This is a genomic window from Bradyrhizobium sp. TM233, assembly GCF_036247965.1.
Classification (GTDB): domain Bacteria; phylum Pseudomonadota; class Alphaproteobacteria; order Rhizobiales; family Xanthobacteraceae; genus Bradyrhizobium; species Bradyrhizobium ottawaense.
Map to the genome: position 1 here is coordinate 1 of NZ_BTIG01000001.1, position 114,205 is coordinate 114,205.

Consider the following 114,205-nt stretch of genomic DNA (forward strand, 5'->3'; position numbering starts at 1 on the left):
TTTAATGGTTGCTACGGCACTGTCGGAATCCGCCCCCGTCGTTCGTCCTCCGGACCACGCGCGACCCACATGGAGCCCCCACATGCCCCCGATCATCACCGCCTTCGAATCCTCGCCCGACCGCGGCAAGGGGCAGGCTCGCGACATGCGGGTTCGATGGGCGTTCGAGGAAGCCGGGCAACCCTACGACGTTCGCCTCGTCTCGTTTGCCGCGATGAAGCAGCCGGCGCATCTGGCGCTGCATCCGTTCGGGCAGATTCCGACCTATGAGGATGGCGATCTCACTTTGTTCGAGTCCGGCGCGATCGTGCTGCATATCGCCGAGCGCCACGATGGCTTGCTGCCGAAGGACGCCAATGCCCGCGCCCGCGCGATCGCGTGGATGTTCGCCGCGCTGAGCACGGTGGAGCCGCCGATCGTCGAGCTCACCATGGCCATGCTGTTCGAGCGCGACAGGAGCTGGCACGCAGAGCGGCTGCCCATGCTCCAGGACCGCGTCCATACCAGGCTCGGCGAACTGTCCCGCCACCTCAGTGGCGCCGACTGGCTCGACGGCGCCTTCAACGCCGGCGATCTCATGATGGTGACAGTGCTGCGGCGGCTGAACACATCCGGACTGCTCGACGAATATCCTGACATCGCCGCCTATGTCGCGCGCGGTGAAGCGCGTCCGGCGTTCAGGCGCGCGTTCGATGCGCAGCTTGCGGTGTTCAAGGCTGCATCACAGTCGTAGGGTGGATTGGCCCCGGGCTGCGCGAATGTCCCTCGGCGTAATCCACCTCTGTGGATTTCCGCGGACACAGAAGAGGTGGGTTACGCCGCGCGGACTGCGCTTCGCGCAGCCGCCGAGCTAACCCACCCTACGACTACGCGCCGCCTCACTGAAACCGATACGTCATGGCGAACGTCGCCAGATGCGCCCGCATCGCGACGTCGTAGGTGTTGACGGACGGATCGAACTCGGCCCGGCCGCTCGACCGTGCGACGGTGAAGCCGGCCTTGCCGTAATCGGCATAGCGGTATTCGGCGCGCGCGAGCCAGTTGCCCCACAGCACGGTCTCGAGGCCGCCGCCGAGCGTCCAGCCCATCTTCGTGGTCGACGAATTGATGATCGGCGACGACAGCGCGAAGAAGCCGCTGCAGTTGCGGCTGGTGCAGGTCGAGGTCAATTCGAAGTTCTGCCACGCCGCGCCGGCGGTGGCATAGAGCATGGTCTGCGGGCTCACGAGATAGCCGCCGCGCAGGCGCAGGGACGCGTCCCAGCGGCTGCGGATCGACAGGCTCTCGCCGCGCGCCTGGGAGTCGGCGAGATGGACGCTGGTAAAACCTTCGCGCATGGTGGTGCGGTCGGCCAAGCCGACATCGCCCTCGACGCCGGCGGTCCATTGCGAGGCGAGCTGCCAGAGATAGCCGGCATAGGGGCTGGCGCGGAACGCCGTGTTGTCCATCGGCCGGTTGTTGGCGCGCTTGGCAAGATCGAACGCAAAGCCGCCGATCGTCTCCGACGTCGCCGTCAGATCGGTGCGCGTGGCGCGGGCGCCGAGTCCGAGGCCGGCATAGGCCCCGGTCCAGGACGGCAGCATGGCGGCCTGCGCCTGCAGCGGATGCGAACCGCCGCCGGTGACGGGAGCGCCGAACTTCCAGGCGAGGCCGACGCTTGCCGTGTGGGTCCGCAGCCTGGTGTCGAAATTGTCGACCGTCAGCGCGGGCCCCGCACCGCTTCTGGTGCGTGCCATGGTGAACGGCGTGGTGCCGAAATCGGCGTAGCGATAGTCGGCGCGCAGCAGCCAGTTGCCCCACAGCGCGGTCTCGAGACCGCCGCCGAACGTCCAGCCGGTCTTCGTCGCGGAGTTCGAGACCGTGGTCGGCGTGGCGTCGTTGCAGGTGGCGCCGACGCAGACCGAGGTGACGTCGAACTGCTGCCAGGCAAGTCCGCCCGTCAGATAGACCAGTGTCGCCGGCGTCAGCAGATAGCCGGCGCGGCCGCGCAGGCTCGCATCCCAGCCGGCCGTGAGCGCAAGGCTGTCGACGAGGAAGGTGGACGAGCCGGCCCGCGGCGAGGCGCGAAACCCCTGGAGGATGGTGGTCTGGCGACCAAAACCCACATCGCCTTCGACGCCGAGGACCCAGCTCGGCGCCACCTGCCAATTGAAGCCGGCATAGGGGTTGACGCGAAGGCCCGGGCCGTCGAACGGCTGACTGACGACGGCATCGCTGATGTCACGGGGAACGCCGTCCAACAGCACCGATGTGGTGGTGAGGTCGGCGGCCGTCGATCGAAAGCCGAGGCCGAGGCCGGCATAGAAGCCGGTCCACGACGAGACCGCGACCGGCGGCGCCTTGGTGAGCGGCTTTGCCGCGAGGTCCGCGGCCTGTGCGGGTCCTGCGAAAGCCAGCACGACCATAAGTGCGCCACCGCAAGACAATGCCGGCATATTTCGGCGGGTCGGTGAACATCGCATGTCGGGGCCCTGGCGCAAGAACTTCAGGCCGAATCCGTACCCCGAACGGGGGACACTTCGCGTCCTTCGATCGAACGACAACGCCACACGGCGCCGGACTGTTGCAAGCGTGTCACTGCAGCGATACGACTCCGGGTGGAAGGGAGCCCGCCCATGCTGACCCTCTATTCCTACCCGCAACTGTTCGGCGTCGCCGACAACAACGGCTACGGCCTCAAGGTCTACGCCTTCTTCAAGCTCGCGGGCGTGCCGTTCGTGCACGAGCACATCTTCGACGCCTCGGCCGCACCGCGCGGGCAGCTGCCTTACGTCGTCGACGACGGCGAGAGCATCGGCGACAGCGAGACCATCATCGCGCATGCGATCGCGAAAAATCGTCTCACCATCGATGCCGGACTTTCACCGGAGCAGCGCCGCACCAATCTCCTCGTCACGCGCATGCTCGACGATCTCTACTGGGTGATGTCGTATTCGCGCTGGAAGGACGAGCGCTTCTATCCGGCGTTCCGCGACGGCTTCATTGCGCAACATCCGCAAGTGAGTGCAGAAGGATTCGAGAAGGCGAAGACGTATAATGCGCAGCGTTATCATTACCAGGGCATCGGCCGCTACACGCCGGAGCAGGCCTACGCGCGGGGGCTCGCCGATTTGCAGGCGCTGGCCGAGATCGTGCCCGCCGCGGGCTTCGTGCACGGCGCGGCGCCAACGAGCGTCGATGCCGGCATCTACGGCTTCGTCGCGAATATCCATTATTTTCCGATTCCGACGCCGCTGAAGGTGTTCGTCGATGCGCGCGAGAATCTCGTCGCGCATTGCGAGCGGATTCATGCGATGGTCGGAAAATCGTAGGGTGGGTTAGCGCAGCGGCTGCGCGAAGCGCTGGCCGATGAGCGTAACCCACCTCTTCTCTTTCGGCGGTGACAGAAGTGGTGGGTTACGCCAAGGGGCTAACCCACCCTACGGCACCCTGCTCTACCGCATCGTGATCGCAAGGCCACTGAGATCCGCGTTCGCCATCAACCCGACCTGCGTGCCCGTCAGCTCCAGCACGGCGCCCTTCTGGTTGGTGAGCACGATGGCGCGGGCGCCGCGGCCGACGGCAAGGCCGGCACCGGCGGCACCGTAGACGCCGGCGACATCGGAGGGACGGTTGATGTTGGAGACGCGGCCGCGCAGCACGGTCTTGGAACCGCCGAACACGAGGCCGTAGTCGAGCCCGCCGGTGGACAGCCCATAGGTGCGGCCGCGGAAGTTGAGCACGCCGGAGCCGCCGGAGCCGCCGATGATCCAGCCCGCCTTGTAGATCGTCAGCACCACGGTGCCGCCGTCGGCCATCGCCGAGGTCGAGAGCCCGGCCAGGGCGGCAATGGCGACCAGCGCGGCGCGGAAGATGGATGCGATCTTCATGGATGTCTCCGGGGGCTATTTTTTAGGGAGGAAAGCGAATCAGGCGAGCCGAATTTATCCGATGGATCGCGGCGGGAACATGATGGGCTGGCGTGAGACGCGAGGTGTGGCAGCCCGTTCGACTGTTATCGCCCGGTTCAACCGGGCGATCCAGTATTCCAGAGGCGGCGATGATTGAGCCGAGAGGCCGCGGCGTGCTGGATGCCCCGGTCGAGCCGGGGGCATGACGACGGAGTGTGGGGCACAAGATCACGCATCGCCGTCATGCCCTTCTGCCCCTGTTTTGCCCGACGGATCGGACACAACTTCGGCTAAACAGAAATTAAAGGAAATCCAACGGCTTCCCTACTGTGCATGGGGTTGTTTTCGCATTTTTTGGTTTGAGCACCCCTCGCCTGCCGCTACGCTCATGGCCCCGAGAACACTCTTCGAGGTGATGCCATGCCGATCCAGCATTTCGCGCCCCCGCCGCACGTGAAGGCGCCGCCGCTGTCCTTTGCGACGCGCGTCGGTGATCTCCTGTTCGTCTCCGGCATTCCCGGCTTCGATGCCAATGGTGCGCTGCCCGACGGTTTCGAGGCGCAGTTCGCCAATGTCGTCCTCAACATCAAGCGCGTGCTGGGCGAGGCCGGCGCCGGTGTCCGCGACCTCGTCAAGGTCAACGTGCTCTTGACCCGCGCCTCGGACGTTGCCGCCATGAATGCGCTCTATGCCGGCGCCTTCGGCCCGCCGCCCTATCCGGCTCGCACCACCTGCGTGGTGCAAGCCCTGCCCGATCCGAGGATGCTGATCGAGATCGAGGCGGTGGCCTCGCTGGCGAAGTGAGCCACTGAGCGTGTGGCTTGCCGGGCACGCGAGCGAACCAAATGCTTGGGGAACAGCTGACATGTCCGTGAACGGCAGCTCCCCGGCTTGCAAAGGACCTGCTTTTACCGCACGAATTTTTGCGCCCACTTCCCCATCAGGAGATATTTCATGCGTCGCGTTCTCGCGCTCTGTGCCGTTGCCGGCATCGCCACCTCCGTCTTTGCCGTGCCGGCCTCGGCGGCGGTCGGCTATTACGTGATCCGCTGGGACAACACCGGCATCTGCCAGGTCTGGAACGAGGACCTGAAGTACAAGCCGTTCCAGTTTGGGGTTTCGACCTACAAGGTCGTCAGCAAGCCGCTCCCGACCTTCCAGGCCGCTTCCGACGTCCAGATCAAGATGCGCGCCGAGCGCCGCTGCACGCTCTGAGCTTTTGCAACGGATCGGTTTTCGAGGGCGGGTCGCGCGAGCGATCCGCCCTCTTCTTTTTGCGGGACCGCGCGCTTTGAACCTGACCGGCCTGCGGAACTACTCACATCTTGTCCGGGGCGCATCCGAAAGCGTCCGGCACCCAGCCCTCCCCGCATTGCCGGGAGGCGCATCACATCATTCATTTGAGGAGCTGATCATGCGTCGTATGTCCGTGCTATGCGCTGCCGCCGGTCTTGCCGTCACCGCCTTCGTCGCGGCGAGCCCTGCGGAAGCCAGCTATCACCTGATCCGCTGGCAGGACACCGGCCTGTGCCAGATCTGGGACGAGAGCATCCCGACCACGCCGTGGCCGGCCGGCTATCATCGCGCCAGCGCAACCGTTCCGACGTTCATCGACGCACTCGCGGTGAAGGATGCCGCGCTGAAGAACGGTCAGTGCACCTGGTAGGATTTCGATCGGCGGACGAAGAGCGGGCAAGGACGCGGGCATGCGTTTCTTGCCCGTTTCTGTTCGAGATGTCGTAGGGTGGGCCAAGCGCAAGCGTGCCCACCCTTTCCATCCATCACGAAGATGGTGGGCACGGCGCGATGCGCCCCCTACGAGACCTCCTTTTGCGTGAGGAGGCTGGCGCGCCCTCACGCGTCCTTGTGCGCGCCGGGATGGATCAGGACGTCGCGCGCGGCGGCGAGGTCGATGAAGGCTTGCGTGCTGCCGCCGTGGTCGGGATGCATGCCCTTGGCGGCGCGGCGATAGGCCTGGTTGATGTCCTCGCAGGTGAGCTGCACCGCGAGCGGCAGGCCGAGCATCTTGCGGGCGCGATCCTCGCTGGACAGCTGTTTCGGCGTGGCGTTGCGGCGGCCGAAGCGCGGCGCGGTCAGATCATGAACGACTTCGAGAACGACGCCGATGCGGCGCTGGGCCGCCAGCGTGACGCCGTGATCGTCATTGTCGACCGCCTGGCGCAGCACCGGAAGCGCCTGCTCGGCAGCCTGGCGCAGCGTGGCATCGACGCTCGTCCGCGCGATCTCGGCCACGAGCCGGCCCGCCTCGGCCCAATCGGCCGATTGCGCCGACCGCAGGCGTTCAAGGGCGAGTTTCCAGGAATCGAGCCGTTCCATCATGCGCGCAACGTTTAGCAATGAAGATCAGTATGCCAAGGCTGCCGTTTCCGTCCCCTTAATTTCGAGTTAGCGTTTCGTGAAACTTCGAAACGAAATCGGGAGAAAAATGTCACAAACCAGGCCTCGCGCAGATGCGTGGCCAGACCCGGCGCCGGTCAGTTGAACTGATACGCGAGGCCGAATGTCGCAACGTGACTGCGTAGCGTGACGTCGAAAGTGTCGACGGTGTTCTGCGGCGCGAAAGTCGAGGTTCGGCTGATCGATTGGGTCGACGTGCCGAAATCGGCGAAGCGGTATTCGGCGCGCGCCAGCCAGTGATGGCCGAGCGCCGTCTCCAGGCCGCCGCCAATGGTCCAGCCGACCCTCGTTGCAGCGGTCGCGATCCCGGACGGCGAGAGGTTGAACGTACGCCGGCAGGGTGCACTCCCGCAGGTCGAGATCAACTCGTCATGCTGCCACGCCGCGCCGCCGCTCAAGAACAGAAGCGTTGCCGGCGTCACCAGGAAGCCGACACGTGCGCGCAGGCTCGCATCCCACGTCGTCTTCAGCTTGAGTGAATCTGCGGCCTCGTGGAAGGTGCCGAAGGCGGGTGACACGGGAAATCCGGCAAGCGTGGTGGTCCGGTCGGCAAAGCCGGCGTCGCCCTCGATACCGGCGACCCAGCGCGAGGCGAATTGCCAGTTGATGCCAACATAGGGGCTGGCGCGGAACGCCGTGCCGTTGAACGGCACGACATGCTCCGCGACCGCGAGCGGTGCACCACCAAACAATTCCGACTTCGCCGCCACGTTGGCCTGCAGCGCGCGGGCGCCGAGGCCAAGACCGAGATAGGGGCCGGTCCACGACATCGCGATCGGCGCCGCCTTGGCGATCCACACCGCCTGCGCTCCTGCCATGATCGGATCGCCAAATTTGTAGGCCACACCGAACGAGGCGTTGTGAGTCTGCATCTTCAGATCGAAATTGTCCGAGGTCGGATTGAGGGGCGAAGCAGCAGAGCCGCCTCGGGCAATGGTGAACGGTGTCGTGCCGAAATCGGCGTAGCGATATTCGGCGCGTGCAAACCAGTTGCCGCCGAGCGCAGTCTCGATGCCTCCGCCGATGGTCCAACCGGCCTGAATACGCGAAGCGGAGATCACGGCGGGCGAAAGGAAAAAGAAGTTACAGGCGCCGCTGACGCAGGCCGAACTGATCTCGTTGTGCTGCCAGGCGATGCCACCGGTCGCGTATGCCAGCGTCGCGGGTGTCAGCAGGAACCCGAGACGGGCGCGCAAGCCGATGTCCCAATCGGTCTCCACGGTCAGGCTGTCGTTCGGCCGGGCAAAGCCGGCGAAGCCGGGCGAGAAAGCCAGCGATGGGCGTTTGGTGGATTGGTTGGCGAAGCCGACATCGCCTTCGACGCCCGCAACCCATTGCGGGGCAAATTGCCAGTTGAATCCGGCAAAGGCACTGGTGCGGAAGCCCAGCCCGTCGAAGGACGCGCCGGTCGGCCGCCCGTCCGCGAGATTTTGCGGGGCGCCGGTAATCGTCTCCGATGTCGTGTCGGCGTCGGCGCGAGACGCACGGGATCCAAGCCCGAGACCAGCATAAAATCCGCTCCAGGGCGACGCGGCCGCCGGCGGGACCTTGTAGGCGGGCGTGGCGCCGATATCCGCCGCCAAGGCAGGCCCCACCACCGCGAACGCCATCAGCACCGCACTTCCGCAGGTGACGTTCTTCATGCGCCCAATATCTCCGTCGGCGGAATCGCCGCTGCCCCTTTTGTCGAGAAGATGTGAGGCGAACGGCTCCAGACTTCTTGGATGCAAGCGACCGCGGCTTGGACAAAAACGAACCGGCGAGCTTCCTGCTGATGCCGTGGCAACTTTGCCACATACAGCGGGGCAGAGCCCCGCGATTGCATGAGCGGCGAGCGCCGCGCGACGTTTCCGTCGCGTCCGTTTTCAAATAGACTCCTGGCCAACACTCAAAAACAAGCAGCCGAGGAAACCCTATGCCCCTTCTCCAGAACCACATCGCCGTCGTCACCGGCGCCGGCTCCGGCATCGGTCGGGCCATCGCGGCGGGCTACGCCCGCGAGGGCGCGCAAGTGGTGCTGCTCGACGTCAACGCCGACACCGTCGCGGAAGCCGCCCAGGAGATCCGCAAAGCGGGCGGCAGGGCCGAGAGTTTTGCGCTCGACGTGACCCGTCGCGAGGACTGCTTTGCGCTGGCAAAGCAGGTCGCCGACAAAGTCGGGCAGGTCTCGATCCTCGTCAACAATGCCGGCATCACCCGGCGCAACGCCTTCACCGCGGACACCGAGACGGTGGCGAAGGACTGGAACGACATCATCTCGCTCAACCTCAACGGTGTCTTCAACATGACGCAGGCCTTCCTCGCCCCCCTGCGCGCGAGCAAAGGCCGCATCGTCAATATCGGCTCGATCCAGTCCTTCGTGCATCTGCGCACGCCGAGCTCGGCGGCTTATACGACGTCGAAACACGGCGTGCTCGGCTTCACCAAGGCGCTCGCGGTCGAGCTCGGCAAGGAAGGCGTCCGCGTCAACGCGATCGGGCCCGGCTTCATCGAGACCAACATCAACGCCAATGTGCGCGCGACCAATCCGGCGCTGGTGCAGGCCTTCGTCGACCACACCCCGCTGGCGCGCACCGGCAAGCCCGAGGATATCGTCGGGCCCGCGATCTTCCTTGCGTCGGATATGTCGGCCTACGTCACGGGAACGATCGTGATGGTGGACGGCGGCTATCGGACGGTGTGAGGAGGACGCTTTCACCACCCGCTCAGTGTCATCGTCCGCCTTGTGCGCAATTGCGCACTGGGGCGGGGCATGACAGCGAATGTGCGGCGCAAGATACGTCCGCATCACCATGCATCTCGAGCCAATCGCGGCGGCTTCGCGGCAATCCCAAGGTCAATTGGTGCGATCGCCCGCGGTTAACCTTTCATTAACCAAACCCGCCCACCGTGGATTTACGGCTTGGGGGTCGTTTGTTCTCGATCCGCTTCCAACGATGGAAGCGGGCGTTGATCGGGGAGTATGTTGATGACCACTGTTCATGTCGCCGCGTCCGAACCGGGCGCACAGTTTCTTGCCCCCAACCAGATCGTTCCGCTTCTGATCGGTGCCACCGTCGACGAGGTCGAGCGCGAGCTCGTGCTGCAGACGCTCGCGCGCTGCGACGGCAACCGCACGCGCGCATCGCGCGTGCTCGGCCTGTCGGTGCGCACGCTGCGCAACAAGATCAGGATCTACGCGGCGTCCGGCATCGACGTGCCCGCCTATCAGGATTAGCGTCCGAGGACGCGCCGCTGAACAAGTCCGCCGATGATGACCGCAAGCGCGATCATCGCGACCGATGCGGCGATCATCTCGATCGCGCGGAGGAAGAAGGCCGTCAGGACCGCCCATGACGGCTGCGGCTCCTCGGCGAATGCGACCGGCACGACGTCGGGTACCAGCTGGTGAGCGAGGCCAAGCGCTGCTGCAAGGACGACAGCGAACAGCCAAAAGATCTTCCACGCTGCGCGCATCGGTCGCTCCTCGCAAGAGTTGTGGCCGCACGATCGATGACACAGCGGCGCGTGCCGCCGATTGATGTTGATCAAGCGTGGAGGGCTGTCCCGGCGGAATTGCTGCTGTCGTCAAACGCCGCTAAGTAGCTTGCTTCCGCACAAGGAGCAGTAGCGTGGCAGACGAACAGAGACGGCAGGGAGCTCAGGGTCCGCGCGGGCGGCAAGGCGAGCCGGGACGGCCGGGGCCGCAGGGTCATCCGGGCAAGCGCGGGCCGGACGGCGCGCGCGGCAAGCCGGGTCCGCAGGGCAAGCCGGGGCCGATCGGAAAGGCGGGACCTCAGGGCAAGCCCGGTCCGCAAGGCAAGCAGGGCGAGGCTGGTCCGCGCGGGGCCGCCGGAGCACAGGGGCCTGCCGGACCGCAGGGGCCGGCGGGGCCGCAAGGCCCCCGCGGCGAGGCTGGGCCGGCCGGTCAATTGCCCTCGATCGAGCAGGTGCTGCCGTGGCTCGAGCAGCTGTTCGACGCCTGGGACGAGCGCCGCCGCCAGCGCGAGCGCGACGCCGCCGAGCGCGAAGCGCTGCAAGCCGCCGTGCAGGAGCCCGATGAGGCCATCGTCGACGACGAGAGCGACGACAGCGAAGGCGACGAGCACAGGAAGAAGAAGAAAAAGAAGAAGCACGGTCACAAGGATTAGTGGCGCGCCCGTGCCCCGGACGCAGCGCGGCACAAAAGCGCGTTCACGCACGTCTTCGACGCGCTATGGTGCAGCGCTGCTGAGCCGGGGCCTATCTGACCAAGAACTTAGGTCGCGACCTTTGGGTCCCGGCTCTGCGGAGCGGCACTTCGCGCCGCACCGCGTCCGGGACACGAGCCAAATCAAGACGCGCCGGAAGAATCATCCTTGTGCGGCAGCATGCCCATGCGCTCGAATTGCCAGCGCATGGCGCGATACCAGAGATAGCCGACCGCTGCGCCGCACAGCGCCAGGATCATCACGTTCGCGCTCGAGAACGAGCCGCTCCACCACATCATCCACGCGGTCCATAGCAGCGTGAAGACGATGGCACCTGCTTTCAAGGGAAGAAGGGGGCGGGTCATGGTGTGCTCCGGGCTGTCAAAACCCCGGCAGACATCATTGCAGGATGCGGCGCCCCATACCGTGAGCCAGATCACGGAACGCGAAGCTGCAGCCCTCTAACCGAAGCGCAGCCGCGAGCGCTCCTTGGCCCTTTCCGCCTCGACCTCGCGGTCGCGCGCCGGCGCATGGGTGTGCAGCGAGGTCAGGAGATTTCGCGCGGCTTCCGAGACCTCGGCCACCGCGCGGTCGAACGCCGCCTCGTTGGCCTGCGACGGCTTGTTGAAGCCAGACAGTTTTCGCACGAACTGGAGCGCGCTGGCGTGGATCTCATCTTCCGTCGCCGGTGGCTCGAAGTTGAACAGCGTCTTGATGTTGCGGCACATGCAGGGCCCTCTTCCGGATGTTTCCTTGAAGACGATCGGCGGAGCCGAAATCCTACATCCTTCCGCGCGCTTCTGCTAAGTTCCGCTCCAACGCGGCCGCCGACCATGAGCCGCAATGGGGAGAGAAACATGAAGGCTTCCTGCGCCGCGCTGTCGGCTGTCCTGCTGTCCTTTTCAATGCCGGTCCTGGCCGCCGATTATCCGGCACCCAAGCAGGGCGACTGGATCGCCAGGGACTTCAAGTTCCACACCGGTGAGACCATGCCGGAGCTGAAGCTGCACTACACCACAATCGGCGAGCCCTCGGGTCAACCGGTGCTGGTGCTGCATGGCACCGGCGGCTCGGGCGCAAGCATGCTGGGCCCCTCATTTGCAGGCGAACTGTTCGGCCCGGGGCAGCCGCTCGACGCCGCCAAATATTACATCATCCTTCCCGACGGCATCGGTCATGGCAAATCGTCAAAACCCTCCGACGGCATGAAGACGAGCTTCCCGAAATACGATTACGACGACATGGTCGAGGCCCAGCATCGCCTGGTGACGGAGGGCCTGGGCGTCAAGCATTTGCGGCTCGTCATCGGCAATTCGATGGGCGGCATGCACACCTGGCTGTGGGGCGAGAAATATCCGAACGCGATGGACGCGCTGATCCCGATGGCCTCGCAGCCGACCGAGATGGCGTCGCGCAACTGGATGCTGCGGCGGATCATGCTCGACACCATCCGCAACGACCCCGACTACAACGGCGGCAGCTACGCCAGCCAGCCGCGCATGATGAAATATGCCATCACCGCCTACGGCATCGCCAGCATCGGCGGCACCCTGGCCTATCAATCGCAGGCGCCGACCGCGGCCAAGGCCGACAAGATCGTCGACGACCGGCTGGCGGCGCCGATCACGGCGGATGCCAACGACTTCGTCTACCAGTGGGAGTCCTCGCACGACTACAATGCCGGCGAGAAGCTGGAGGCCATCGAAGCATCGCTGCTGCTGATCAATTCCGCCGACGACGAGCGCAATCCGCCCGAGACCGGCATCACCGACGCGGCCATGAAACGGGTCAGGAACGGGCGCCTGTTCCTGATCCCGGCGAGCACCGAGACACGCGGCCACGGCACCACCGGCAATGCGAAATTCTACAGCGAGCAGGTGCGGCAATTCTTGCAGACCGTGCCACAGCAAGCCGTTGAATCCGCGCGTCGCTGATTTTGCATCGCATCATGCGGGGCGCGTCGGTGCCGCATATAATTTGAGCATGCATTGCGCCGACAGCTCGGGCTTAATCGCGTCAACGATGGAATCGACAGCGCAAGACTCGCGCGCGAATAGCAGGACGCGACGAGGAGGGATCGCATGCACAGGCTCGCACTGTGCGTTTGGCTGGTCGCGATGACGGCGCTGACCAGCGCCGCACTCGCGTTCGACAACGGTCAATACGACCACGTCCCGCCCGACATCCGCGCCTGGTTCAAGAGCGTGATCGCGCCGAACGGCGTGCCCTGCTGCGACGTCTCCGACGGCCATCGCACCGACTACGATGTGCGCGGCGGCACCTATTGGGTACCGATCGAAGGGCAATGGATGGAGGTGCCTGAGCGCGCCATCATTCGCGATCGCGGCAATCCGGTCGGGCAGGCCGTGGTGTGGTACGTCCGCCACCGCGGCGCGATCATCATCAGCTGCTTCGTGCCGGCGGATGCCGTATAACGCGTCTTGATCGATTCCATTGGCTGGAGGCGACCCGATCGGATAGCTTGCCGCCAAGCTGAAGCGGAGGCACGCCGTTGACCGATCTTTGCGCCGAAGACCTCGCCACCATCTACGCCAAGCCGAGCCCGCGCGTGATCGCGAAAGCGCGTCCCGCGATCGACGCGCATGCGAGGAAGTTCATCGAGATGTCGCCGTTCTGCGTGCTCGCAACGTCGGGCGCGGACGGCAGCGTCGATGCCTCGCCACGCGGCGGCGGCATCGGCTTCGTCCACGTCGCCGGTCCGAACCAGCTCTTGATGCCCGACCGCTCCGGCAACAACCGGATCGACAGTTTCCGCAACGTCGTCGAAGGCTCGGGCTTCGTGCATCTGTTGTTCTTCGTCCCCGGCATCGACGAGACGCTGCGCGTCGGCGGACGCGGCACGCTGTCGGCCGACCCGGATCTGCTCGCAGCGTTGGTCGAATTCGGCAAGCCGCCGCGCGCGGTGCTGAACGTCGCCGTCAGCGAAGTCTATTTCCATTGCGGTAAGGCGCTGATGCGCTCGAAGCTGTGGTCGCCCGAAAAAGTGCAGCGCTCGGTGATGCCCAGCATCGTCACGGTCATTCACGACCAGACCGGCCTCGGCGAACCCGCGAGCCAGGAGACCGTGGAAGAGATCTACAAGACGCAGTTGTAGGTGGTTCGATAACCACGGTTGTCGTCCCGGACAAGCGCAGCTCCGACAACGCGCAGCGTTGTCGGGAGCGAGGCGTAGATCCGGGACCCATAATCACAGGGCGTGGTTTGACGAAGACTCGGAGTTACCATCACGCGCCACACTCCTCCCCGTGGTTATGGGTCCCTGCTTGCGCAGGGACGACAGCGGAGTGTGGGGCTGACGCCGGAGCCTAGTGCCCCTCGCCCTCGAGCCCGCCGACGTGCTTCTGGGTGTAGAGCTCGAGGCCGATGCGGCCGATCAGGTCGAGCTGGGTTTCGAGGAAGTCGATGTGGTGCTCCTCGTCGCTCATCAGCTTCTCGAACAGGTCACGCGTGACGTAGTCCTTCACGCCGTGGCAGTAGGTCGCCGCCTCCTGATAGAGCGCACGCGCGCTCATCTCTGCAGCGAGGTCGCACTCGATGATCTCCTTGACGTTCTGGCCGATGCGCAGGGGATCGAGCACCTGCATGTTCGGAAAGCCGTCGAAGAACAGGATGCGCGCGGTGAGCTTGTCGGCGTGCTCCATCTCCTCGATGGACTCCTTGCGCCAGACCTTGGCCATGTCGAGGAGGCCCCAATTGTCGAGGAAGCGGTAGTGCAGCCAGTACTGGTTGATCGCAGTCAGTTCGTGACGCAGCGCCTTGTTGAGATAGTCGATGACTTTTGCGTCGCCCTGCATGGTTCACTCCAGCTCTTGCAGTCCAAATCGGCCCTAACCGAGTTTAGAATGCTTCTAAGTCAGTTTACGTATGAGGGCAACTGGCTACACGGACGCAGCCGGGGAAAAGCTCAGCGAAGCCGGCGGAAGATTCAGCAGGCCGCGAGGGCGAACTGGGCGGGCTCGGCCGTCTCGTCATTGGCCGCCACGGTGTGGCTGTGCGGGCAGCCCGAGCAGCAGGACTGGGCGCAGGGGCCAAGGGCTTCGTCGATGATGGTCTTGATCGTCCGGGCGCAGCGGCCGCATTCGGCGCTACAGCCGAGGCAACCATAGACCTGCTTGGCATGGCGCACGGCGTCGTCAGACTCGGCGACGGCGGCGCGGATGTCGTCATCGCTCAGCACGTTACAGGAACAAACGATCATGGAAGCGGCAGGCCCTTCGGTGATGCGTCATCATCGATATTTAACGGGCCGGCCGGATGCAAAAGGAAAAACCGGTATTTGAAGCTATTCCAAACTGGCCCGAAAGCAGCCTAGAACGGTCCTAAATGTCAGCGTTGCGCTGGATCAAGATTTGAGGGGATCTAATCGCCGCCGCCTCCCCCACCGTCGCCGCCGCCTCCGCAATCGCCGCCACTGCTGCCACTATCGCTGCTGGAACAGCTGCCGCCGTCGGTCGAGCTGCTCGAGCTGTCGCTGGAAAACCAGCTTCCCAGCGAGACGCCGTCATTGCTGCTCGAATAGGTGCCGCCGCTGCTGCCATCGCCGCCCGCCCCGGCGCGGGAGCGCCGCTGGCCGCGGTTCTGGAGATGCGCGATCCAGCCGTAGCCGATTGCGGACACGACCCCAGCAACAATCAGTGCATTGATCATCGCGTTGCCCATCATCGCCTCTCTGGCCGAGCCTGCGGTTCATATCAATTGGTCGTGGCCGGCAAAGGGGCCGTTCATTGATCATTCAAACGAAGTATGGAACTCTGACCCCAAATGAGTTCCCGCGTGTCTGCACGAAAGGTCAAGCCAATGAAGAAGTTGCTCCTGACGGTCGCTGCCGTCGCCAGCCTGGCCCTTGCGGCCGGAACACCGGCCCATGCGCAGCGTGGCGTCGCGGCGGGCGTGGCGGCCGGCATCATCGGCGGTGCCATTGTCGGGGGCGCGCTGGCTTCTCCGTATTATTACGGACCCGGCCCCGGCTATTACGAACCCGGTTACTACCCGCCCCGCTACTATGCGCCGGGTCCGGGCTATGTCTCTGACGACTATTACGGCGGCGGCTGCGTCTGGCAGAAGCAGCGCTTCTGGGACGGCTATGCCTGGCGCGTCCGCCGCGTCAGAGTCTGCGGCTGAGGCGACTCGAAGCGGTCCATCGCGACCAGTTCGATTGACCGGTTCACTACGGGCGCGCCGTTCATGTCCGGGCCTGAAAAAGACCGCTTTTTCTCGTCACAGCTCCGTGTGCGTTTACCGTGGGTTGACCAATTGCGCGCTTCCTAGCTGCACGGCCAATTCCATCAGCGTGTGCGTGAACCTTTGAAACCCGGGCGCCTCTAACAAGAGGAACCCATCTCCCAGGAGAGCCAAGAGCATGAAGAAGACTTTAGTTGCCGCCCTCACGGTTGCGACGGTCGCCGGTTCGCTGGTGACTGCCACTCCGTCCGCGAAGGCGCATGACGGTATCGGCGCTGGGCTCGCGGCCGGCCTGATCGGCGGCGCGATCGTCGGTGGCGCCATTGCGTCGAGCCGCCCGGCCTATGGCGGCCCCGTTTACGTGGCCGAGCCCGGCCCGCCGCCCCCGCCCTGCTACTGGCAGCGTCAGCGTTATTGGGACGGTTACGGTTGGGTCGTTCGTCCGGTTCGCGTCTGCTACTGATCTGATCGCACCGGCGCTCGTGAGCGCCGCGATCGAAGCCCGGCCGAGACCATCGGCCGGGCTTTTTCTTTGGTCGCGCGCTATCGCGCCGCCTGGATCGAGCGCAGCACCTCTTCGCTCGGCCAGCAATCGACCTTGAGGCCCGCCGACTTCTGATAGGCACCGAGCGCGGCGCGCGTCTGCATGCCGGCCTTGCCATCGATCTTGTCCTTGTAGAGCCCGGCGCGCGTAAGCCCACGCTGCATCGTCTCGACATCCCTGGTGCGCATCTGCTTCGAGGCCGCCCATGGCGTTGCGAACGGAAGCGGGCTCGTCATGCGGTCGGCCAGATGACCGACGAACAGCACATAGAGGTCGGAGAAATTGTATTCCTTGATGACGAAGTAGTTCTTCGTGGTCAGGAATGACGGGCCATAGATGCCTTCCGGCTGCAACAGCGAGGCCGGCTGCGCCTGTTCGGTAGCACTCAGCTTCTGCCCACGCACCGGCACAAAACCTTCGCGCAGCCACTGGCTGATCGGCTTCGTCACCTCGGGCACGCCGGTGGTGCAATCGACCTTGGCCGGCGCCTGCACCTCGTAGGCCCAACGCACGCCGCTCTGCCAGCCCTTGTTGACGAGTTGCTGCGCGGCGGAGGCCAGCGCATCCGGCACCGAACGCCAGATGTCGATGCGGCCGTCGCCGTCGAAATCGACGCCATGCTTGTAATATTCGGACGGCAGGAACTGCGTCAGCCCGGTGGCGCCGGCCCAGGACGAGCGCATGTCCTTGCGCGTCACCACGCCCTCACTGAGGATCTTCAGCGAGAGGATGAACTCGTTGCGGTATTGATCCTTGCGGCGCCCGACATAGGCCTGCGTCGCCAGCACGCGGACGAGATCGTAAGGCAGCGTGTAGCGGCCGTAATCGGTCTCGCGGCCCCAGATCGCCAGCATGACGGTCGCAGGCACGCCGGACTTGTTCTCGATCTCGCTCAGCGAGGCGCGATATTTCTGCAGCAGCCGCTGTCCCTCGCCGGCAAGCCGCGCGATCGAGGCTTCCTTGACGTAGTCGGCCGGCACCTGCACGAACTCGGCCTGCGACGGCGCACCTAGCGCGGGCCGTCCCGGCAGGATCAGATCCGGCAGCTTGTAATCAGGCTCGAGCCCGCGCGTCTGCTCGTCGAACGTCGCGCGCGACACGCCGGCGGCCTGCGCCTCCGGCCACAGCGAGGCGATGAACTGCGTGAAGGCGGCGTCGGCGGCGCGGGCGGACGTCCAGCCGCAGGTGACGACGATCACCGCAGCGATGAGCGCCCGCCGCATCATGCCGCCATCACCGCGTCAGCTTCTTGTACTTCACGCGGTGCGGAATGATGCTGTCCTGGCCGAGCCGGCGCATCTTGTCCTTCTCGTAATCCTGGAAGTTGCCTTCGAACCATTCGACATGGCTTTCGCCTTCGAAGGCCAGGATGTGGGTCGCGATACGGTCGAGGAACCAGCGATCATGGCTGATGATGACGGCGCAGCCGGCGAAATCTTCCAGCGCCTCTTCGAGCGCGCGCAGCGTGTCGACGTCGAGGTCGTTGGTCGGTTCGTCGAGCAGCAGCACGTTGGCGCCGGACTTCAGCATCTTTGCCAGATGGACGCGGTTGCGCTCACCGCCGGAGAGCGCGCCGACCTTCTTCTGCTGGTCGGCGCCCTTGAAGTTGAACGCCGAGCAATAGCCGCGCGAATTGACTTCCTTCTTGCCGAGCAGGATCAGCTCGTTGCCGCCGGAAATCTCCTCCCACACGTTCTTGTTGCCGTCGAGCGCGTCGCGCGACTGGTCGACATAACCGAGATGCACGGTCTCGCCGACCGTGATGGTGCCCTTGTCGGGCTGTTCCTGCTTGGTGATCATCTTGAACAGCGTGGTCTTGCCGGCGCCGTTGGGGCCGATCACGCCGACGATGCCGCCGGGCGGCAGCTTGAAGGTGAGATCGTCGATCAGGAGACGGTCGCCGAAGCCTTTGCTGAGGCCTTCGAAGTCGACGACGTTGGCGCCGAGCCGCTCGGCGACGGGAATGATGATCTGCGCGGTCTGGGTCTGCTTCTCGCTCGCCTGCTTGAGCAGATCCTCGTAACGCTGATAGCGCGCCTTGGACTTGGCCTGACGTGCCTTCGGTGACGAGGCGACCCATTCCTGCTCGCGCGCGAGCGTCTTCTGGTGCGCGGCGTCCTCGCGTCCCTCCTGCTCCAGCCGCTTCTGCTTCTGCACCAGCCAGGACGAGTAGTTGCCCTCGTAGGGAATGCCCTTGCCGCGATCGAGCTCGAGAATCCAGCCCGTGACGTTGTCGAGGAAGTAGCGGTCATGGGTCACGATCAGGATCGCACCGGGATAGTTGCGTAAGTGGCCTTCCAGCCAGGACACGGATTCTGCGTCGAGATGGTTGGTCGGCTCGTCCAGCAGCAGCAGCTCGGGCTGGTCGAGCAGCAGCTTGCACAGCGCGACGCGGCGGCGCTCGCCGCCCGAGAGCTTGGTCACGTCGGCATCGTCGGGCGGGCAGCGCAGCGCGTCCATGGCCTGATCGACCTTGCTGTCGAGATCCCAGAGGCCCTGGGCCTCGATCTCGTCCTGCAGCTTGGTCATCTCGTCGGCGGTTTCCTCGGAGTAGTTCATCGCCAGCTCGTTGTAGCGATCGAGGATGGCCTTCTGCTTGGCGACGCCCAGCATGACGTTCTCGCGCACGCTGAGTGCGGGATCGAGATGAGGCTCCTGCTCGAGATAGCCGACGCGGGCGCCCTGCGCGACCCAGGCCTCGCCGTTATACTCCTTGTCGAGGCCAGCCATGATCTTGAGCAGCGTCGACTTGCCCGAGCCGTTGACGCCGAGCACGCCGATCTTGGCGTCCGGGTAGAACGACAGATGGATGTTATCGAGCACCTTCCGGGTCGGGTAGCTCTTGGTCAGGCCCTGCATGAAATAGATGAACTGGCGCGCCATCGGTCCCGAAAACCTTCGATTTGAGGAAATTTGCTTAGCCTGCGATGTAACGATCCCGCCCCCAAAGGGCAATGTTTTCCGTCCGTTCACCACGGATGAATACGGGACGGACACCATCCGGTCACCGATCCGGACAATTGAAACCATCTTTTAATAAATCAGGCCGAAAGCTCGGTTTCGCGCGGAAACAGCGCCACCCGCTCAGAACGATCGGGAGCACAGCGAGGCCGCATCATGGCTCTGATCGAGACCCATTCTCTTCCTGTTCCGGCAGAAGCCGGCCACGTCTCCGGCTTCGTCTCGGAGATCAAGGGATTCTGGAAACGCTTCTTCGCCACCGCCTTCAATCCCTACCGGCCCGAACTGCACTACATGCGCGGCCCCGGTCCCGCCTGGCGCGCCAAGCACGGCATGGATGCGCCGTTCCGCCTGAAGCCCCGCGACCTCTGAGCGCCTCCTTCCTATCGGACTTTTGAAGACGCAGGCGGCTTGCGCGCCGTCCTGATTGCGCGCAACCATGGCCCGGTTCCGACGGTGGCGCGCGCCCAGCGCCCTCACCTCTCGCCATCAACTCTGGCCCTGGATGAACGCTGATGAGCCGGCTGCGCTGTGCAATTCTCGACGACTATTTCAATCTCGCGCTCGACGTCGCCGACTGGCAGAAACTGTCCGACCGCCTCGACGTCACCGTGTTCAGCCATCCCTTCGCCTCCGAGCAGGCTGCGGCCAGCGCGCTGGCGGATTTCGAGATCATCTGCGCGATGCGCGAGCGCACGGCCTTCCCGAAGAGCCTGTTCGAGAGCTTGCCGAAGCTGAAGCTGCTGCTCACGTCAGGCATGCGCAACGCCGCGATCGACATGGAAGCCGCGAAGGCGCGCGGCGTCACCGTCGCAGGCACGCAATATTCGCGCGATCCCACCGCACCGCTGACGATGGGCCTGATCCTGGAGCTGACCCGCGGCATCGGCCGCGAGAACGCGCGCATGCATGCCGGCGAGCCCTGGCAAACCTTTGCCGGCGTCGAGATCGAGGGCATGACACTCGGCATTGTCGGGCTCGGCAAGCTCGGCAGCAGGATGGCCGGGATCGCCAAGGCGTTCGGCATGAACGTGATCGCCTGGAGCCCGAACCTGACGCCGGAGAAATGCGCGGCGGCCGGCGTCGGCTACGCCACCAAGGAGGAGCTGTTCGCCAAGGCCGATATCGTCACCATCCATGTGGTGCTGAGCGAGCGCTCGCGCGGGCTGGTGAGCCGCGACGATCTCGCGCGGATGAAGCCGACGGCCTTCCTCGTCAACACCGCGCGCGGGCCGATTGTCGATGAGGCGGCACTGCTCGAGGCCTTGCAGCAGCGCAAGATCGCAGGCGCCGGCATCGACGTGTTCGCGGTCGAGCCGCTGCCGGTCGACCATCCCTTCCGCAAGCTCGACAACCTCGTGCTGACGCCGCATCTCGGCTACGCCACCGCGGACGGACTGCGCATCCATTACGGCCAGATGGTCGAGGCGATCGACGCCTTCACTGGGGGCCGCGAACTGCCGCGCAAGCTGACCTGAAACGATGAAGGGCGTGCCGATGGCACGCCCTTCGCAATCTGAATTGCCTGGCGGCGCTTAGCGCACGGTGACCGGCGCGGGCAGCGGCGGCACCACGGTCGGCTGCGTGCCTGGGACCGGACCGGCCTGGGCGGCCATCGGAGCCGGACCGGCAGCAACGGGCGCGGGCGCTGCGGATGCAGTCGCCGTTCCCGGCGGCGGACCACCGGGCATCACCACCACGCGGGTGCCGACCTTGACGCGGTCGAACAGGTCGGAGACGTCCTCGTTCAGCATGCCGATGCAGCCGGACGAGACGAACTTGCCGATGGTCGAGGGCTGGTTGGTGCCGTGGATGCGGTAGACGGTCGAGCCGAGATACATCGCGCGGGCGCCGAGCGGATTGCCGGGACCGCCGGCCATGAAGCGCGGCAGATAAGGCTGGCGCTCGATCATCTCGGTCGGCGGATGCCAATCCGGCCACTCGGCCTTGCGGGTGATCTTCTGCACGCCGGTCCAGGTGAAGCCGTCGCGGCCGACGCGGACGCCGTAGCGGATCGCACGGCCGCCACCGAGCACGTAATAGAGGTAGGTGTTGGGTGTATCGACCACGAGGGTGCCCGCGGGCTCCTTGGTCTGGAACGAGACCTCCTGGCGGCGCAGGTTCTGCGGCAGCTGCACCGGCGCAGCATCGGGCTGCTCCTCAGGCGGCAGCGCGGCCATCGTCATCGGCCTTCCGTCAGCGCCGACCGGCGGCTGCCCGGCCTGGACCGTTCCGGTCGCGGCGGGACCACCAACGGCCTCCGGCGGACGCATGCCGTCACCGGCGGGAGCCTGTCCCTGCTGGCCCGGACGATTGGCATAGATCACCGGCGGCGGACCGGCGGGGCGGCCGTAGCGGGGATCGTCGGGCGACATCACGGGGCCCTGCGGCGGCGCGGCCGAATAGACCGGAGCGCCAGCGGGGCGGCCATAACGCGGATCATCCGGCGACATCACCGGCCCTTGCGGTGGCGCGGCCGAGTAGACCGGAGGCGCGCCCACGGGGCGGCCATAGCGCGGATCGTCGGCCGGGCCCGGCGGCGGCAGCGAAGCCTGCGGCATCGCGTCGTCGTCATCTTCCAGCGCGTCGAAATTCGGCGTGCGGTCGCCGGGCCGATACTCGGCCGGGGCGCCGTAGCCGGGCGCCTGCTGAACCGGATAGCTCTGAGCCTGCGCGAGCGAGGTTCCCGCCGCAGCGACTGTTGCGGCAGCGCATATCGTCAGAAAATGTTTGATCATCATCGCTCTTGTATAGTCCCCGGGCCCATCAGGACCGTTAACGGCCAGATGGCCGAAGATAGCGGCACATTCAAGACATATCAGGCTTATTTGCGCCGGACCTGCCGATTTGTGATCCGCAAGACTACCGTTGCCCCGTTGCATCACGGGGCGGAAATCAACTCATGGCCTCAATCGCCGGAGTCTTCGGCCCCGTTTTTTGCGGAACGGGTCGGAATCGTTGCGGTATGTTCGAATCAGCCTGATTCGCCGCCCATTTGAGCTCCCGATCCCCGCGTGGCGAACGCGGCAAACAGTACCGTCACCGCGTTCAGATGGCTCATGGGCCCTGGCCTCTTCGCCGCCGGGGCGGAAATTCGCAATCCCTCGATGCTTCCCGGCTTTCGCTTCCTGTTTGCCGCGATCCTGCTCTCAACCTCCATCCTGGTGTTCGGCCTGGGCGCCGCCGCACTGCTGCGGGCGAGCCATGAGCAGTATGTCAGCAACCCCTCCTGGCGGAACGGCCCGCAGGAGCAGGTGTTTGCGCAGGCCCCCGAGCCGGCCCAGCCGGTGCTCGCGGTCCTCCGCGCCGAGCCGGAGCCAACGGCCGAGCCCGAGCCGTCGCTGCGCGACAAGGTGCCGACCATTGGACTGCCCGAAAGCGAGCCCGACCAGATCGCCGTGCTGACGACCGAGACCGAGGCTCAGTCCCAGGTCACGGCACCTCCGGCTGACGTCCCGGGCGCCGAACCGGCCAAGGCCGAGACAACGAAGGCCGAGACGACGACGGAGGCCGCAGCGCCGGCACCCGCCGATACGCTCACCCCTGCCGACACCACGGCGTCGATCCCCGCGGCCAAGCCTGCCGCGACCGCCGGCGAGCCGGCACCAGCGGACAGTGCCGCTCTCGCCTCCTCTGCACTCGACGCCGCCTCGGCCAAGGTGGCGGCTCTGAACGAGCCGGCGACGACGGCCGTGAAGGATGCGCCGGCGAAGGCCAAGACTGAGAGCAAGGCCGACGACAAGGCGACCAAGCGCAAGGCGAAGGCCAAGAAGCGGCATCGCGTGGTGCGTCGTCCGCCGCCTCAGCAGTTGCAGCAGCAGCTCGATCCGTTCGGCCAGCAGACCTTCGCGACGACCACCACGCGCACGCGGTGACGTGTTTTCTTCACCTCTCCCCGCAAGCGCGGGGCGAGGGCGCGCACCGTCATCGTGACGCTCACGCCGGCCCGGTCGCGATGGCCGGGCCGCCCTCCTGGCCCCATTCCGACCACGAGCCGTCATAGAGCGCGGTGTCGCTGATCCCAAGGCGATAGAGCGCGAGCGTCAGCACCCCGGCTGAGACGCCGGAGCCGCAGCTCGTCACGATCGGCGCATCGAGCTTGACGCCGGCATTGGTGAAGGCAGCGCGGAGATCCTCGAGCGGCTTCATCGTTCCGGTCGCGGCATCGAACAGCTGATTGTAGGGCACGTTGCGGGCGCCGGGGATGTGGCCGGAGCGGATGCCCGCCCGCGGCTCGGGGGCGCGGCCCTCGAAGCGGTCGGCGGCGCGCGCGTCGATCACCTGCTCGGCACGGCTTTCGACATTGGCGATCAGCTGCTGCATGCTGCGCACGCGCTTTGAATCATAGCTCGCCTTGAAGCTTGCGGGCTTCGGCTTCACCTCGCCGCTCTCGACCGCCCGCCCTTCGGCGCGCCACTTCTTCAGGCCGCCATTGAGGATGCGCACGTTGCTATGGCCGAAGGCCAGGAACATCCACCACGCGCGCGGCGCGGCGACCCAGCCGCCGGCATCGTAGAGCACGACGGTGTCGGCGTTGGAGATGCCAAGATTGCCGATGTCGCGGCCGAACTGCTCGGCGCTCGGATACATGTGCGGCAGCGGGTTGGAATGGTCCGACACCGCGTCGACATCGAAGAACGCAGCGCCCGGCAGGTGCGCCGCGAGATAGTCGTCCTTGGGCAGCGGCAGCACGCCCGGCAGCTTGAAGCTGGCGTCGATCACTTTGACGTTGGCGTCGTTGATATGGGCAGCGAGCCATTCGGTGGAGACGAGGGGGTCGGTGGCGGTCATTGGCTTTTCCTTGTCATTCCGGCGCGCGCGAAGTTGAAGCGGTGCGCATCAAACTCCGCTGTCATCGCCCGGCCAGTGCGCAATTGCGCACCAGGACCGGGCGATCCAGTACTCCGGGACGGGTTTGATTGAATCGATAGGCCGCGGCGTACTGGATTCCCCGCCTGCGCGGGGAATGACGGATGAGAGAGCGAGGCCCTCACCCCTTCTTCTTCGGCTCCCACGCTTCCGTCGGGCCGCCGGCATCGCGCCAGGCGGCGTAGCCGCCGGCGATGTGGGCGACGGGCTTGAGGCCCATATCCTGCGCAGTCTTGGCGGCGAGCGCGGAGCGCAGGCCGCCGGCGCAGTGGAAGACGAACTTCTTGTCTTCCTGGAAGACCGGCTTGGCATACGGGCTCTGCGGATCGATCCAGAATTCCAGCATGCCGCGGGTGCAGGCGAAGGCGCCGGGGATGCGGCCGTCGCGCTCGATCTCCCGGGGGTCGCGGATGTCGACGATGACGACGTCGCCGTTCTTGGAGATCTCGATGGCGTCCTTGGCGTTCAGCGTCTCGATCTCGGCATTGGCCTCGTCGATCAGCGCCTTGATGCCGCGGGTGATGTTTTGGGGCATGGGTCTTCCCTTCTCTTCTTTCATCATTCCGGGGCGATGCGCAGCATCGAACCCGGAATCCATTCATCGACGAACATTGCGGCCCGATGGATTCCGGGTTCACGCTACGCGCGCCCCGGAATGACGAGAAGCTAGTGCGTCAATTCCTTCATCGCACCTTCCAGCCCTTCGATCGTGATCGGATACATCCGGTTGGCGAAGATGCGTTTGATGATGGTGGTGGATTCCGAATAGTCCCAGTGCTTCTGAGCGACCGGGTTCAGCCACACCGAATGCGGATAGGTGCGGATGATGCGGTCGAGCCAGACCGAGCCCGGCTCCTCGTTGACGTGCTCGACCGAGCCGCCGGGCACCATGATCTCGTAAGGCGACATCGAGGCGTCGCCGACGAACACGATCTTGTAGTCGTGCGGGTATTTGTGCAGCACGTCCCAGGTCGGCGTGCGGTCGGTGAAGCGGCGCTTGTTCTGCTTCCACACGCCTTCATAGAGGCAATTGTGGAAGTAGAAATACTCCATGTGCTTGAACTCGCTCTTCGCCGCCGAGAACAGCTCCTCGACCTGCTCGATATGCGCGTCCATGGAGCCGCCGATGTCGAAGAACACCAGGAGCTTCACCGCGTTGCGCCGCTCGGGACGCATGTGGACGTCGAGATAGCCGTGATTGGCGGTCTCGCGGATGGTGGTGTCGAGATCGAGCTCGTCGGGCGCGCCGGTGCGCGCGAACTTGCGCAGGCGGCGCAGCGCCACCTTGATGTTGCGGATGCCGAGCTCGACATTGCCGTCGAGGTCCTTGAACTCGCGCTTGTCCCACACCTTCACGGCGCGGTTGTTGCGGTTCTTCTCCTGGCCGATGCGGACGCCCTCGGGGTTGTAGCCGTGGGCGCCGAACGGCGAGGTGCCGGCGGTGCCGATCCACTTCGAGCCACCCTGGTGCCGGCCCTTCTGCTCCTCGAGGCGCTTCTTCAGGGTCTCCATGAGCTTGTCCCAGCCCATGGCCTCGATCTGCTTCTTCTCTTCCTCGCTGAGATACTTTTCGGCGAGCTTCTTCAGCCACTCCTCGGGGATCTCCGCCTTCTCCATGGCGTCGAGCAGGTTTTCCAGCCCCTTGAACACCGTGCCGAAGACGCGGTCGAACTTGTCGAGGTTGCGCTCGTCCTTCACCAGCGAGGTGCGCGACAGATAGTAGAAATTCTCGACCGAATAATCCGACAGGTCAGCGTCGAGCGCCTCCATCAGCGTGAGGTATTCGCGCAGCGTCACGGGGACCTGCGCGTCGCGCAGAGAAGTGAAGAATTGCAGGAACATGGGTGACAGATTGCCCGTCGGGTGGCGAACGTCAAGGGGCGGAGACCGCCCCGGGGTGCTGGACCGGGAAGCTTTTTGCTCTAGAATTGGGGCCCTCACGGGGTTGTTTTGGGGACGTTTGCAATGGGAATTGTCGCAGCACTCATCATCGGTGCGATCGCAGGCTGGCTTGCGGGCAAGATTGTCCACGGGGCGGGATTTGGACTGATCGGCAACATCGTCGTCGGCATCATCGGCGCGCTGGTCGCAAGCTGGGTGTTGCCCCAGCTGCACATCCAGCTGGCAACGGGCACGGTCGGCGCCATCGTGGACGCCACGATCGGCGCGGTGATTGTGCTCGTCATCCTTTCGCTGATAAAACGGGTCTGAAAGCCTGACCGAACCAGGAACGGCCGCCGCGAGCGGCCGTTCGCTTGTCGCGACGGGGCTTGACGCCTCTCGCCGACGATGACCCAAGGACACGCGATGAAATTTACCGGCACCAAGGACTATGTTGCGACCGACGATCTCAAGGTCGCCGTCAATGCCTCGATCGTGCTCGAGCGCCCGCTCCTCATCAAGGGCGAGCCCGGCACCGGCAAGACGGTGCTGGCCGAGGAAGTCGCGAAGGCTCTGAAGGCGCCGCTGCTGACCTGGCACATCAAGTCCACCACCAAGGCGCAGCAGGGCCTCTACGAATACGACGCGGTGTCGCGCCTGCGCGACAGCCAGCTCGGTGATAGCAGGGTGTCCGACATCAAGAACTACATCAAGCGCGGCAAGCTGTGGGACGCCTTCACCGCCGAGCAGCGCCCGGTGCTCTTGATCGACGAGATCGACAAGGCCGACATCGAATTCCCGAACGATTTGCTGCTCGAGCTCGACCGCATGGAATTCCATGTCTACGAGACCGGCGAGACGATCAAGGCCAAGCAGCGCCCGATCATGATGATCACCTCCAACAACGAGAAGGAGCTGCCCGACGCGTTCCTGCGCCGCTGCTTCTTCCACTACATCAAGTTCCCCGACGCCGACACGATGGGCCGCATCGTCGACGTCCACTTCCCCGGCATCAAGAAGCGCCTGGTCGAGGAAGCGCTGCGCATCTTCTTCGAGGTGCGCGAGGTGCCCGGGTTGAAGAAGAAGCCGTCGACGTCGGAGCTTTTGGACTGGCTCAAGCTGCTGCTCAACGAGGACATGAGCGTCGAGCAGCTGCGCGAGCGCGACCCGCGAAAACTGATCCCGCCGCTGCACGGCGCGCTGCTGAAGAACGAGCAGGACGTGCATCTGTTCGAGCGGCTGGCGTTCTTGAGCCGACGGGAAGTGTGACCTTCCCGTGTCCCGGACGCGCTGCAGCGTGCAACGCTGCTGCGCAGAGCCGGGACAGTAGACGACACGGTACAATGCGGCGACATGGGCCCCCGCTCTGCAGCGCACCGTCAAGAGACGCTGCGCTGCGTCCGGGGCACGAGAGTGGAGTTCGGTGCGCCGCTTTCTCCACACCGTCATTGCGAGCGCAGCGAAGCAATCCGGAATCCCTCCGCGGTGACAGTCTGGATTGCTTCGCTGCGCTCGCAATGACGGAGTATGAGGCAGCAGTTGTCCTTCCGACTCGCATTTTGAATCGCAGACACACCTTCGCAGCCTCGCGACGCATTTCGCCCGAGCTTTGCTCTCTCCGTCGCCCCCAAGGAAAGAGGGCGCAGGGAAGGCCGGGTGCCGGCTTGGCACCCGCGGTCCGCTGTGCGCAGATAGCGCAAAAGGACTGCACAGCGGCATACAGGTGCGGCCGAACACACGGCCTTCCCTGCGCGATGGTCGGACGGCTTATGCCGTGCTCTCCCGGGAGCCGAACTTTCCTTTGGCCTCCCTCGCCCCGCGAATTGGATGATGCCGTCTGCCCGGTTGGGCTCGCGCACATCTCCGCGAAAGGCTTGACCGTAGCAACGACGGCCAGGACCACACGGTTTTGCCGTACGCAGCTCATCCGGCTTCGCCAAGAGGCTTCGCCGGACTTCGGCGCCGCTCGTCCGCGCGAAGCCTCGGGCTCACAGGGACTACCCGCCCTGCCCGCGCCTCTCGCGCACGACGCTGCCGCGTCCACCGCAACCCGGCCCGCGTTTCGAACGACTCGCGAACCGCCCCTCTTCGTCGGGCCGGGCTGTGCCGACGTATGCCGCAATTCCGAATTTCGGTAAAGTGGAATATTTTTGCGGAAAGGGGTTGACCAGCCCGCGACACAGCAAATCTGGTAGGGTGGGTTAGCGTCAGCGTAACCCACCTCTTTTGCTTCCGCAGCGGCAGAAGTGGTGGGTTACGCCAGCGGACTGCGCTTCGCGCTGCCCGCTAGCTAACCCACCCTACGCAGATCCTCACGCCACCGCCGCATCCGGGATGCGCGCGGCCTCCATCGGCTGCTTGCCGCGGATCAGGTCGGAGGCGCGGTCGGCAATCATCATGGTGGAGGCGTTGAGGTTGGCCGAGATCATGCGCGGCATGACCGAGGCGTCGATGACGCGGAGGCCTTCGAGGCCGTGGACGCGGAGCTGGTCGTCGACCACCGCCCAGGTCGAATCCGCCGGGCCCATGCGGCAGGTGCAGCCGGGGTGGAAGGTGGTGGTGCCGCGCTCGGTGGCGGCCGCCAAAAACTCGTCGTCGGTGTTGATGTTCGGCCCGGGGAAATCCTCGTAAGCGTAATAGGGCGAGAGCGGCGCCGACTTCAAAAGCCGCCGCGCGAGCTTCATGCCGCCGACGATGACGCGGCGGTCGAGCTCGGCGTCGAGATAGTTGGTCTGGATGATCGGCGGCGCGAAGGGGTCGGAGGAGCGGATGCGGACATAGCCGCGGCTCTCGGGGCGCTGCTGCCAGGAGGCGACCGTCATGCCGGGCTCGTCTTCGAGCTGGCCCTGCACGCCCTCCTTGTAGCTTGCCGGCGTGAAGGTGAGCTGGAGGTCGGAAGAGTCGGCGCTCTCGCCGGAATGCCAGAAGCAATACACCATGGTCGGCGACAGCGAGAGCAGGCCGCGGCGCGCGGTCGCCCATTTCAACGCCTCGATCCACAGCGAGACGCCGCGGCGAAGCTCGTTGATGGTCTTGATGTCCTTGACGCGCGCCACCGTACGTGGCGCGTAGTGGTCCTGCAGGCCTTCGCCGACCGGCAGCGCGTGACGCACGGCGATGCCGTGTTGCTGCAACAGACCGGGCGAGCCGATGCCGGAGAGCTGCAAGAGCTGCGGCGAATTATAGGTGCCGCCGGAGAGGATCACTTCCTTGTTGGCGCGCACCTCCACCGGCGTGCCGCCCCGGCCGCCCTTGGTGTAACGCACGCCGACGGCGCGCTTGCCCTCGAAGATGATCTCGGTCGCGTGCGCATGGGTGTGCACATGCACGTTCGGCCGCTTCATCGCGGGCTTGAGGAAGGCGGTCGAGCCGGAGACGCGCAGGCCCTTGTCGATGGTGCGCTGGCAGTAGGAGACGCCTTCCTGCTTCGCACCGTTGTAGTCGGGGTTGCGCGGGATGCCGAGCGAGACCGCGCCTTCCATGAAGGCTTCGCAGAGCGGATCGCGCCACTCCATGGTGGTGACGGTGAGCTTGCCGTCGCGCCCGCGAAAATTGTTGTCGCCCTCGCCGACCCGCTTCTCCAGCCGCTTGAAGTAAGGCAGCACGTCGGCATAGCCCCAGCCGCGATTGCCCATCTGCGCCCAGGTGTCGAAATCCATGCGCTGGCCGCGGTTGTAGATGTGGCCGTTGATCGAGGACGAGCCGCCGAGCGTCTTGCCACGCGGCGCGTAGATGCTGCGCCCGCCGGTCCAGGGCCCCGGCTCCTGCTGGTAGGCCCAGTTGATGCTCTTCATGTGGAAGGTCTTGATGAAGCCCGCCGGCAGATGGATGTAGGGATGCCAGTCGCTTGGCCCCGCCTCGAGCACGCAGACGCTGGTGCTGGGGTCTTCGCTCAGCCGGCTGGTGAGCACGCAACCCGCAGAGCCCGCGCCGACGATCACATAATCAAATCTGTCCATGGTGCCTCGGCCGCTCCTAGCGCGGCTTGTCGTTGAGTTGAAATTCCAGATGGGTCCGCACCGTCGGCCATTCGGCGGCGGTGATGCTGTAGACCACAGTGTCGCGCAAGCTGCCGTTCGGCGCGACCTGATGGCTGCGCAAAATGCCGTCCTGCTTGGCGCCGAGGCGCTCGATGGCGCGGCGGCTCTGGTGGTTGAAGAAATGGGTGCGGAATTCGACCGCGATGCAGTTCAGCGTCTCGAAGGCGTGGCGCAGCAGCAAGAGCTTGCACTGGGTGTTGAGCGGGCCGCGCTGCGCGCTCTTGCCGTACCAGGTCGAGCCGATCTCGACGCGGCGGTTGGCGGCATCGATGTTCATGTAGGTGGTCATGCCGACGATGTTGCCGCCAGCGTCGAACACGGTGAACGGCAGCATCGAGCCCGCGGCCTGCAGCCCCAGGCGGCGGTCGATCTCCTTGGCCATGTTGTCCGGCAGCGGGATCGCGGTGTACCAGAGCTTTGACAGCTCCCCATCCTTCACGGCCGTCACCAGCCCGTCGAGATGCTGCTGTGACAGCGGCTCGAGACGGGCGTGCTGTCCACGCAGGGTGACGGGATCGGGCCAGGGCATTGTATCGTTCCTCATGAATGTCATTCCGGGCGGTCCGCAGGACCGGACCCTCAATTTCGAGATCCCGGGTTCGGCTCTCCGAGCCGCCCCGGGATGACGATGGCGTACTACGCCATCGTCACTTATTCAAAAAGTTCAACGGCAATCCGCCCCGCGGCCAGTCCATGGCGACCAGTTCGCCCTTGCCCGACAGCGTGATGTAGGCGGTCTTCAGCTCGGGGCCGCCGAAGGCGATGTTGGTGGTGACGCGGTCGCCGGTCGGGACCTGCTCGACCAGCGTGCCGTCGGGCGCGATCACCGAGATACAGCCGGAAACGAGGGTGGCGACGCAGACATTGCCGCCTGCTTCCACCGCGAGCGAGTCGAACATCTGGTAGCCGCCGAGGCCGCAGATCGGCTTGCCGCGCTCGCCGCGATAGATCACGTCGCGCGGCTTCAGCGTGCCGGGCGCGGAGAGCTCGTAGGCCCAGAGCCGGCCGGTCGGCGTCTCCGCGATGTAGACGGTATTCTCATCCGGCGACAGCCCAATGCCGTTCGCCGGCAAGATGCCGTGCACGACCTCGACGAGCTCGGTCATCCCAGGCTTGAGGTAGTACATGCCGCCGACGTCCATCTCGCGGGCGCGGCGCTTGCCGAGATCGGAGAACCACAGGCCGCCCTGCTTGTCGAACACCAGATCGTTCGGCCCGCGCAGATCGTGCGCGCCGCATTTGGTGACGACGGTCTCGACCTTGCCGGTCTGCAAATCGACGCGCTGGATCGAGCCGCCGAGATAATCGTCGGGCTGAGGGCCCGGCATGATCATGTTGCGGGTCGGGATCCAGGAGAAGCCGCCATTGTTGCAGATGTAGATCTTGCCATCGGGGCCGAGCGCGGCGCCGTTCGGCCCGCCCGGAATTTTCGCGACGATCTCCTTGCGGCCGTCGGGATAGATGCGGGTCAGGCGCTGGCCGCGGATCTCCACCAGCACCACCGAACCATCAGGCATCACGACCGGCCCTTCGGGAAATTCGAGGTCGGTGGCGAGAACGCGGACGTTGGACGTGGCAGTGGACATTGGGGCCCCTCCCGGCTGATTGTTATGACTTGCACGGGATGTCCGGCACGGGCCCCACACGCAAGATTTGCCTGCGGTTATGACAAAGACACCCCGGCTTGCCAAGCAAGCGGGATGGTATGCCAGCGTTGCGGAAGCCTACGGCTTCACCGGCAGCCAGATCTCGAAGCCGCCATTGCCGGTTGCGGGATCGAACGCCTCGTCGTAGCGCTCGAAACTCGGCGCGTCCGCGGCCGTCAAACCCGAGGCGGGCAGCCATCGATTCCAGATCGTGTTGACGGTGCGGCGGATCGAGGCGACATGCTCGGTATGCGTGAACACCGCATAGCGCTGCTCGGGGATGCGGATGCGGGCGAAGCGTCGCGGCAGGTCCGAGAACTCGGCGACCTCGACGCCGGCGATGTAGTCGAAATTGCCGGAATCGTCGCCGTTGCAGCAGACGCCGTAGGCGACCTGTCCGACCCTCGAGGGAATATCGGCGACCTCCTGATGAAAGCGGTGCCACAGGCCGGGGATGACGGCGCCGTTGTCGCAAGAAATGCGCTCACCGGGACCGGCGACGAGCAGCGCCCGCGCGGTCTCGAAACGCGGCGGCGCGAGATGGTCGAGCATGGTGGAGTCCATGAGGATCGGCTCCTGAAGCTTGAGATCATTGGCGCACATCGCCGCCCTGACCGCTTCGGGCGTGGTGCCGAATTGGTCGCGGAACGCGCGGGTGAAAGCTTCGTGCGAGCCGTAATCGGCCTCCAGCGCGACGCTGAGGATATCAGGCGCGCCGTTCGCAAGAAGACGCGCCGCCTCCGTCAGCCGCCGCGCGCGGACGTAGCGCATCACCGGAAGTCCGGTGGCTGCGGCAAACGCGCGCACGATGTGGAACCGCGATACGCCCGAGACCGCAGCGATCTCATCGAGCGTCATCGGCTCGGCCAGGTGGCTCTCGATATACCAGAGCGCGCGCTGCGCTGGGTTCATGCGGCTCAACCCTCGTTCGAAGCGTGGCGATGATGGGACGTCAGCGCCGGCTTCGCTTGATCGGCATTGCTGTCCGCGCGCAAGGATAGTCCGGGAATGGCCGCTGGCAACGCCCCGGCGTTCGCGGCTAGACTGTTTCGAAACCGCTCACGAGAAAGAGGAACCCGCGTCATGGAAATCACCGATGTGCGGGCGCACCATATCCGCATCCCCTATGACGCCGGCGTTGCGAGCTTTCGCCAGGGCGCGTCCGCGATTACCGCCCTCGACATGGTGCTGGTCGAGGTCATGACCGATGCCGGGCTGACCGGTTGGGGTGACGCCTTCGCCTATGTCTGCCCGCGCACCACGCGCAGCGCGGTGGAGGAAATGATCGCGCCGCAGGCCCGCGGGCTGAAGGTGCCCGACGCGGCCGGCATCCCCGCCGTGATGGAGCAGATCCAGCGCAATCTGCATCTGTTCGGCCGCTACGGCATCACCATGTTCGCGATCTCTGGGCTCGACATCGCGCTGTGGGATCTGGCGGCGAAGGTCGAGGGCGTGCCCCTGCATCGCCTGCTCGGCGAGACCAGGCGCACGGCCATTCCGGCTTATGCGAGCCTGCTGCGGATCGGCTCGCCCGACAACATCGCGGCCGAATGCCGGAAGGCGCTCGCACTCGGCTATGGCGCGATCAAGCTGCACGAGACCACGGCACCCGCGGTGTTCGCCGCGCGCGAGGCGATCGGGCCGGCCATTCCGCTGATGGTCGACATGAACTGTCCGCTCACGGCCGAGCAGGCGATCGCGTTCGCGACGTCGTGCCGCGATGCGCGGCCGATGTTTCTGGAGGAGCCGGTCTGGCCGCCCGAGGATTTCGCCGCGCTCGCGGAGGTCCGCGGCAAAGGCGGGCTCGGGATTGCCGCCGGGGAGAATGCCTGCACCGAATATCAATTCCGCCAGATGATGGAAGCGGGCGCGGTGAGCCACGCCCAGCCGTCGGTGACCAAGGTCGGCGGCATCACGGAATTTCTGAAGATCGCGGCGCTCGCCGACCGGCTCGGCGTCAAGATCGTTCCGCACTCCCCGTATTTCGGTCCGGGCCTGCTCGCGACGCTGCATCTCCTGGCGGCCCGCGAGGACGGGCTGGTCGAGATGTTCTATCTCGAGCGCGAGGCCTGCCTCTGGGGCGGCCGAGCGGACAGCGATGCCACCGGCCATGTCGCGGTGCCCTCGGGCGTCGGGCTCGGCTATGAGCCGGATCGGGGCGTGATGGAGCGCTATCGCGTGGCGTGATCGGCAGGCTTATTTCGCAGCGTCCTTCGCTGGCGGCGCGTCCTGCTTCTTCTTCAGATCCTCGGCCGTCTTCGCCTGGGCGGCCTGGAGATCGAGAAGCGTCTTCTGCAGGCCGGCGAGGTTCGTCTTCAGCGCGTCGATCTGGCGACCCGCGGCATCCAGCTTCTGCTGATGATCGAGGGTGAGCTTGGTGATCGTCTTCTGCAGGAAATCGACATTGCTCTGCAGGCAGCTGGTGCGCCGCTCCATGGTCTTCTCGACCGTGCAGATCTCGATGCCGGGCACGTCCTGCGCGTGCACCTGCGCATTCGCCAGCGTTGCGAGCAGCAATATTGCGAAACAAACGCCGGCGTTTCGAAGCAGCATGAGAGGTTCCTCGCCCGATCACGGCAATGTGCGCTGTTTGCGCACAGCCACCCAAGGCTACCACACTCGTACCGCATTCTCGCGTTGAGCTTGCATCGTTCCCTTGGACGGGGAACGATGATCCGCACGCGGAAGAAGTGGGCGCTGTTCCGCGGCTTTGGTTAGGGGAGATTTTTGGAATGGCAACGCGCGATAGACGACTGGCGGAATTCGACGGCGCCGGAGAACCACCGCCGGGGCTTGCGCTCGAGGTGCTGTGCGAGGACCACAGCGGAACGTACCAGCTGCCGTTCGCCTGCCGTTATGTCGATGGACGCTGGCAGAACCACGAGGCCGGCATCGCGGTGGAAGCGACCGTCATCGGCTGGCGCATGCCGCGCGTGAGGCAGCGCGGGGCCGCCTGACGCCTGCATCTGTTCCAAAATGCAACGGCGCCGCGCTCCGCCTTAACCTTCGGAACGCGGCCCGAACGAATCACGTCCGAATCAGCCGAACGGCCGCGTACGCAGCTGTTCACGGCTAGATGTCGATGCGGCTCTACCGGCGCGTACAATATCTGCGCAGCACGGCGGATGGCCCAGGCCGGGCACGGGCGCCAAAGGTTAATCGCGACAAGGGCATAGCGCGCAAGGCCCCCCCTGGCCGGCACCCGCCCCCGAAACAGGCAGGACCAGGCAAGGCCTGCCTAATATTCGACCTCGAGCTCCTCGATCTCGGCCGGCTCTTCCCTCGCCGCCGCGATCCATTCCTTCATCTCATCCATCGCCAAGATGGTGTCGGCGTAGGCCTTCAGCTGCGGCTCGAGCTTGACGTCGTAGGTGACGAAGCGCGTCACCACGGGCGCGTACATCGCATCCGCCATGGTGCGCCGCTCGCCGAACAGGAACGGGCCGCCGGATTTCTCTAGGCAGTCGCGCCAGATCGACCAGACCCGGTCGATGTCGGCCTGCGCGCGCGACCAGATCTTGAAGCCGGGAAAATGTCCTTTCAGATTGACGGGCAGCGAGGCGCGCAAGGTGGTGAAGCCGGAATGGATTTCGCCGCAGATCGAGCGGCAATGGGCGCGCTGCACGCGGTCATCAGGCAGCAGGCCGGCTGACGGCATCGCCTCGTTGAGGTATTCGGCGATCGCCAGCGTATCCCAGACCACCGCACCGTCGTGCCGCAGGCACGGCACCAGGATCGACGACGACAGCAAGAGGATTTCGGCGCGCGCCGACGGATCGTCCGGCGCGGTGACGATTTCCTCGAAATCGAGCCCGGAGAATTTCGTCAGCAGCCAGCCGCGCAGCGACCAGGACGAGTAGTTCTTGCTGCTGATGGTCAGTGTCGCCTTCGCCATATGGCCCTTCCCTCACGCCTGGGAGCGCACTGCCGGGCGTGCGTGCCCCGTCCTTCCCGCCCAAAGAGCAGCAAGCGACGTGCCAATTTTCCCGGCGGCCCGGCCCCCATCTGGCTTCGATATTGCATCAAGACGGGGGACAGGTGGGCACTTCAGTATGATGTCGATGTATTATCAGGCCTTTCAGAACCAGATGGACCTGACTGCGCCGTGGCGCGCGGGGGCTTCGTCCGCGCTCAGATTCCTCAATCTGGTGCCGCAGGGCATGTCGGATCAGGTCGTCGGACGGCTGTCGGCGGCGCTGGAGCTGATCTCGCGCTCGACCCTCACCTATCATCGCCCGGCCTACGGCATCGACAGCATCAGGGTGGGCAATCGCGAAGTCGCCGTCACCGAGGAGATCGCCTACGCGACACCGTTCGGCTCGCTGCTGCACTTCAGGAAGGACGGCGTGACGGAGCAGCCGCGCATGCTGCTGGTGGCGCCGATGTCCGGCCATTTCGCAACGCTGCTGCGCGGCACCGTGCAGACGCTGCTACAGGACCACGACGTCTACATCACCGACTGGCACAATCCGCGCGACATTCCGCGCAGCGAGGGCCGCTTCGGGCTCGACGACTACACCGAGCATCTGATCGATTTCCTCGGACAGCTCGGTCCGCGCCCGCACATGGTCGCGATCTGCCAGCCGTCGGTGTCGGCGCTCGCGGCCGCCGCGATCATGTGCGAGGACAACCATCCCTCGCGCCCGGCGACGCTGACGCTGATGGCGGGGCCGATCGACACCCGCATCCAGCCGACCAGGGTCAACGACTTCGCCAAGAGCAAGCCGATCGAATGGTTCGAGCAGAACCTGATCAACTACGTGCCGGTGCAATGCCGCGGCGCGCTGCGGAAAGTCTATCCCGGCTTCGTGCAGCTCACCGCCTTCGTCTCGATGAATCTCGAACGCCACATCAAGCAGCACATGGACCTCGCCAACCACATCGCCAAGGGCGAGAAGGACAAGGCGGCGACCATCAAGACCTTCTACGACGAATATTTCGCGGTGATGGATCTTCCGGCCGAGTTCTACATCGAGACCGTGCGCGACGTCTTCCAGGAACACCTGTTGCCGCAAGGCAAACTGATGCATCGCGGCCGCCCCGTGAACACCAAGGCCGTCAGCCGCATGGGGCTGATGACGGTCGAGGGCGAGAAGGACGACATCTGCTCGATCGGCCAGACCCTTGCAGCCCAAGACCTCTGCACCGGCGTGCGTGCCTATCGGCGCGTCCACCACATGCAGGCCGGCGTCGGCCATTACGGCGTGTTCTCAGGCCGGCGCTGGAATAACGAGATCTATCCGCTGTTACGGGATTTCGTGCACGTCAATTCGTGAGGCGCACGCCGCGACGCGCGAGAGCTGCTCTTCAAGCCCGTATCGAGCCGGGCCACGCGACGACTTGCCCTGACATCACCAGGCGGTTGCGTCCGCCCTCCTTGGCGGCGTAGAGCGCCTTATCCGCAGCCGCTATCAGCGACGTGCAATCCGCCTTGTCGCCGAACGACATATGTGTGGCGCCACCAATGCTGAGGGTGACCTGCCTGGATGGCGGGTTGAGCGCGTGGAGGATGCCGAGGTCCTGAATTGCTTGCCGGATTCGCTCTCCGACCTGCTCGCACCCTTCCATGCCGGTATTTGGTAGCAGCAAGATGAATTCCTCACCGCCATACCGAGCGGCTACGTCTGCCGGCCGTCTGGCCTGCTCCGCCAGGACCCCGGCGACCGAGCGAAGACATGCATCGCCAGCCTGATGCCCGTACTGATCGTTGAAACTCTTGAAATGATCGACGTCCATCATCAACAATGACAGGGGCGTTCCTTCGCGCCTGGCTCGGTCCCATTCCGCCTCTAGCCGTTCGTCGAAGTGTCTGCGGTTTGCCAAGGCCGTCAGGCCATCCGAACTGGCGAGAGCCGCCAGTCTATCCTCCAGATCCTTACGTTCGGACATGTCGCGCGAGATCGCCACCACGCCGTTGATGTCTCCACTCTGCGCACTCCTGGCGACGCGCAGTGCGGTTTCGATCCAGACCTCGCCTTTCTCGCGATGCCGGGTGCGATATGTGATTCTAGCCTCTTCGGCTTCGCCGTTCCCCAACGCGGAGATCGTCTGCCCAACCCGGGCCAGGTCCGCGGGATTTATGCCGGCGAGGGCTGACGTATCCACCAACTGGTTTGGAGCCCAGCCAAGAATCCGAGCGCTGGATGGCGACGCATAGAGGATCCGTCCATCGACCGCTATGCGCATGACCATGTCTCCCGACTGCTCTGCAAGGAGGCGAAAATCCGCCTCCTTGGCGACCAGAGCAGCGGCCATCTTTTGCCGCTGGTGCAACTGGTGCACCAGCAAGAGCCCCGCAACAGCGAGTCCTCCTATCAGCCCGAGCACCGCAGCCATGCGTGTCAGCGCGGCTCGGCGCCAGGGGGCCAAGACGTCATCTTCCGATTCTGTAGCAACCACGAGAACGGGGTAGCGACTGCTGAGTTGATAAAAGCTCAGACGCCGGACGCCGTCGAGAGGCGACGTGAAGTAGTAGACGTCCGCGGCCGGCCGCTCACGGATAATCCTGAAGAGCGGAGCACTCGACAGATCGCGGCCCGTATATCCGTTGTCCGGGCTACGCGCGAGGATAATGCCGTTCGCGGTCGCCAATGCAATTGAACCGCTGTGGCCGACGTCGAAACCACGATAAAACTGCAGAAAATAGTCGACGTCGATCGTGGTAAGGGCAACTCCGGCAAAACTGCCGTCAGGATGATTGAAGCGCCTCGACGCGGTGATGATCCATTGCCCGCCCGACCTGCTCCTCACTGGAGACCCAATGAAGGTGCCCCGGTCAGCCACTGCACGATGATGCTGGAAATACCCTCGGTCGCTGTTGTTGAGGCCGGCGAAATCCACAGGCTCGCTGGTCGCGAGCCAGCGGCCGGTCTCGTCATAGACGAACACGGCGCGGATCCGGTTCGCGGCTTTGCGCCGGGAAAGAAAGGTCTGAATCTTGGCGATTGCCGCCGGGCTGGTTCCCTCGAGTTCGAGTTGGCCAACCAACACATTGAGAACGGTGTCCGCGAGTTCGAACGTATCGTCCGCGTGCTGCGTCACCGACCGGGCCAGATTGGCCATGTCTGTTTCGGAGCCCTTCAGCACCGTCTGTCGCGAAGACCACTCCCGCCAACCGCTGAGTGCGACGATCGCCAAGCAGGCGACCGCCACGAATGCCGAGGCCCAGAGCGTCAGACGCCCCTGGCGAACATCACTACGGTGATCGATCAAGAGACGCAGCCAGGTTCAGTAAAACTCGTCGGATGCAGGCTTCGAACTCCGGCAAGATGTGCCAAATCGTCGATCCGCGGTTGAGGCCGAATGACCAGGCTCTCTGCCGGCAGACGCACCGTCGGGGAGAGCGATGCGGGCTTCGCGCCAGTTGTAACAATGTGAGGCAACGGCGCGGCCATTGACCAGATGTTCTTGAGCATAGCCCTGTTTACGGAGCATGCGATGACACCGTTCCCCTTCAGACGGGCGACGGTAAAGAGCTTGCGGATCAGCAGGTCTCGTTCAAGCGATTGCGGCAAATGGAACTGCATCCCGACGAGCCGGCTTCTTTGTTGCACAATCATCGCGTCGATCCAGCCCACCTGCATGATGTGCACGCGCAGCGGTTCTCCAGCGCGGGGACAGTCAAGGCCGGAACCGAGCAGAACGCCAGCGCCAGAGAGGGAGATGTTGCTCACGCGCCCGGAGAGCACCTCGCCGGTGCCAGTCTCGATCAAGACTGATTCATCGAAGTCGAAACGCTCCTCGGCGCGTCCCATCCGCGCCTGCAGCGAGGTCATGCAGACGAAGAAGAGCACGACGATGTTCACCACCGACCAGAAGGCGACCATCGGTAAAGCGGCCGGATGATCGATCATCCGCCATTCCGGGATGGTGTTCAGAACCAGGCCAACAACCGTCAACGCCATCAAGGCCGCTGACGGCCAGAATATCTCCGCGGCGTAGCTTGCGCACCGCGCGGCAGCTCCCTTGGGCGTCACCCTGAACGCATGTCCCGTCGGCTTGACGAGAGTCCCAAGCACCGTCGGCAGAATCTTGAAGCTCTGGATCGTCGCCGACACCTGAGCGGCGAGCGGAAAATGCGCGAGCGGCGCAAACCACGAGATGCCGCCGTTGAGCGCCAGGATCGCGGGGAACAAGTAAAAGAAGACCGACTCGGGGGTGACGTCGACGACAGGCGCTAGACCGGTCCACATGAACACGATCGGAACCACCACGACCATGAGCGCTCGCAGGCCCAATGAGAGCCAATGGGTCGGAAAGAACAGGAGCCGATGCATCAAGCCCAGTCCGGGGCCGAGCGGGCCGTCGGCGAGATACAGCGTCTGGATCGCGCCACGCGCCCAGCGTTGCCGCTGCACGAAAAAGGCGTCAAGGCTCTCCGGCGCCAGTCCAATCGCCAGCGGCTCGCGTAGATAGCGAGTGATGTACCCCTTGCGCAGCAGGACCAGCGTCAGCAGGATGTCTTCCGTAATGGACTGGGTCGGCAAGGCATCGCCCACCGCGCGGAGTGCTGCGCGACGCGTGACGGAGTTGGAACCACAACAAAAGGCACCATCCCAGCCGTCGCGCGCTGGCATGATGGAATCGAAGAAGAACCGTTGCTCGTCCGGCAGCCCCTTGTGCAGGCCAAGATTCGCCTGCATCGGGTCCTCATTGTAGAAGGTGTGCGGGATCTGAACGATTCCGATCTTTGGATCAGCGAAGAAGCCCATCGACCGCATCAGGAAATTGCGCTGCGGCACGAAGTCCGCGTCAAAGATCGCGAAGAACTCGCCGCTCGTCTTCGTCAGCGCATGATTGATATTGCCGGCCTTGGCATTCAAATTGTCGGCGCGCGTGAGATACCCGGCGCCCTTGTGTTCGCAGAGTTCCTTGAGCCAGGGTCTGCGACCATCATCCAGGACCCAGACGTGGAAGTTTGGATAGTCCAGACACAGCGCGCCAGTGATCGTCTTTTCCAGCACCTCGAATGGCTCGTCATAGGTCGGAATAAAGACGTCGACCGAGGGCAGTTCGTCATCCGGCAGGCTGCGAAGCCGATGCTCGTGCTGATCTGCTTCGCTGCTGCGATCGGTCCTGCGAAGGAAAGTCAGATAGAGAATGAACTGATCTGTGAAGGTCAGAAGCTCGACGAAGAGACAGAACCAGATCCAGCCGACCTGATACCAAGTCCCGCTTGCCGGCAGCACGGTTGTGAAAATACGCCATTCGAGATAGCGGGCGACCACAAGCCAAACCACGATAAAGACCGCGACACGCGCCCAAAGGCGCGCGACTGGAAAGGTCGGCGCCAACAGGTACATCGCCGCAAAGATGCCCAGCATCGGCGCGAACAGCTGAGAGAGAGGCAGAGTCATGGCCTGCATGGAACATCTCGCTCACAGGGACGAATGATCGAGCTCCAGGCGCGCGGTCAGCCATTTCAACTTCGAGCTGACCAATCGCAGCAGGCCGTCGGCGCTACGCTCGAAGCGCACCTCAGCCAACCGTCCGATATCGCAGGAGCCGTTATGGTCGGCCGACGTCTCATTGGGCGGAAGCGATATCTCAACGGTAATGTTGCCCGGATCAGGCCGCGGCACCCGAGCCGCAAGCAGCCGATCATCGCCGTACGCTGCCGATCCGCGGACTTGCCGGATCTGGCCGGTCTTCCATTCGCGGCTCCCAATCAGGCGCACGGTAGCCGCATCTCCGGCCTTGATCTTCTCGAAATCGCGTTCGGGGAGTTCAACAACGATAAATCGGCGTTCGCAATCCGCAAAATCGAAGACCGATTGCCCTTCCGTGACCATCGAGCCCGGGCTGGCCGCGACCGACCAGACCACATGGGCTGCGGGCAAGGACAGATCGTAGTGATCGAGACGATCGAGCCGAGTGCGTTCCTCTGCGATTTCCGCGGCCAGCTGCGTGGCACGTGAGCTGTTCTGCAACAGGTCTGTCTCGAGCTCCTGGCGGCGGAGGACAAGCCGCTCGCGCTGCTGCTGAGAATACGGCACGTCATTTGCGTCGCCACGAAGGTAAATGCCCTTCTCGGCCGCCCCCACCTCGGTCTTGAGGCGCTGCAGGCGTTCATCGGCCATCTGGCACCGCGTTGCGGTTGCCTCCTGCGAGGCCTGGGCCTCACCGGAGCGGATTTGCGAACTGATGCCGAGCTTCACGAGCCTCTCCATCCGGCCCGCGACATCGTTCCGCTGCCGCGCCTCGGCGAGACAGCCGCCTTTTTCAACTTCCGTTTCGCCGATCTCGTGGCTCAGGCGCGCGACCATCCCCAAACGATAGTCCTCGCTGCGCTCGCCGAGCTTGCGATCGAGCCCGGCGATTTCCTCGAGTTGCCGACGTGCGAGCTCGGCGCGTTTGGTGGACATGGCAAGCTGCTGATCGAGGTCCATGAGGTGCCGGCGATCCGGCGACCGCGCCCCGACCATCGGCACCACCCGGCTCTGCTGGAAATATTCACCCTTGCGTGGAAGATCAGGCGAGAGCTGACCCGCGAAGGGTGCAGTCACCCGCATGAGCTCGGCATTGACGAATGCGGAGGGAGCGATTCGGTAGGTCACATACGGCAACAGGGCCCATCCGCTCAGCGCGATGATCCCGAGCGCCAGGGCTCGACGAACAACCCGGCTACGAATGAAACGTTCAACGTGCAAACGAACCACGACTGGACCTCCAATGGGCTTTGGTCGCTGCGCCTGCCGCAGCGAAGGCAAGCCAATCGCCGCATGGCCCGGCGTTGGGATGAAGTCTGCGCCTTGAGGCAAGGAGCAATCCGACAACATTGCCGCCAGCCGAAATCAGGATTCGCCGCCGCGGCAGACTCGCCTTCGCAACCACGAGAAGCATATCTAGCATTCACCACAACAGGTTAAGCTGTGTCAAAACCGGATAACTACGGCTGCCGAGTCGAGGATCAAGATATCGACCCATTCCGGCTTGAAGTCGGCGCGGCGTTTGCGCCGATCGAATGGCGGCGCGGCTAACGCCCATTCCCAAGCAACTCTTTCGCTTCTACGACTTCGGGAAGATTTCGCTCCGCATCGAACTCGGCGAGCAAGGGAGCAAGCACTTCCGAGACCGCGCCCGCTCGGTCCCTTGTCTTGCGCAGGCGAGCAAGTCCAAGGGCGCTGCGCAACTCGAACGTCTTCGTCTGCTGGTGTCGCGCGATTTGCAGCGCTCGCTCGAAGGCATCTTCGGCCCCGGATTCGTCTGGAGGGTCCTGACGCAACAACAGCTCGCCATGGACGCGGTGCAGCTCGGCATCGAGCCAATGCTGGCCGGATTGCCCCGCCCATGCGATCGATTCGCTCAGGATTTCCAGCCCGGTTTCAACTTGGCCCGACTCTGCGTCCGCCATGGCGACATGCATCCCCCAAAACGGTTCACAGAGGTAGCAGTCATTTTCGTGTAGCAAGGTCCAGCCGCGGCGCATTTCCGTAAGTCCAGTGGCTCGGTCTCCGTCGCGCCATTTGGCCAGGCCATTCAGGTAGGTGCCGGCGGCCACATACAGCGGCATCGTGTGGTCGCGCGCGAGACCGAGCGCCAGGATCGTCTCTGTTTGCTGCAACATGCCGCCGCATACTCCGTCGAACACGGCTCGATGCACAAGCGCATTGGCCTGGGAAAGCGCCCGTTTTTCTCCGGAAGCACTCACCGCTTCGGCGGCGAGGCGGCGTGCCCGGGCGATCCTGCCAAGCGGCCAAAGCACCAAGGCGAGAAACCTCATGATCACGAACGGAAGATCCAGCGCCGAGGCTCTGAACGTCGCTGGATCCGGCTCGGCACCATAGATGTCCAGTGCCTGCTCGAGATGCACCCTCGCGTTCAAATAGTCGCCCCCGAACCAACAGGTCACCCCGCCGGTCCAATGTGCAACGACGGCGGCCACCGGTGAGTCCGGTCGTCGGTCAGCCGCGCTCTTGATGGCATCCGCCAGCTCCCGCATCGGAGCGAGTTCGCCGTGTGTCAGGCAGGCATTGAAGAGACCCGAATGGATCGGCGCAAGTTCAACGGGATCATTGATGTCGGCTGCGAACTGGCGCGCACGCGTCCATGCCGCGACTGTTTCCGGAGCACTGTGGCCGAGGCTGCCCCGTAATGCGCGGCCATAGGCGATTTGAAGATGCAGCCTGCTCATCATCCGGCGAGGCTCGTCAGGCAACTCATCGGCAATGGCAATCGCCTTGCCGAGATGCGCAATCGCCTCGGAATAGGCCGAGCGTTTCAGCGCCTGCTGGCCCGCCTTGCGCCACCACTCGAGGGCGACCTCGTTCAGCCCAGCTTCGGTGAAGTGGTGCGCCAGAACTTCCGGCTCAGTCTCGGCCACGGCTGGAAACTTTTCGCGCAGGACATCACCGATGCGCGTGTGAAGCACCTGCCGTTTGCTCTTGAGCAGGCTCTCGTAGGCCGCCTCCTGAACGAGGGCGTGCTTGAAACTATAGTTTGCTTCGGGCGGAGCCCCGCGACACACCAGCAGTTCGGCCTCTTCGAGTTGCCCCAGCGCAGCGCTCAGCGTCAGATCATCGCGTCCCGCCACATATCTCAGCAGCGCGTACGAGAAATCGCGGCCGATGGCGGCGCCTATCTGCGCCACCTCCTTGACCGGAGCCAGCCGGTCGAGCCGCGCCATCAGCGAATCCTGCAGCGTCGCGGGAATAGCCAGCGGCGGGAGCGGACTTTCGAGGCGATAGCGCCCGGCACCTTCGACGAGCCATCCGGACTCCAGCACCATCTTGGTCAATTCCTCGACGAAGAGCGGGACGCCATCCGTCCTGTCGATGATCTGCTTCAGCATCTCGCGTGGCAGCTGGCGACCGACAGTCACCTGCTCGACCAGCGCCCGCGTGTCCTGCCGGTCGAGCCGGTCGAGCCGCAACAGACTGACGTTGGCAAGGCCCGACCATGACGGCTCGAATTCCGGCCGCGATGTCATGAGCACGAGTATCGGCAGCCCCCTGATCCGGTCGACCCCGAGATCGAACAGTTCAAGTGTCGTGGCATCGGCCCAGTGCATATCCTCGCAGACAATCAGCAGGGGCTGCTCTCGCGCCAATCCCTCGAGCTGATCGAGAAGGGTGGCAAAGGTCTGTCGCCGCAGCTGCGCCGGGCTCAGACCGAGCGGCGGATAACGGTCCCCGGTTGGGATCGAAAGCAGTGCCGCAATGAGCGCTGTCGCCCGGGCAACCTGCTGCGTTCCAAGCGCCAGCATCGCCTCGAGCTTGTCGAGCTTCTGCCCTGGCGTGTCGTGCGAGCAAATGCCGGCAGCGCGCTCGAGTTGCGCGACAAAGGGATGAAGCGCACTGTTGGTGTGGTACGGCGAGCACTGATATCGCACCCGGCGGTGCGCGCCCAACACGGGGCTTTCGGACAGCATTGCGACCATGCGCGACTTGCCGATGCCGGCTTCGCCGGAAATCAGCACCATCTGCCCGTGCCCCTGCCATGCCAACCGCTGGCGCGAGAGCGTGAGTTCGATCTCCTCCTTGCGGCCGACAAAGCCGATCGAGCGCGCCGCGTGGACCGCCTCGAAGCGACTTTCCGATGCGGGCGCTCCCTCGACCGCCCAGACCGCGATGGGTTCGGATATCCCCTTGACCTCGCGGCGGCCGAGGTTGCGAAACGTGAAGAGATCACCGAGCAGCCGGCGCGTCGACGAGGCAACGACGACCGCTCCCGGCTCCGCCAGGCTCTGGAGCCGGGCAGCGAGGTTTGGTGTATCGCCGACGGTTGCACGCTCCTCTGACGCATCTCCGCTGATGAGGTCGCCGACCACCACAAGCCCGGTCGCAATTGCGATCCGCAGTTCAACCCGTTCGTCGGCGCCCATCTTGAGCTGGCGAACCGCGGAGATAGTGTCAAGGCCGGCCCGCACTGCGCGCTCCGCATCATCTTCATGGGCGCGCGGATAGCCGAAATAGACGAGTATTCCGTCACCGACGAACCTGGCTATCCTGCCGTCATAAGCAGCAACGACGCTCGCGCAGGCGGCGCGATAGGCCCGGATCACTTCCCACATATCCTCGGGATCGAGACGCGCCGAGAGTGCGGTCGAGCCGACCAGATCGCAAAACATGACGGTGAGGTGGCGCCGCTCAGCGTCGTGAGGAGGCGCCGGCGATGCGATCAACGCGGCTGGATCAAGGTCGGCAATCGCACGCAGCATTTTACGGCGATGCCCGAGCAGGACTCCGAGCTTGTCGAAGTCCTCGACCATCAACTCGGGAAGGACGCCCATGTCGATCCCATTTTGGACAAAACGCTCTGCGTATTGCCCAAGCCCCAGCTTCTCGAGCCACTCCGCAATCTGCATTGGCTCCACCGATGTGTGGTTGGCGGTGAGCAGAATTTTGGACCACGGCGCGCAGGGACAATATCCCAACGCCACCATGATGGCACGTCTTGTTTGTTGTGCGATAATTTAGGTTGCTCGGTACCGATACCGCTTCCACGCTGGGACATTGTTTGATGCGAGCGGCTGCGCTACCAAAAATCGTCCGCACGTCGCATTGGACGACAGAAGTTGCGATGAGTCGTCAGTCACTCGCTTTCAGGCCTTAAGCCTAATCCTGGTACCGGGCTTGTGCCCACGTCACGCCAAGCAGACGTTTTTCCGTGAGCACAATTATCTTTAGTCCTTGTTTGTCTTTAGTCCTTGTTCTCGGGCACTTCGTAGTTGCGCGCCATCGCTCCCGCCGCAACTTGAAGCGAAGAGCCAACCACCCAGCAGCCGGCGACGAAGGCTATCAGGCCGTTGGGGAGGTTTTGATCAAGGACAAGGATGCTGACGGACAGGGCTGCTGCAATCGCTGCGCCGAACGTTCCGGCCGCGCTCATGATCTCAACCATCTCGGAGCCATCGTATGCTTCGGAGGTACTCGAAATCGACCTCCGAGCGATCGTCCGGGACAAATCAATTCCGACATAATAGCTAAGAGCGCCGTAGAGCACCGTTAGCAGCACGATCCAGCCACTTTCAAAAAGTCCGCCCTTCTGACGCAATAGGGCCGCACCCACATAGAGGCCGCAGGAGGCCCCGACGGCTGCAAGCCCAATTCTTTCAAGAAGATGGGCCGACCTGATCAGACTGGAACGGGCGATCCGAAGATTGCCGGCGTACCTTGTCAGGGAAAATGCGCTGGGTGCTGCGTTGCTCGTCTTCATTGGGTACTCCTTACTAAGTAGCAGCCTACCGGCCGACCCCGAATAGGAGCTGCGTGGACGCGTTTCGCGATGTCCTTGCTTCCAATTTCTGAAAGATTCTTTGCTGAGTGATGGGGTTGGCTTGCTCGTGACCAAGACGAGAGCCAATCCAAAGCTGCGAGCACGCGGCTTCGCAGGCATTGCCTCTCACCCGTGTCTGTCAGTTGGCTCCGGGTGCGACAATTTCTTGCGGGAGTGATAGCTCGAAAAGAGAGTGATGGAATATGAGGCGGTTCACATACCGCAGTTCCCTGTCGCTCCATCCAGTCACAATTTCAGGAGGACAGATCCTCATCGTCGCGCCTCAAGCGACCTCGAAGGAGACGACGGGAATCCATCATCCCTCGAGCATGAGAGGTAAGAGGAGCCCGGGGCTGCTGGTGTTCCCATTCACCTCAGTAACCGCGCGCACGATCGACCCGTCCCGGCAGTTCCTCGCCGCGACGGTGACGGTCAATGACATCGAGCACGAAATCGACGGCCGTGTCCGGCGTCGTCATGCCGGCATTGTGCGGCGTCAGCAGGATGCGGGGATGACTCCAGAACGGATGTCCCTCAGGCAGCGGTTCGGGTTCGGTGACATCGAGCACCGCGCCTGACAACGCACCGCTGTCGAGGGCCGCAAGGACATCGGCTTCGACGAGATGCGGGCCACGTCCGACGTTGACGAGGGACGCACCGCGCGGCAGGCGCGCGAACAAATCGGCGTTGAGGATGCCGCGCGTCTCGTCGGTCAATGGCAGCAGGCAAATGAGGATGTCGCTCTGTGCGAGGAAATCTGGCAGTGCATCCGCACCCGCATAGCAGGTCACGCCCTCGATCTCCCGCGCCGAACGATTCCACCCCGACAGCGGAAAGCCGAACACCTTGAGGCGTTCGAGCACGGCCTGGCCGAGCTGGCCAAGCCCCATCACGCCGACACGCCGCCGCTTGGCCGGCGTGATGCGGATCTCGCGCCAGACCTGCTGCTTCTGCTGATTGATGAAGTGCAGGAGGTCGCGATGCAGACCGAGCACGGCCATGGTGACATATTCGACCATGGTCTCGGCGATGCCGGGCTCCAACATGCGGACCAGCGGAATGTGGGCCGGAACCTTGGTGGCATCGAACTGATCGACGCCGGCCCCGACCGAGAAGACCAGCTCGAGATTGGGAAACGTCGTCGCGATATCGTCAGGGGGCACCCACGCCACGAGATATCGGATATCAGCGGGATCGCCGATGTCAGGCCAGAGCCGGAACGGGACGTCGGGCGCGCGCTCCGCGAAGAAGCGCGCCCACTCGGCGCCGCGAACCATGTTGGCCTTGTAGAGAACCGTCATGCGAGCTCTCAGAACGGGCTGACCGGCGCGAGCCGGCGGCCGTCGATCATGCGCTTGTGGCTGTAGGCCGCGGGATCGACCAGCGGCGTGGCACCGGTCACGATGTCGGCGGCGAGCTTGCCGGCGGCAGGTCCGATGCCAAAGCCGTGGCCGGAGAAACCGGTCGCGAGGAAGAAGCCCGGCAGCGCGTCGACCGGCGAGATCACCGGGATCGTATCCGGCGTGCAGTCGATGGTGCCGCCCCAGGCTTCCGCAATCTCGATGTCCTTGAGTTCAGGATTGGCCTTGATCAGCGACGCCAGCGCAGCATTGACCAGCGACATGTCGGGCTCGGGATCGCGCACGCGCTCGGTCTCGAATGGCGACGGCTTGTCGAAGCTCCAGCTGGTGGCGCGCATAATCTGGTCGAAGAAGGACCTGCCGAACGACAGCTTCAGTCCGTTCTTGCGATGCAGATAGGTCGGCCAGAAGGTGCGCGCATAGCGGAACAAATCGGGCGACAGCTCCACCGTGCCGCGGTTGCGCAGCGCCAGCGTGAAACCGCCGTCGAGGCGGCGGCGGATGCAGTAGAGATCGGTGCCCAGCGCGCCCGAGGTGATCTCCGGCGCCGGCGTGGTCCGGCACGCCGTCGCGTTGACGAGACCGATCGGCAGCTCGATGCCGTGGCGCCGACAAAACAGCGACGACCACGCGCCGCCCGACAGCAGCACCGCTTGCGTGCGAATGGTCCCCTTCTCGGTGACGACGGCGCTGACCCGCCCACCGGTCGTCTCAAGTCCGCGCGCGGCGCAGCCCTGATGAATGGTGACGCCATGCTTTCGCGCGGCGGTGGCGAGCGCGGGCACCGCCATCGACGGTTCGGCGCGGCCATCGCTCGGCGTGTGCAGGCCGCCGACCCATGTGTCGGTATTCCCGGGCATGCGCTCGGCGACCTCCGCCGGCGTCAGGACGGTGGAGTGGACCTGCATCTCGCGCGCGACCGCGGCCCAGCGCTCCCAGCTCGCAAGCTCGTCCTTGCTCTTGGTCAGGAACAGCACGCCGGTGCGGCGGAAACCGGCATCGACGCCGGCGTCGTTCTGCATGTCCTCCCACAGCCGCAGTGCCTCGCGGGCGAGCGGTATTTCTTCGCGCGCGCGCCCCTGCTGGCGGCACCAGCCCCAATTGCGGCTCGACTGCTCGCCGCCGACATGGCCCTTCTCGACCAGAGCGACCGAGAGGCCCTTCTTCGCCAGATGATAGGCCGCGGAGACGCCGATGACGCCGCCGCCGATGACGACGACATCGACCTGCTGAGGCAGGCGCTCGTCGCTGTTGATACGGGTGAGTGGCGGGGACATGGGGCACTCCTGGAGTTCAGTTCGACCGAACATGACTCAATACAGCTGTCAATCGCATTGCTTGCATGCGCGCCTCCTTGAAAGGCTGGTGGCCGACACCACCGCAAATTGCCCCTCGACGCCGCCGCGCGGAGTCTGTAGCTCACATCAAAGCGGCACCCGGGACCGGGCGGCCGATGCGGTAGTCTTCTTTGGTGGGAGACCATGAAACTCAGGGGGCTTCTGACACTCGCGATGGCCGCACAGGTCGTGGTGACCGCGGTGGCCCTCCTCGCCTCCTATGCCATGGCCGGAGCCGGCTTCGGCATTCCCCAGCTTGTTGCCCTAATGGCAAGCGCTGCCGTTGCGGCGCTGATGGTACGCCTCTGCACGCGCGCGATCGAGACCTCGGAGGACAAGCGCGCCGCCGGACGATCGGCGGAAGACGCGCGGGCCCGCAGCGACGCTGCGCAGATGATGCAAGCCGTCATCAAGACCGCGCTCGATGCCTTCATTCAGATCGACGGCAGCGGTGCCGTTCTGGAGTGGAGCTTTCAGGCGGAGGCCCTGACCGGATGGACGCGCAAGGAGGCGCTCGGCGCCGACGTCGTCGATCTCATCGTCGCCGAGCCGCTGCGCGCCGCCTTCAGGCAGCGCATGGCGCGGCTCGTTCCGGAATTGTCGGATGCACCGGCCGGCCTGCGCTTCGAGCTCACCCTGATTCACAGGAACGGCGACCAGATCCTGGCCGAGGCGTCCAGCACGGTGCTGCGGCTGGGCGAGCGCACCATCGTCAACACCTTCGTCAGGGACATCACCCAGAAGCGCGCGGCCGAGGAGCAGCTGGTCCAGTCCCAGAAGATGGAGGCAGTCGGGCAGCTCACCGGCGGCATCGCGCACGAATTCAACAACATGCTCACGGTGATCACGGGCACGATCGAGATCCTCGCCGACGCCGTCAGGGACAATCCGCCGCTTGCGACCATCACCAAGCTGATCAGCGAGGCCGCCGACCGCGGCGCCGCGCTCACGTCGAGCCTGTTGTCCTTTGCCCGCAAGCAGGCGCTGCAGCCGGCCGAGATCGACGTCAACGGGCTGCTCGAAGAGCTGGCCAAGCTGCTGCTGGCGACCTTCGACAAGAAGATCGAGATCGTCACCAGGCTCGACGCCAACGTCTGGCTCGCTTACGCCGACCGCGGCCAGCTGAGCTCGGCACTGCTCAACCTCGCGATCAACGCCCGCGACGCCATGCTGGATGGCGGCAAGCTGACGCTGACGACGCGCAACGTCGTGTTCGGCGTGCGCGAGGCGGTCGCGGTCGGTGCCGGCTATGCCGGCGACTATGTCGAGATCGAGATCGCCGACAGCGGCACCGGCATTCCGCAGGCCATTCTCGAGCGGATTTTCGATCCGTTCTTCTCCACCAAGGAGGTCGGCAAAGGCACGGGGCTCGGGCTCAGCATGGTGTTCGGTTTCGTCAAGCAGTCCGGCGGCGGCATCAAGGTCGCCTCCGAAGAAGGCCGCGGCACGATCTTCACGATCTACCTGCCGAAGGCGGAGGCGAGCGCGCTGCGCCCGACCGGCTATGACGACCGCAAGATCGTGGGGGGCAAGGAAACCGTGCTCTGCGTCGAAGATGACCGCGACGTCCGCCACTACGTCACGGTCCAGCTCGAAAGCCTCGGCTACAAGGTCATCCCGGCCGCCAATGCGACCGAGGCGCTCGCGATTGCGGCCGAAGGCAGGCCGTTCGACCTGCTCTTCACCGATATCGTGATGGCCGGCGGCATGAATGGACGCGAGCTCGCCGAGCAGATGGTGGCGGCGCGCCCTTCCCTGCGGGTTCTGTTCACGTCGGGCTATGCCTACGATTCGCTGCATGCGCAGGGACGCGCGACGATGGGCGCACCGCTCTTGAGAAAGCCGTACCGCAAGGCCGAGCTCGCCCGTATGCTGCGCCGCTGCCTCGACACCGCCGTCGATTCCGCCGGTGACGCGATCCCGACGCCCTATTCGGTGCAGGCGGATGTCGAGGCGTTCCTGCGCAAACAAGCGGCGGAAGACAACGGCAGAACGCGGCCACGGAAATAGCTCTCTCGCGCTAGCTCATCCTTCGCCGCAGCGTCGCCGAGGGCGTCTCGCCGAATTTATCGCGATAGGCGCCGGCCATGCGGCTGAGATGGGTGAAGCCGAGATCGAAGGCGATGTCGGTGATGGAGGCATCGGGCGCGGCCTGCGCGAGGCGGGCGTGCAGACCGGCGAGGCGCATGTCGAGCAGCATCTGCGAGATCGACAGGCCGAAGTGACGGCGGAAGCCGAGCTGGAGCGCGCGGATGCCGATGCCGGACGCGCAGGCGAGCTGTGCGAGGTCGAGCGGCTCGCCGGCATTGTCCGCCAGATGGTCGCGCGCCGTGCGCAGCGCGCGCGGCAGCCGCTCGGCCTGTCCCGAGAACGTTTGAATCGCATCCGACAGGCCGTGGCGCTGGCCGTTGAGCAGGTGATCGAGCAGCAGCTCGCGCCAATCGGCGATCGCGACCGGCGACAGCCGGCCGCAGGGACCGAGACGTTCGGCAAGCGTCATCAGCTCGGCCAGGCTGGTCCGCAGCGCCCGCCCGGACGGCGCGTCCAAATCGATCACGGGATCGAACTCGACCGTGCCGGATACCCTGCCCGACAGCGCCGCGGCGCGCTGCTCGACCATGCGGCGGTCAAACAGCAGGATCGCCTGCGCGCAGTCGCGCCACATCATCCGGGTCGGGATCGTCGGCGACAACAGCGACGCCGTCCGCCCCGGCGCGGCGTCGAGCTCGGTCGTGCCGGCGCGAATGCAGGCCGTGCCCGTGAGCGGGACCTGCACCAGGAAGAAGCGCTCGAGGCAGCCGGGGTCGATGCCGACCGATCCGCCATAGGCGACGTAATTGATGGAAAAGCCGTCGAAGCCGGCGCAATTGTGCCGGGCGGAGAAGCCGGAGGCGCGCAGCCGTACCGGCTTGAGGTCGTGCGGGCAGAAGATGCGCCCGATCTGTTCGGCCGCTTCGTCGACATCGTCGGTGGTGACGCGGGCGAAGTCCGCAAGCCGTTCGGCTGCGGGCACCCTTGCGCTCGTTTCCAGCACGGCTGCGGACATGGTCGACCACGCTTCGCGTCACGGAATTGCTTTAAGCCTATAATAGTTCCGCGGACGCGGAAAGGGCGGCGTCGGCAAAATCGTCATGCTGCAGGGCAACAGGGGCTTCGCGGATTCGTTTAGCGGATAGACAGCCGCCCCATTGCTGACAGAAGCTCCATCCTCGCCGGAATCCATGGGAGCGCGACATGACTGCACTCGAAAAAGGCATTACCGCAAACGGCACAGGCTATGGCGGCAAGAGCTGGAACATCCTGGGCCAGGTCTATTTCCCCAAGGCCGTCACCGACTCCACCTTCGCGTTCGAGACCAACAGCGATCCCGGCCAGTTCGTGCCGGTGCACATCCATCCGACCCAGGACGAGTTCATCCTGGTGCAGGAGGGCACGCTCGACCTCAAGCTCGATGGCAAATGGGTCAAGGCTCACGCCGGCGACCTCGTGCGCATGCCGCGCGGCATCCCGCACGGTTATTTCAACAAATCCGACAAGCCGTGCCGCGCTCTGTTCTGGGTCTCGCCGATGCAGAAGCTGGAGGCGCTGTTCAACCAGCTGCACAATCTGACCGACCCTGCAGAGGTCGTGCGGATCTCGGCGCTGCATGAGGTCGACTTCCTGCCGCCCGAGGCCAACGACTAGGCGCGGCCCCCTCGTCCACTTTCATCTGCTTGCAGGTCCGCCGGCCGCGCCTTGCGGCCGAACGAGACCGCTTGCGCGCGAAACACATCGATTGCGAGCAATCCCATGGTCAGCCCCAAGCATGTCTGCGTGATCGGCGCCGGCGTCTCCGGCCTTGCCGCCTCCAAGGCGTTCTCCAGCCGCGGCCACCGCGTCACCATCGTCGAGCGTAGCGCCGATCTTGGCGGCGTCTGGGAGCCGGCGCGCTCCTATCCTGACGTGCAGACGCAGAGCCCGAAGGAGCTCTACCGCTACACCGACCGCGCCATGCCCGACGCCTATCCGGAATGGCCGACCGGGCCGCAGGTCCATGCCTATCTCGCCGACTATGCCAGGAGTTTCGGTCTCGACCGCATGCTGCGGCTCGGCACCGAGGTCGCCGGCATGGCGCGGCGTGCCGACGGCAGGCCGGGCTGGACCCTCGCGCTGAAAGACAAGGACGGCGCGAGCACGAGCGAGGATTTCGATTTCGTCGCCGTCTGCACCGGGCAGTTCAACGAGCCGCGCGAGCTGCATTGCCCGGGCGAGGACGGCTTTCTGGCACAGGGCGGCCAGATCCTGCATTCGTCGAAATACGGCGATCCCACGCTGGCGAAAGGACGCCGAATCGTCGTGCTCGGCGGCTCGAAATCGGCGACCGACATCGCGGTGAACGCGGTGAAATCGGGCGCGCGCGAGGTCACCATCGTGATGCGCGAGCCGGTCTGGCGGATCCCCTATTTCATCGGCGGGCTCGTGAACTTCAAGCGCATCCTCTATATCCGCGCGCAGGAGGAGATGTTTCCGGGCTGGGGCATCGGCGCGATGACGCGGTTCGCGCACCGCCTCGCCGCGCCGCTGGTGTGGGCGAACTGGCGTGGGCTGGAGAGCCTGTTGAAAGCGCAGCTCAAGCTTGGCCGGTGCAAGATGGTGCCGAAGGACCGGATCGAGGACGGCGTCAATTGCTCGGTGCCGATCGCAACGCCCGGCTTCTACCCGATGGTCGCCGACGGCCGCATCAAGGCCGTGTTCGGCACGTTCGATCGTTATGACGGCGACAGCATCGTGATGAGCGGCGGCGAGCGCATCGATGCAGACGTCGCGGTGCTCGCGATCGGCTACAAGCTCGGCGTGCCGTTCCTGCCCGAGGCCTACAAGCAGAAGCTGGTCGATGCCGACGGGCAGTACCGGCTCTACCGCCTGATCGCCAACCCTGACCTGCCCGAGCTCGGCTTCGTCGGCTTCAACTCCTCGTTCTGCACCGTGCTCTGCGCCGACCTCGCCGCGAACTGGCTGGTGCGCTATGCCGACGGCCAGCTCGCCAACCAGCCGACGGCGCAGGCGATGCACGACAACATCGAGATGATGCTGCACTTCAAGCGCGTCGAGCGGCCGGCCGCCGGCGTCTATGGCGGCCTCTGCGTCGCGCCCTATCACTACCGCCATTTCGACGAGCTGATGGCCGACATCGGCGCGAAGAGCCAGAAGCGCGGCGGGCTCAAAGGACATTTCCAGCCGCCGGATGCGGATGCCTATGCGAAATTCCTGGCGACGGCGCCGGACTACCGGGCGGCTTGAGCGGACGAATTGCGGCTGAGCGGGATTTGCGTCTCGCCAGCCCTTGTATCTGATGCTTACGATCTCCTGGCCTCGAATCGACGGGAACCGGCCATGAGATTCAAACGTCTTGCCGCCCTTGCGGCTGTTGCTTTCTTCGTCGCGGCGCCCGCCGTCGGACAGCGCACGCTCACGCCGAGGCAATCCGAGGCGGCCGCCGCCTATGACAAGGCGCTCGCCGAGTTCAAATCGATCCTCGCCGAGCGGCGGCGCCAGATCGAGGCGAAGCAGCCGCTGCCGAACCTGCCGGGACAGGCGCTCTACCTCGCCCGCGTCGCCGTCATCAGTTCTTACAAGGATCTCACCGACGCCATGCCGTCGCGGATCGGCAGGCCCAACAAGTTCGAGATTCCTCCGGCCTATTTCGACGCCGAGATCGAGCCGCTGATCGACGAATATTCGAAACTGTTCGACGTGATGGAGGCGCCGCCGGCCAATGCGCAGAACTCGCCGACGCCGTTCAAGGACGTCGTCGATCTCGCGACAGTGATCGCGCGCGCCAAGGGGCTTGCGCCTGACCACGCAGCCGCTGCGGGGCGCATCAGCCTCGGGCTGTTCTTTGCCGAGACCAACGGCAAGCAGAACGTCCGCAACGGACGCTCGAACACCTATATGGGCAGCTTTCAGACCGGCCCGTCCGAGGACCGCAACGGCCGCAGGAAGTGGGAGGCCATCAAGGGCGAGATCGCCGCGATCGATCCCGGGCTGAGCGCGCGCGACGACAAGGAGGAGGCGCGGGCCCGCGGCACCGATCTCCGCTTCAATCACTGGACCAATGTGCGCGACGGCCTGATGAACGCGCATGCCGATGTGTTCCGCGAAATCCCTGGAATCGTGAAGACGCTGCCCGACCCGATCGACCAGATGAAGCTGTTCGAGCTGATCCAGATCGTGCCCACGCCGACGCGGGCCGCGCTCAAATCCGGCGACCTCCTGAACTACAGGGTCTCCAGCCCCACGATCATGAAGCATCTGCGCAACAACAGCATCTTTGCTTTCGGACAGGCCGACCGGGCGCGAGCCTCCGCAAGCTTCCGCGAGATCCTCGCCGCGATGTGGCTGTTCAACCGGAAGTTCGAGAAGGCGATGGCGAAATATGCGGAGATCAAGCCGCGCTGACGATCGGTTGCAAATGCAACCGATCGTCGTAGGCTGCCGGCGCCGGATCGGCAGAAGGGCGATCGCATGCGCATTCTAATTCTCGGCGGGAGCCAGTTTCTCGGGCGAGCGATTGCGGCCCATGCCTGTGCTGCCGGCCACGATGTAACCTGCGCCGCCCGCGGTCTTGCGGGGCCGATTGCGCCGGGCGTTCACTTTGTGCGGATCGATCGCGACGTTGCTGATGGTCTTGCGCCACTGACCGGCGAAACGTTCGACGCTGTCGTCGACGTCTCGCGTCATCCCGGCCAGGTCCACCGCGCCGTCACGGCGCTGAAGCGACCAAATGTGCATTGGACCTTCGTCTCGACCATTAGCGTGTATGCGGACAATCGGATACCGGGACAACGCGCCGACACGGCGCCATTGCGCGAGCCCGCGGCTGAGGATTTGGAGCACAGCACCGACGCCATTTACGGCGCGGCCAAGGTCGCCTGCGAGCAGGCGGTCGGCAACGATGCCTTCATCTGCCGTGCCGGCCTGATCGCCGGGCCGGAGGACCCGACCGGGCGCTTCGCCTATTGGCCGACACGGCTTGCACGCGGCGGCGAGGTGCTGGCGCCGGGATCGCCGGATGATGCCGTCCAGTTCATCGATGTCCGCGACCTCGCGCAATGGATCGTGCATGCGGCGGAGATTCGTCTCACCGGCATCTATGACGGGATTGGACCAATACGCACGCGCGGCGAATTCCTGGCCGAATGCGCGTCGGCGCTGAACGCGTCCTGCACATTCACCTGGATCGATCGCGCCTTCCTCGAGGCACACGACGTGCGGCGCTGGGCCGGTCCGCGGTCATTGCCGATGTGGCTGCCCCTGCCCGACTTCGCGGGCTTCCTGACGCGCGACACCTCGCCGGCACGCGAGGCCGGACTGATCTCGCGACCAGCGGGAGACACCGCGCGCGACACGATGCATTGGCTTCGCGTCAGCGGCGGCCCGGTCATCGGGCTCACTGGCGATGAAGAACGCGCGGTGCTTTCAGCGTGGCACGCGCGCGAGTCAACTGCGACCGGGATCTAGCCGGATCGTGGCCAAACCAGGCTGGCAGACCTACTCCGTCCGGATCGGCGAATCCTTCAAACCATTATCGTCATAGGCCTTGCGTAGCGTGCCGTTGGTTGTCGCCTCCGTCATGAATGTGGTGACGAACGCCAGCGCCTGCTGGTGGCCGAGCGGCACGGCGACGGCGGTCACTGTCTTCTTGAACGTCTCGTCCAGCACCTTGGTGCCCGGGATCTTCTGCGCCATCTTGTTGAGCTGGTCGCGCGACAGTGCGAAGGCGTCGATCTCGCCGCTCTTCAGCAAGCCGAAGATCTCGTCATAGGTCTGATAGCCGGTGACCTTTGCATGCTTCAGATGCGCGATCGCGCCGCGCATGGTGGTGGTGGCGTTGACGGCGGCGACCTTGATTCCGGGTTGGTCGAGCGTCGCAAAATTGGTGACGGCGGAGCCGGGCTTGACGATGTAGGTGGCGTCGGCGACTTCGTAGATCGGGCCGAACATCATCTTGGTCTCGCGCTCAGGATCCCTGGGGAGCCAGGTGACATCCCACGTTCCTTTTGACGCCGCGTCGGTGATCTGTCCGGAGTTCTGGTGGACGACATATTCGACGGGGACGTCGAGCTTGGCGGCCATCGCCTTGCCGAGATCGACGGGAACGCCGGCATAGCCGGCTTCGATCTTGGTCGACCAGAATGCGCCGCCTGCGGGGCTGATTGCGATCGCGACGCGCAGCTTGCCGGTCGGCGCGATCTCGTCCTTCAGACCGTCTGCTAGCGCCGGCATGGCGACCATCGCTGCGAGAACGAGGCCGGCAAGGCCCGAGCGAAGGGACGTGGGCATGTCACGTTCTCCTCACCTTTTCTTCTTGGCTTCTTCCCGGCTGGCTCGCGCACCGTCACACGGTCTTTGGCACAATTCTGGTCGATCGTGCGCTCGGTGAAAAGCGGTTTGTCGTGACAAATCTGTCAAAGGCCACACCGCCCTGTGCAGCGCAAGGCCGGCGACTGCCATGGCTATGGTGTTCCACGGCCGGACATTTGTTGGTAGCCTGCCGCACCGACAGACGATACTCGGGGGCTACCGAATGACCTCATCGAATCCCGCATCTGCTGCACGGCGCAATGAAGCGTGGAGACAGGCCGGGCGGGCACTGGCCGCCGCTGCGGCCGTGGTCGCACTGGCGGGTTGCGAGGACAAGAACACGTTCGTCGCACCGCCGCCGCCCAAGGTGGATGTGGCAACGCCGGTGCAGCGTCCGGTGACGCGCTACATCGAGGCCACCGGCAACACCGCGCCGATCAAGAGCGTCGATCTCGTGGCGCGGGTGCAGGGTTTCCTGCAGTCGATTGACTATCAGGACGGCACCTTCGTCAAGCAGGGCACCCAGCTGTTCACGATCGAGCCCGAGACCTACAAGCTCAAGGTCGAGCAGGCAAAGGCGGCCGAGGTTGGTGCGCAAGCCACGGTCAAGCAGGCCGAAGCCGATTTCAAGCGGCAGGTCGAGCTCGTGCAGCGCCAGGCGGTCTCGCAGTCCACCCTCGACACCTCGACATCGACCCGCGACAACGCCCAGGCCAACCTCCAGCAGGCCCAGGTCAATACGAGGCTGGCCGAGGTCAATTACGGCTACACCAGGGTGACAGCGCCGTTCGACGGCATCGTCAGCGCCCACCTGGTCTCGATCGGCGAGCTCGTCGGCGTCTCCTCGCCGACCCAGCTCGCGACCATCGTCGCGATGGATCCGATCTGGGTGAACTTCACGGTCAACGAGCAGGACGTGCTGCGCATCCGCGCCGAAGCGGCCCGCCGCGGACTGACCCCCGCCGACATGAAGCAATTCCCGATTCAGGTGGGACTGCAGACCGAGACCGGCTATCCGCATGAGGGCAAGCTCGACTACGTCTCGCCGACCCTCAATACATCAACCGGCACGCTCGCGGTGCGCGGCGTCGTGCCCAACGACAAGCGGGTGCTGCTGCCCGGATATTTCGTCCGGGTGCGCGTGCCCTTCGACCAGGAGAAGAGCGCCCTCCTCGTCCCCGACACCGCGCTCGGCAGCGACCAGGGCGGCCGCTATCTGCTGGTGGTCAACGGCGACAACGTCGTCGAGCAGCGCAAGGTGCAGATCGGCCCCGTCGACAATGGGCTGCGCGTCATCGAAAGCGGCTTGAAGCCGGACGACCGCGTCGTCATCGCGGGGCTGCTGCGGGTGATCCCGGGCCAGAAGATCGATCCGCAAACAACGAAGATCGAGCAGCCGCAGGCGTCTGCCAAGTAGGAGCCGCCGCCATGATCTCAAAGTTCTTCATCGAGCGGCCGGTCCTGTCGAACGTCATCGCGCTGTTGATGATCCTGATCGGCGGCGTCGCACTGTTCAATCTCGCCATCGCGCAATACCCTGATGTGGTGCCGCCGACCGTGCAGGTCACCACGCGCTATCCCGGCGCCAGCGCCAAGACCGTGATCGACACCGTTGCCTTGCCGATCGAGCAGCAGGTCAACGGCGTCGAGGACATGCTCTACATGCAGTCCTACAGCGGCTCCGACGGCACCTATACCCTGACCGTGACCTTCAAGATCGGCACCGACCTCAACTTCGCACAGGTGCTGGTGCAGAACCGCGTCTCCAGCGCATTGTCGCAATTGCCGAGCGCGGTGCAGAACCAGGGCGTCACCGTGCAGAAGCGGTCGACCTCGATCCTCTTGTTCGTGACGCTGACCTCGCCGGACTCCAGATACGACAGCCTTTACCTGAGCAATTACGCCACCATCAACATCCGCGACGAGCTCTCGCGCCTGCCCGGCGTCGGCAACGTCACCGTGTTCGGCGCCGGCCAGTATTCGATGCGGGTCTGGCTCGATCCCAACAAGCTGCAGGTCCGTGGTCTCGTGCCGCAGGACGTCATCAACGCGATCCAGCAACAGAGCCAGCAGGTCTCTGCCGGCCAGGTCGGCGCGCCGCCGACGCCGCCGGGCCAGGCGTTCCAGTACACGCTCAACGTCAACGGACGGCTCGACGACACCAGCCAGTTCGAGAACATCATCGTCAAGTCAGGCACCAGCGGCGACGTCACGCGGGTGCGCGATGTCGGCTGGGTCGAATTGGGCGCGCAGACCTACAGCCAGATCTTCTCGCTCAACAAGCAACCGGCCGTCGGCATCGGCGTGTTCCAGTCGCCCGGCGCCAACGCGCTCCAGGTCGAGCAGGCCGTCGAGAAGAAGATGGCGGACCTCGCCAAGCGGTTTCCGGAAGGCATCAAATACGACACGCCGTTCGACACCACCAAGTTCGTCGAGGCCTCGGTGCACGAGGTCTACATGACCCTGATCGAGGCCGGCCTTTTGGTGCTGGTCGTGATCCTGGTGTTCCTGCAGGACTGGCGCGCGATGCTGGTGCCGGCGACGACCGTGCCCGTCACCATCATCGGCGCCTTTGCCGCGATGGCGGCGCTCGGCTTCACCATCAACATGTCGACGCTGTTCGCGATCGTGCTCGCGATCGGCATCGTCGTCGACGACGCCATCGTCGTGGTCGAAGGCGCCGCGCACAACATCGAGCAGGGCATGAACGGCCACGACGCCGCGATCAAGGCGATGGACCAGCTGTTCGCGCCGATCGTCGGCATCACTCTGGTGCTGATCTCGGTGTTTTTGCCGGCCTCGTTCCTCGCGGGGCTGACGGGGCACATCTATTCGCAGTTCGCGCTGGTGATCGCCGCGACCGCGCTGCTATCCGCCATCAACGCGGCGACGTTGAAGCCGACGCAATGCGCGCTGTGGCTGCGACCGACGGTGCCGCCGGAGCAGCGAAACCTCTTCTATCGCGGTTTCAACGCGGTCTATGACCGGGTCGAGCGCGGCTATACAAGGCTGATCACCTTCCTGTGCCGGCACGCCACCGTCTCGGTTGCGTTCGCGCTGCTGGTCATCGCAGCCAGCGGCTACGGCCTGTCGCGGGTGCCGACCGGCTTCCTGCCGATCGAGGACCAGGGCTATCTGATCGCCGCCGTGCAGCTGCCCGACGGCGCCGCGCTGGAGCGGACCCAAGCCGTGCTCGACAAAGCGAGCGGGCTGATCAAGGGGACGCCGGGCGTGGCGCAGGTCATCACCATCGCCGGCATCTCCGCGCTCGACAACAGCGCCAGCCTTGCCAATGCCGGCGTCGCCTACATCATCCTGAAGGATTGGGACGCACGCAAAGGACCGGGCGAGGATTTGCGCTCGCTGGTGTACGGGCTCAATGACAAGCTTGCGACCATCATGGAGGCGCGCACGCTGGTGCTGCCGCCGCCGCCGATCCAGGGCATCGGCAACGCCGCGGGCTTCTCGATGCAGGTCGAGCTGCGCGACGGCAACAGCGATTTCGCCAAGCTGCAGGCGATCACCGGCGCGATGGTCAGCAATGGCCAGAGCCAGAGCGCACTGCAGCGCGTGCAGTCCTCGTTCCGCTCGTCGGTGCCGCAATTCAACATCGAGATCGACCGGGTCAAGACCCAGACGCTGCACGTCACGACGGACCAGGTGTTCTCGGCGCTGTCGACCTATCTCGGCTCGTCCTATGTCAACCAGTTCAACAAGTTCGGCCGTGTGTTCCAGGTCTACACCCAGGCCGATCCCGCCTTCCGCGTCACCGAGAGCGACATCGCCAACATGCAGGTGCGCAACTCGAATGGCGACATGATCCCGATCGGCACCGTCGCCAAGATCACGCCGGCCACGGGACCGTCGCTGATCAGCCTCTACAATCTCTATCCATCCTCGACCGTGATCGGCCTGCCGGCGCAGGGCTACTCATCGGGCCAGTCGCTGAAGCTGATGGAGGAGATCGCCGACAAGACGCTGCCGCCCGGCACCGGCTATGAATGGACGGCGATGTCCTATCAGGAGAAGGCGGTCTCCAACCAGATCTACTGGGTGTTCGGCCTCGCCATGCTGCTGGTCTATCTCGTGCTCGCCGGTCAGTATGAGAGCTGGTACGCGCCGATCTCGGTGATCCTCGCGGTGCCGCTGTCGCTGCTCGGGCCGATGCTGATCCTGTCCGGGCTCAAGATCGACAATAACCTGTATTGCCAGATCGGCCTGATCCTCCTGATCGCGCTGTCGGCCAAGAACGCGATCCTGATCGTCGAGGTCGGGCTCGAACTGCACGGCCGCGACGGCAAGCCGGTGCTTGAGGCCGCGATCGAGGCGGCGCGCGCCCGCTTCCGCCCGATCCTGATGACGTCGTTCGCCTTCATCCTCGGCGTGGTGCCCTTGGTGCTCGCGACCGGCGCCGGCGCCAGCGCGCGCAAGTCGATCGGCATCACGGTGTTCTCGGGCATGCTGGCCTCGACCTGCCTCGCCGTGCTGTTCGTGCCGGCCTTCTTCGTGGTGGTGCAGCGGTTCGAGAACTGGCGGGCGAGCAAGAAGGTGGCGAAGGTGGAGACGGCGGCGGAGGTGAAGCCCTAAGAGCCGTTGAGTCGGATCGGCCGAGTCGCGTGCTCGGTGTAACCTTTCCCGCTTGCGGGGGAGGTCGGCGCGCAGAGCGGGGCGGGTGAGGGCTTTCTCCTCTTGGGGAGTGTCCCAATGCGGAAACACCCTCTCCCCAACCCTCTCCCGCAAGCGGGAGAGGGAGCGCACCGTCCACGCCGCTACAGCCACATACTAAGCCTTCTCCACCACCGCCGGCCGCGCCTCGCCGCTCGACACCAGCAGCACCGAGACTTTCGACTGCCTGAGCACCGCGTCGGCGACGCCGCCGAAGGAGAGATGGTCAGCCTGGATGCGGTCGACGCCCATGACGACGAGGTCGACGTCGGTGGTGTCGATCTCGCGCAGGATCGCGGCCTCCGGCGCCCGGTTCACCCGCAGCGTGGTGGTGATGTCGACGTCGTAACGGGCGGCCAGATCGCTGGCGTCCTTGAGGATGCCCGCCTCCTGGCCGAGGCCACGGGAGGCGCCGCGCTGCGCGCCCTTGTCGCGCGTCGTCGCGACATAGATCACCCGGAGCGAGCCTGACCCGGCCTGCGCCAGCGCGACCGCCACCTCGGCGCCGCGCTTGGAGATGCCGCTGCCGGAGACGGGAACGAGGATGTTGAGCGCCTCGGGCGCCGGCTGCTTCAGGTGCTTGCCCTTGGCCGCGACGATCGCAAGCGGTCCTTCGAATTTCGCAGCGATGTCGTCGATCCTCCGATCGAAACGGTCCTTGGCCGTCACGACCTTGTCGATGCCAACGACCAGGAGATCAAAACCCTTGCGCGCCTCGTCGGCGATGGTCTCGCCGAGTTCCGCCTGCCTCGCACGGGTGACGACATCGACGTTGCCGGCCTCGCCGTCGCCATGGGCGGACACGACTTCGGCGGCCTTTTTCACCACGGCTTCGTGGCTCTCCTCCTGGTCGCGGCCCTTCTCCTGTTCCTTGGCGCTCTTGCCGATATGCAGCACGGTGATCGGCAGGCCCCTCATGCCGGCGATCAGGCCGGCGATGTGGGCGGCAAAGGTGGCGTTGACGCTTTCGTCCACCGCCAGAAGAGGACGCTCGAGATTGGCGAGAAAGCCGCGCTTCTCGAATTCCTCCCGCTCCAGCCGTTCCTTCTCCTCCTTGTTCATCGGGAGCCTCGCCAGCGCGGCGCGCAGCATTGGCGGCATCGCCATCGTGGTCACGATCGCCATGGTCACGATCATCGTGAACAGGTTCTGGCTCAGCACGCCGATGGAGAGTCCAATGGTCGCGATGATCACCTCGGTCGAGCCGCGGGCATTCATGCCGCTCGCCAGCGCCAGCGACTCCCGCGTGCTCAGGCCGCCCAACGTGCCGCCGACGAAGGCGCCGCCGAACTTGCCGACGCTGGCGATCACCACCAGGAGGCCGGTGAGCATCAGCAGATTGGGATCACGCAGCACCGAGAGATCGGCGGCAAGGCCGGCGAGGCCGAAGAACACCGGCATGAAGAAGCTGGAGATCAGCCCGCGCAGGCGCTCGTCGATCTGCCGCGTCAGGATCGGGGATTCCCCGACCAGGATGCCGGCGACGAAGGCGCCGAGCACGGTGTGCACGCCGATCAGATGCGTGATCAGCGCCATCACGCTCATCAACAGCAGGATCACCGTGATGACCGCGGCCGCGCTGACGAGATTGTCGTTGGCCCAGCGGATCAGCTGGAACACCAGGCGGCGCCCGATGGTGAAGCTGACGGCGAGGAAGGCGAGCGTGCCCAGCACGGCCTTCGCCACCGAGGCGATATCCAGCGTGCCGTGCGAGGCCAGGCTGAAGATGACGGCGATGATGATCCAACCGATGGTGTCGTCGATCACGGCGGTCGCGACGATGATCTGACCGACATTGCGGCGCATGAAATTCATCTCGCGCACCACCACCGCGACGATCTTCACGGACGAAATCGACAGCGCCGTGCCCATGAACAGCGAAGCGACCAGGCGCTGTTGCGGATTAGGCAGCAGCGCATCGGGCAGGAACTCGCCGAGCGCAAAGCCGCAGGCGAAGGGCACGAGGATGCCGGCGATCGAGATCGCGATCGCGGCCTTGCCGACTTTCCTGACCAGCTTGAGGTCGGTCTCCATGCCGGTGAGCAGCAGCAGGAGCAGGATGCCCACTTGCGCGATGCCGTCGAGCATCGCCTTCTGCTCGGGTGCCTTCGGGAAGATCGCGTGCTGCGCTTCCGGCCAGATCCAGCCGAACAGCGACGGTCCGAGGATAATGCCGGCGAGCAACTCGCCGATCACCGAGGGCTGGCCGACGCGCTGCATGATCTCGCCGAGACCGCGACCGACCGCGATCAGGAGCACGATCTGCGTCACCAGCAGGAATTCGGACGGGGCAGCCGATTTGCCGCCCTCAGCACCGGCCGCAATGGTGGTGAGGACAAGCGCCGCGGGGACAAGGCCGACCGGTCGGAGCAGGCGCCATGGCATGCAGGTGTCTTTCCCCCTTCACCCCCGGTGTCGGGGCCGCGGGGATAGAACCCGCGGGAGGTGGGGCGGGTTCCACCCCGCTGGTGCCCCGGCCGCAGCGCAGCGCCTCTTCGGCGGTGCGCTGCAGAGCCGGGGCCTATGCCGCCGAGAAACTTGCCCGCAATTTTCTGGGTCCCGGCTCTGCGCCGCAACGCTTACGCCTTGCAGCTTGCCCGGGACACGGGCCCTCACACTGCAGCCGGCGTCCTGATCTCGCGGGGCAGGATGATGGCCGCCGCGACCGCCAGCAGGCAGAGCGCGGCGAAGGCGTGCAGCATGGTGACGAAGCCGCCCTGCTCGTAGAGCCAGGCGACCAGGCCGACCGAGGCGCCCGCCGCGGTGAACCCGATGAAATAGCGCACGGCGTAGGCGCGCGAGCGCCATTCCTCGCTGGTGTACTTGCCGACCATGGCGTCGTTCACCGTGACCTGCCCGAACGCACCCATGACGATGCCGATCGAGACCAGGATCAGCGGCAGATTGTTCAGGCTCGCTGCCAGATACAGGAATGGCGCCAGCATGAAGGACAGCGGCAGCGCCACCGTCTTCAGCGAATAGCGGTCGAGCAGCCGTCCGATCGTGTATTGCGTCATCGCGCCGAACACGTAGACGCAGGCCGCGATCACGCCGAGCAGCGCCGGGCTTTCCGTCAAATCCGCCAACCGCTCCGCGAACAGTTTTGGCAGCGCCACGGTGACGGCGTTGAACGTGGTGGAGATCGCGATCACCACGATCAGCAGCGACAGCACCACGCGCCACATGTCCTGCTTGGCCACCCGCGCCTGCGCCGCCGCCTGCTTGGAACCCTTGCGGTCCTCGTGCACGACCATCATCGCAAAGGCGATGCCGATCAGGATGGTGACCACGCCGGGAACGATGAAGGCAAAGCGCCAGCCGAGATACTGGCCGATCACGCCGGTCACCAGCGCGGAGGAGGCAACGCCGAGATTGCCCCAGACGCCGTTGATGCCCATCTCGCGGCCGAGCCGGTCGGCATAGGACACGATCATGGCGGTGCCGACGGGATGATAGATCGAGGCAAAGATGCCGATCGAAAGCAAGGCGGCACCGAGGTGCGCCGGGGTCTGCACGAGCCCGACCGAAATCATGGACGCCCCGATGCCGACGAAGAAGATCAGCATCATGTGGCGGCGGCTCCAGCGGTCGCCGAGCCAGCCGGTCAGCAGCGAGCCGGCGCCGAAGGCCACGAACCCCGGTGTCGCGTAGGGCAAGAGTTCCGAATAGGCCATGCCGAGCGCCGGCCCCATGATGATGACGGCGGCGGCGAAGATCAGCATCGCATAATGGTCGATGAAATGGCCTGCGTTGACGAAACTGATCACCCGGCTGGGGCTGTTCATACGAATCCTCTCCTGCTCCAATATGAGTTATATGTCCTCCCCATGACGGGATGCTGCCAATGACTGTCTTGGAAACGCCAATCCTGCGGGAGGTCCGGAGCAACCACCGCTCGCCCGCGGGCGTGCACCTGGTTGCGCGCGACTATCCCAAGGGCATGCGGATCGATCCGCACCTGCACCGCGAGGCGCAGCTGATCTATGCGGCGAAGGGCACGATGCAGGTGACGACGCCCGGAGGGCGGTGGCTGGTGCCGCCGGACCGGGCGGTGTGGGTCCCGGCCGGGCTCGAGCACGCCATCGACCTGCTCGCCGACATCGAGATGCGCACGCTGTATTTCGACCTGTCCTGGCTCAAGCGCGAGCAGCGCTATGACGGCCTGACCCGGGAATTCGTGGTGCGGGTGTCGCCGCTGCTCAACCAGGCGATCCTCGCGCTGTTCGACGCGCGCAACACGGAAGAGCGCACCGAGCTCTTGGTGCGCCTCGTGATGCTGGAATTGCACCAGGCCGAGGATTCCGCGACCTTCGTGCCGCTGCCGCACGAGCCGCGCTGCCGCCGCGCCGCGCTGATCGTGCTCGACGACCCCACGGGGCTGCACGACATCGACACCCTGGCGCGCGAGGTTGGAACTTCCGCGCGGACGCTGTCGCGGCTGTTTTCGACGGAGACGCAGCTGAGCTTCAAGAGCTGGTGCCAGCGCGCGCGGATCGCCGCGGCGATCCAGCGGCTCTCCACGGATGCGAATGTCTCGGTGAAGCAGCTCGCGACGCAGCTCGGCTATGCCAGCGTGCCGGCGTTCTCGGCCGCGTTCCGGCAGGTGACGGGGCGGACGCCGACGGAGTTTGCGGGGAAAGTGTAGCTCGTCGATACGAGCGCAGAACTCGTAGGGTGGGCAAAGCGGAGCGTGCCCACGCATTTTTCGCAATCGAGAGAGATCGTGGGCACGGCGCAAGTGCGCCTTTGCCCACCCCACGGTAGCGGTGCCCTCGGTGGCATTGCCGCGAAGGCAGGCATACCGGCATTCTCCAAGCGCACGGCCCAACTAAAGTTGCCGCATTCCTCCGCTTGATTGTGATCGGATTCCGCCCAAATCCCATGTAAGCTTCTGCAACGCACAAACCCGACACGAAAGTCCCGATGGCCAACGCCTTCTTCTCCGATCTGCTCGCCACCATCTCCGAGCGCGGCCGCACGCTGCTTCGTCGTGGCGAGTCCGCCGAAACCAGACGGGACGCCGACGGGCTGATCGATCTCTGCGATGCGCTGCTGTCGGGCCGGGGCGAGGCATCGGGCATCGCCATTGCGCGTGAGGTGCTCGACATCTACCGGGAGCTGGATGCGGCGGGACGCCGCGCCTTCTTCGACGGACTGGTGCGCGATTTCGGCCCGGACCGGGAGCGCCTGTCCAAGGCGATCGAGAAATGGCGCGCCGCGCCCAGCGACGAGGACGCAAGCTCGCTGCATTTCGCCTCGGAGCCGCGGCGGCAGGAGCTGATCCGCCGCCTCAACCGCGCGCCGGGCGGCACCGGCGATCTCGTCAACATGCGCGCCGATCTGCTCGGCATGATGAACGGGCACACCGATCTGGCCGCGCTCGATCGCGACGTCTCGCATCTTCTCTCTTCGTGGTTCAACAGGGGGTTTCTCGTGCTGCGCCGGATTGACTGGTCGACCCCGGCCAACATCCTCGAAAAGATCATCCGCTATGAAGCCGTGCACGAGATCTCCGACTGGGACGATCTGCGCCGCCGCATCGATCCGGTCGACCGCCGCTGCTACGCCTTCTTCCATCCGGCGATGGTCGACGAGCCCTTGATTTTCGTCGAGGTGGCGCTGACCGAGACGATCCCCGGCGCGATCGCGCCGCTGCTTGCGGTCGACCGCCAGTATCTGCCGATCGAGCGCGCGCGCACTGCCGTGTTCTATTCGATCTCCAATACCCAGCGCGGTCTCGGCGGCATCTCCTTCGGCAGCTTCCTGATCAAGCAGGTGGTGGAGGAGCTGCGCCGCGAAACGCCCAAGCTCGACAACTTCGTGACGCTGTCGCCGGTGCCTGGCTTCATGCCATGGGTGAAGCAGGACAAGGACCTGCCGCTGTCGGACGAGGACCGCGAGGTGCTGAAGCGCCTCGACGACCCCAAATGGTTCGAGAGCCCCGAGACGACGGCACAGCTCCGCGCCGTGATCGAGCCGCTCGCGGCGCACTATTTCCTGAAGGCACGCACGCCGAAGGGCAAGCTGATCGATTCCGTCGCCCGCTTCCATCTCGGCAACGGCGCCAGGCTGGAGCGCATCAACTGGCTCGGCGATCTCTCGCCGAAGGGCCTGCGCGAGTCCGCCGGCGTCATGGTCAACTATCTCTACCGCCTCGACGACATCGAGAAGAACCACGAGGCCTACGCGAATGACGGCGAGGTGGTGGCGTCGAGTGCGGTGAAGAAACTGCTGAAGGGCGAAGGGCGACGGCTGCTGGATATGCGGTTGTCGTAAGCGGCAAACTCAGTCGTCGTCCCGGACAAGCGAAGCGCTGATCCGGGACCCATAGCCACAGGGTTGGGTTTGGCGAAGACTCGGAGTTGCCGGCCCGCTCCATAACCTCTCCCTGGGGTTATGGGTCCCCGCGTTCGCGGGGACGACACCGAGTTGTTGGAGACGCCGTCGACCCTACTCCGCCAGCGCCTTCATCTCCTTGTAGAGATCCGACTTGCCTTCAAAACCGATGCCAGGAAGATCCGGCATGGTGATGTGGCCGTTCTCGACGCGCACACCATCCGGGAAGCCGCCGTAGGGCTGGAACAGGTCGGGATAGCTCTCGTTACCGCCCAAGCCCAAGCCGGCGGCGATGTTGAGCGACATCTGGTGGCCGCCGTGCGGGATGCAGCGGCTGGGCGACCAGCCGTGCGTCTTCAACACCTCCAGCGTGCGCTGATATTCGCACAGGCCGTAGGACAGGGCACAGTCGAATTGCAGCCAGTCGCGGTCGGGGCGCATGCCGCCGTAGCGGATCAGGTTGCGGGCGTCCTGGTGGCTGAAGAGATTCTCGCCCGTCGCCATCGGGCCCGGATAGAATTCGGCGAGCGCGGCCTGCAGCGCGTAGTCGAGGGGATCGCCGACTTCCTCGTACCAGAACAAGGGATAGTCGCGCAGCATCTTGGCATAGGCGATGCCGGTCTCGAGGTTGAAGCGGCCGTTGGCGTCGACGGCAAGCTGCGCGTCCTTGCCGATCTCCTTCAGCACCGCCTCGATGCGGGTGCGGTCGTCCTCGATTGCCGCGCCGCCGATCTTCATCTTCACGACGTTGTAGCCGCGATCGAGATAGCCGCGCATCTCAGCCCGCAGCATCGAGAGGTCCTTGCCAGGATAGTAATAGCCGCCGGCAGCGTAGACGAAGACGCGCGGATTAGCCTTGACGCCATGACGTTCGGCGAGCAGGCGAAACAGCGGCTTGCCGGCAATCTTGGCCACCGCATCCCACACCGCCATGTCGATGGTGCCGACTGCGACCGAACGCTCGCCGTGGCCGCCGGGCTTCTCGTTGGTCATCATCGCGCCCCAGACCTTGTCGGGGTCGAGATTGTCGCCGGCCGCATTCAGCAGCGAGTTCGGATCGGCCTCGCTGATGCGCGAGGCAAAACGCTCGCGGATCAACCCGCCCTGCCCGTAACGGCCGTTGGAGTTGAAGCCGTAGCCGATCACGCGCTTGCCGTCGCGCACGACATCGGTGACGACGGCGACGAGGCTCGTCGTCATCTTGGTGAAGTCGATATAGGCGTTGCGGATCGGCGAGGAGATCGGCTTGGTGATCTCGCGGACGTCGACGATGCGGACGGACATGGGGTATCAACTTTCTCTTTTCGTCATTCCGGGGCGATGCGCAGCATCGAACCCGGAATCTTGAGATTCCGGATTCTCGCTACGCGAGCCCCGGAATGACGGCTTCGCCGTCACTTCTTATCCCTGAAATACGGCTCCACGGGCCCGTGCACCTTGATGGTCAGCGGGTTGCCGTGGCGGTCCTTGGCGTTCCCTGCGGTGACGCGGACCCAGCCTTCGCTGATGCAGTACTCCTCGACATTGGTCTTCTCGACGCCTTTGAAGCGGATGCCGACGTCGCGCGACAGGATGTCCGCGTTGTAGAAGGGGCTGTTCGGATCGACCGACAGGCGGTCCGGAAATTCGTCGCTCATGATTGTCTCGCTCATAACAGGGTCTCGATTTGATTCCGCAATCCTTCGGGCCGTGCGGTCGGCGCGTAGCGCGCGATTACGCGGCCCTGACGGTCCACCAGGAATTTGGTGAAATTCCATTTGATGGAGGCCCCTAACAGGCCCGATTGCTGGTGTTTCAGGTACTCATACAGAGGGTGCGCATGGGCACCGTTGACGTCGATCTTCTCGAACAGGGGAAAGGTGACGTCGTAATTGGTCGAGCAGAACGCCTGGATCTCAGCTGCCGGCCCCGGCTCCTGCGCGCCGAACTGGTTGCAGGGAAAGCCGAGCACGGAGAAGCCGCGCGGCGAGAGATCGCGGTGCAGATCCTCAAGGCCACGATATTGCGGCGTGAAGCCGCATTTGCTCGCGGTGTTGACGATCAGGAGCACCTGCCCCTCGAAGCGGCGGAGCGCAACCTCCTCACCCGCGAGCGAGTTGGCCTTGAAATCGTAGATCGCGGACATCGCTAACCCACGGGATCGATCGGCGACGGCGGCACGCCGCCCGCCTCGATCGCCTCGCCTGCGAGCAGGCAGAGATCCTCGCGATAGCGGCCCGAGACGATATGCACGCCGACGGGCGCCTTGCCGACGAGACCCGTGGAGACCACGAGGCCCGGCAGACCCATGAAGGGAATGGCGATCTGCGGCAGCTGTGCTTCCCAGACCCGCTTGAAGGACTCCTCGTCCTTGCGGTCGAGATGATCGGGGAACGGCAGTTCGCCGGACACCGGCGTCAGCAGCACGGCGTATTTCTCGAAGAACAGCATCCAGTCGCGGGTCAGCGTGGCTCTTCGGGTCAGAGCCTTGGCATAGTTGGCCTGGTCCATCGGCGTGACCCTGGCGCGGTTGCCGCGCAGGCACGCCAGCGCGCCGGGATCGCCCTCGCGCTCGGCCATCTCCAGCTGGGCCTCATAGCCGTCGCCGAGCCAGAGCTTGATCTGCCATTCGACCGCCTCGCGCATCGGCGGCGTATCCTCGATGATGTCGACGGTCCAGCCGGCGCGCTCCAGCCGCTTGCCGGCATCGCTCACCGCCGCCTTCACCTCCGGCGTGGTGGCAAGCCCGCCGGGATTGAGGCAGAGCGCGGCGCGCTTTTCCCGCGCTGGGCCTTCGAGCGGCACCGGTGCGAACCAGGGGTCGCGGATGTCGCGGGCCGACATCGCAGCCAGCGAAATCCTGATGTCGTTGACGGTGCGCGCCAGCGGACCCGACACCGCCATGATCTGCGGCCCGATCGGACGCTCCGGCAGCGCCGGATTGAAGGCGGGGATGCGGCCGAGCGTCGGGCGAAGGCCGTGCACGCCGCAGGCATAGGCGGGATAGCGGATCGAGCCGGCAATGTCGGTGCCATGAGCGATGTGGCCGATGCCGGCCGCAACCGCCGAACCGGCGCCGCCGGACGAGCCGCCCGGGGTCAGCGAAGCATCGCGCGGGTTCTTGGTGTCGCCATGGACGAGGTTGGTGGTGAACCAGCGATAGGAGAAGGCCGGGCAATTGGTGCGGCCTAGCAGGACGGCGCCGGCCTTGCGGAAATTGGCGACCACCGGATTGTCCTCCCGCGCGATCAAATCGCGCTGGAGCTTCAGGCCGTTGGTGGTGGCAAAGCCCTCCTGGTCGACATTGGCCTTGATGGTGACGGGCACGCCGGCGAGCACGCCGGGGTCCTCGCCCCGCGCGATGGCGGCATCGACGGCGTCGGCCTGCTTGAGCACGTCGTCCGGCCGGTGGTCGATCACGGCGTTGAGCTGGGGATTGACCGCATCCAGGCGGGCGAGACCGGCCTTGGCCGCCTCCCTGGCGGACACCTTTTTGGACTTGACGAGGGTGGCGAGGTCGGCAGCCGACAGGCGCCAGAGATCTTGCATGGCTTGCTCCGTGTAACCGGCGTCTTTTAGCGCCGGGAACGCGGCAAAGCCATGCGGATTTCGCAGAGGCGAAGGGCGGGAGGTGAGCTCTCAATTGATTGCTGGATCGAGGAGCGGGCTCGATAACCTCTCCCGCTTGCGGGTGAGGTCGCGCCGAAGGCGCGGGTGAGGGTTCTCTCCGCTTGGGGAGTCTTCGTTGTCGAGACACCCTCTCCCCAGCCCTCCCCCGCAAGCGGGAGAGGGAGCACACCGCCGCCGCGGCTGCGTTTCAGTACAATGTCGGCCTCAATGCCGCGTCGCGGACGCGTCCGGGATGTCCAGCAGCGCTTCGGTGAAGGGGAACTCCAGCACGATCTCGCCTTCGGCGTCGGTCACCTCGATCACGGCGTCCAGCAGGGCGCGCTGGGTGCCCTCGGATTTCACCACCTCCAGGATCATCTGGCGGGCGACCTCCCAGGCGCGGTCGGGGTTGCGCAGGTCCTCGCCTTCGGGATCCACGATCAGTTCGTCGCCGATACGGGTGTTGAAGAAATATCTGGGCATCATCGAGATCCAGCTAGAGTCGCCTGTACCGGATTGAAAGCTGCACTGCACTCACAACTGCTTTATCAGGACAGGCTTCGCGACCGAATGCGCCGGACGCAAGGCAGCACCTCAGAGGTGGTGTTCCCAATGGCATTTTTCGCGGCGCAACATGGCCTTCTCGGGAAAATTTCACTGGCGAACTTCTCCGCGCGCACTAATTTAACGGGTGGGCGGATACGTCCGAATTCGCGAAAATGGAGTGCCAAAATGGCCTGGAAAGCCCCGAAGATCGTCGAAGTGCCCTGCGGCATGGAAATCAACATGTATGTGAGCGCCACCCGCAAGTAAGCGGTTGGTGATCTGCGTTCAGCGCAGGTGGGTCTTTCGGTCACGACCGGTTTCCGAATGAGGGAAATCGTGTCGGCCTGAGATCCACCTCCGTGACGTTGCTTCCAGGAGACGGATCATGCTTCGCGTCGTCGTCCTGGGCGCCGCAGCCGGCGGCGGAGTGCCGCAATGGAATTGCGGCTGCGAGGGCTGCCGGGCGGCCCGTGCGAACGGCCATGAGCTTTATCGAACCCAGGCCTCGGTCGCTTTCAGCGGCGATGGCGAGCACTGGTTCCTGATCAACGCCTCCCCGGACCTGCGCCAGCAATTGAATGCCACGCCGCAACTGCACCCCAAGGCCGGGGCGCTGCGCCATACGCCGATTGCGGGCGTGATCCTGACCAACAGCGAAGTGGATGCGGTGGCAGGCCTGCTCTCGATGCGCGAAAGTTCGCCGTTCACGATCTATGCGCATGAGAAGGTGCTGGCGATCCTGGCCAGCAATAGCATCTTCAACGTGCTGAACGAGAAGCACGTGCGGCGCCAGCCGATCGCCATCAGCGAGCCGTTCGAACCGCGGTTACCGGATGGCGCGCGATCGGGGCTGGAAGTGCTGGCCTTCGCAGTCCCCGGCAAGTCGGCCTGGTATCTGGAAGGCAAGGCGCATCCGGGCGGGGAGAGCGGCGACGGCGACACGCTGGGCCTGAAGATCACCGACAAGGCGACCGGCAAGTGTTTCTACTTCATCGCCGCCTGCGCCGAGGTGACCGATGCGCTCAAGGCCGAGATCGACGGCGCTTCGCTCGTGTTCTTCGACGGCACGGTCTGGCAGGACGACGAGATGATCAAATGCGGCCTCGGCCACAAGACCGGCAAGAGCATGGGACATGTCGCCATGTCCGGCGAGGACGGCGCCATCGCACGGCTGGCCGACCTCGCTATCGACAGGAAGATATTTCTGCATATCAATAACTCGAACCCGGCGCTGCTGCCCGCCTCATCCGAGCGCAAGGCCGCTGAGGCGGCGGGCTGGCAGATACCGGCGGATGGAACGGAGATCGTGCTGTGAATGCGGCGTCAATGACTGGAATGACTGCGCTCTCGATCGGCAAGGATTTGAGGCTCAACTCGGCCGAGGAGCTCGAGGCAGCGCTGCGCCACATCGGCGCGACGCGCTATCACAGCCTGCACCCGTTCCATAAGCTCTTGCACGGCGGCAAGCTGAACAAGGGCCAGGTGCAGGCCTGGGCGCTGAACCGCTACTATTACCAGAGCACGATCCCGATCAAGGACGCGGTGGTGATCTCGCGCTTCCGCGACCGCGCCACGCGCCTGGAATGGCGCCACCGCATCGAGGACCATGACGGCGATGTCGGCTCCGAGGGCGGCATCGAGCGCTGGATCAAGCTGACGGAAGGACTCGGGCTCGACACGGCTTACGTGGAATCGACCGAAGGCATCTTGCCGGCGACGCGCTTCGCGGTCGAAGCCTACGTCCACTATTGCCGCGAGAAGAGCCCGCTGGAGGCGATCGCCTCCTCGCTCACCGAACTGTTCGCGCCGAGCATCCATGAAGAGCGCATCGCGGGCATGTTGCAGCACTACGACTTCGTGAACCCCGACATCATGAGCTACTTCAAGCGTCGCCTGACGCAGGCGCCGCGCGATGCCAATTTCGCGCTCGACTATGTCCGGACGCATGCGCGGACGCCGGAGGAGCGCGCCTCCGTCTGCAACGCGCTGATCTTCAAGACCAACGTGCTATGGGTGCAGCTCGACGCGCTCCAGCACGCCTATGTCGAGGGCAATATTCCGCCGGGCGCGTTCGTGCCCAAAGCGAGCTGAAGAGGAACTGGAATGGCCGGGCCGCGGAACATCAGCGTCAGCGAGGCGAGCCGCCCGGTGCTGCCGCGGCATGCCAAGCTGAAATATGACGAGACGCGGAAGGTCTGGGTGATCCTGGCACCGGAACGGGTGCTGGCCCCGGACGAGATCGCGGTCGAGGTCTTGCGGCTCTGCAACGGCGAGCGCAATGTCGGCGATATCGCCGACCAATTGGCGGCGAAATACGCCGCGCCGCGCGAGGCGATCCTGGCCGACGTCATCGTCATGCTGCAGGATCTCGCCGACAAGGGCTTTCTCACGGAGGCCCGGGAGAAGACGTCATGAGCGATGTGCTCGGCAATCCCATCATCCCCCCTGACGCCAGCGACAGCCTCGCGGTGCTGGAGAAGCAGCGCTCGACGGCGGAGACATTCGGCATTCCGCTCGCGGTGCTGCTGGAGATCACGCACCGCTGCCCGCTGCAATGCCCCTATTGCTCCAACCCGGTCGAGCTCGATCGCTCCGGCAAGGAGCTGACCACGGAGGAATGGAAGAAGGTGCTCAGCGAGCTCGCCGAGATCGGCGTGCTGCAGGTGCATTTCTCCGGCGGCGAACCGACGGCGCGCAAGGACCTCGTCGACCTCGTCAAGCATGCCAGCGACGTCGGCCTCTACACCAATCTCATCACCTCGGCCGTGCTGCTGACGCGCGAGAAGCTCGGCGAGCTCGCCGATGCCGGGCTCTGCCATGTGCAGATCTCGTTCCAGGGCATCGAAGAAGGCCTCGCCGATCGCGTCGCCGGCTACAAGGGCGGGCACCGCAAGAAGCTCGAGGTCGCAAAGTGGACGCGCGAGCTGGACCTGCCGCTCACCGTGAACGCGGTGATGCACCGGCAGAACCTGCATCAGCTGCCTGATATCATCCAGATGTCCATCGATCTCGACGCCGACCGGCTCGAGGTCGCCAATGTGCAGTATTACGGCTGGGCGTTGAAGAACCGCGCCGCGCTGATGCCGACCGTGGCGCAGCTGGACGAGTGTACGCGCATCGTCGAGGAGGCGCGCGAGCGGCTGAAGGGCACGCTTGCGATCGACTACGTCGTCCCTGATTATTACGCGCTGCGGCCGAAGAAATGCATGGGCGGCTGGGGCCGGCAATTCTTCAACATCTCGCCAGCCGGCAAGGTGCTGCCCTGCCACGCCGCCGAGAGCATCACCGGGCTCGACTTCGAATCCGTCCGCTCCAATCATTCGATCGCCTGGATCTGGCAGAACTCGGAGGCCTTCAACCGCTATCGCGGCACCGGCTGGATGAAGGAGCCGTGCAAGTCTTGCGAATTCCGCGAGATCGATTTCGGCGGCTGCCGCTGCCAGGCCTTTGCGCTGACCGGGGACGCCGCCAACACCGATCCGGCCTGCGCGCTGTCGCCGCTGCACGAAACCATCTTCAAGCAGGCCGAGCGTGAGGCCGAGGGCGAGACCAGCCGCTTCCTCTATCGCAACTTCGCCGGCGGTACTCTGGAATCCGAGAATGGGGCCTGACGCCGACGCAGGCACAGCGGCGAGGCGCGCCGATCCCTTTGCGCCGCTGACCTCCGACATGCTCGACGTCGGCGACGGCCATGAGCTCTATGTCGAGAGCGTCGGCCGCAGCGACGGCATTCCCGCGATCTATCTGCATGGCGGGCCCGGCAGCGGCTGCCAGCCCGATCATCGCCGGCTGTTCGATCCCGACCGCTTCTGCGCCGTGCTGTTCGACCAGCGCGGCTGCGGCCGCAGCCGTCCCAAGGGATCGCGCGAGCACAACACCACGGCCCATCTGATCGCCGACATGGAGAAAATCCGCGACAAGTTCGGCTTCGACCGCTGGATGGTAGTCGGCGGCTCCTGGGGCGCGACGCTGGCGCTGGCGTACGCGCAGGCCCATCCCGAGCGCGTCTGCGGCATCGCGCTGCGTGCAACCTTTCTGGGCACGCGGGCGGAGGTCGAGACGGCCTTCACGGTACGCCTGCCGCAATTCTATCCCGCACTCTACGAGGATTTTCTGAGCGTGCTGCCGCCCGGGGAACGCGCGCATCCGGTGGAAGCCTATTATCGCCGCATCCTCGATGCCGATCCGGCCGTTCACGGACCCGCGGCCCGCGCCTGGCACGACACCGAGCGCGCATTGTCGGAGCACAAGGCGGCCAAGACGCGGCTGGACCTGGCGTCGCTGAACGTCTGGCGCACGCTGCCGGCGACGCCGTTCATGGAGGCGCATTACTTCAGCAACGACAGCTTCATGAACCAAGACCAGCTGCTGCGGAACGCGGACCGGCTCGCCGGCATTCCCGGCATTATCGTGCAGGGCCGCTACGACCTGTTGTGCCCCCCTGAGACATCACACGCGCTCGCGAAAGTTTGGCCGGGTTCCGAGTTTCGCATCGTGGAAGAAGCCGGACATTCGCTCTATGATACCGGCGTGAGGGATGCGGTGATGAAGTCGATCGCGGACCTTGCTTCGAAGATCGGGCGATGAGAGGACAAGAAGAATGCCGCTCGCCGGAAAGGGCATGCTGCTGACGTCGATGAATATCGACACAGCCAATGAGGCCGATTTCAACCGCTGGTATGATCGCGAGCATCTGGAAGAGCGCGTTGCGATCGAGGGCTTTCTGGAAGCGCGGCGCTATGTCGCGCATGCCGCCAATCCCAAATATCTCTCGCTGTACTCGACTGCGACGCTCGACGTGCTCGACAGTCCGCCCTATCGGGCGCGGCTTGCCAATCAGACCGAATGGTCGCGGCGGAGCATGGCGCATTTCAAGGACATGCTCCGTGTCGCCGCTCGCATTACCATCAGCAACGGCACCGGCCGCGGCGCTGCGCTCGGCGTGGTGCGGCTGCGGCCGACGCCCGACAATGCGACGCCCTGGCGTGATGCACTGCAAGAAAAGCTGGCGCCGGAGAAGCGCGACGGCATCATCTCCATGCATCTGCTCGAGAGCGAGCCGGAATTGTCTGGCGCAACGGCGGACATTCCGGCGGTGCGCAACGAAGGCGCACGCGACTGGTTCGTGCTGATCGACGGCACGCATGTCGGCGCAGTCTCGGCCGTGATCGCCGAGCGCTTCACCGGCCCTGCTGCATCACCCTTCCCGCTGCCCGTCTCGGTCGGGACTTACAGCCTGATGTGGGACCTCGCGAAGAGCGATATCGCACGCGGCTGAACATATCTGCATCGCAACATATTGCACCGCACGCGCACCGCGCGCGGCCGCTAATGCTATGCGCGCGTGGCTCCTATGAAAGAGGGGACGCGCAAAACTTTGCCGTTGTACTTCGGAGAGGTTCTAATAAGCTAACCCAATGACGTCATTCAGAAACCAGATCGACGCGCGTTAAGCGTTCGCCAAGCTCAGAAGAGGCCGCCGGGTCTTTGAGCCTGCGCGGACAGGGTAGGAATGAAACCGACCGATATCGCGGCCCCCGACTACTTTCACAAAGTGGTCGATTGCCAATGGGCCTGTCCTGCGCACACCCCGGTTCCCGAATATATCCGACTGATCGCACAAGGCCGCTACAGCGACGCCTACATGATCAATTGGAAATCGAACGTGTTTCCCGGAATTCTGGGACGCACCTGCGATCGTCCATGCGAGCCGGCGTGCCGCCGCGGACGTGTCGAGGAGACGCCGGTCGCGATCTGCCGGCTCAAGCGCGTCGCCGCCGATTTCAAGGACGACATCAAGCAGCGCCTGCCGCGCCCCTCACCGAAGAACGGCAAACGCGTTGCCTTCGTCGGCGGTGGTCCGGCCTCGCTGACGGTGGCGCGCGATCTGGCGCCGCTCGGCTATCACTGCACCGTGTTCGATGCCGATCCGGAAGCCGGCGGCATGATGCGCACGCAGATCCCGAAATTCCGCCTGCCCAATTCGGTGATCGACGAGGAGACCGGCTACATCCTGGGTCTCGGCGTCGAGTTCAGAGGCGGCCACCGCATCGAGAGCATGAAGGCACTGCTCGCGGAGAAATATGATGCGATCTTCGTCGGCTCCGGCGCGCCGCGCGGCCGCGAGCTCGACATTCCCGGCCGCAAGGAAGCGGCTGGCAACATCCATATCGGCATCGAGTGGCTGGCCTCGGTCTCGTTCGGCCATGTCGACAAGATCGGCAAGCGCGTGATCGTGCTCGGCGGCGGCAACACCGCGATGGATTGCTGCCGCACCGCGCGCCGCCTCGGCGGCGAGAAAGTCACGGTGATCGTGCGCTCCGGCTTCGAGGAGATGAAGGCCTCGCCGTGGGAGAAGGAGGACGCAATCCACGAGGATATTCCGATCCTCAATTACATGGTGCCGGTTGCATTCAAGCACGTCGCCGGCAAGCTCATCGGCGTCACCTTCCAGCACGTCAAAGCCGAATTTGACGCCAAGGGCCGCCGTAACCTCGTGCCTTCGGGCGATCCCGATCAGACCATTCCCTGCGACGACGTGCTGGTGGCGGTCGGCCAGGAGAACGCCTTCCCCTGGATCGAGCAGGATTGCGGCATCGAGTTCGACAAATGGCACATGCCCAAGGTCGATCCCAAGACATTCGCCTCGACCAATCCAAAGGTGTTCTTCGGCGGCGATGCTGCATTCGGCCCGAAGAACATCATCTGGGCGGTGGCGCACGGCCATGACGCCGCGCTGTCGATCCACAAGATGCTCTCGGGTGAGGACATTACCGAGCGTCCGCTGCCCGACGTGCATGTCTCATCGCAGAAGATGGGCATCCACGAATGGAGCTATGACAACGACATCTCGATCGACAAGCGCTACAAGGTGCCGCATCGCGACAAGGTGATCGCGCTGAAGGACATCCGCGCCGAGGTCGAGCTCGGCTATGACGTCAAGCTGGCGCTGGGCGAAGCCGAGCGCTGCCTGAACTGCGACGTCCAGACCGTGTTCTCGACCTCGCTCTGCATTGAATGCGATGCCTGCGCGGACATCTGCCCGATGGATTGCATCACCTTCACCGGCAACGGCGAGGAAAGCGACCTGCGCCAGCGCCTGAAGGCGCCCTCGCCGCATCCGGACCAGGACCTCTACGTCTCCTCGGATCTCAAAACCGGGCGCGTAATGGTGAAGGATGAGGACGTCTGCCTGCATTGCGGACTGTGCGCCGAGCGCTGTCCCACCGGCGCCTGGGACATGCAGAAATATTTCATCGAGATGACCCACGCAGGTTCGACATGCCCGACAAAAAGCCGATCAGCAGCGTAAACGACTTCGTCGTCCGCTTCGCCAACGTCAACGGCTCGGGCTCGGCCAGCGCCAACGAAATGTTCGCACGCGCGATCCTGCGGCACGGCGTCCCGGTCTCCCCGCGCAACATCTTCCCCTCCAACATCCAGGGCCTGCCGACCTGGTACGAGGTGCGGGTGACCGAGGACGGCCATCTCGGCGCCCGCGGCGGCGTCGACATGATGGTCGCGATGAACCCGCAGACCTGGGACAAGGACGTCGCCGGCATCGAGCCCGGCGGCTATCTGTTCTACGATTCCACCAAGCCGATGCCGTCGACCAAATTCCGCGACGACATCACCGTGATCGGCGTGCCGCTCACCGCCATCACCAACTCGACCTACACCGATCCGCGCCAGCGCCAGCTGTTCAAGAACATCATCTATCTCGGCGCGCTCTCGGCGCTGCTCGACATGGACCCGAAGCTGATCGAACAGCTGATCGGCGAGCAGTACAAGGGCAAGGAGAAACTGCTCTCCTCCAACGTCCACGCACTGCATTTGGGGCGCGACTGGGCGCTGCAGAATTTGAAATGCCCGCTCGGGCTGCGGGTGAAGAAATCCGACAAGGTCGGCGACCGCATCTTCATCGAGGGCAACAGCGCTGCCGCGCTCGGCGCCGTCTATGGCGGCGCGACGGTGTGCGCGTGGTATCCGATCACTCCGTCCTCGTCGGTGGCGGAAGCCTTCACCAGCCATTGCAAGAAGTACCGCCACGACCCTGAGACCGGCAAGGCGAAGTATGCGATCGTGCAGGGCGAGGACGAGCTGGCTTCGATCGGCATCGTCATCGGCGCGTCCTGGAACGGCGCCCGCGCGTTCACCGCAACCTCCGGCCCCGGCATCTCCTTGATGACGGAATTCATCGGCCTCTCATACTTCGCCGAGATTCCGGCCGTGATCATGAACATCCAGCGCGCCGGCCCCTCGACGGGCATGCCGACCCGCACCCAGCAATGCGACATCATCGCCTGCGCCTATGCTTCGCATGGCGACACCAAGCACGTGCTGCTGTTCCCCGAAGATCCCGCCGAGGCCTTCGAGTTCGCGGCCGCCGCCTTCGATCTCGCCGAGCGGCTGCAGACCACGATCTTCCTGATGCTCGACCTCGACATCGGCATGAACCACCGGCTCTGCCGCCCGCTGAAGTGGGACGACGCAAGGCAATACGACCGCGGCAAGGTGATGACCGAGGAGATGCTGGAAGAGGGGCGCGACTTCGGCCGCTATCTCGACGTCGACGGCGACGGTATCCCCTACCGCACCTATCCCGGCACGCACCCGACCAAAGGCTCCTATTTCACCCGCGGCACCTCGCGTGATCGCTATGCGCGCTACTCCGAGGAAGGCTCGGTCTACGCCGACAACATGCAGCGCCTGATGCGCAAGTTCGAGACCGCGCAGGACCTGGTACCGCGGCCGCTGCAGGCCAATGCGGAGCGGCCGACCAAATACGGCGTGATCTATTTCGGCTCGACCTCGCCGGCGATGGACGAGGCGATCGGTCTCTTGGAAGCGCGCGGGCATCAGCTCGACCGCCTGCGCATCCGCGCCTTCCCATTCCATTCGAGCGTGGCGAGCTTCCTCGCCGAGCACGATTTCGTCTACGTCGTCGAGCAGAACCGCGACAGCCAGCTCCGCCAGCTGATCGTCAACGAGAACGGCATCGACCCGGTGCGCCTCGTGCCGATCGTGCACTATGACGGCTCGCCGATCACCGCCCGTTTCATCGCGAAAGCCATTGGCGACCACCAGGATCACCTCAAGGTGACCCCGCTCCGCAAGGCCGTGTCATGACCTACATCGCAAAGCCGAAATTCCATCATCCCGGCCTCAAGAAGAACGAGCTCGGCTACACCCATCGCGACTACGAGGGCAAGATCTCGACGCTGTGCGCCGGCTGCGGCCATGATTCGATCACGGCCTCGATCATCGAGGCCTGCTACGAGCTCTCGATCGAGCCGCACCGGGTGGCGAAGATCTCCGGCATCGGCTGCTCGTCGAAGACGCCGGACTATTTCCTCGGCAATTCGCACGGCTTCAACTCCGTGCACGGCCGCATGCCATCCGTGCTCACCGGCGCCAACCTCGCCAACCGCGATCTGATCTATCTCGGCGTGTCCGGCGACGGCGATTCCGCGTCGATCGGGTTCGGCCAGTTCGCACACTCGATCCGGCGCGGCGTCAACATGACCTATATCGTCGAGAACAACGGCGTCTACGGGCTGACCAAGGGCCAGTTCTCGGCCACCGCCGACCGCGGCTCGAAGTCCAAGAAGGGCGTCACCAACACCGACAACGCCATCGACCTCGTCGCGATCGCGCTGCAGCTGGGCGCCACCTTCGTGGCGCGCAGCTTCTCCGGCGACAAGACCCAGCTGGTGCCGCTGATCGCGGCCGCGATCCGCCACAAGGGCGCCTCCTTCATCGACGTCATCAGCCCCTGCATCGCCTTCAACAACCATGCCGGCTCGACCAAGAGCTTCGACTATGTCCGCGAGCACAACGACGCCGTGAACCGGCTCGACGTGCTGGTCGGCCGCGATCCCATTGCCGTCGACTACGCGCCCGGCACGGTGCAAATGGTCGAGCAGCACGACGGCAGCAAGATCGCACTGCGCAAGATCGACGCCGACTACGATCCGCATGATCGGCTCGGGGCCCAGACCTTCCTCGCGCGGCACGCCGCCAAGGGCCAGATCGTCACCGGGCTTCTCTACGTCGACCCCGACGCCGAAGACCTGCACGAGCACCTCAACACGGTCGCCACGCCGCTCAACACGCTGGAGGCGGACACGCTGTGCCCGGGTTCGGCGGTGCTGGACAAGATCAACGCCAGCCTGCGGTGATCATCTCCGCCGCTCTAAAGCAGGCGATCTGACGCGTATGGTGATCTTCTCCGACACGACAGGCGGCTCGAACGGATAGTGCCTGGCGTCGCCGAGCACCAGTTGCAACGTGTGCGTCCCCGGCGGAAGGTCGAGCAAGGTTTCGGTCTGCCCTGCGCCGAAATGCAGGTGCGACTTGTCCTGCGGGATCGGCTCCTTGGAATCGATGGGGTCGTTGACGTCGACGAACAGATGGTGATGACCGGCGTTCTGGTAGTCGTCGCCGGCATGAGTGACTCCCATATTGCGCAAGCCGAACCTGACCCAGAAGCCACCACGAACCTTCTGTCCGTCATGCGGCGTGATGAAATAGAGCTTCGCATCCTTCGGGGCGGCCTTGCCTTGCGACAAGGCTGCGCCCGGAAGCAATGCGATCGCCGCTGACAGCGCGATGCAGCGAAGGATTTGCATCAAACCTGCTCCTGGGCTTAAGGACCGAGCGCGACGCGGAATCCATGCGTCGGATATCGAACATTGGTATCGTAGCCATCGCGATTGGATGGCCTCACATATCTCGCATCGTTCTTCCACGAGCCCGAGCGCAGAACGTGCGAGCTGCAGTCCCCGCCACTCCATGCCGAGCCGTCAGTGGGCGCGCCCTGATAGGTCTTGTGCCAGCAGTCCTCGACCCACTGATCGATACCGCCACCCATGTCGTGGAGGCCGAACGGATTCGGCTTGAAGCTGCCGACCTTCGCGGGCTGCTCGGCCGCAAGGTCACCGCAATCCTTGCATCCGGCCATGCCTGGCTGGAGCTTGTCGCCCCACCAATATTTGCTCTGCGTGCCGCCGCGCGCCGCGTATTCCCATTCGGCTTCGCTCGGAAGCCGGTAGGGCTTCTTCGTCGCCTGCGCGAGATACCCCGCATATTGCTGCGCGTCGGTCCAGCTCACATTGCTGATCGGCGCATCGTCTTTGCCGGTAGCGGTGAAGCTGCACGCCTTTGCGGCCGCGCATTCGTTCCATTCCTGCACGGTCACCGGATATTTGCCGATCGAGAACGGTTTGACGGTGACCTGGTGGACAGGACGTTCGGTCGGATCGTCATTGCTCCCCATCGCAAAACTGCCACCGCGAATGGCGATCATCTCTGGTTCGCGGAGCGGCGGGGCCGATGGGCTGGGCGGTGCGACCGACAGGCTGGGCGGCGCGGCCGACGGGCTGGGCGCCGGTGCCGGCGACGATGCCAATGACGGAGATGGTTGCGGCGTTTGCGTCGCCGCTTCGCGCGGCGGGGCCTGTGGGCTCGGGGACGCAGCCGGCGCAGCGGCCTGCTCGCCCACTCTACCCTGCGGCTGCGCCAGCAGATACCACAGCACGCCGGTCGCAATCACCAGCAGCGTGATGCCAAGGAGGAAGATCAGAGTATTCTCGCGCCGTCCTCGCGTACTTCCGACGGCATCTGCGTCCGGTAGCACGCGATAGACGCGCACCGGATCCGTGATGTTCTTGACCTTGCGATCCCCGAGCGACTCGTAGCCGCACACCACCTTGTGCTTGATCTGCTCGTAGATCGCGCCTGAGATATAGACCTGACCGGGCTCGGCGATACCCTCGATACGTGTGGCGATGTTGACTCCGTCGCCGTAGACATCGTCCGGCTCCACGATCACGTCACCGAGATTGACGCCGATCCGGTATTCGAGCCGGGAATGCTTCGGAAGCGAGGCATTGCGGCCGATGAGGTTCTGCTGGATGACAATGCTGCAGCGAACGGCCTCGACAGGACTGTCGAAGATCGCGATGAAGCCATCGCCCGTTGTCTTCACCAGCGCCCCATGATGTTCGACGATGCTGGGCTGGATGAGATCACGCTCGATCCGCTTGACGCGGACATGCGTGCCCTCCTCGTCGGCCTGCATCATGCGGCTGTAGGAAGCGATGTCACCGACGATGATGGCTGCGAGACGACGAGGCATTGGGCCGTGTGGAGGCGGCTCATCCTGACTTCCGGGTCTGAAGTTGCGAATTTCGCCCATTGCGGGGGACTCCACAAACCTACAAAGGCACCCCAGCTTACGACCGCTCAAGGCGATCGTCTGTGAAGGCTATCACATTGATGAAATGGGGCAATGTCGAAGGACTCGCGAGCATCGAGTTCCGGAGGTCGAAGGCGTCACGTCGATTGAACCTTCCTCGCCCTGCCGGTGACTAACGCACTGCCTGGAACTATCCATCCCGCTCCGCGCTGCGATGATCATGTGCGACTTGCGAAGATTGAACGCGTCGCACTTGGGCCGCGTCTACAGCCTACAGCTCAACTACTGCGCTCGAGGCATCATGAAGCTTTCTCTCCTGGCTGCCCTCGCCGTTGCCGCACTCATCAGCGCGGCCCACGCGGAGGAGGCAGACGACATCCGCGAGGCCAGCAAGGCCGAGGCCGAGACCTTCAACACGCGCATGTATGCGGGGCCTCCCGGCAACAAGGCCTACGCCTGTTTCGTCCGCCGCTACGATGCGGAGCATCTGGCGCGGCATCCGAAGCAGAAGGTCGCTTCGATGAAGCTGCTGATCTCGGCCGAATTGGACAAGGAAGACAAGGAGCTCCACAACTCCTTCCGCCTCGGCTTCAGGTATCGCCATCGCTCCGGCGATTTCGACTCCAGCGGTTCTTGTAACCACGCCGTATTCACCAAGGACGGCAACGAGGTTCGCCTCGGTTGCGGTGTCGATTGCGAGGGCGGTGGCATCGGCGTTGCGCTGTCCAAAGACGACAAATCGACGATCGTGCGGCTCGAACGGGTCCGCGTCTGGCAGAACAACAAGCCGGATGAGGAGGCCGAGCAGTCGCTGGTCGGCGGTGCCGACGACAGGATTTTCCGCCTGGACCGCACCGACAATAGCGAGTGCGCTTCGCTGGTGACCGACCGCAAGGAACTCGCCGCGCTGCGCCACAAATGATGATATGCCTCCGGCAAAGTCAGTCGAGGGAGATCGCCATGAACCGCCGGAACATCTTGTGGAGCTCAATCTCGGCCCTGGGCGCGGCATTCGGTGCCTCCAGCGCGAAAGCCGGGACGGAAGCGGGCACGGGCAACAAGCTGAAAGTGGTCTACCATCTCAGCGATGCCGAGAAGGTCAACTTCGTGCTCGGCAACATCCAGAACCACATCGAAGGCGTCGGCGGTCCTGATCACGTCACGATCGCGCTGGTGATCCACGGGCCGGCGCTGAAGGCATTCCACTCGGCGCAGGCCAACCCCGACATCAGCAAGCGCGTCGGCGAATTCTCCAAGGACGGCGTCGAGCTCGCCGCCTGCGGCAACACGATGAAGGCGCAGAACGTGTCGCTCACCGAGCTGTTGCCGGGCTTCGTCAGTGCGGAGAAAGGTGGCGTGGTCAGGTTGGCCGAGCTGCAGTCGCAGGGGTATTTGTACTTGCGCCCGTAGGGCATTGCGGTTGCCACGAGAAAGGTGCGCCCCTCCCCCGTTTGCGGGGAGGGGTTGGGGAGAGGGTGCCTCCGCAATGAAGACCCCCAGAGGAGAGAACCCTCACCCGACGCTTCGCGTCGACCTCTCCCGCAAGCGGGAGAGGTAAGTCGCGCCCGCGGGTGCCTACCGCTTCAAAGCTCCCGCCGCCGCCATCATGCTTGACTTATCCATAACTTCCCGGTTATGAGTTAACCCATAACTTCCTGGTTATGGATTTCCATGTCCCTCGCCCCCGATCTCCTGTTCAGGACGCTCGCCGACCCCACAAGGCGGGCGATCTTCGAGCGGCTGTGCCGCGAGGGGGAGCAGACGGTCGGGGCCCTGACCGTGAAATCCGGCGTCTCCCAGCCGGCGGTCTCGAAACATCTCGGCGCGTTGAAGCTGGCCGGCCTGGTGCGCGACCGCCATGAGGGACGGCAGACCCATTACAGCGCGCAGCCCGGCGCACTCGATCCGCTGCTCGACTGGACCAGCCAGATGACCGGATTCTGGCAGAGGCGGCTCGACGCACTCGACGATCTCCTGAAGAGGATGGACCAATGACTGACGCCACAAGCCAGACCCGCTCCGTCGTCGTCGAGCGCGAATTTGCCTTTACGGCCGAACGGCTCTGGCGCGCACTGACGCAGCCGCATCTGATCGAGGAATGGCTGATGAAGAATGACTTCAAGCCATCGGTCGGTCACCGCTTCAATCTCCGCGGTGAATGGGGCGGCGTGCTGGATTGCGAGGTGCTCACGATCGAGCCCCAGAAGACGCTCGCCTACACCTGGAATTTCTCGCATGAGGACGCCGCGTTCGACCTCAAGAGCGTCGTCACCTTCACGCTGACGCCGACCGGCGCGGGCACGCATCTGCGCGTCGAGCAGGCGGGCTTCAGCCCGACGCAGAAGCAGGCCTACGGCGGCGCGCATGCCGGCTGGAAGCAGTTCCTTGCCAAGCTGGACGAGGTGCTGGCGCGGGGGGAATAGCTCCGGCCGGCCATATCCATTCCAATCATTTCTAGAAGGAGATCCCGTTGAGCACAGACATGTGGATTCGTCAGATCCATCGTTGGCTGTCGGTGGCTTTCACGCTCGCCGTCATCGCCAACATCGTCGCCATGACCATGCAGCTCCAGGCCGTCTGGATCGGCTTCCTGGCGCTCGTCCCGCTGATCCCGCTGCTGGCGACCGGGCTCTATCTGTTCGCGCTGCCTTATCTCGGCCGGCGCGGCGCGCATGGTGAGGCGAGGTCATGAAGAAGGCGGTGACGAAGAAGAACGCGGAGAAGGTGGCGGACGGAGCCCCGCCCGCCAAGCTGATCGACGGCAGGATCAAGGAGCTCGGCGACTGGCGCGGCGAAATGCTGGCGCGGGTCCGCGGCCTGATCAAGCAGGCCGATCCCGAGGTCGTCGAAGAGTGGAAATGGCGCGGCGTTCCCGTGTGGGAGCACGACGGCATCATCTGCACCGGCGAGACCTACAAGGAAGTGGTGAAGATGACCTTTGCCAGGGGTGCGGCGCTGGACGACCCGGCCGGCCTGTTCAATTCCAGCCTCGACGGCAATGTCCGGCGCGCGATCGACATTCGCGAAGGCGACAAGATCAACGAAAAGGCGTTGAAGGCGCTGATCCGCGCGGCGGTGGAGCTGAATGCAAGCAAGAAGAAAAAGGCGGCGAAGAAGCGATCGGGCTGAAACACCATGAATTCATTTTGATCGCCCAAGCAGCCGCGAACTCGCTGCAACCTCTCCCGCTTGCGGGGGAGGTCGGCGCGAAGCGCCGGGTGGGGGCTCTCTCCTCTGGGGAGTCCCACTGAGGAGAGACCCTCTCCCCAACCCTCCCCCGCAAGCGAGGGAGGGAGCGCACCTCTGTTGGAGCGCTCGTCGAGTCTCACTCATCAGGCGTCAAGCAGAGCCGGACTGCCTCAAGCCACCGCCGCCGGGATCGGGCGCGGGCTGACGACGTATTCGCGCATGACCTTGTCGTTTGCATCGACCTCGATCAGCGCGACGTCGTAGGTCCAGAGATCGGCCAGGTGCTGCAGCACCCGCTTCGCATCGGTCTCGTTGAGCTGCGAGCCCTTGATGACGTGATGGTGCAGGATCAGGCGGCGGTCGCCGGAGAGATCGACGTCGACCACCTCGATATTGGCATCGATGTAACCGACATCGTGCTGCCGCGCCAGCTCGCGCCGCACGCGGCGGAAGCCGCGCTCGTCGTGGATGGCATCGACCCGGATGCCGGCGCGCTCCTCGGGATCGTCGTGCAGATGGAACATGCGGAAGTGCCGCATCAGCTTCGGGCTCAGGAACTGCGCGATGAAGCTTTCATCGCGGTAGTTGGCCCAGACGTCGCGCAGCACGCCCATCACATCGCCCTTGCCGGCGATGTCGGGGAACCATTCGCGGTCCTCGTCCTCCGGTTTGGTGACGATGCGCTCGATGTCCTGCATCACGGCAAAGCCGAGCGCATAGGGGTTGAATCCGGAGAAGCGCGGGTCGTCGAATTCGGGCTGGAACACCACGTTGGTGTGGGATCCCAGGAATTCCAGGAAATTGCCGTCGGTGATGCGGCCCTGCTCGTGCAGCTTGGTCATGATGCGATAGTGGACGTAGGTGGCCGTCCCCTCGTTCATCACCTTGGTCTGGCTCTGCGGGTAGAAATACTGCGCGATGTGGCGGACGATGCGCAGCAGCTCGCGTTGCCACGGCGCCAGCCGCGGCGCACTCTTCTCCAGGAAGTAGAGCAGATTTTCCTGCGGCAGGCCGAGCAGCTTGCGGCGGCGCTCGATGCTGAGCGCGGACCGGCTCTTGGCCGCGCCCTTGGGAACGGTGCGCCAGAGGTCGTTGAAGACCTCCTCCTCGTGCTGGCGACGCCGCCCTGCCCGCTTCTCTTCGGCGCGCAGGTCCAGCTTCTTCTTGCCGGGATAGCGGTCGATGCCGTGCGACATCAGCGCATGCGCGGCATCGAGCGTGCGCTCGACCTCGACGCGGCCGTAGCGCTCCTCGCATTGCATGACATACGTCTTGGCGAAGTCGAGATAATCCAGGATGCCGTCGGCGTCGGTCCACTGCTTGAACAGATAGTTGTTCTTGAAGAAGTGATTATGGCCGAAAGCGGCGTGCGCGATCACCAGCGTCTGCATCGTCGCCGTGTTCTCCTCCATCAGATAGGAGATGCACGGCGAGGAGTTGATCACGATCTCATAGGCGAGCCCCATCAGGCCCTTGCGATAGGACGCCTCGTGAAACGCGAACTGCTTGCCGAACGACCAGTGCTTGTAGAACAGCGGCATGCCGACGGAGGAGTAGGCATCCAGCATCTGCTCGGCGGTGATGACCTCGATCTGGTTCGGATAGACGTCGAGCCCGAGATCTTTCGTCGCCACCATCTCGCAGGCATCGGTGATGCGCTGCAAGGTGTGGAAATCCCAATCCGCGCCTTCGAACAATCGTTCCGTCATGGAGCGGCTTTCTCCTGGGCAGTTTCGCGGCGCTGGAACAGATCGTGGAACACCGGAAAGATCTCGCTGCGCTCCGAGACCTTGCGCATCGAGAGCGGCGCGCCGCTGTTGCGCAGGCGCTCGTAAAGGGTCCAGAGCGAGGAGTCGGAGAGATCGAAGGCGCTGCCGCCTGATTCACCGACCTCAAGATAGGCAAAGAACTGGCAGACCGGCAGGATCTTGTCGGTCAGCAGGAGGCCGGTGAGCTCGCCGTCGGAATAGGAATTGTCACCGTCGGAAGCCTGCGCGGCATAGATATTCCAGTCCGACGGATTGAAGCGCTCACGCACGATCTCGTGCATCGCCTGCAGCGCGCTCGAGACCAGCGTGCCGCCCGAGGCCGGGCCGTAGAAGAAGGTCTGCTCGTCCACCTCCTCGGCGCGGTCGGTGTGGCGGATGAAGACGATCTCGACGTGCTTGTAGCGGCGCTTCAGGAACACGTAGAGCAGCATGTAGAAGCGCTTGGCGAGATCCTTCATGTGCTCGGACATCGAGCCCGACACGTCCATCAGGCAGAACATCACCGCCTGCGCCACCGGCTTCGGCACCGTCTCGAAGCGGCGGTAGCGGATGTCGAGCGGATCGATGAAGGGAATCCGCTTGGACTTCGCCTTCAGCTTTTCGAGCTGGGCGAGAAGCACCTCACGCTCGTCCTCGTCGGTGCAGGCGGCGATCGCGGCTTCCAGCTCCTCGATCTCCTCCTTGCGGGGACGCTTGAGCGCGATGCGGCGGGCGAGCGCCAGCTTCACCGTCCGGCTCACCGAGATGTTGGCGGGCGAGCCCGACGTGGTGTAGCCGGCGCGCTGAATGCCCTCGCTCTCGGTCTGCGCGATCTTGCGCTTGGCAAGATCCGGCAGCTCGAGATCGTCGAGGAAGAGATCGACGAACTCGTCTCGGGAGAGCACGAAGCGGAAGGCGTCCTCGCTGTCGCCTTCGCCCGGACCGGAATTCTTGGCGCTGCCCTGGCCGGAGCGCTGCAGATAGTCGCCCTCGATGAACTTCTTGTTCCCGGGCAGCACCATGTCGCGCGTTCCGCCTTCGCGGCGGAAGCGCGGCTCGTGCATGCCGTCGAGCGGGATCGTGACCTCACCCCCCTCCAGGACGTCCTTGATGTCGCGTTCCTGCGAGGTCTTCTTGACGGCGCCCTGCACCAGGGATTTGGCCCGACGCAAGAACCGCTGGCGGTTCTCAAGACTCTTGCCGCCTGGATTCAGGCGCCTGTCAATAATGTGAATGGGCACTTTACCATCCGCCTCAACCGGCCTGCTTCACACGCATGTACCATTCGACGAGCCGGCGAACCTGACGCTCGGTGTAGCCACGCTCCACCATGCGTGAGACGAACTCGCCGTGCTTCTTCTCCGTCTCGCCGTCCTTCTTCGATCCGAAAGAAATGACCGGAAGCAGGTCCTCGACTTGCGAGAATATCCTCTTTTCGATCACGTCGCGAATCTTCTCGTAGGAGGTCCAGGTCGGATTTTTGCCACCGTTCTGGGCCCGCGACCGTAACGAGAATTTGACGACCTCGTTGCGGAAGTCCTTGGGGTTGGCGATGCCCGCCGGCTTCTCGATTTTCGTCAGCTCCTGGTTCAAAAGCTCGCGATCGAGCAGCTGGCCGGTGTCGGGATCCTTGAAGTCCTGGTCCTCGATCCAGGCATCGGCATAATCGACGTAGCGGTCGAACAGATTCTGGCCGTAATCCGAGTAGGATTCCAGATAAGCCTTCTGGATCTCGTTGCCGATGAACTCGGCGTAGCGCGGCGCCAGATCCGCCTTGATGAATTCGAGGTAGCGCTTCTCGACTTCCTCGGGCAGCTGCTCGCGCTTGATCGACTGCTCCAGCGCGTACATCAGATGGACGGCGTCGGCGGCGACTTCCTGCGGATCGTGGTTGAAGGTCGCGGCCAGGATCTTGAAGGCAAAGCGGGTGGAGACGCCGTCCATGCCCTCGTCGACACCGGCGGCATCGCGGTATTCCTGGACGCTGCGCGCCTTCGGATCGGATTCCTTGAGGCTTTCGCCGTCGTAGACCCGCATCTTGGCGAACACCGTGGAATTCTCGTGCTTGCGCAGGCGAGACATCACCGAGAACCGCGCCAGCGTCTCCAGCGTCGAAGGCGCGCAAGGCGCCGCCGCGAGTTCGGATCCCTGAATCAGTTTCTCGTAGATCTTCTGCTCCTCCGTGATCCGCAGGCAATAGGGCACCTTGATCACGCAGATGCGGTCGATGAAGGCCTCGTTGTTCTTGTTGGCCTTGAAGCTCGACCACTCAGCCTCGTTGGAGTGCGCGAGGATGACACCGGTGAACGGGATCGCGCCGATGTTTTCGGTGCCGATATAGTTGCCTTCCTGCGTCGCGGTCAGCAGCGGGTGCAGCATCTTGATCGGCGCCTTGAACATCTCGACGAACTCGAGCACGCCCTGGTTGGCGCGGTTGAGGCCGCCGGAATAGCTGTAGGCGTCGGGGTCGTTCTGCGCGTAGGTCTCGAGCTTGCGGATATCGACCTTGCCGACCAGCGAGGAGATGTCCTGGTTGTTCTCGTCACCGGGCTCGGTCTTGGAGATCGCAATCTGGCGCAGCCGCGACGGCTGGATTTTTGCGACACGAAACTGGGAGATATCGCCGCCGAAGGCTTCCAGCCGCTTGTAGCACCACGGGCTCATCAGGCCGGTGAGACGACGGCGCGGAATGCCGTACTTCTCTTCCAGCATCGGCCCGAGATGATCGGGATCGAACAGGCTGAGCGGGCTCTCGAACACGGGCGAGAGTTCATCTCCGGCCTTGAGCACGTAGATCGGATGCACTTCCATCAGCGACTTCAGCCGCTCGGCGAGCGAGGATTTGCCACCGCCGACCGGGCCGAGCAGATAGAGGATCTGCTTGCGCTCTTCGAGACCTTGCGCCGCATGGCGGAAGAAACCAACGATGCGCTCGATGGTTTCTTCCATGCCGTAGAACCCGGCGAAGGCCGGATAGGTACGGATCGTACGGTTCAAAAAAATACGGCCAAGGCGGGTATCCTTGGCCGTGTCAATCGTCTGGGGGTCACCGATCGCTGCTAGTAGTCGTTCGGCCGCGTTCGCGTATTTCATGGGATCGCTTCGACACGATTCCAGATATTCCGCCATCGACATGTCGTGCTGGCTTCTCGCCTCGAACGACCGAGCGAAAGCGTTGAATAAAGAATCGTTGTACATGATCCCTCTCCGCGTGAGTTCCGCTACAAGCTGAAACGAAAGCAGTTACCGGACCGTTCCTCAGGCCATTTCGAATCAGCGTGAGCACATGACGATCATTGGACACCCGGGTGCCGACACGACGCAACGCACAACGTAGGCACTCGTTGAGTTACGAACAGGCACCTGCCCGTAATTTGTGCGAATCTCTGTCTATATTGGCTCATTTCCAGAAAATGTCACTTGGTCGCAACATCCGGGCGTTACCGGGGATGAGACCATCCGGCGCTGCAGCATAGCGATCGGCGAGCGGCGATCTTATGACGCTTGTACGGCGAAGCCTTGAGCGCCGCCTGGGTTGCCGCGTTCATCTTCCTGCTGCAATGCGGCGCGCGGAGTGCTGGCAGCGTGGCAGTCGCGGCAAGCACGCAGCAATGTATCAAAATCGGTGGCCAGGCCCTCCGACAGGATGACGATGCGATCGTTTCGCGCGCAACGGGCCAGATCGCGGATGCCGCAGAGCTGCTGCTGCAAGGCCGGCGTCGGCGTCAGCACGATCATCTTGTGGCCGCGGCTTTTCTCAGCCGAAATCTCCGCAATCGAATCCCACGGCAGAAATTCATTGCCGATGCGGAGATCGCGGATGCCGTAGGGGGTGACGACCACCACCGCTCCCCGTTCGGCGGGCAGCATCCAGATCAGCCGGCAGGTCACCAGGCCGAACAGTGCGACGCCGGCATAGCCGAGCGTCGTGTCGTAGTCGCCCAAACCGTCCCACCAGTCGAAGGCGAGGCTCGCGCTGAGCAGGGTCATCGCAAAGCCCGCCGCGACCAGCAGCCGCAACTGCGTCGCGCATCGACTGATTTCGAGATCGTGGGAAGCGTCGACGGTCGCAGCCGACTGCTGGCTGTCGGCGACAGCGAACGCCAGACCTTCAGGATGGGCGTGCATGCATTTCCCCAGCATGGCCATTCGCGGCCGAGCCACGATGCACCAGACGGATCGGAATCCGCTGATGGCACTCCACGCAGCCAATGGCTGACGACGAAGCGGCCAATGTTGCGCAACGAGACCCGGCCGAACCTTCGGCCAACGACTTTTTACGCAACAACCGCTGCTGCCGCCCGGATCGCCATGATCGCGACGGAGTTACACTGGAGGGTATGACGCCTGTGCCCTTGATTGGTTCCCTCCCGGGAGCATGTAGGCTAGAGGATAGCGCGTCAGGACCGGCGCGGAAACCCCTCGCCCGCAGGCTTGGAGATAAATAAGCATCATGAATCCCGTCAAAGAACTGGAAAAGCACGGACAAGCCGTCTGGCTGGACTTCCTGGCCCGCGGCTTCATCGCCAAGGGCGACCTGAAGCGGCTGATCGAGACCGACGGCGTCAAGGGCGTCACCTCCAACCCCTCGATCTTCGAGAAGGCGATCGGCAGCTCGGACGAATATGACGCCCCGATCGGCAAGGCGCTGAAGCGCGCCGACCGGACCGTGGCCGATTTGTTCGAGGCCGTCGCGGTCGAGGACATCCAGAATGCGGCCGACGTGCTGCGCCCGGTCTATGACCGCCTCAATGGCGGCGACGGCTATGTCAGCCTGGAGGTCTCGCCCTATCTCGCCATGGACACGTCAGGCACGGTGGCCGAAGCGCGGCGGCTCTGGAAGGACGTTGGCCGCAAGAACCTGATGGTGAAGGTGCCGGCGACGCCCGAGGGCCTGCCGGCGATCGAGCAGCTGATCGGCGACGGCATCAGCATCAACATCACGCTGCTGTTCTCCAAGGCAGTCTACCTGGAGGTCGCCGAAGCCTACATCGCCGGCCTCGAAACATACGTCGCAGGCGGCGGCGACCCCTCGCATGTCGCGAGCGTGGCGAGCTTCTTCGTCAGCCGCATCGACTCCGTGGTCGACAAGCAGCTCGACGACAAGATCGCCCGCGCCAACGACCCGTCCGAGAAGGAGCGGCTCGCCGCGCTCAAGGGCAAGGTCGCGATCGCCAACGCCAAGGTCGCCTACCAGGACTACAAGCGCCTGTTCTCGGGCCCGCGCTGGGACAAGCTCGCCGCCAAGGGTGCCAAGCCGCAGCGCATGCTGTGGGCCTCGACCGGGACCAAGAACAAGGATTACAGCGACGTCCTCTATGTCGAGGAGCTGATCGGTCCCGACACCATCAACACCGTGCCGCCGGCAACGCTGGATGCGTTCCGTGACCACGGCAAGCCGCGCGACAGCCTGGAAGAGAACGTCGAGGACGCCTACCGCGTGCTGGAAGAGCTGGAGCGCTCCGGCGTCTCGCTCGATGCCATCACCGAGGAGCTGGTCAAGGACGGCGTCAAGCTGTTCGCAGACGCCGCCGACAAGCTCTACGGCGCCGTCGCCCACAAGCGCGCCACCGTGCTTGGGCCCGCGCTGGACCGCCAGCTTCTCTCGCTCGGCGACGGGCTCGGCAAGGCCGTGGCCAAGAGCACGGAGGAATGGCGTGCATCGGCCAAGATCCGCAGGCTGTGGCAGCGTGACAAGTCGGTCTGGACCGGCTCGGACGAGGACAAATGGCTCGGCTGGCTCGACAGCGCCGCCAGGGCCGACGTCGCCGATTACGAGGACCATGCCGGCCGCGTGAAGGGCCAGAAATTCTCCGACGCCGTCGTGCTCGGCATGGGCGGATCGAGCCTCGGCCCGGAGGTGCTGGCCGAGACTTTTGGGAAAAGGCCCGGCTTCCCGAAGCTGCATGTGCTCGACTCCACCGATCCGGCGCAGGTGCGGGCGATGGAGGCCCGGATCGACATCGCCAACACCGTGTTCATCGTTTCCAGCAAGTCCGGCGGCACCACCGAGCCGAACGCGATGAAGGACTATTTCCATCAGCAGGTTGCCAAGGCAGTCGGGCCCAAGGTGAAGACCGGCCACCGCTTCATCGCGGTGACCGATCCCGGCTCGTCGCTGGAGAAGGCGGCCAAGAAGCTGAATTACGCCCGCATCTTCCATGGCGAGCCGTCGATCGGCGGACGCTATTCGGTGCTGTCGCCGTTCGGCCTCGTGCCGGCGGCAACCGCCGGCATCGACGTCAAGACCTTCGTCAAGCATGCGATGGCGATGGCCCGATCCTGCGGGCCGGACGTGCCGCCGAGCGAAAACCCGGGCGTGCAGCTCGGCCTCGCCATGGGGCTCGCGGGGCTCGAAGGCCGCGACAAGGTGACGATCCTGGCGTCGGAGAAGATCGCCGATTTCGGCGCCTGGGCCGAACAGCTCATCGCGGAATCGACCGGCAAAGAGGGCAAGGGCCTGATCCCGATCGAGGGCGAGCCGCTGGGCTACCCCTCTTCTTACGGCAACGACCGCTTCTTCGTCGACATTCGCATCGAAGGCGAGGCGGACGCCGCCCATGACTCGCAGCTCGCCGCGATCGAAGCGGCCGGCCACCCCCTCGTGCGCATCGTCATGAAGTCGATCGACCATCTCGGCCAGGAGTTCTTCCGCTTCGAGATGGCAACCGCCGTGGCCGGCTCGATCCTCGGCATCAACCCGTTCGACCAGCCGGACGTGGAAGCGGCCAAGATCAAGACTCGCGAGCTCACGGCATCGTTCGAGAAGACCGGCACGTTGCCGGAAGAGCAGCCGGTGGTCAGCACCGATGAGGCCGATCTCTACACCGACGAAGCCAACGCGACTGCGCTGCGCGCCGCCGGCGCCAACGGCGACCTCACCTCGTGGCTCAAGGCGCATCTTTCGCGCTCCAACCACGGCGACTACGTCGCCCTGCTCGGCTATATCGCGCGGGACAAGGTGACCATCGACGCGCTCCAGGCCATGCGGGTAGAGGTGCGCGAGAAGCGGCAGGTCGCGACCTGTGCCGAGTTCGGACCGCGCTTCCTGCACTCCACAGGGCAGGCCTACAAGGGCGGACCCGACAGCGGCGTGTTCCTCCAGATCACCGCTGATGATGCCAAGGACCTGGCGGTGCCGGGCCAGAAGGCCAGCTTTGGCGTGATCAAGGCGGCGCAGGCACGCGGCGATTTCGACGTGCTCACCGAACGCGGCCGGCGTGCGCTGCGCGTGCACCTCAAGGGCGGGCTCAAGAAGGGTCTTGCGGCACTCAATGCGGCGCTTAACGACGCGCTGAACTAAGGGAATATTGCAGATGCAACTCGGCATGATCGGCCTCGGCCGAATGGGCGGCAACATCGTTCGCCGCCTGATGCGCCACGGACATTCGACCGTGGTCTATGACAAGGACGCCAAGGCCGTCGCGGGCCTCGCCGCAGACGGCGCGGTCGGCTCCGCGACGCTCGAGGACTTCATCGCGAAGCTCGAGCGGCCGCGCACGGCCTGGGTGATGCTGCCTGCGGGGCACATCACCCAGACCACGATCGACACTATCGCGGGCGTGATGCAGGCGGGCGACGTCATCATCGATGGCGGCAACACCTTCTGGCAGGACGATGTCCGCCGCGGCAAGGCGCTGAAGGAACGCGGCATCCACTATGTCGACGTCGGCACGTCGGGCGGCGTCTGGGGTCTCGACCGCGGCTATTGCATGATGATCGGCGGCGAGAAGCAGGTGGTCGACCGGCTCGATCCGATCTTCGCCGCGCTGGCGCCCGGCGCCGGCGACATTCCGCGCACGGAAGGACGCGACGGCCGCGATCCCCGCATCGAGCAGGGCTACATCCATGCCGGCCCCGTCGGCGCCGGCCATTTCGTCAAGATGATCCACAACGGCATCGAATACGGCCTGATGCAGGCCTATGCCGAAGGGTTCGACATCCTCAAGAACGCCAACATCGAGGCTCTCCCGGCAGATCACCGCTACGATTTCGATCTCGCCGACATCGCCGAAGTGTGGCGGCGCGGCAGCGTGATCCCGTCCTGGCTGCTCGACCTCACCTCGACGGCGCTCGCCGACAGTCCGCAGCTCGCGGAATATTCCGGCTTCGTGGAGGATTCCGGCGAAGGACGCTGGACCGTGAACGCGGCGATCGACGAGGCCGTGCCGGCCGAAGTTTTGACCGCGGCGCTCTACACACGTTTCCGTTCCCGCCAGGAACACACCTTCGCCGAAAAGATTCTCTCCGCGATGCGCGCGGGTTTTGGCGGCCACAAGGAGCCGAAGCAGCCGGGCGCCACGAAGTCCAAATAAGAGCTCAGTAAGCGTACCCAAGCGAAGGCCGACAATTCGTGACAAAAGACCCGCAAGTAAAGCGCAAGCCGGAAAATTGCGCCTTCGTCATCTTTGGCGTGACCGGCGACCTCACTCATCGGCTGGTGATGCCGTCGCTCTACAATCTGGCGGCCGAGCATCTGTTGCCGGAAAAGTTCTGCGTCGTCGGCGTGGCCCGCAGGGGGCAGTCGGATGACGAACTGCGCAACAGCCTGTTGAAGGGACTGCGCCAGTTCGCGACCCGTCCCGTGGACGACGACATCGCAAAGAAGCTGCTGGAATGCGTGACCTTCGTCGAGGCCGATCCGAAGGACCCGCCGTCGTTCGATCGCCTGCGCGAGCACCTGGATTCGCTGGAATGCGCGCAGGAAACCGGCGGCAACCGGCTGTTCTATCTGGCAACGCCGCCCACTGCGTTCGCACCGACGGCGCGCGAGCTCGGCCGCACCGGCATGATGAAGGAGAACGGCGCCTGGCGGCGGCTGGTGATCGAAAAGCCGTTCGGGACCGACCTCGCCTCGGCCAAGGCGCTGAACGCCGAGTTGCTGAAGATCATGGACGAGCACCAGATCTACCGGATCGATCATTATCTCGGCAAGGAGACCGTGCAGAACATCCTGGTGCTGCGCTTTGCCAACGGCATGTTCGAGCCGATCTGGAATCGCAACCACATCGACCACATCCAGATCACGGTGGAAGAGAAGCTCGGCGTCGGCCATCGCGGCGGCTTCTACGATGCCACCGGCGCGCTGCGCGACATGGTGCCGAACCATCTGTTCCAGCTGATGTCGCTGGTCGCAATGGAGCCGCCGGCCCGCTTCGACGCCCATTCCGTGCGCTCCGAGAAGGCCGAGGTGCTCACGTCGATCCAGCAGCCGAGCCGGGAGGATGCGCTGAGAAACTCGGTCCGCGCGCAATATCTCGCAGGCCGCGTCGGCGACGACGATATCCCGGACTATCGCAAGACCGAGGACGTCAAGCCCGGCAGCAGCACCGAGACTTTCGTTGCGCTGAAGCTGATGATCGACAATTGGCGCTGGGCCGGCGTGCCCTTCTATTTGCGCACCGGCAAGGCGCTGGGCCACAAGCGCACCGAGGTCGCGATCAAGTTCAAGCAGGCACCGCTGTCGATGTTCTCAGGCACGACAGTCGATCGCCTGTCGCAGAACTTTCTCACCATCGGCATTGCGCCGACCGAGACCATCGAGCTTCAGTTCAACGCCAAGATCCCGGGACCGAGCGTCACCATCGACGGCGTCGAGATGAAGTTCCGCTATGGCGATTATTTCCGAGCCGACCCCTCGACCGGCTACGAGACGCTGATCTACGACTGCATGATCGGCGACAACATCCTGTTCCAGCGCGCCGACGGCATCGAGGCCGGATGGCAGGCGGTGCAGCCGTTCCTGGACGCCTGGAAAAGCGCGGGCACCAACGGCATCGAGACCTATGAAGCCGGCAGCGACGGCCCGGCCTGCGCCGACGAGCTGCTCCGGCGCGACGGACGAAGCTGGCGGAAATTTTCGTGATGGCGGCGGCCGGACTGCCGAAGCTGATCACCGTGGCCGACGCCGAGGCGCTGGCGCAGGCCGCGGCCGAGCGGGTGACGGCGCGGATCGCCGCTAACCCCTCGCGCATCGCGATCTGCCTCACCGGCGGCTCCAGCCCGAAGAAGCTCTATCAATTGCTCGGCAGCGTCCCCTGGCGCGGCAAGGTCCCGTGGGACCGCGTGCACTGGTTCATCGGAGACGAGCGGTTCGTGCCCGACAGCGATCCCCTCAACAACATGGCGGTCGCGCGCGCGACGTTTCTCGACCGCAATGCGCCGTCCGGCCATATCCACCCGATCCCGACCACGGCCGACAATCCGGACCGAAGCGCCGAGGCCTATGCGCGCGAGCTGCAGGCCTTCTACGGTTCTGAAAGTCTCGATCCGGCGCGGCCGCTGTTCGACCTGGTGCTGATGGGCGCCGGCCCCGACGGCCACACCGCCTCGCTCTTCCCGGGCTTCCCCGAAATCGAGGAGACCGAACGCTGGGTCGTCGGGGTGCCCAAAGCCAATGTCGCGCCTTTCGTGCCGCGGGTGTCGCTCACCCTGCCCGCTCTGGCGTCCTGCCGCGAAATGCTGTTCGAGATTGCCGGGCACGACAAGCAGCCGATCTTGACGCGCCTCGTCAATGGCGAGACTCTGCCGGCGTTACGCGCGCGCTCGAATGGTGAGACCGTCTGGCTGGTCGACCAGGCCGCGCTTCCGGAGGGAATTCGTGGCGGGCGTTGAAGCACCTTGTGCATTGATCGTGATGGGCGTGTCGGGTTCGGGCAAGAGCACGGTCGCGGAAGCGCTCGGCGAGCGGCTCGGCTGGCGCTTCGAGGACGGCGACAGCTTTCATCCCGCCGGCAATGTCGAGAAGATGCGGGCCGGCCATCCCCTCACCGACGAGGACCGCTGGCCCTGGCTCAACGCCATCGCCGACGAGATCGCACGGGTTTGCGACAAGGGCGGGCATGTCATCATCGCCTGCTCGGCCCTGAAGCACACCTATCGCGACGTGCTGCTGCGTGGACGCGACGACGTCCGCTTCGTGTTCCTGAAGGGCACCAAGGAGCTGATCGCCGAGCGGCTCGCGCAACGCAAGGGCCATTTCATGCCGCCGGGGCTGCTGACGAGCCAGTTCGACACGCTGGAGCCGCCGGAGGCGGGCGAGCACGTCATCACCGTCTCGATCGACGAAACCGTCGAAGCGATCGTGGACGGCATCGTGCGGCAGCTGAAGCTGGGCGGGGCGAAGCGCTGAGACCTGGAAACCTGAAGGTTCTGTCATGACGCAAATCTCCCTCGTGGTGTCCGACGTCGACGGCACGCTGCTGACCAAGGACAAGACGCTGACGGAACGTGCGAGGAGTGCGGTGCAGCGGCTGCACAAAGCCGGCATCGGCTTCACCATCACGTCCAGTCGTCCCGCCATCGGCATGCGCTTCCTGATCGAGCCGCTGGCGCTCTGGCTACCCGTCGGCCCGTTCAACGGCTCCTCGATCGTCGATCCCGAGATGCGGCCGGTGGAGCAGCATCTCATCCCGGCAAGCGCGGCCGAGCGGTCCCTGAAAATCCTCCGCGAATTCGGCGCCGACATCTGGCTGTTCACTTATGACAAATGGCTGATCGACAATCCGAGCGGCAAATACGTCGCGCATGAGCAGCATACGATCCGCTCCGATCCCACCATCGTGACGGATTTCTCGCCTTACCTTGCCAGTGCGTGCAAGATCGTCGGCGCCAGCGCCGATGCCGCCGGCCTCGAGGCTTGCGAGAAGGCGATGCAGAAGGCGCTCGGCAGCGAAGCCACCGCCGTGCGTTCGCAGACCTATTATCTCGACATCACCCCGCCCGGCTTCAACAAGGGCACCTTCGTCGAGGCGATGGCCAAGCGCTTGGACATTGAGACCGGTGCCGTCGCCACCATCGGCGACATGCAGAACGACCTCGCGATGTTCGCCGTCAGCGGCGTCTCGATCGCCATGGGCAACGCCACCGACAGCGTCAAGGACCAGGCGACGCACGTCACCGCTACCAATGAGCAGGATGGTTTTGCGGAGGCGATGGAGATGATCTTGAAGCGGAATGGGGTTGGCTGAGCTTGATGTGAAGAGCCTCGACAGGCTCCTCCACTGCGGTGCGTTCCCTCCCCTCTTGTGGGGGAGGGAACGGAGAGAGCGCTACTACTTCGACCGCTGCACCGCCGGCTTGTCGCACTGCTGCCTTGCCGCCGACAGGTTATGCGCGGTGTTGATCAGCGCGATGTGGGTCAGCGCCTGCGGGAAATTGCCGGTCTGGCGCCGGGCGACTGAATCGTATTCCTCGGCCAGCAGCCCGACGTCGTTCGCGATGCCGGCCACGCGATCGAGCAAGATCTGCGCCTTGTCGAGATCGCCGGCGAGCACATGGGCATCGGCGAGCCACAGGCTGCAGGCCAGGAATGCGCCTTCGAGCGGCGGCTGCCCTGCAGGCAGCTCGCGCGGATCGTGCCGCAGGACGAAGCCGTCGCGCACCAGGCATGTCTCGACCGCGGCGATGGTGCCACGGATGCGCGGGTCCGACGGCGGCAGGAAGCCCACGGCCGGCAGCAGCAGCACGCTGGCATCGAGCAGTTTCGAGCCGTAGGATTCGACGAAGGCATTCTCCTCCGCGTCAAATCCCCTGTTGCAGACGTCGCGATGAATGGCCTCGCGCAAGGCGCGCCAGTGCAACAGCGGCGCCTTGAAGCCGAAGGTCTCCGCGCTCTTGATGCCGCGGTCGAAGGCGACCCAGGTCATCACCTTGGAGAAGACGTAGTGCCTGGGCTGGCCGCGCCGCTCCCAGATGCCGTGATCGGGCTGGTCCCAGACTTCGGCCAGATGATTGAGCACGGCACATTCCAGCGCCCATGTCGTTTCGTCGTCGAGCTTGAGCTTGGCCATGCGCGACTGGTGGAAGGCGTCGATCAATTCGCCATAGACGTCGAGCTGGAGCTGCGCATGTGCGGCATTGCCGACGCGCACCGGCTTTGCGCCCTCATAGCCGTCGAGCCAGCCCGCCTCCCATTCCAGCAGGCGCCGCTGGCCCCAGATGCCGTACATGATCTGCATGTTCGCGGGCGAGCCGGCGGCGGCGCGCAGCAGCCAATTGTGCCAGGCCGAGGCTTCCTCGGTATAGCCGGAGTTCATCAGCGCCAGCAGCGTGAAGGTGGCGTCGCGCAGCCAACAGAAGCGATAATCCCAATTCCTGCTGCCGCCGAGTTTCTCCGGCAATGAGGTGGTGGGCGCCGCGACGATGCCGCCGGTCGGGCCGAACGTCAGCGCCTTCAGCGTGATCAGCGAGCGCACGATCAGGTCGTGATACTCGCCGTCGCGGGTGCAATGACTGCACCAGTCCTTCCAGAACTGCTCCGTCTCCCGGAGCGCGATCTCCGGATCGATCGGCGCGGGCGGATCGAGATGCGAGGGGCCGTAGGTCAGCACGAACGGCACGGTCTCGCCGGCTTTCACCTCGAAGTCGGACACCGTGGTCAGGTCCTCGCCGCGGGTCTCGACCGGCGTGCGCAGCACCGTCATGTCCTGGCCGGCGATTGCCATCAGGGAATGGTCGATCCGCCGCACCCAGGGAATATCGATGCCGAAGCCGAAGCGGATCACGAGCTCCATCCGCATCTTCACGGTGCCCGTAACGCCGCGCACCAGCCGAACGACGTCGGACGCCTTGCCGCGCGGCGGCATGAAATCGATCAGCGCGACGGTGCCGCTCTTCGTCTCGAAACGCGTTTCGAGGATGAGAGTGTTGCCGAGATAGCGGCGTGAGATGCTGGTGACGTCCTCGGCCGGCGTAAGCAGCCAGCGGCCGTTCTTGTGGGTGCCGAGGATGGCGGCAAAGCAGGCGTCGGAATCGAAGGCGGGCCAGCACAGCCAATCGATCGAGCCGTTGCGCCCGACCAGCGCCGCGGTCTCGCAATCGCCGATCAGCGCATAATCCTCGATCCTCTGAGACAATGCCGTACGAGCCTTGAAAGCAGCCCTTGGTAACCCTTGCGCGTCAACTCCCGCCATTCAGCGAACGTTCCCGCGTCGCCGCTCGCAAGGCCGTGAGATCGACCTTCGCGGCGATCTTGTCGAGCGCAACGGGAAGGCGCTGACGCCAGTTCGGATGTTCGTCGATCGTGCCGGGAATGTTGGGCTGGTCGATCACGCCGAGCAGATCCTCCATGGAGACCGCGAGCAGCCGCGACGGCGTGCGCGACAGGAAGGCCAGCACCGAATAGAGGTCGTTGGCACGAATGCCGTTCTGGCGCAGGATCTCGTCGAGCCTGCCGAGCGCATCCCAGCGCGCCTGGTCGTTCTCGCCGGGATCGAGCCCGAGCGAGCGCTTCATCTTGAGATCGCCAAAGGAGCGCCAGCCGGCATAGGTCGACAGATCATGCGTGTTCAGCGTGACCAACGCGTTGGGCCGGTAATGGTCGACGTTGCGGAAGTGGCCGGCATCGTCGCGCTCGAACATCATGACGAGATAGGACCAGATGCCGAAATCCTGCATGGTCTCACGGAAACCTTCCGGCACGGTGCCGAGGTCCTCGCCGATCACGATGCATTTGTGGGCCGCGCTCTCGCGCGCCACGGCGCCAAGCAGCGCCTCGAACGGCATCTGCACATAGGCGCCGTTGTCCGGCTTGAAGCCGCGCGGCACGAGATAAAGCCGCTTCAGGCCGAGCACGTGGTCGAGCCTGATCGCGCCGGCATGGCGCATTGACGCCGCCAGCATGTCGGCGAACGGCACGAAGGATTGGGCTTCCAGGCCGCCGGCGTTGAAGCCGGCAAGGCCCCAGTCCTGGCCGATGGTGTTGAGCACGTCGGGCGGCGCACCGACGGCGAGATGACGGGAGATCGCCATCTGCTCGTTCCAGGCATCGAAGCCGTTGGACTGCACGCCGACGGCGACATCGAGATAGAGCCCGACGCGCATGCCGAGCCGGCCGGCAAGCTCCTTGGCCGCATGCAGCTGGCTATCTGCGGTCCATTGCACGAATTCGACGAACTCGACCTCGCGCTTGGCAGGCCCATTGCGCAAGCCGGCGCATTTCGCCTCATCCGGTTGCTGCCATTCAACCGGCCATTCCCACCATGGCGCGGTGAAACGATGGCGCAGCACCTCGAAGCAGGCGAAGCGGGACAATAGCGGCGCGCGGGCGGTGCGGAAGGCGTCGAACGCCTTGCGGCGCGCCTCGCTGGCCGTCGTCACGAAGCTGTCAAAGGCGGCGCGCAGGCCCAGCCATTTCAACGCCGCCATGTCGGCATAGGGGACGCGATCGCCTTGCCGCAGACGGGCCGCGGTCGCGGCCGCGTCGGGCACGAGGTCTGCGGAGAATTCGGGAATGGCCTCGACGTCGATATAGAGCGGGTTGAGGAACAGCCGGCTATTCGGCGAATAGGGACTGCAATCGGCCGGGTGGTCGTCGAACAGGACATGCAACGGATTGAGCCCGACACCATCGGCCCCGAACTGCTTGGCGAGCCGGACGAGATCGGCCAGATCGGTGAAATCGCCGATGCCCCAATTGCGGTTCGAACGGACGCTGTAGAGCTGCACGGCAAGCAGCCAGCCGCGGTCGAAATCACCGCCGAAGGCGCGCTCGGGCGCCACGATCATCGGCACCTCTTCCGTCACACCTTCGGCATCGGTCAGTGTCAACCGGTGATAGCCGAGCGGCAGGCCGGCAGGCCAGGCGATCACGGGCTCGCGCGTCTCGCCCTCGGCAATCACCTCCCCCTTTGCGGCCAATTTCCACTTGAGCGGCGGCGCGCCGATTGTCGCCAATTCGGTGCGCGGATGACCCAAGGCACGGACCACGACCGGCCCGCTGACGAAGCGGTAAACCCGCTTCTCCGGCAGGGCGTCGAGGATGGATTTGAGGGCCACGGGATCGGTGACCCGCAGCTTTCCGAGGGCGTCGATGAATTCGGATTGAACGCCCTTGATGCGGGCTTGAGCTAAAAGATCCATTCGGCACGCAGCTTGCAGGCCATTCTTCGGCCGGGGGCATTGATTTTAACGAGGTCGAGGAAGAGGTTAGTCAGGGGTAACTCGCAAACCGCACCACCCGTTCCCGAGGGAACCAATGACACACAAGCGGCTTTCTATAGTGGTACCAAGCGTAGGTTCCCGACAAGGGAAACGGGCTCCTGCTTTCTTGTCAATGGCATCACCGTGAACAAGACAATTCAAACTGTCGAGAGCGCCGCTGCCGGCAGCGCTTTCCTCATCGAAGACATCTATCCCCTGATCGATGGCGGCCGCTTCGCCGTGAAACGGATCGCGGGCGAACGGGTCGAGGTCTGGGCCGACATCTATCGCGACGGCGACGCCGTGATGGGAGCCGCGCTGATCTGGCGACAGGAGCAGGACCGCGAATGGCAGAGCGAGCCGATGATCCCTCACGGCAATGACCGCTGGTCCGGCGGATTCACACCCGTTGAGACCGGCCAATATGTCTACGCGATCGAGGCCTGGACCGACGAGTTCGCCACCTGGTCGCACGGGGTCGCGCGCAAGCAGCGAATGGGTGCCGATGTCAGCCTGGATGCGATCGAGGGGGCCGGGCTCCTGACCAAAGCACATGGCGCGCGACAGGACGCCGCTGACGTCATCGTCAGGCAGTGCGAGGATTATCTTCAGACTGGCGATGTCGCCACACTGCTTGCGGCCGAGCTCGGCAATGCCATGGCCGAGAGCCAGTCCCGGCCTGACCTGACCCGCTCGCAGCCCTTCCCGCTGACCGTCGACCGCGACAAGGCGCGCTTCGGCGCCTGGTATCAGATGATGCCGCGCAGCCAGAGCCGGGTCGCCGGTCAGCACGGCACGCTGCGCGACTGCATCGCCCGCGTGCCTGATATCGCCGCGATGGGTTTTGACGTGCTCTATTTCACGCCGATCCACCCGATCGGCCGTCGCCGCCGCAAGGGCCACAACAATGCGCCGGTGGCAACCGAAGGCGAGCCCGGCTCGCCCTATGCAATCGGAGCCGCCGAGGGCGGCCACGATGCGCTGCATCCCGAGCTCGGCACCATCGAGGATTTCCGTGCACTGGTCGCGACCTGCCTGGAATACGGTCTCGAGCTCGCGCTCGATTTCGCCGTGCAATGCTCGCCCGACCATCCCTGGCTGACGCAGCATCCGGAATGGTTCAAATGGCGGCCGGACCGCTCGGTGCGGACGGCGGATGGACCCTATTCGGACATCGTGATCCCCGATTTCAACTCCGTCGACAGGGCCGGGCTGTGGAATGGGTTTCGCGACGCCATGCTGTTCTGGATCGACCAAGGCGTCACCATCTTCGCCATCGACAACCACGATACCGCGCCGCTTGCGTTCTGGGACTGGCTGATCCGCGACATCCGCCGCCGGCATCCCGAGGTGATCCTGTTCTCCAAGACGTTTTCACGGCCGAAGCTGATGAAGGGCCTCGCCAAGCTCGGCTTTGCGCAGTCCTTTACTTATTTCCCCTGGCGCACCTCGCGGTGGGAGCTGGAGCAATATCTCGGCGAGCTGACGCGCTATCCCGAGCGCGACTTCTATCGCCCGAACCTGTTCGTCAATACGCCCGACCTGCTGCCCTATCATCTCCAGAGCGGCGAAGCCTGGGCGTTCAAGTCACGCGTTGCGCTGGCGGCGACATTGTCGGGCAGTTACGGCGTCTACAGCGGATTCGAGCTGCTGGAACACGAGGCGATGCCGGGCCGCGAGGAATATCTGAATTCCGAGAAATACCAGATCCGGCAACGCGACTGGGACCGGCCCGGCAACATCAAGTCCTATATCGCCGCGCTCAACCGCATCCGCAACGACAACGCCGCGCTCCAGCAAACCGCGAACCTGCGTTTTCTCGGCATCGAGGACGGCGAAACGATCGCCTTCGTCAAGGAGGCGGCCGAGCCGGCCAATACCGTCGTCATCGTGATCGCGGTTTCGGGCCACGCGCGCGAATGCTGGCTGCCGCTTGGCGACGTCACCGTTGACGCCGGCGGGCAGCGGCACCATGTGACGACACTCGAAAACCTTCTCACCGGGGAACAGTCCCGCATCGAATGGGGCGGGATCAGGTTGCGTATCGATCCCGACGGCGATCCGGCGCTCTTGTTCCGCTGCCTGGCGTAAGGGGTCACGCCATGAATGTTCTGTCTTCCGTCGACACCAAGAAGCTTGAGGCTGCCGAAATCGTGGATGAGCTCTGGTACAAGGACGCCATTATCTATCAGCTCCACGTCAAGGCCTTCGCCGACAGCAACAATGACGGGATCGGCGATTTCGCCGGTCTGACCGAGAAGCTGCCCTATCTCCAGGAGCTCGGCGTCACCGCGCTGTGGCTTTTGCCGTTCTACCCCTCGCCCGGCCGCGACGACGGCTACGACATCGCCGACTACGGCTCGGTCAATCCCGATTTCGGGACGATGAAGGATTTCAAGCGCTTCATCCAGGAAGCGCAGAAGCGCGGTCTGCGCGTCATCACCGAGCTCGTCGTCAACCACACCTCGGACCAGCACAAATGGTTCAAGCGCGCGCGCCGCAGCCATCCCGGCTCCAGCGCCCGCAACTGGTATGTCTGGAGCGACACCGACCAGAAATACCAGGGCACGCGGATCATCTTCACCGACACCGAGAAGTCGAATTGGACCTGGGATCACGAGGCCGGCGCGTTCTACTGGCACCGCTTCTTCTCGCACCAGCCGGATCTCAATTTCGACAATCCGCGCGTGGTCAGCGCGCTGATCCAGGTGATGAAGCGCTGGCTGGACGCCGGCGTCGACGGCTTCCGCCTCGATGCCATTCCCTATCTGTGCGAACGCGACGGCACCAACAACGAAAACCTCCCCGAGACGCATGCGATCATCAAGCGCCTGCGCCACGAGCTGGATTCCTACTCCAAGGGCAAGCTGCTGCTGGCCGAGGCCAATCAATGGCCGGAGGACGTGCAGGAGTATTTCGGCCGTGGCGACGAGTGCCACATGGCCTATCACTTCCCGCTGATGCCGCGCATCTACATGGCGATCGCGCAGGAGGACCGCTTCCCGATCACCGACATTCTGCGTCAGACGCCGGACATTCCGGCGAGCTGCCAATGGGCGCTGTTCCTGCGCAACCATGACGAGCTGACGCTGGAGATGGTCACCGACGTCGAGCGCGATTATCTCTGGACCACCTACGCCAACGACCCGCGCGCCCGCATCAATGTCGGCATCCGCAGGCGCCTTGCGCCGCTGATGGACAATGACCGGCGCAAGATCGAGCTGATGAACTCGCTGCTGCTGTCCTTCCCCGGCACGCCGATCATCTATTACGGCGACGAGATCGGCATGGGCGACAACATCTATCTCGGCGACCGCAACGGCGTCCGCACGCCGATGCAGTGGAGCCCGGACCGCAACGGCGGCTTCTCACGCTGCGACCCGGCCCGCCTCTACGCGCCGCTGATCATGGATCCCGTCTACGGCTACGAATCGGTGAACGTGGAGGCGCAGTCGCGCAGCCTGTCGTCGTTGCTCAGCGCCACCAAGCGGCTGATCTCGGTGCGCAAGTCGACGCTCGCTTTCGGCCGCGGCACCATGACCTTCATCCGCCCGGCCAACCGCGCCGTGCTGGCCTATGTCCGACAATACCGCGACGAGGTGATCCTCTGCGTCGCCAATTTGTCGCGCGCAGCGCAAGCGACCGAGCTCGACCTGTCGCCGTGGAAGGACCGCATCCCGCAGGAGATGCTGGGACGGACGCGTTTTCCGGCGATCGGCGAACTGCCCTACATGATCACGCTGGGGCCCTACGGCTTCTACTGGTTCCAGCTTCAGGAGCGCGACAAGTCCGAGCCGGTGACGCCGCGCGCGGTGCCGGAATTCGAGACGCTGGTGGTGCCGGTGAATTCGAACTGGGTGTCGCTCGCCCGCGAGCGCGGCGTGTTCGAGCGCGACGTTCTGCCGGGCTTCCTGTCCCGAACGCGGTGGTATCCCGAGCACAATCCCAAGCACATCAAGACCGCGCTGACCTCGGCGGTGCCGTTCTGCGACATCGGCGACAACAGGCCCTGGATCGCGTTCTTTGAGAGGCCGGACCAGGACGCTGCGCCGCGTTACGTGCTGCCGATGCAGATCGAGTGGGTGCGCTTCGACCGAGAGCGGTTCAACCCGAAGGCGCTCGCCGCCGTGCGCCAGGGCGCGCGCGAGGGTACGCTGCTCGACGTGGCGACCGATCAGATCTTCATCGGCCTGTTCCTGCGCAACCTGTCGCAGAACCTGGTGGTGGAAGAGAACAATCTGCGGCTGGAGTTCAAGGCGACCAGCCGCTTCGCCGATTACACCATCAAGGAGCCCGAACGCATCCGCGCGATCGAGCAATCGAACAGCACCGCGCTGGTCGACAACCAGTACGTCGCCAAGCTCTATCGCCAGCTCGAAAGCGGCATCAACCCCGAGATCGAGATCGGCCATTATCTCACCGAGGTCGCGCGCTTTGCCAATACGCCGGCGTTGCTCGGCAGCGTCGAGCTGGTCGAGGGCGATCAGCGCAGCACGCTCGGCGTGTTGCATGCCTATGTCGAGAACCAGGGTGACGGCTGGACCGTGACCACGGGTTATCTCGATCGCTATATCGACGAGCAACGCGTGTTGTCGGCGGGCGAAGCGCCGCGCGAGACCCAGGAGCAAGCGCCTTATCTGCACTTCATCGCGCAGATCGGCCGGCGGCTCGGCGAGTTGCATGTTGCCCTGGCGGCGGCAAAGCCGGACGATCTCGCCCCGGAGCCGATCGGCTCTGCGCACGTCAAACGCCTCGTGTCCGACCTCAAGGCGCGCGCCGAGCGGATTTTCGAACGGCTGGCCGACAGCCGCGACGGCCTGCGGGAGGCGGACCGGCCGCTGACCGACCAGCTCGCCGCCGTGCGCGCGTCCCTGCCCGACCACCTGAATGCGCTATTGCCTTCCGGGATCGGCGGGCTGAACATCCGTCATCATGGTGACTTCCGCCTCGGGCAGACTCTGATCGTGAAGGACGATATCTTCATCATCGACTTCGACGGCAATCCCCGTGTGCCGCTGGCCGACAAGCGGCGCAAGCTGCCTGCCGCGCGCGACGTCGCCGGCCTGATCCGCTCGATCGATCTTTCGGTTAACGCGGCGCTGAGCCGCGCACTCACGGGCGCCTCCGACGAGCAGGGCCGGATCACCGCAGCGCTCGACGAATGGCGCGAGCGAGCCGCCGCAACGTTCCTGTCCGCCTATCGCGAGGCCGCGACCGATCGACGGCTGTGGCCGGAGGATCGGCAATCCGCGGAAGGCCTGTTAAGGTTTTTCCTGCTTGATCAAGCCTTCGATGAAGTAGAGTACGAGCTGTCCAACCGGCCTGAGGGGCTCCATGCGCCGCTGACCGGACTGCTTCGCATTCTGTCCAGTGCCGGGAGCGAAGCCCATGCCTAAACTGCCTGCCGAGGCCTACGCGATCATCGAGGGCCGCCACTCCGACCCCTTCCACTATCTCGGGCTGCATCCCGAGGGCGGCAAAAGCGTGGTGCGCGCCTTTCTCCCCGAGGCCTCAAATGTCGAGGCAGTCGGCGAGCGTGGCGAAGTCGCTCCGCTCGACCGCGTGCACGATTCCGGCCTGTTCATCGGGGCCCTGCCCAATGGCTCGAAGCACTATCAGCTGCGCGCAAAATTCGGAGGCAACGTCGTCGAGTTCGAGGACGCCTATCGCTTTCCGCCGATCCTGACCGATTTCGACCTCTATTTGCTCGGCGAAGGCACCGATCAGCGCCTCTATGACAAGCTCGGGGCGCATCCGATGCGGCTCGAAGGCGTCGACGGCATCGGCTTCGTGGTGCTGGCACCGAACGCGCGGCGCGTCTCCGTGGTCGGCGATTTCAATTTCTGGGACGGGCGGCGCCATCCCATGCGGGTACGCGGCAGCGGCTATTGGGAGCTGTTCATCCCGCATGCGAAAATTGGCGATCACTACAAGTTCGAGATCATCGGCCCGCACGGCCATTTGCTTCCGCTGAAATCAGACCCGATGGCCTTTGCCAGCGAAGTGCGGCCGAAGACGGCCTCCATCGTGTTCGACGAGGCGGATCTGGCACGTCCGCGCCCGGCGCCTGACGGGATCAACGCGCTGTCGGCGCCGATGTCGATCTACGAGGTCCATCTCGGCTCGTGGCGTCGCAAGAACGGCGACGAATGGCTGACCTATCGCGAGCTGGCCGAACAACTGCCGGCCTATGCCCGCGACATGGGCTTCACCCATCTCGAATTCCTGCCCGTGAGCGAGCATCCCTTCGACGGCTCCTGGGGCTATCAGCCAACCGGCCTCTATGCGCCGACCAGCCGCTTCGGCACGCCGGAGGATTTTGCCGCCCTCGTCGATGCCTGCCACCGCGAAGGCGTCGGCGTGCTGCTCGATTGGGTGCCCGGTCACTTCCCGGACGATCCGCACGGGCTCGGCAGTTTCGACGGCACCGCGATCTACGAGCACGCCAACCCGCTCCAGGGCCGCCACCTCGACTGGGGCACCTTGATCTACAATTACGGCCGCACCGAAGTGACGAACTTCCTGGTGTCGAACGCGCTGTTCTGGATGGAGCGTTATGCGATCGACGGCTTACGCGTCGATGCCGTCGCGTCCATGCTCTATCTCGACTACAGCCGGCCGCCCGGCGCCTGGATCCCGAACCAATATGGCGGCCGCGAAAACATCGAGGCCATCAACTTCCTGCGCCGCTTCAACACCGAGGTCTTCGCACGCTTCCCGCAGGCGACCACGGCGGCCGAGGAGTCCACCGCATGGCCGCAGGTCTCGCGCCCGGTCGAATTCGGCGGGCTCGGCTTCGGCTACAAGTGGAACATGGGCTGGATGCACGACACGCTGAACTACATCAGCAAGGATCCGATCCACCGCAAGCACCATCACGGCGACATCCTGTTCGGCCTTCACTACGCCTTCTCGGAAAACTTCATCCTGCCGCTCTCGCATGACGAGGTCGTGCACGGCAAGCGCTCGATCCTCGGCCGCATGCCCGGCGACGAGTGGCAGCGCTTTGCGAATTTGCGCGCCTATTACAGCTTCATGTTCGGCCATCCCGGCAAGAAGCTGCTGTTCATGGGCGCGGAAATCGCCCAAAGCCGCGAATGGAATCACGACCAGTCGCTCGACTGGCACCTGCTCGAATACAAGTTTCACTCCGGCATCCAGGCGCTGATCCGCGACCTCAACCGGCTTTACCGCGCGGTGCCGGCGCTGCACCAGATGGACTGCGACCAGGCCGGGTTCGAATGGCTGGTCACGGATGACGCCAACCGCAACGTGTTCGCCTGGCTGCGCAAGGGATTCGAGGAGCACGCGCGGTGTCTCGTCATCATCAACTTCTCTCCCAATGTCTATCGCAACTATCGGGTTCGCGCGCCCTTTGCCGGCAAGTGGAAGGAAGTGTTCAATTCGGACTCCGCCCATTATGGCGGCAGCAATGTCGGGAACATCGGCGAGGTTCATGCCGTTGAAGGCAAGGCGCCCGAGCTGCGCCTCACCATTCCGCCGCTCGCCGCGATCTTCCTCGTTCCGGAAAGCTGACACATGCGCCTGACTGCTGGATCGCCTGCACGCCTCGGCGCAAGCTGGGACGGACGCGGCACCAATTTCGCGCTGTTCTCCGCCAACGCACAGAAGGTCGAGCTCTGCCTGTTCGACGCGCAAGGCCGCCGCGAGCTCGAACGCATCGAGCTGCCTGAAAGAACCGAGGATGTCTGGCACGGCTATCTCAACGACGTCTCGCCCGGCCAGCTCTACGGCTATCGCGTGCACGGCCCCTACGAGCCCGAGCATGGCCACCGCTTCAACGCGAACAAGCTGCTGCTCGATCCCTATGCCAAGCGGCTCGCGGGACGTCTGGTCTGGAGCGATGCGCATTTTGCCTACCGCACCGGGAGCGCGCGCGAGGATCTGTCCTTCGACCGGCGCGACAATGCCCGCGGCATGCCCAAGGCCGTCGTGGTCGACGAGACCTTCAACTGGGGCCGCCGCGAGATCCGTCCCAACATCCCCTGGGAAGACACCGTCATCTACGAGGCTCACGTCAAGGGTTTGACCCAGAAGCGCGACGACGTGCCGCCGAACCTGCGCGGCACCTATGGCGGGCTGTCCTCGCCGGCGATGATCGAGCACCTGAAGAAG

103 protein-coding genes (1 of these 103 cut by a window edge) are annotated in these 114,205 nt (G+C 64.6%); 57 read left to right on the top strand and 46 right to left on the bottom strand.

Going from position 1 to position 114,205, the window contains the following annotated elements; all coding sequences use genetic code 11:
* Positions 1–82 precede the first annotated feature (82 nt).
* Positions 83–733 (top strand): glutathione S-transferase family protein, encoded by a 651-nt coding sequence (locus AABA86_RS00005; protein WP_338305334.1) that lies wholly within the window; start codon positions 83–85, stop codon positions 731–733.
* A 145-nt stretch (positions 734–878) separates the two neighbouring features.
* Here AABA86_RS00005 and AABA86_RS00010 read toward each other — a convergent pair whose 3' ends face one another.
* Entirely contained in the window at positions 879–2,405 is a 1,527-nt protein-coding gene (locus AABA86_RS00010; protein ID WP_338305335.1) for an outer membrane protein, read from the bottom strand.
* A gap of 210 nt (positions 2,406–2,615) precedes the next feature.
* On the opposite strand from AABA86_RS00010, the gene AABA86_RS00015 reads away from it, so the two are divergent.
* On the top strand, positions 2,616–3,311 hold the full coding sequence (locus AABA86_RS00015) for a glutathione S-transferase family protein (protein WP_338305336.1): 696 nt from the start codon (positions 2,616–2,618) through the stop codon (positions 3,309–3,311).
* A gap of 123 nt (positions 3,312–3,434) precedes the next feature.
* Here the strand turns inward: AABA86_RS00015 and AABA86_RS00020 are convergent, their stop codons facing one another.
* Complete coding sequence (locus AABA86_RS00020) at positions 3,435–3,869, bottom strand: hypothetical protein (RefSeq protein WP_338305337.1); 435 nt, start codon at positions 3,867–3,869, stop codon at positions 3,435–3,437.
* On the opposite strand from AABA86_RS00020, the gene AABA86_RS00025 reads away from it, so the two are divergent.
* The 4 genes from AABA86_RS00025 (at position 3,853) to AABA86_RS00040 (ending at position 5,556) form a co-directional block, all read left to right on the top strand.
* Positions 3,853–4,047, top strand: coding sequence for a hypothetical protein (locus AABA86_RS00025; protein WP_338305338.1), 195 nt, complete (start codon positions 3,853–3,855; stop codon positions 4,045–4,047). The two genes, AABA86_RS00020 and AABA86_RS00025, sit on opposite strands and share 17 nt — an antisense overlap.
* Before the next feature lie 263 nt (positions 4,048–4,310).
* Complete coding sequence (locus tag AABA86_RS00030) at positions 4,311–4,694, top strand: RidA family protein (RefSeq protein ID WP_338305339.1); 384 nt, start codon at positions 4,311–4,313, stop codon at positions 4,692–4,694.
* A gap of 150 nt (positions 4,695–4,844) precedes the next feature.
* Positions 4,845–5,105 (top strand): hypothetical protein, encoded by a 261-nt coding sequence (locus tag AABA86_RS00035; protein ID WP_212253868.1) that lies wholly within the window; start codon positions 4,845–4,847, stop codon positions 5,103–5,105.
* Between the two features lie 199 nt (positions 5,106–5,304).
* Positions 5,305–5,556: a hypothetical protein gene (locus tag AABA86_RS00040; RefSeq protein WP_212253867.1), complete on the top strand. Its 252-nt coding sequence runs from the start codon at positions 5,305–5,307 to the stop codon at positions 5,554–5,556.
* A gap of 188 nt (positions 5,557–5,744) precedes the next feature.
* On the opposite strand, the gene AABA86_RS00045 is transcribed toward AABA86_RS00040, so the two are convergent.
* Together AABA86_RS00045 and AABA86_RS00050 are read right to left on the bottom strand one after the other, a co-directional pair.
* Positions 5,745–6,230, bottom strand: a complete 486-nt coding sequence (locus AABA86_RS00045) for a J domain-containing protein (RefSeq protein ID WP_212247000.1) — start codon at positions 6,228–6,230, stop codon at positions 5,745–5,747.
* Positions 6,231–6,385: 155 nt separating this feature from the next.
* Entirely contained in the window at positions 6,386–7,951 is a 1,566-nt protein-coding gene (locus AABA86_RS00050) for an outer membrane protein (RefSeq protein WP_338305340.1), read from the bottom strand.
* 272 nt (positions 7,952–8,223) lie between these two features.
* Between AABA86_RS00050 and AABA86_RS00055 the strand changes: the two genes are divergently transcribed.
* Complete coding sequence (locus tag AABA86_RS00055; RefSeq protein WP_338305341.1) at positions 8,224–8,991, top strand: SDR family NAD(P)-dependent oxidoreductase; 768 nt, start codon at positions 8,224–8,226, stop codon at positions 8,989–8,991.
* 285 nt (positions 8,992–9,276) lie between these two features.
* The gene (locus AABA86_RS00060; protein ID WP_063201937.1) at positions 9,277–9,525 is read left to right on the top strand and encodes a helix-turn-helix domain-containing protein; all 249 of its coding nucleotides are present in this window, start codon (positions 9,277–9,279) and stop codon (positions 9,523–9,525) included.
* Here AABA86_RS00060 and AABA86_RS00065 read toward each other — a convergent pair.
* Positions 9,522–9,764 carry a hypothetical protein gene (locus AABA86_RS00065; RefSeq protein ID WP_212246997.1) on the bottom strand — a complete coding sequence of 81 codons (243 nt, stop codon included), beginning with the start codon at positions 9,762–9,764 and terminating at the stop codon, positions 9,522–9,524. The two genes, AABA86_RS00060 and AABA86_RS00065, sit on opposite strands and share 4 nt — an antisense overlap.
* A gap of 155 nt (positions 9,765–9,919) precedes the next feature.
* On the opposite strand from AABA86_RS00065, the gene AABA86_RS00070 reads away from it, so the two are divergent.
* Positions 9,920–10,438, top strand: a complete 519-nt coding sequence (locus tag AABA86_RS00070; RefSeq protein ID WP_338305342.1) for a collagen-like protein — start codon at positions 9,920–9,922, stop codon at positions 10,436–10,438.
* Positions 10,439–10,620: 182 nt separating this feature from the next.
* Here the strand turns inward: AABA86_RS00070 and AABA86_RS00075 are convergent, their stop codons facing one another.
* Entirely contained in the window at positions 10,621–10,842 is a 222-nt protein-coding gene (locus AABA86_RS00075) for a hypothetical protein (protein WP_212246995.1), read from the bottom strand.
* A gap of 96 nt (positions 10,843–10,938) precedes the next feature.
* Positions 10,939–11,205 carry a DUF2277 domain-containing protein gene (locus tag AABA86_RS00080; protein ID WP_097668416.1) on the bottom strand — a complete coding sequence of 89 codons (267 nt, stop codon included), beginning with the start codon at positions 11,203–11,205 and terminating at the stop codon, positions 10,939–10,941.
* 129 nt (positions 11,206–11,334) lie between these two features.
* On the opposite strand from AABA86_RS00080, the gene AABA86_RS00085 reads away from it, so the two are divergent.
* From AABA86_RS00085 to AABA86_RS00095, 3 genes are all read left to right on the top strand, one after another.
* Positions 11,335–12,411, top strand: a complete 1,077-nt coding sequence (locus tag AABA86_RS00085; protein ID WP_338305343.1) for an alpha/beta fold hydrolase — start codon at positions 11,335–11,337, stop codon at positions 12,409–12,411.
* A gap of 147 nt (positions 12,412–12,558) precedes the next feature.
* On the top strand, positions 12,559–12,912 hold the full coding sequence (locus AABA86_RS00090; protein WP_212246991.1) for a hypothetical protein: 354 nt from the start codon (positions 12,559–12,561) through the stop codon (positions 12,910–12,912).
* A gap of 77 nt (positions 12,913–12,989) precedes the next feature.
* A complete protein-coding gene (locus AABA86_RS00095; protein ID WP_212246989.1) occupies positions 12,990–13,592 on the top strand; it encodes an MSMEG_1061 family FMN-dependent PPOX-type flavoprotein in 603 nt (200 codons plus the stop codon).
* Positions 13,593–13,803: 211 nt separating this feature from the next.
* Here AABA86_RS00095 and bfr read toward each other — a convergent pair whose 3' ends face one another.
* The 3 genes from bfr to AABA86_RS00110 form a co-directional block, all read right to left on the bottom strand.
* Entirely contained in the window at positions 13,804–14,292 is a 489-nt protein-coding gene (gene bfr / locus AABA86_RS00100) for a bacterioferritin (protein ID WP_011089420.1), read from the bottom strand.
* A 131-nt stretch (positions 14,293–14,423) separates the two neighbouring features.
* Entirely contained in the window at positions 14,424–14,696 is a 273-nt protein-coding gene (locus AABA86_RS00105; protein WP_212246987.1) for a (2Fe-2S)-binding protein, read from the bottom strand.
* A 161-nt stretch (positions 14,697–14,857) separates the two neighbouring features.
* Positions 14,858–15,160 (bottom strand): hypothetical protein, encoded by a 303-nt coding sequence (locus tag AABA86_RS00110; RefSeq protein WP_338305344.1) that lies wholly within the window; start codon positions 15,158–15,160, stop codon positions 14,858–14,860.
* Positions 15,161–15,295: 135 nt separating this feature from the next.
* Here AABA86_RS00110 and AABA86_RS00115 point away from each other — a divergent pair, with 135 nt between their 5' ends.
* Both AABA86_RS00115 and AABA86_RS00120 read left to right on the top strand, forming a co-directional pair.
* Positions 15,296–15,619, top strand: a complete 324-nt coding sequence (locus tag AABA86_RS00115) for a hypothetical protein (RefSeq protein WP_212246967.1) — start codon at positions 15,296–15,298, stop codon at positions 15,617–15,619.
* 238 nt (positions 15,620–15,857) lie between these two features.
* Positions 15,858–16,142 carry a hypothetical protein gene (locus AABA86_RS00120; RefSeq protein ID WP_091966137.1) on the top strand — a complete coding sequence of 95 codons (285 nt, stop codon included), beginning with the start codon at positions 15,858–15,860 and terminating at the stop codon, positions 16,140–16,142.
* An 80-nt stretch (positions 16,143–16,222) separates the two neighbouring features.
* Here the strand turns inward: AABA86_RS00120 and AABA86_RS00125 are convergent, their stop codons facing one another.
* Entirely contained in the window at positions 16,223–17,449 is a 1,227-nt protein-coding gene (locus AABA86_RS00125) for a lytic murein transglycosylase (protein WP_338305346.1), read from the bottom strand.
* A 7-nt stretch (positions 17,450–17,456) separates the two neighbouring features.
* Positions 17,457–19,106: an energy-dependent translational throttle protein EttA gene (ettA, locus tag AABA86_RS00130; protein WP_212246965.1), complete on the bottom strand. Its 1,650-nt coding sequence runs from the start codon at positions 19,104–19,106 to the stop codon at positions 17,457–17,459.
* 234 nt (positions 19,107–19,340) lie between these two features.
* Between ettA and AABA86_RS00135 the strand changes: the two genes are divergently transcribed.
* Positions 19,341–19,556: a hypothetical protein gene (locus AABA86_RS00135; RefSeq protein ID WP_028145605.1), complete on the top strand. Its 216-nt coding sequence runs from the start codon at positions 19,341–19,343 to the stop codon at positions 19,554–19,556.
* 143 nt (positions 19,557–19,699) lie between these two features.
* Positions 19,700–20,662 carry a D-2-hydroxyacid dehydrogenase family protein gene (locus AABA86_RS00140; protein WP_212246964.1) on the top strand — a complete coding sequence of 321 codons (963 nt, stop codon included), beginning with the start codon at positions 19,700–19,702 and terminating at the stop codon, positions 20,660–20,662.
* Between the two features lie 57 nt (positions 20,663–20,719).
* Here AABA86_RS00140 and AABA86_RS00145 read toward each other — a convergent pair whose 3' ends face one another.
* Entirely contained in the window at positions 20,720–21,922 is a 1,203-nt protein-coding gene (locus tag AABA86_RS00145) for a L,D-transpeptidase family protein (RefSeq protein WP_212246963.1), read from the bottom strand.
* Between the two features lie 321 nt (positions 21,923–22,243).
* On the opposite strand from AABA86_RS00145, the gene AABA86_RS00150 reads away from it, so the two are divergent.
* Positions 22,244–23,059 (top strand): hypothetical protein, encoded by an 816-nt coding sequence (locus AABA86_RS00150; protein ID WP_212246962.1) that lies wholly within the window; start codon positions 22,244–22,246, stop codon positions 23,057–23,059.
* A gap of 61 nt (positions 23,060–23,120) precedes the next feature.
* On the opposite strand, the gene sseA is transcribed toward AABA86_RS00150, so the two are convergent.
* The 3 genes from sseA to AABA86_RS00165 all read right to left on the bottom strand — a co-directional run bounded on the left by sseA (position 23,121) and on the right by AABA86_RS00165 (position 25,895).
* On the bottom strand, positions 23,121–23,975 hold the full coding sequence (sseA, locus tag AABA86_RS00155; RefSeq protein ID WP_212246959.1) for a 3-mercaptopyruvate sulfurtransferase: 855 nt from the start codon (positions 23,973–23,975) through the stop codon (positions 23,121–23,123).
* 199 nt (positions 23,976–24,174) lie between these two features.
* Positions 24,175–24,588: a rhodanese-like domain-containing protein gene (locus AABA86_RS00160; RefSeq protein ID WP_028145610.1), complete on the bottom strand. Its 414-nt coding sequence runs from the start codon at positions 24,586–24,588 to the stop codon at positions 24,175–24,177.
* Between the two features lie 131 nt (positions 24,589–24,719).
* On the bottom strand, positions 24,720–25,895 hold the full coding sequence (locus AABA86_RS00165) for a vWA domain-containing protein (RefSeq protein ID WP_212246957.1): 1,176 nt from the start codon (positions 25,893–25,895) through the stop codon (positions 24,720–24,722).
* Positions 25,896–26,018: 123 nt separating this feature from the next.
* Here AABA86_RS00165 and AABA86_RS00170 point away from each other — a divergent pair, with 123 nt between their 5' ends.
* Positions 26,019–26,264 (top strand): GlsB/YeaQ/YmgE family stress response membrane protein, encoded by a 246-nt coding sequence (locus AABA86_RS00170; RefSeq protein ID WP_018318587.1) that lies wholly within the window; start codon positions 26,019–26,021, stop codon positions 26,262–26,264.
* Positions 26,265–26,360: 96 nt separating this feature from the next.
* Entirely contained in the window at positions 26,361–27,203 is an 843-nt protein-coding gene (locus AABA86_RS00175; RefSeq protein WP_095426129.1) for an AAA family ATPase, read from the top strand.
* A gap of 1,043 nt (positions 27,204–28,246) precedes the next feature.
* Here the strand turns inward: AABA86_RS00175 and AABA86_RS00180 are convergent.
* The 4 genes from AABA86_RS00180 to AABA86_RS00195 form a co-directional block, all read right to left on the bottom strand.
* On the bottom strand, positions 28,247–29,893 hold the full coding sequence (locus tag AABA86_RS00180) for a GMC family oxidoreductase (RefSeq protein WP_338305347.1): 1,647 nt from the start codon (positions 29,891–29,893) through the stop codon (positions 28,247–28,249).
* 16 nt (positions 29,894–29,909) lie between these two features.
* Positions 29,910–30,503 (bottom strand): GNAT family N-acetyltransferase, encoded by a 594-nt coding sequence (locus AABA86_RS00185; protein WP_212247569.1) that lies wholly within the window; start codon positions 30,501–30,503, stop codon positions 29,910–29,912.
* Positions 30,504–30,621: 118 nt separating this feature from the next.
* Positions 30,622–31,560, bottom strand: coding sequence for an SMP-30/gluconolactonase/LRE family protein (locus tag AABA86_RS00190; protein WP_212246954.1), 939 nt, complete (start codon positions 31,558–31,560; stop codon positions 30,622–30,624).
* A 138-nt stretch (positions 31,561–31,698) separates the two neighbouring features.
* Complete coding sequence (locus AABA86_RS00195; RefSeq protein WP_338305348.1) at positions 31,699–32,532, bottom strand: AraC family transcriptional regulator; 834 nt, start codon at positions 32,530–32,532, stop codon at positions 31,699–31,701.
* 171 nt (positions 32,533–32,703) lie between these two features.
* Here AABA86_RS00195 and AABA86_RS00200 point away from each other — a divergent pair, with 171 nt between their 5' ends.
* The gene (locus AABA86_RS00200) at positions 32,704–33,807 is read left to right on the top strand and encodes a mandelate racemase/muconate lactonizing enzyme family protein (protein ID WP_338305349.1); all 1,104 of its coding nucleotides are present in this window, start codon (positions 32,704–32,706) and stop codon (positions 33,805–33,807) included.
* A gap of 9 nt (positions 33,808–33,816) precedes the next feature.
* Here the strand turns inward: AABA86_RS00200 and AABA86_RS00205 are convergent, their stop codons facing one another.
* A complete protein-coding gene (locus AABA86_RS00205) occupies positions 33,817–34,173 on the bottom strand; it encodes a hypothetical protein (protein WP_338305350.1) in 357 nt (118 codons plus the stop codon).
* Between the two features lie 179 nt (positions 34,174–34,352).
* Between AABA86_RS00205 and AABA86_RS00210 the strand changes: the two genes are divergently transcribed.
* Positions 34,353–34,577 (top strand): hypothetical protein, encoded by a 225-nt coding sequence (locus tag AABA86_RS00210; RefSeq protein ID WP_338305351.1) that lies wholly within the window; start codon positions 34,353–34,355, stop codon positions 34,575–34,577.
* A gap of 281 nt (positions 34,578–34,858) precedes the next feature.
* Here AABA86_RS00210 and AABA86_RS00215 read toward each other — a convergent pair whose 3' ends face one another.
* The gene (locus AABA86_RS00215; RefSeq protein WP_212246940.1) at positions 34,859–35,515 is read right to left on the bottom strand and encodes a glutathione S-transferase family protein; all 657 of its coding nucleotides are present in this window, start codon (positions 35,513–35,515) and stop codon (positions 34,859–34,861) included.
* A 157-nt stretch (positions 35,516–35,672) separates the two neighbouring features.
* Between AABA86_RS00215 and AABA86_RS00220 the strand changes: the two genes are divergently transcribed.
* Positions 35,673–36,896 (top strand): polyhydroxyalkanoate depolymerase, encoded by a 1,224-nt coding sequence (locus tag AABA86_RS00220; protein ID WP_212246938.1) that lies wholly within the window; start codon positions 35,673–35,675, stop codon positions 36,894–36,896.
* Between the two features lie 31 nt (positions 36,897–36,927).
* Here AABA86_RS00220 and AABA86_RS00225 read toward each other — a convergent pair whose 3' ends face one another.
* From AABA86_RS00225 to AABA86_RS00255, 7 genes are all read right to left on the bottom strand, one after another.
* On the bottom strand, positions 36,928–38,832 hold the full coding sequence (locus tag AABA86_RS00225; RefSeq protein WP_212246936.1) for a diguanylate cyclase domain-containing protein: 1,905 nt from the start codon (positions 38,830–38,832) through the stop codon (positions 36,928–36,930).
* Entirely contained in the window at positions 38,829–40,985 is a 2,157-nt protein-coding gene (locus AABA86_RS00230) for a glycosyltransferase (protein ID WP_338305352.1), read from the bottom strand. The genes AABA86_RS00225 and AABA86_RS00230 overlap by 4 nt, the downstream gene beginning before the upstream one ends.
* 12 nt (positions 40,986–40,997) lie before the next feature.
* The gene (locus AABA86_RS00235; RefSeq protein WP_338305353.1) at positions 40,998–42,278 is read right to left on the bottom strand and encodes an HlyD family efflux transporter periplasmic adaptor subunit; all 1,281 of its coding nucleotides are present in this window, start codon (positions 42,276–42,278) and stop codon (positions 40,998–41,000) included.
* A 317-nt stretch (positions 42,279–42,595) separates the two neighbouring features.
* Positions 42,596–45,925 carry an adenylate/guanylate cyclase domain-containing protein gene (locus AABA86_RS00240; protein ID WP_338305355.1) on the bottom strand — a complete coding sequence of 1,110 codons (3,330 nt, stop codon included), beginning with the start codon at positions 45,923–45,925 and terminating at the stop codon, positions 42,596–42,598.
* Positions 45,926–46,260: 335 nt separating this feature from the next.
* Positions 46,261–46,776, bottom strand: coding sequence for a hypothetical protein (locus AABA86_RS00245; protein ID WP_338305356.1), 516 nt, complete (start codon positions 46,774–46,776; stop codon positions 46,261–46,263).
* 434 nt (positions 46,777–47,210) lie between these two features.
* Entirely contained in the window at positions 47,211–48,137 is a 927-nt protein-coding gene (locus AABA86_RS00250; protein ID WP_338305357.1) for a 2-hydroxyacid dehydrogenase, read from the bottom strand.
* A gap of 8 nt (positions 48,138–48,145) precedes the next feature.
* Positions 48,146–49,474: an NAD(P)/FAD-dependent oxidoreductase gene (locus AABA86_RS00255; RefSeq protein ID WP_338305358.1), complete on the bottom strand. Its 1,329-nt coding sequence runs from the start codon at positions 49,472–49,474 to the stop codon at positions 48,146–48,148.
* 204 nt (positions 49,475–49,678) lie between these two features.
* Here AABA86_RS00255 and AABA86_RS00260 point away from each other — a divergent pair, with 204 nt between their 5' ends.
* Positions 49,679–51,544 carry an ATP-binding protein gene (locus AABA86_RS00260; protein WP_338305359.1) on the top strand — a complete coding sequence of 622 codons (1,866 nt, stop codon included), beginning with the start codon at positions 49,679–49,681 and terminating at the stop codon, positions 51,542–51,544.
* A gap of 10 nt (positions 51,545–51,554) precedes the next feature.
* On the opposite strand, the gene AABA86_RS00265 is transcribed toward AABA86_RS00260, so the two are convergent.
* Positions 51,555–52,580 (bottom strand): AraC family transcriptional regulator, encoded by a 1,026-nt coding sequence (locus tag AABA86_RS00265; protein ID WP_338305360.1) that lies wholly within the window; start codon positions 52,578–52,580, stop codon positions 51,555–51,557.
* Between the two features lie 188 nt (positions 52,581–52,768).
* Here AABA86_RS00265 and AABA86_RS00270 point away from each other — a divergent pair, with 188 nt between their 5' ends.
* The 4 genes from AABA86_RS00270 to AABA86_RS00285 all read left to right on the top strand — a co-directional run bounded on the left by AABA86_RS00270 (position 52,769) and on the right by AABA86_RS00285 (position 57,034).
* Complete coding sequence (locus tag AABA86_RS00270; RefSeq protein WP_027560751.1) at positions 52,769–53,218, top strand: cupin domain-containing protein; 450 nt, start codon at positions 52,769–52,771, stop codon at positions 53,216–53,218.
* Between the two features lie 105 nt (positions 53,219–53,323).
* On the top strand, positions 53,324–54,814 hold the full coding sequence (locus tag AABA86_RS00275) for a flavin-containing monooxygenase (protein WP_338305361.1): 1,491 nt from the start codon (positions 53,324–53,326) through the stop codon (positions 54,812–54,814).
* 93 nt (positions 54,815–54,907) lie between these two features.
* Complete coding sequence (locus AABA86_RS00280; RefSeq protein WP_338305362.1) at positions 54,908–55,972, top strand: hypothetical protein; 1,065 nt, start codon at positions 54,908–54,910, stop codon at positions 55,970–55,972.
* A 66-nt stretch (positions 55,973–56,038) separates the two neighbouring features.
* Entirely contained in the window at positions 56,039–57,034 is a 996-nt protein-coding gene (locus tag AABA86_RS00285) for an NAD-dependent epimerase/dehydratase family protein (RefSeq protein ID WP_338305363.1), read from the top strand.
* A 30-nt stretch (positions 57,035–57,064) separates the two neighbouring features.
* On the opposite strand, the gene AABA86_RS00290 is transcribed toward AABA86_RS00285, so the two are convergent.
* Positions 57,065–57,856, bottom strand: coding sequence for a transporter substrate-binding domain-containing protein (locus tag AABA86_RS00290; protein ID WP_338305364.1), 792 nt, complete (start codon positions 57,854–57,856; stop codon positions 57,065–57,067).
* Positions 57,857–58,100: 244 nt separating this feature from the next.
* Between AABA86_RS00290 and AABA86_RS00295 the strand changes: the two genes are divergently transcribed.
* Positions 58,101–59,294, top strand: coding sequence for an efflux RND transporter periplasmic adaptor subunit (locus AABA86_RS00295; RefSeq protein WP_338305365.1), 1,194 nt, complete (start codon positions 58,101–58,103; stop codon positions 59,292–59,294).
* A gap of 11 nt (positions 59,295–59,305) precedes the next feature.
* Positions 59,306–62,464, top strand: coding sequence for an efflux RND transporter permease subunit (locus tag AABA86_RS00300; protein WP_338305366.1), 3,159 nt, complete (start codon positions 59,306–59,308; stop codon positions 62,462–62,464).
* 195 nt (positions 62,465–62,659) lie between these two features.
* Here the strand turns inward: AABA86_RS00300 and AABA86_RS00305 are convergent, their stop codons facing one another.
* Positions 62,660–64,927: a cation:proton antiporter domain-containing protein gene (locus AABA86_RS00305; protein ID WP_338305367.1), complete on the bottom strand. Its 2,268-nt coding sequence runs from the start codon at positions 64,925–64,927 to the stop codon at positions 62,660–62,662.
* A gap of 227 nt (positions 64,928–65,154) precedes the next feature.
* Positions 65,155–66,327 carry an MFS transporter gene (locus AABA86_RS00310; RefSeq protein ID WP_338305368.1) on the bottom strand — a complete coding sequence of 391 codons (1,173 nt, stop codon included), beginning with the start codon at positions 66,325–66,327 and terminating at the stop codon, positions 65,155–65,157.
* 59 nt (positions 66,328–66,386) lie between these two features.
* Here AABA86_RS00310 and AABA86_RS00315 point away from each other — a divergent pair, with 59 nt between their 5' ends.
* Both AABA86_RS00315 and AABA86_RS00320 read left to right on the top strand, forming a co-directional pair.
* Positions 66,387–67,187: an AraC family transcriptional regulator gene (locus tag AABA86_RS00315; protein ID WP_212246916.1), complete on the top strand. Its 801-nt coding sequence runs from the start codon at positions 66,387–66,389 to the stop codon at positions 67,185–67,187.
* A 278-nt stretch (positions 67,188–67,465) separates the two neighbouring features.
* Positions 67,466–68,818 carry a malonyl-CoA decarboxylase gene (locus AABA86_RS00320; protein WP_212248175.1) on the top strand — a complete coding sequence of 451 codons (1,353 nt, stop codon included), beginning with the start codon at positions 67,466–67,468 and terminating at the stop codon, positions 68,816–68,818.
* Positions 68,819–68,992: 174 nt separating this feature from the next.
* On the opposite strand, the gene tarD is transcribed toward AABA86_RS00320, so the two are convergent.
* The 5 genes from tarD to AABA86_RS00345 all read right to left on the bottom strand — a co-directional run bounded on the left by tarD (position 68,993) and on the right by AABA86_RS00345 (position 72,949).
* Positions 68,993–70,162: a D(-)-tartrate dehydratase gene (gene tarD / locus AABA86_RS00325; protein ID WP_212248176.1), complete on the bottom strand. Its 1,170-nt coding sequence runs from the start codon at positions 70,160–70,162 to the stop codon at positions 68,993–68,995.
* A gap of 110 nt (positions 70,163–70,272) precedes the next feature.
* Positions 70,273–70,530, bottom strand: a complete 258-nt coding sequence (locus AABA86_RS00330; RefSeq protein WP_094893764.1) for a DUF3297 family protein — start codon at positions 70,528–70,530, stop codon at positions 70,273–70,275.
* Positions 70,527–71,003, bottom strand: coding sequence for a glutathione peroxidase (locus AABA86_RS00335; protein ID WP_212248179.1), 477 nt, complete (start codon positions 71,001–71,003; stop codon positions 70,527–70,529). Before AABA86_RS00335 ends, AABA86_RS00330 begins: the two co-directional genes overlap by 4 nt.
* Before the next feature lie 2 nt (positions 71,004–71,005).
* Complete coding sequence (locus AABA86_RS00340) at positions 71,006–72,406, bottom strand: amidase family protein (protein WP_212248180.1); 1,401 nt, start codon at positions 72,404–72,406, stop codon at positions 71,006–71,008.
* A 285-nt stretch (positions 72,407–72,691) separates the two neighbouring features.
* Entirely contained in the window at positions 72,692–72,949 is a 258-nt protein-coding gene (locus AABA86_RS00345; RefSeq protein ID WP_212248181.1) for a DUF6894 family protein, read from the bottom strand.
* Positions 72,950–73,198: 249 nt separating this feature from the next.
* On the opposite strand from AABA86_RS00345, the gene pqqA reads away from it, so the two are divergent.
* The 10 genes from pqqA (at position 73,199) to AABA86_RS00395 (ending at position 83,193) form a co-directional block, all read left to right on the top strand.
* Entirely contained in the window at positions 73,199–73,279 is an 81-nt protein-coding gene (pqqA, locus tag AABA86_RS00350) for a pyrroloquinoline quinone precursor peptide PqqA (protein WP_007595659.1), read from the top strand.
* 118 nt (positions 73,280–73,397) lie between these two features.
* A complete protein-coding gene (gene pqqB, locus AABA86_RS00355; RefSeq protein ID WP_212248182.1) occupies positions 73,398–74,327 on the top strand; it encodes a pyrroloquinoline quinone biosynthesis protein PqqB in 930 nt (309 codons plus the stop codon).
* Between the two features lie 20 nt (positions 74,328–74,347).
* Positions 74,348–75,103 (top strand): pyrroloquinoline-quinone synthase PqqC, encoded by a 756-nt coding sequence (pqqC, locus tag AABA86_RS00360; RefSeq protein ID WP_246550257.1) that lies wholly within the window; start codon positions 74,348–74,350, stop codon positions 75,101–75,103.
* 12 nt (positions 75,104–75,115) lie between these two features.
* Positions 75,116–75,427, top strand: a complete 312-nt coding sequence (gene pqqD, locus AABA86_RS00365; protein WP_212248184.1) for a pyrroloquinoline quinone biosynthesis peptide chaperone PqqD — start codon at positions 75,116–75,118, stop codon at positions 75,425–75,427.
* Positions 75,424–76,623, top strand: a complete 1,200-nt coding sequence (gene pqqE, locus AABA86_RS00370; RefSeq protein ID WP_212248185.1) for a pyrroloquinoline quinone biosynthesis protein PqqE — start codon at positions 75,424–75,426, stop codon at positions 76,621–76,623. The genes pqqD and pqqE overlap by 4 nt, the downstream gene beginning before the upstream one ends.
* On the top strand, positions 76,613–77,599 hold the full coding sequence (gene pip, locus AABA86_RS00375; RefSeq protein WP_338305371.1) for a prolyl aminopeptidase: 987 nt from the start codon (positions 76,613–76,615) through the stop codon (positions 77,597–77,599). The genes pqqE and pip overlap by 11 nt, the downstream gene beginning before the upstream one ends.
* Before the next feature lie 13 nt (positions 77,600–77,612).
* Entirely contained in the window at positions 77,613–78,290 is a 678-nt protein-coding gene (locus tag AABA86_RS00380) for a hypothetical protein (protein WP_338305372.1), read from the top strand.
* A 234-nt stretch (positions 78,291–78,524) separates the two neighbouring features.
* The gene (locus tag AABA86_RS00385) at positions 78,525–80,324 is read left to right on the top strand and encodes an FAD-dependent oxidoreductase (RefSeq protein WP_338305373.1); all 1,800 of its coding nucleotides are present in this window, start codon (positions 78,525–78,527) and stop codon (positions 80,322–80,324) included.
* The gene (locus tag AABA86_RS00390) at positions 80,294–82,141 is read left to right on the top strand and encodes a 2-oxoacid:acceptor oxidoreductase subunit alpha (protein ID WP_212248195.1); all 1,848 of its coding nucleotides are present in this window, start codon (positions 80,294–80,296) and stop codon (positions 82,139–82,141) included. Before AABA86_RS00385 ends, AABA86_RS00390 begins: the two co-directional genes overlap by 31 nt.
* Positions 82,138–83,193 (top strand): 2-oxoacid:ferredoxin oxidoreductase subunit beta, encoded by a 1,056-nt coding sequence (locus tag AABA86_RS00395; RefSeq protein WP_212248196.1) that lies wholly within the window; start codon positions 82,138–82,140, stop codon positions 83,191–83,193. Before AABA86_RS00390 ends, AABA86_RS00395 begins: the two co-directional genes overlap by 4 nt.
* Here the strand turns inward: AABA86_RS00395 and AABA86_RS00400 are convergent, their stop codons facing one another.
* Complete coding sequence (locus AABA86_RS00400) at positions 83,194–83,643, bottom strand: DUF4399 domain-containing protein (RefSeq protein ID WP_338305374.1); 450 nt, start codon at positions 83,641–83,643, stop codon at positions 83,194–83,196.
* Positions 83,644–83,660: 17 nt separating this feature from the next.
* Positions 83,661–85,211 carry an SUMF1/EgtB/PvdO family nonheme iron enzyme gene (locus AABA86_RS00405; protein WP_212248448.1) on the bottom strand — a complete coding sequence of 517 codons (1,551 nt, stop codon included), beginning with the start codon at positions 85,209–85,211 and terminating at the stop codon, positions 83,661–83,663.
* A gap of 301 nt (positions 85,212–85,512) precedes the next feature.
* Here AABA86_RS00405 and AABA86_RS00410 point away from each other — a divergent pair, with 301 nt between their 5' ends.
* The 6 genes from AABA86_RS00410 to AABA86_RS00435 all read left to right on the top strand — a co-directional run bounded on the left by AABA86_RS00410 (position 85,513) and on the right by AABA86_RS00435 (position 88,340).
* On the top strand, positions 85,513–86,133 hold the full coding sequence (locus tag AABA86_RS00410) for a hypothetical protein (protein WP_212248198.1): 621 nt from the start codon (positions 85,513–85,515) through the stop codon (positions 86,131–86,133).
* 38 nt (positions 86,134–86,171) lie between these two features.
* Positions 86,172–86,621, top strand: a complete 450-nt coding sequence (locus AABA86_RS00415; protein WP_338305375.1) for a DsrE family protein — start codon at positions 86,172–86,174, stop codon at positions 86,619–86,621.
* Positions 86,622–86,882: 261 nt separating this feature from the next.
* On the top strand, positions 86,883–87,206 hold the full coding sequence (locus AABA86_RS00420) for an ArsR/SmtB family transcription factor (RefSeq protein ID WP_212248200.1): 324 nt from the start codon (positions 86,883–86,885) through the stop codon (positions 87,204–87,206).
* Entirely contained in the window at positions 87,203–87,634 is a 432-nt protein-coding gene (locus AABA86_RS00425; protein WP_212248202.1) for an SRPBCC family protein, read from the top strand. Before AABA86_RS00420 ends, AABA86_RS00425 begins: the two co-directional genes overlap by 4 nt.
* Before the next feature lie 59 nt (positions 87,635–87,693).
* On the top strand, positions 87,694–87,903 hold the full coding sequence (locus AABA86_RS00430) for a hypothetical protein (RefSeq protein ID WP_433960973.1): 210 nt from the start codon (positions 87,694–87,696) through the stop codon (positions 87,901–87,903).
* Entirely contained in the window at positions 87,900–88,340 is a 441-nt protein-coding gene (locus AABA86_RS00435; protein ID WP_212248206.1) for a DUF1801 domain-containing protein, read from the top strand. The genes AABA86_RS00430 and AABA86_RS00435 overlap by 4 nt, the downstream gene beginning before the upstream one ends.
* Before the next feature lie 230 nt (positions 88,341–88,570).
* Here AABA86_RS00435 and AABA86_RS00440 read toward each other — a convergent pair whose 3' ends face one another.
* From AABA86_RS00440 to AABA86_RS00455, 4 genes are all read right to left on the bottom strand, one after another.
* Complete coding sequence (locus AABA86_RS00440) at positions 88,571–90,109, bottom strand: SpoVR family protein (protein ID WP_212248208.1); 1,539 nt, start codon at positions 90,107–90,109, stop codon at positions 88,571–88,573.
* The gene (locus tag AABA86_RS00445; protein ID WP_212248449.1) at positions 90,106–91,383 is read right to left on the bottom strand and encodes a YeaH/YhbH family protein; all 1,278 of its coding nucleotides are present in this window, start codon (positions 91,381–91,383) and stop codon (positions 90,106–90,108) included. The genes AABA86_RS00440 and AABA86_RS00445 overlap by 4 nt, the downstream gene beginning before the upstream one ends.
* A gap of 19 nt (positions 91,384–91,402) precedes the next feature.
* The gene (locus AABA86_RS00450; protein ID WP_212248210.1) at positions 91,403–93,346 is read right to left on the bottom strand and encodes a PrkA family serine protein kinase; all 1,944 of its coding nucleotides are present in this window, start codon (positions 93,344–93,346) and stop codon (positions 91,403–91,405) included.
* A 297-nt stretch (positions 93,347–93,643) separates the two neighbouring features.
* Entirely contained in the window at positions 93,644–94,297 is a 654-nt protein-coding gene (locus AABA86_RS00455) for an STM3941 family protein (RefSeq protein ID WP_212248212.1), read from the bottom strand.
* Between the two features lie 304 nt (positions 94,298–94,601).
* Between AABA86_RS00455 and AABA86_RS00460 the strand changes: the two genes are divergently transcribed.
* From AABA86_RS00460 to AABA86_RS00485, 6 genes are read left to right on the top strand one after another with little or no spacing between them, the layout of a single operon-like run.
* Positions 94,602–97,451 carry a bifunctional transaldolase/phosoglucose isomerase gene (locus tag AABA86_RS00460; protein ID WP_338305376.1) on the top strand — a complete coding sequence of 950 codons (2,850 nt, stop codon included), beginning with the start codon at positions 94,602–94,604 and terminating at the stop codon, positions 97,449–97,451.
* 13 nt (positions 97,452–97,464) lie between these two features.
* Positions 97,465–98,463 carry a phosphogluconate dehydrogenase (NAD(+)-dependent, decarboxylating) gene (gene gnd / locus AABA86_RS00465; protein ID WP_338305377.1) on the top strand — a complete coding sequence of 333 codons (999 nt, stop codon included), beginning with the start codon at positions 97,465–97,467 and terminating at the stop codon, positions 98,461–98,463.
* A gap of 38 nt (positions 98,464–98,501) precedes the next feature.
* Complete coding sequence (zwf, locus tag AABA86_RS00470) at positions 98,502–100,013, top strand: glucose-6-phosphate dehydrogenase (RefSeq protein ID WP_212248218.1); 1,512 nt, start codon at positions 98,502–98,504, stop codon at positions 100,011–100,013.
* A complete protein-coding gene (pgl, locus tag AABA86_RS00475) occupies positions 100,013–100,762 on the top strand; it encodes a 6-phosphogluconolactonase (RefSeq protein ID WP_338305378.1) in 750 nt (249 codons plus the stop codon). Before zwf ends, pgl begins: the two co-directional genes overlap by 1 nt.
* Positions 100,749–101,279: a gluconokinase gene (locus AABA86_RS00480; protein ID WP_212248221.1), complete on the top strand. Its 531-nt coding sequence runs from the start codon at positions 100,749–100,751 to the stop codon at positions 101,277–101,279. The genes pgl and AABA86_RS00480 overlap by 14 nt, the downstream gene beginning before the upstream one ends.
* 25 nt (positions 101,280–101,304) lie before the next feature.
* Positions 101,305–102,117, top strand: a complete 813-nt coding sequence (locus AABA86_RS00485; protein WP_212248222.1) for an HAD family hydrolase — start codon at positions 101,305–101,307, stop codon at positions 102,115–102,117.
* Positions 102,118–102,201: 84 nt separating this feature from the next.
* Here the strand turns inward: AABA86_RS00485 and AABA86_RS00490 are convergent, their stop codons facing one another.
* Together AABA86_RS00490 and malQ are read right to left on the bottom strand one after the other, a co-directional pair.
* Positions 102,202–104,004, bottom strand: a complete 1,803-nt coding sequence (locus AABA86_RS00490) for a glycoside hydrolase family 15 protein (RefSeq protein ID WP_338305380.1) — start codon at positions 104,002–104,004, stop codon at positions 102,202–102,204.
* Positions 104,005–104,047: 43 nt separating this feature from the next.
* A complete protein-coding gene (gene malQ / locus AABA86_RS00495) occupies positions 104,048–106,009 on the bottom strand; it encodes a 4-alpha-glucanotransferase (RefSeq protein WP_338305381.1) in 1,962 nt (653 codons plus the stop codon).
* 204 nt (positions 106,010–106,213) lie between these two features.
* Here malQ and AABA86_RS00500 point away from each other — a divergent pair, with 204 nt between their 5' ends.
* The 4 genes in view from AABA86_RS00500 to glgX are tightly spaced (at most 11 nt apart) and all read left to right on the top strand, a layout consistent with a single transcriptional unit that may run on beyond the window.
* Complete coding sequence (locus AABA86_RS00500) at positions 106,214–108,160, top strand: maltotransferase domain-containing protein (protein WP_338305382.1); 1,947 nt, start codon at positions 106,214–106,216, stop codon at positions 108,158–108,160.
* Positions 108,161–108,171: 11 nt separating this feature from the next.
* Complete coding sequence (gene treS / locus AABA86_RS00505; RefSeq protein ID WP_338305383.1) at positions 108,172–111,465, top strand: maltose alpha-D-glucosyltransferase; 3,294 nt, start codon at positions 108,172–108,174, stop codon at positions 111,463–111,465.
* Positions 111,458–113,605, top strand: coding sequence for a 1,4-alpha-glucan branching protein GlgB (gene glgB / locus AABA86_RS00510; RefSeq protein ID WP_338305384.1), 2,148 nt, complete (start codon positions 111,458–111,460; stop codon positions 113,603–113,605). The genes treS and glgB overlap by 8 nt, the downstream gene beginning before the upstream one ends.
* Positions 113,606–113,608: 3 nt before the next feature.
* Positions 113,609–114,205 carry the beginning of a glycogen debranching protein GlgX gene (glgX, locus tag AABA86_RS00515; RefSeq protein WP_338305385.1) on the top strand. The gene runs 1,482 nt beyond the window's last position, so only the first 597 of its 2,079 coding nucleotides appear in the window; its start codon is at positions 113,609–113,611; the stop codon falls past the right edge of the window.

Excerpts from the sequence above, each read along its gene's own strand:
- AABA86_RS00340 (WP_212248180.1), bottom strand. The coding sequence starts at position 72,406 with ATGCAAGATCTCTGGCGCCTGTCGGCTGCCGACCTCGCCACCCTCGTC.
- AABA86_RS00180 (WP_338305347.1), bottom strand. The coding sequence starts at position 29,893 with ATGGACAGATTTGATTATGTGATCGTCGGCGCGGGCTCTGCGGGTTGC.
- AABA86_RS00115 (WP_212246967.1), top strand. The coding sequence starts at position 15,296 with ATGAAGAAGTTGCTCCTGACGGTCGCTGCCGTCGCCAGCCTGGCCCTT.
- AABA86_RS00395 (WP_212248196.1), top strand. The coding sequence starts at position 82,138 with ATGACCTACATCGCAAAGCCGAAATTCCATCATCCCGGCCTCAAGAAG.
- malQ (WP_338305381.1), bottom strand. The coding sequence starts at position 106,009 with ATGGATCTTTTAGCTCAAGCCCGCATCAAGGGCGTTCAATCCGAATTC.
- pqqA (WP_007595659.1), top strand. The coding sequence starts at position 73,199 with ATGGCCTGGAAAGCCCCGAAGATCGTCGAAGTGCCCTGCGGCATGGAA.
- AABA86_RS00390 (WP_212248195.1), top strand. The coding sequence starts at position 80,294 with ATGCCCGACAAAAAGCCGATCAGCAGCGTAAACGACTTCGTCGTCCGC.
- AABA86_RS00145 (WP_212246963.1), bottom strand. The coding sequence starts at position 21,922 with ATGATCAAACATTTTCTGACGATATGCGCTGCCGCAACAGTCGCTGCG.
- AABA86_RS00425 (WP_212248202.1), top strand. The coding sequence starts at position 87,203 with ATGACTGACGCCACAAGCCAGACCCGCTCCGTCGTCGTCGAGCGCGAA.
- tarD (WP_212248176.1), bottom strand. The coding sequence starts at position 70,162 with ATGTCCGTCCGCATCGTCGACGTCCGCGAGATCACCAAGCCGATCTCC.
- AABA86_RS00020 (WP_338305337.1), bottom strand. The coding sequence starts at position 3,869 with ATGAAGATCGCATCCATCTTCCGCGCCGCGCTGGTCGCCATTGCCGCC.
- ettA (WP_212246965.1), bottom strand. The coding sequence starts at position 19,106 with ATGGCGCGCCAGTTCATCTATTTCATGCAGGGCCTGACCAAGAGCTAC.
- AABA86_RS00405 (WP_212248448.1), bottom strand. The coding sequence starts at position 85,211 with ATGGGCGAAATTCGCAACTTCAGACCCGGAAGTCAGGATGAGCCGCCT.
- AABA86_RS00200 (WP_338305349.1), top strand. The coding sequence starts at position 32,704 with ATGGAAATCACCGATGTGCGGGCGCACCATATCCGCATCCCCTATGAC.
- AABA86_RS00150 (WP_212246962.1), top strand. The coding sequence starts at position 22,244 with ATGGGCCCTGGCCTCTTCGCCGCCGGGGCGGAAATTCGCAATCCCTCG.
- glgB (WP_338305384.1), top strand. The coding sequence starts at position 111,458 with ATGCCTAAACTGCCTGCCGAGGCCTACGCGATCATCGAGGGCCGCCAC.
- AABA86_RS00280 (WP_338305362.1), top strand. The coding sequence starts at position 54,908 with ATGAGATTCAAACGTCTTGCCGCCCTTGCGGCTGTTGCTTTCTTCGTC.
- AABA86_RS00045 (WP_212247000.1), bottom strand. The coding sequence starts at position 6,230 with ATGATGGAACGGCTCGATTCCTGGAAACTCGCCCTTGAACGCCTGCGG.
- AABA86_RS00005 (WP_338305334.1), top strand. The coding sequence starts at position 83 with ATGCCCCCGATCATCACCGCCTTCGAATCCTCGCCCGACCGCGGCAAG.
- AABA86_RS00035 (WP_212253868.1), top strand. The coding sequence starts at position 4,845 with ATGCGTCGCGTTCTCGCGCTCTGTGCCGTTGCCGGCATCGCCACCTCC.
- AABA86_RS00460 (WP_338305376.1), top strand. The coding sequence starts at position 94,602 with ATGAATCCCGTCAAAGAACTGGAAAAGCACGGACAAGCCGTCTGGCTG.
- AABA86_RS00270 (WP_027560751.1), top strand. The coding sequence starts at position 52,769 with ATGACTGCACTCGAAAAAGGCATTACCGCAAACGGCACAGGCTATGGC.
- AABA86_RS00265 (WP_338305360.1), bottom strand. The coding sequence starts at position 52,580 with ATGTCCGCAGCCGTGCTGGAAACGAGCGCAAGGGTGCCCGCAGCCGAA.
- AABA86_RS00190 (WP_212246954.1), bottom strand. The coding sequence starts at position 31,560 with ATGTCCACTGCCACGTCCAACGTCCGCGTTCTCGCCACCGACCTCGAA.
- AABA86_RS00210 (WP_338305351.1), top strand. The coding sequence starts at position 34,353 with ATGGCAACGCGCGATAGACGACTGGCGGAATTCGACGGCGCCGGAGAA.
- AABA86_RS00245 (WP_338305356.1), bottom strand. The coding sequence starts at position 46,776 with ATGAAGACGAGCAACGCAGCACCCAGCGCATTTTCCCTGACAAGGTAC.
- AABA86_RS00310 (WP_338305368.1), bottom strand. The coding sequence starts at position 66,327 with ATGAACAGCCCCAGCCGGGTGATCAGTTTCGTCAACGCAGGCCATTTC.
- AABA86_RS00175 (WP_095426129.1), top strand. The coding sequence starts at position 26,361 with ATGAAATTTACCGGCACCAAGGACTATGTTGCGACCGACGATCTCAAG.
- pqqC (WP_246550257.1), top strand. The coding sequence starts at position 74,348 with ATGACTGCGCTCTCGATCGGCAAGGATTTGAGGCTCAACTCGGCCGAG.
- AABA86_RS00010 (WP_338305335.1), bottom strand. The coding sequence starts at position 2,405 with ATGGTCGTGCTGGCTTTCGCAGGACCCGCACAGGCCGCGGACCTCGCG.
- AABA86_RS00380 (WP_338305372.1), top strand. The coding sequence starts at position 77,613 with ATGCCGCTCGCCGGAAAGGGCATGCTGCTGACGTCGATGAATATCGAC.
- AABA86_RS00295 (WP_338305365.1), top strand. The coding sequence starts at position 58,101 with ATGACCTCATCGAATCCCGCATCTGCTGCACGGCGCAATGAAGCGTGG.
- pqqD (WP_212248184.1), top strand. The coding sequence starts at position 75,116 with ATGGCCGGGCCGCGGAACATCAGCGTCAGCGAGGCGAGCCGCCCGGTG.
- AABA86_RS00420 (WP_212248200.1), top strand. The coding sequence starts at position 86,883 with ATGTCCCTCGCCCCCGATCTCCTGTTCAGGACGCTCGCCGACCCCACA.
- AABA86_RS00015 (WP_338305336.1), top strand. The coding sequence starts at position 2,616 with ATGCTGACCCTCTATTCCTACCCGCAACTGTTCGGCGTCGCCGACAAC.
- bfr (WP_011089420.1), bottom strand. The coding sequence starts at position 14,292 with ATGCAGGGCGACGCAAAAGTCATCGACTATCTCAACAAGGCGCTGCGT.
- AABA86_RS00315 (WP_212246916.1), top strand. The coding sequence starts at position 66,387 with ATGACTGTCTTGGAAACGCCAATCCTGCGGGAGGTCCGGAGCAACCAC.
- AABA86_RS00485 (WP_212248222.1), top strand. The coding sequence starts at position 101,305 with ATGACGCAAATCTCCCTCGTGGTGTCCGACGTCGACGGCACGCTGCTG.
- AABA86_RS00140 (WP_212246964.1), top strand. The coding sequence starts at position 19,700 with ATGAGCCGGCTGCGCTGTGCAATTCTCGACGACTATTTCAATCTCGCG.
- AABA86_RS00085 (WP_338305343.1), top strand. The coding sequence starts at position 11,335 with ATGAAGGCTTCCTGCGCCGCGCTGTCGGCTGTCCTGCTGTCCTTTTCA.
- AABA86_RS00160 (WP_028145610.1), bottom strand. The coding sequence starts at position 24,588 with ATGCCCCAAAACATCACCCGCGGCATCAAGGCGCTGATCGACGAGGCC.
- AABA86_RS00205 (WP_338305350.1), bottom strand. The coding sequence starts at position 34,173 with ATGCTGCTTCGAAACGCCGGCGTTTGTTTCGCAATATTGCTGCTCGCA.
- AABA86_RS00135 (WP_028145605.1), top strand. The coding sequence starts at position 19,341 with ATGGCTCTGATCGAGACCCATTCTCTTCCTGTTCCGGCAGAAGCCGGC.
- AABA86_RS00025 (WP_338305338.1), top strand. The coding sequence starts at position 3,853 with ATGGATGCGATCTTCATGGATGTCTCCGGGGGCTATTTTTTAGGGAGG.
- AABA86_RS00040 (WP_212253867.1), top strand. The coding sequence starts at position 5,305 with ATGCGTCGTATGTCCGTGCTATGCGCTGCCGCCGGTCTTGCCGTCACC.
- AABA86_RS00330 (WP_094893764.1), bottom strand. The coding sequence starts at position 70,530 with ATGAGCGAGACAATCATGAGCGACGAATTTCCGGACCGCCTGTCGGTC.
- AABA86_RS00320 (WP_212248175.1), top strand. The coding sequence starts at position 67,466 with ATGGCCAACGCCTTCTTCTCCGATCTGCTCGCCACCATCTCCGAGCGC.
- AABA86_RS00215 (WP_212246940.1), bottom strand. The coding sequence starts at position 35,515 with ATGGCGAAGGCGACACTGACCATCAGCAGCAAGAACTACTCGTCCTGG.
- AABA86_RS00240 (WP_338305355.1), bottom strand. The coding sequence starts at position 45,925 with ATGCAGATTGCGGAGTGGCTCGAGAAGCTGGGGCTTGGGCAATACGCA.
- AABA86_RS00090 (WP_212246991.1), top strand. The coding sequence starts at position 12,559 with ATGCACAGGCTCGCACTGTGCGTTTGGCTGGTCGCGATGACGGCGCTG.
- AABA86_RS00335 (WP_212248179.1), bottom strand. The coding sequence starts at position 71,003 with ATGTCCGCGATCTACGATTTCAAGGCCAACTCGCTCGCGGGTGAGGAG.
- AABA86_RS00415 (WP_338305375.1), top strand. The coding sequence starts at position 86,172 with ATGAACCGCCGGAACATCTTGTGGAGCTCAATCTCGGCCCTGGGCGCG.
- AABA86_RS00120 (WP_091966137.1), top strand. The coding sequence starts at position 15,858 with ATGAAGAAGACTTTAGTTGCCGCCCTCACGGTTGCGACGGTCGCCGGT.
- AABA86_RS00385 (WP_338305373.1), top strand. The coding sequence starts at position 78,525 with ATGAAACCGACCGATATCGCGGCCCCCGACTACTTTCACAAAGTGGTC.
- AABA86_RS00055 (WP_338305341.1), top strand. The coding sequence starts at position 8,224 with ATGCCCCTTCTCCAGAACCACATCGCCGTCGTCACCGGCGCCGGCTCC.
- AABA86_RS00220 (WP_212246938.1), top strand. The coding sequence starts at position 35,673 with ATGATGTCGATGTATTATCAGGCCTTTCAGAACCAGATGGACCTGACT.
- AABA86_RS00185 (WP_212247569.1), bottom strand. The coding sequence starts at position 30,503 with ATGCCCTGGCCCGATCCCGTCACCCTGCGTGGACAGCACGCCCGTCTC.
- AABA86_RS00440 (WP_212248208.1), bottom strand. The coding sequence starts at position 90,109 with ATGACGGAACGATTGTTCGAAGGCGCGGATTGGGATTTCCACACCTTG.
- AABA86_RS00060 (WP_063201937.1), top strand. The coding sequence starts at position 9,277 with ATGACCACTGTTCATGTCGCCGCGTCCGAACCGGGCGCACAGTTTCTT.
- AABA86_RS00165 (WP_212246957.1), bottom strand. The coding sequence starts at position 25,895 with ATGTTCCTGCAATTCTTCACTTCTCTGCGCGACGCGCAGGTCCCCGTG.
- AABA86_RS00125 (WP_338305346.1), bottom strand. The coding sequence starts at position 17,449 with ATGATGCGGCGGGCGCTCATCGCTGCGGTGATCGTCGTCACCTGCGGC.
- AABA86_RS00450 (WP_212248210.1), bottom strand. The coding sequence starts at position 93,346 with ATGTACAACGATTCTTTATTCAACGCTTTCGCTCGGTCGTTCGAGGCG.
- pip (WP_338305371.1), top strand. The coding sequence starts at position 76,613 with ATGGGGCCTGACGCCGACGCAGGCACAGCGGCGAGGCGCGCCGATCCC.
- AABA86_RS00430 (WP_433960973.1), top strand. The coding sequence starts at position 87,694 with ATGTGGATTCGTCAGATCCATCGTTGGCTGTCGGTGGCTTTCACGCTC.
- AABA86_RS00410 (WP_212248198.1), top strand. The coding sequence starts at position 85,513 with ATGAAGCTTTCTCTCCTGGCTGCCCTCGCCGTTGCCGCACTCATCAGC.
- AABA86_RS00065 (WP_212246997.1), bottom strand. The coding sequence starts at position 9,764 with ATGCGCGCAGCGTGGAAGATCTTTTGGCTGTTCGCTGTCGTCCTTGCA.
- AABA86_RS00050 (WP_338305340.1), bottom strand. The coding sequence starts at position 7,951 with ATGAAGAACGTCACCTGCGGAAGTGCGGTGCTGATGGCGTTCGCGGTG.
- pqqE (WP_212248185.1), top strand. The coding sequence starts at position 75,424 with ATGAGCGATGTGCTCGGCAATCCCATCATCCCCCCTGACGCCAGCGAC.
- AABA86_RS00195 (WP_338305348.1), bottom strand. The coding sequence starts at position 32,532 with ATGAACCCAGCGCAGCGCGCGCTCTGGTATATCGAGAGCCACCTGGCC.
- AABA86_RS00300 (WP_338305366.1), top strand. The coding sequence starts at position 59,306 with ATGATCTCAAAGTTCTTCATCGAGCGGCCGGTCCTGTCGAACGTCATC.
- AABA86_RS00260 (WP_338305359.1), top strand. The coding sequence starts at position 49,679 with ATGAAACTCAGGGGGCTTCTGACACTCGCGATGGCCGCACAGGTCGTG.
- AABA86_RS00400 (WP_338305374.1), bottom strand. The coding sequence starts at position 83,643 with ATGCAAATCCTTCGCTGCATCGCGCTGTCAGCGGCGATCGCATTGCTT.
- AABA86_RS00435 (WP_212248206.1), top strand. The coding sequence starts at position 87,900 with ATGAAGAAGGCGGTGACGAAGAAGAACGCGGAGAAGGTGGCGGACGGA.
- sseA (WP_212246959.1), bottom strand. The coding sequence starts at position 23,975 with ATGACCGCCACCGACCCCCTCGTCTCCACCGAATGGCTCGCTGCCCAT.
- AABA86_RS00170 (WP_018318587.1), top strand. The coding sequence starts at position 26,019 with ATGGGAATTGTCGCAGCACTCATCATCGGTGCGATCGCAGGCTGGCTT.
- AABA86_RS00305 (WP_338305367.1), bottom strand. The coding sequence starts at position 64,927 with ATGCCATGGCGCCTGCTCCGACCGGTCGGCCTTGTCCCCGCGGCGCTT.
- AABA86_RS00110 (WP_338305344.1), bottom strand. The coding sequence starts at position 15,160 with ATGATGGGCAACGCGATGATCAATGCACTGATTGTTGCTGGGGTCGTG.
- pqqB (WP_212248182.1), top strand. The coding sequence starts at position 73,398 with ATGCTTCGCGTCGTCGTCCTGGGCGCCGCAGCCGGCGGCGGAGTGCCG.
- AABA86_RS00230 (WP_338305352.1), bottom strand. The coding sequence starts at position 40,985 with ATGCAGGCCATGACTCTGCCTCTCTCTCAGCTGTTCGCGCCGATGCTG.
- AABA86_RS00275 (WP_338305361.1), top strand. The coding sequence starts at position 53,324 with ATGGTCAGCCCCAAGCATGTCTGCGTGATCGGCGCCGGCGTCTCCGGC.
- gnd (WP_338305377.1), top strand. The coding sequence starts at position 97,465 with ATGCAACTCGGCATGATCGGCCTCGGCCGAATGGGCGGCAACATCGTT.
- AABA86_RS00455 (WP_212248212.1), bottom strand. The coding sequence starts at position 94,297 with ATGGCCATGCTGGGGAAATGCATGCACGCCCATCCTGAAGGTCTGGCG.
- treS (WP_338305383.1), top strand. The coding sequence starts at position 108,172 with ATGAATGTTCTGTCTTCCGTCGACACCAAGAAGCTTGAGGCTGCCGAA.
- AABA86_RS00345 (WP_212248181.1), bottom strand. The coding sequence starts at position 72,949 with ATGCCCAGATATTTCTTCAACACCCGTATCGGCGACGAACTGATCGTG.
- pgl (WP_338305378.1), top strand. The coding sequence starts at position 100,013 with ATGGCGGCGGCCGGACTGCCGAAGCTGATCACCGTGGCCGACGCCGAG.
- AABA86_RS00290 (WP_338305364.1), bottom strand. The coding sequence starts at position 57,856 with ATGCCCACGTCCCTTCGCTCGGGCCTTGCCGGCCTCGTTCTCGCAGCG.
- AABA86_RS00080 (WP_097668416.1), bottom strand. The coding sequence starts at position 11,205 with ATGTGCCGCAACATCAAGACGCTGTTCAACTTCGAGCCACCGGCGACG.
- AABA86_RS00285 (WP_338305363.1), top strand. The coding sequence starts at position 56,039 with ATGCGCATTCTAATTCTCGGCGGGAGCCAGTTTCTCGGGCGAGCGATT.
- AABA86_RS00250 (WP_338305357.1), bottom strand. The coding sequence starts at position 48,137 with ATGACGGTTCTCTACAAGGCCAACATGGTTCGCGGCGCCGAGTGGGCG.
- AABA86_RS00105 (WP_212246987.1), bottom strand. The coding sequence starts at position 14,696 with ATGATCGTTTGTTCCTGTAACGTGCTGAGCGATGACGACATCCGCGCC.
- AABA86_RS00075 (WP_212246995.1), bottom strand. The coding sequence starts at position 10,842 with ATGACCCGCCCCCTTCTTCCCTTGAAAGCAGGTGCCATCGTCTTCACG.
- AABA86_RS00030 (WP_338305339.1), top strand. The coding sequence starts at position 4,311 with ATGCCGATCCAGCATTTCGCGCCCCCGCCGCACGTGAAGGCGCCGCCG.
- AABA86_RS00255 (WP_338305358.1), bottom strand. The coding sequence starts at position 49,474 with ATGTCCCCGCCACTCACCCGTATCAACAGCGACGAGCGCCTGCCTCAG.